The following is a 113,605-nucleotide window of genomic DNA, read 5'->3' on the forward strand; positions in this document are numbered from 1 at the left end:
CAGCACGGCAAACAGCACGAAGGTGCCGTGACCGGCCCACGGCGCGCCGAAGATCAACCGCAGCACGATCAACAGCACCGCGAAGGCCACACCCAGCAACGCCATGCTGAAGCCGATGATGCTCAGCAGGCGCAACGGCGTGGTGGTCATGCAGGTGACCAGGTCGAACATCAGATTGATCAGTTTCATGGCGCTGTACTTCGATTCCCCGTGCTCGCGTTCAGCATGGGTGACCAGCACTTCAGTGGTGTGACGGGCGAAGCTGTTGGCCAGGATCGGGATAAAGGTGCTGCGTTCGCGACAGGCGAGCATCGCGTCAACGATGCTGCGCCGGTAGGCCCGCAACATGCAGCCGTAATCATTCATCGCCACCCCGGTGGAGCGTTGCACCGCCAGGTTGATGAGCTTCGACGGCCAGCGGCGCAGCGCCGAATCCTGGCGATTGGCGCGGACCGTGCCGATCACGTCGTAACCCTGCTCGGCGAGCTTGACCAGACGCGGAATCTCTTCCGGCGGGTTCTGCAGGTCAGCGTCCAGGGTGATCACCAGGTCGCCCTTGCATTGCTCGAAGCCGGCCATGATCGCCGCGTGCTGGCCGTAGTTGCGATTGAGAATCACGGCCACCACCGGGCTGCCCTCGCGCTGGCTGGCCTCCAGCAACAGTTCGGCTGATTCATCCCGACTGCCGTCGTCCACCAGAATGATTTCGCAAGTCATGCTCAGCTGCGCGCAGGCCGCTTGCGTACGCCGCAGCAGTTCGGGCAGGCTTTGCTCTTCGTTATAGACCGGGATGACGATCGATACGCGGTGGATCGGATACGGTTTCACGAGCGGGCTTCCACAATCGATTCAATGGCGCTGACGACACGCTCGACGTCGGCGACGGTCATGTCAGGGAACAGCGGGACGGAGCACAGACGCGAGGAGTTCCATTCGGTGTCGGGCAGCCGCACGTCGGGGAAACGCTGGCGGTAATAGCTGTGCAGATGAGTGGCGATGAAATGGATGCCGCTGCCGATGTTGCGCTCCTGCAACGCCTTCATGAATGCGTCGCGGTCCAGGCCGCAGCGTTCTGCGTCGATGCGCAGGATGAACAGATGCCAGGCGTGCTGCTGGTCGTAGTGCGGCTGGGCCAGGGGCAGGACCGGGCTGCCCGCCAGGCGCTCGAGGTAATGCCGGGCCAGTTCGGCGCGCCGGGCATTGATGGCGTCCAGGCGCTGCAGTTGCACCCGCGCGATGGCGGCATTGAGGTCGGCCAGGTTGTACTTGAACCCGGGCTCGATCACCTCGGCCTGGGGTTTGCGCCCGTGGGTCAGGCGGTCATAGGCATCGACGCCCAGGCCATGAAATTTCAGGCGCCGTACACGGTCGATGAGCTGCGGGTCATCGCTGACGAACATCGCGCCTTCTGCGCAGGTCATGTTCTTGATCGCGTGAAACGAAAAGATCGCGGTGCCGCGGGCGCCGACCGGACGGCCCTTGTAGCGGCTGCCGGCAGCGTGGGCGGCGTCCTCGATCAGGGCAATGCCGTGACGCTCGGCCAGGGCATAAAGGGGATCGAGATCCAGCGCTGCGCCGGCGTAATGCACCGGGATGATGGCCTTGGTGCGCGGCGTGATGGCCTGCTCGATACGCGCCGCGTCGGTCATCAGGGTCTGGCGGTCGACATCGACGAACACCGGGGTGGCGCCCAGCAGGCAGATCATGTTGGCGGTCGAAACCCAGGTCTGCGACGGCGTGATCACCTCATCGCCAGGCCCTATACCCAATGCCAGCAGGGTGATGTGCATCGCCCCGGTGGCCGAGGACAACGCCACCGCGTGGGAGGCGCCGCAACGTTCGGCAAATTCCTGTTCCAGGTGCTGGCATTCAGGGCCTGTGGTGATCCATCCCGAACGCAGCACACGGGTAGCGGCAGCGACTTCCTCGTCGCCCATGCTGGGGCGTGAAAAGGGAAGAAAGTCCAGACTCATGTACATCCTCCGGCATTCATCAATGTCAGGACGCGCACGAACAGGCGCGCCACGCACTGCAAGCAACTTGGCTAGTCGTTATATGAAATCAGTCGAAATTGGCGCGCAGGTGATACAACTCAGAGCGGTTGCCAATCCGTGGGTTATCGCATTTACGTCCGTGTCGGGGACTGCATCGTCTCGAACTTTCGGTATTAAGACAATAGAAGAGTAATCATGAAAATTCCGTTTATAGGGTGTTGGTTTTTCATGGAAAGGCCGACTTTATAACGGCGCCTTGTGCTTTTTCGAGATGGAAATGGAAAAGTCATATATCGCGTCTATCATCTACGCCCTTTTTCGCCGGGAGCCCCGTATCATCACGCGCTCGGCGCGTTTTCAGGCAGTGATTGCAGGGTGTTGGCAGCACTGTGGGCGCTGTCAGCCATTAACTCAAAGCGTACGCCGATGAAGCTGAACGAAAACTGAAATCTAACGAAATTATTCTGGTGAAAGCGTCATTCGCACTGCAATTAATAAACAGTCCACTGATGGATTAAACGAGAGATAAACCGTTAGCGGCGCGGTCAGCGCAAAAATACACTTATTCATCTGCGGTATCGCTGGCGTTAAGTGGTTCTGTGCCTGTGCGTCACGCAGTTGGCGTCGCACTACTGCGTCGCGACTTCAGTCTTTTGCGGAATGATCCCTTGCGTTTATTTCGCTTGTGGGAATGCGCTGCATATCGCTTGAATAGGCGTCATCCCCACTGTCCGCAGGACGCTTGAGCATGGACTTTCCTTCTGTCAGCCGTTCCATTTCCTTTGTTCACCCGATCAGCCTGAGCCACGGTAAAAACGCCGAAGTCCGGGACGTCGACGGCAAGCGCTATATCGATTTCGTGGGTGGTATCGGCGTGCTGAACCTGGGTCACTGCCATCCGCAGATCGTCGCGGCGATCTGCGAGCAGGCGCAGCGCATGACCCATTACGCGTTCAATGCCGCTCCTCACCAGCCCTATCAGCAATTCATCGAGCGTCTGGCGGCGTTCATTCCGGTCAGCTATCCGGTCAGCGGCATGCTCACCAACAGCGGTGCCGAGGCTGCGGAGAACGCGCTGAAGATCGTCCGTGGGCACACAGGCAAGACAGCCGTGATCGCCTTTGACGGCGCCTTTCACGGGCGCACGCTGGCGACCCTGAACCTCAATGGCAAAGTCGCCCCTTATAAGCAGAAGGTCGGCACGTTGCCGGGGCCGGTGTTTCACCTGCCATACCCCAGCGTGGACAACGGCGTCTCGGTCGATGAGACGTTGCGGGCCATGGATCGATTGTTCAGTGTGGAGATCGACCTCGACGAGGTGGCCTGTTTCATCATTGAACCGGTGCAGGGTGAGGGCGGCTTCCTGGCGCTGGATCCCGGGTTCGCCCAGCTGCTGCGCACGCTGTGCGATGACAAGGGCATCGTGCTGATCATCGATGAAATCCAGTCCGGGTTTGGTCGTACCGGTGAGCGTTTTGCCTTCAGTCGGCTGGGTATCGAACCGGATCTGCTGTTGCTGGGCAAAAGCATCGCCGGCGGTGTGCCGCTGGGAGCGGTGGTGGGGCGCAAGGCGCTGATGGACACGCTGCCCAAGGGCGGTCTGGGCGGTACCTATTCGGGTAATCCGATTGCCTGTGCGGCGGGGCTGGCGACACTGGAGCTGATGACCGACGTCAATCTGGCCGCCTGGGGCGAGCAATATGCGGTCACCTTGCAGGCCCGCTACGCGAAATGGCAGGCGGACAGCCTCTCGCCTTATCTAGGGCGTCTTACCGGCGTTGGCGCCATGCGCGGCATCGAGTTATTGACCGCAGAGGGCAAACCGGCCACTGCGCAAATGGCCCGGTTGCTGGAAACCGCCAGGGCGAGCGGCCTGCTGCTGATGCCCAGTGGCAAGTCGCGGCACATCGTTCGCCTGCTGGCGCCCCTGACTATCGAGCCCGACGTGCTGAACGAAGGCCTGGATATCCTGGAGCAGTGTCTGTCTGACCTGCGTTGAGGGCAAACGGGGGAAACGCACCCATCCCTGTATCTGACCGGCTTGCCGGCGGCAGCGATCTTGAGGACGCCACCGCCGGCAAGCCGTGCTGCTACAGAGGAATCGCGGGCGTTTGATTCTGGCCGCAGGCCGTAGATCCAGAAAAACGCACGTATGCGCCGCGGTGTACTCCAACCACTGCATTCATTGAATGAGTCAGTGGCCATGAACCTGAACAAAACCGCGACCGATCAGCCCGTTCCCACCCCTGCCGATGACACGCCGGAGTATCCGCTGTCGGCACCGATCAAACCGGATGACCCCGAACGCCGCAGCGAGCAGTCCCGAGCGGAGACCGAGGGCTGTGTCGAAGAACAAAACACTCCGGCACAGCCCCGCAACCGCTGACCGGCATGGACCCTATAAGTGTAAGTCCGCGCTACGCATGATGATTGTTCTTGGAATGTGCGGCCAAACGCGGAAGAATGCGCGATTTGATCGTGCGCATGATCCGCACCGTTCGCGACACTGAGTGCTATCGGCGGAGGAAGCAAATTTGAACCAGCTAAAACGCCTTCAGAGCGGAATCGAAGGATTGGATGAGCTGCTGAAGGGAGGATTCGTCGCCGGCTCCTCCTACATCATTCAGGGCCGCCCGGGGTCGGGCAAGACCATTCTGGCAAACCAGATTGGCTTCAATCACGCTCGCCACGGCGGCCGCGTGCTGTTCGCCACCTTGCTGGCCGAACCCCATGAGCGGCTGTTTCAGTTCCTGTCCACACTGAGCTTTTTCGACAAGGACAAGGTCGGCGACCAGCTCCAGTTCGTCAGCGCGTTCGACACCATGGAGAACGATGGCCTGGACGAAGTGGTCAAGCTGCTTCGGCGTGAAATCGTCCGCCAGAAGTCCACGGTGTTGATTCTCGACGGGCTGCTCAACGCCCGCTCCAAGGCCGATACCGCGCTCAATACCAAGCGCTTCATTTCCGAATTGCAAGGGCATGCGGCGTTTGCCGGGTGCACGGTGTTCTTCCTCACCAGCTCGCAACTGGATGATGGAAGCCCCGAGCACACCATGGTCGACGGCGTCCTGGAGTTGGGCGAGGAGGTTGTCGGCAACCGCTCGATACGGCGCATCAAGATGCGCAAGACCCGTGGCAGCGCGGCAATTGCCGGCGCCCATGAGTGTGAAATCACCGAAAACGGCCTGGTGGTCTATCCCCGGCTGGAAAGCACCTTCACCCATTCGGCGATGCACGACAGCGACCATGTTTCGCTGATCCCCAGTGGCCTGGCGACCCTCGACCCGCTGATCGGAGGCGGTCTGGTGGCATCCTCCGTGACCCTGCTGATCGGGCCTTCGGGCTCGGGCAAAACCACATTGGGCATGAGCTTTCTCAGCCAGTCGACCGTGCACGAGCCCGGGCTGCATTTTGGCTTTTACGAGTCGCCGCAGCGCTTGCGCATGAAGGCTGCAGCGCTGGGCCTGGATTTCGCAACACTGGAGCAGTCCGGCGCGCTGACCATCATGTGGAAATCCGTCACCACCGAACTGATCGACAAACTGGCGCTCGACCTGCTGCGTACCGTCGAAGAAAAGTCGATCAAACGGGTCTTTCTCGACAGCCTGGGCGGGATGGCGCGGGCGGCGGCGGACAAATCGCGCTTGCTGGATCTCTACACGGCGCTGATGGGCGAGCTGCGTGCACGCAATGTCACAGTGGTTGCGTCGTGGGAAGTGCAGAGCTTGCTCGGTGGTGAAATGGACGCTCCAGCACCGGACCTGTCAGGTATCGTCGACAACCTGTTGCTGCTGCGCTTTGTGCAGGAGCCGACGGAACTCAAACGCCGACTGTCGATTCTTAAAATCAGGGACAACCCCTACGACCCTTCGCCGCTGGAGCTATGCCTCGGCGAGCAGGGTCTGGACGTTAAAAAGGTTTACATCCATGCCCTTGGCGATACCAGTAACGCGTAGGTTTCGCGGTCGCCCCCTCGCTCAGCGGCTGAGCGGGAGAGGGGCATCATGACCACGATTCTGATTGTCGACGACGAATACCTGATCGCCGACATCCTCAGCTTCGCCCTTGAGGACGAGGGTTATCTCACCGTCACCGCGGGCAGCGGGCAGCGGGCGTGGAACGTGCTTGACCGGGAAAAACCGCAGCTGATCATTACCGATTACATGATGCCGGGCATGAACGGCATCGAATTGGCCGAGAAGGTGCGCGCGCACAAGACCCTGGGCGCGGTGCCGATGATCCTGATGAGTGGCGCCCAGGGGCATCTGGGCCTGGCGCGGCCCGACCTGTTCGTGGAGGTCTACGACAAGCCCTTCGACATCCAGGCGGTGTTGGCAAAAGTCAGGTCGCTGGTCCCCCCGGACCTTTCGTAGCCGCTGGGGGGGCGATCACCGGACCTGCCCCCGCGCGCTGCTATTTCGCCAATGCCGTTTGACCCAGCCGGGCCACCAGGGCGACGAACGCGTCATACGCCACCGGTTTGCCCACGTGCTCGTCGAAGCCCTTTCCGTCAGTCCCGGCCAGACTCGCGCCGTAGCCGGTGAGGGCGATACAGGGCGTTGAGCGATAGCCAGGGATCCTGCGCAGCTGATCGACAAACTGATAGCCGTCCATGCTGGGCATGTTCAGATCGGAAATCACCACATCGAAGCTCTCCAGCGGGGCGCGGACCAGCGCCTCGGCAGGGCTGGAGAACGCGGCAACCTGCGCGCTCTCCATTTCCAGCAACATCGCCATGGTCTCCAGCACGTCGACCGAGTCATCGACCAGCAGAATGCTCAGCCCCCGGAGTTTGCCGTCTTCCTCATGCTCGGCGACAGCGGCAAGCGGTGCCGGTACCCCACACACCGGCAGTTCAACGACAAAGGTCGCGCCTTTGCCCGGCCCGTCCGAATACGCGCTGATAAAGCCCTCGTGGCTCTCCACCAACTGCTTGACCAGCGACAGGCCGATCCCCAGACCGCCGTTATTGCGGACCACCGGCCGGTGGTTGGCCTGACCGAACATCTCGAAAATATGCTCAAGCTGATCCTGAGCGATACCCGGGCCGGTGTCCTGGACTTCCAGCCGCACGCGCCCGTCGAGTCTGCTGGCCGTCACGCGAATCTGCCCGCCGGCGGGGGTGAACTTGATCGCGTTGTTGATCAGGTTCCAGACGATTTGCTCGATGCGGGTCTGGTCTGCATGCAAAAACAGGCCGCCATCGTTTCTGGAAGGGATATCAAAGATGATTTCGCAACTGTGCTCGCTGTTATCGGCGACGTGCTCGATTTCCCGCAGCAGTGCGGCAAAGTCCACCACCTTGCGCTCCAGTTGCAGCTTGCCGGTATTGACCCGGGCGACGTCCATCAGATCGTCGATAATCCGCGCCTGGCTGGTGACCGCATCGTTGATCACCGAAACCGCCTTGACCGCGGCAGGCGTGTTCTTGACCGCCGGCAAACGGCGCAGCACCTGGGCGTTGAGCTGGATCAGATTCAGCGGATGCTTGAGCTCGTGGGACATCACCGCAAAGAATTCGTCCTTCAAGTGGCTGCTGGTCTGGCTTTCCTTGAGGCTGTTGAGCTGCTGTTCATTGAGCTTCACATGCTCAGTGAGGTCGCGGGCAATCTTGACGAAACCCTGAACCCCTTCGCCCTGCAAGGCCACCACTTCACCACTGCAATAGAAGCGGGCGCCATCGCGGCGCAGATACCAACGCTCGTCGATGCATCGACCCTTGGCGCGGACCGTGGCCATCTCTTGCGCGGGGGTGCCCGCTGCGCGGTCTTCTTCAGTGAAGATAAAGTCGATCGAACGCCCTTCGGCTTCCGTTTTGCCGTAGCCGAAAATGATCTCGGCACCCTGGTTCCAGCTGGTGATCAGGCCGTTGTTGTCGGTGACGACGATGGCGTAATCGCGGGTACTTTCGGCCACCAGGCGCATGCGTTCCTCGCCCAGGCGCAGGTCTTCTTCGGCTGCCCGGCGCTTGGTGATGTCGATGAACGTCAGCACGATGCCGTCGATCTGATCGGAGCTTGAGCGGTAGGGCAACAGGCGGGCGATGTACCAGTGATCGTTGTCGCTGGGTATCTCGCGCTCGATGACGCTGAGGGTCTCGAACACCCTCAGCGCGTCGTCGACCATCTGGTCGTAGTTCAGGCGATGGGTGATGTCCATCAACGGCCGCCCGGTGTCCACCGAGAGCATGCTGAAGATGTCCGTGGCGCGCGGGGTGAACCATTTGATGCGCAGGTTGCGGTCGACGAACACCGTGGCGATGTCGGTCGATGAGATCAGGTTGCTCAGGTAGTCGTTGATCTGGTCGGTTTCCTCGACCTTGACCTTCAACTCATGGTTGACCGTGAGCAATTCCTCATTGATCGACTGCAGCTCCTCCTTGCTGGTTTCAAGCTCCTCGGTGGCTGAGCGCAGCTCCTCGTTGATCGCCTGCATTTCTTCGTTGGAGGCCTTGAGTTCTTCGCTGGAAATCTCCGATTGCTCGATGGTGTCTTGCAGCTGAAGCTTGGTGCGCTGAAGCTCGCGCTCCAGATTGGAGAGCATCTGGTTTTCCGACTGGATCGTCGCGTTTGCACTGACATTTTCGGCGTCGATTTCTTCTTCGAGGAATACGATCAACAGGCATTCGGTTTCGGTCTGGGCATCGGTGAACGGATGAGCGGTGACGGCCACCTGAAAGTAGTGTTCGTCCCTGACCAGGCTGACCGGGCGCGCCTTGACCGACAAGTTGGTCTGCTGCGCCTGGAACATCGCCGTGCGCAGCTCCAGCCGCAAGTCAGTGGTGATCAGCGACAGCAGGTTGCGGGTGACCTCTCCGGCCATGTGATGCAGATAACGGCCAGCGCCTTCGCTGATATGCAGGATCTCGGCATCGCTGTTGACGATGATGCTCGGGGGCGAGAAGCGCTCCAGCGCGCGCTGGTGGATTTCCGAGGTCGAGGGTTTTCTGGCCGGCGGGGTCAGCGGCGGGCGCGGAATCGACACTGCGCGCGCATAGCCGTCGCGGGGCATGGTGGGCATGCGATGCGAGGGGATCGCGCCGGTGCGTGCCCGGAAGATGCGGTTCTTCTTGTCCACCGGGTTGAACAGCTCGTGGCACATGTCCGCCGATTCGGAGTTGCCCAGAAACAGATAGCCACCGGGGCTCAGGGCGAAATGGAACATCTGCAGAATCTCGCGCTGCACCTCGCGGTCCAGGTAGATCAACAGGTTGCGGCAGACGATCAGGTTCATCTGCGAAAACGGTGGGTCCGACAGCAGGCTGTGCTTGGCAAACAGTACGTTTTCCCGCAGTTCCTTGCGCACCCGGTAGCGGTTGTCCTCCTTGACGAAATACTGGCGAAGACGGGTGGGCGAGACGTCGGTGATGATCGCCTCCGGGTAGAGCCCGGCGCGTCCGGTGCTGATGGCGCGGTCGTCGATGTCGCTGGCGAAGATCTGCACCTTGCGGTCGGCGCCGGTACCGGCCTTGTAGTCATTGAGCGCCATGGCCAGCGAGTAGGCTTCTTCGCCGGTGGAGGTGCCGGCCGACCAGACCCTGACTTCGCTGTTGCTGGCTTCGTTTGCGCAATGGCTGAACAGCTGCGGAATCACATCCCGCTCCAGCGATTCGAAGGACTCGCGGTCCCTGAAGAAGTTGGTGACGCCGATCAGCATGTCGTCCAGCAGCGCCTTGGTCTCCTGGGGCGTGTTGCACAGGTATTGGTAATAGGCGCTCAGGTCGGCGCGCGCGGTGACCTGCATGCGCCGCTCGATACGGCGCAGCACGGTGGCGCGCTTGTAATGCCTGAAGTCGTGGCCGGTGCCGGTGCGCAGCTTGAGCAGGATATCGTGCAGATGTTGCTCGGCCAGCGCCGCCGCGCGCTCGTTGCTGGGCAAATGGGTGCGCAGGCCTGAACCTGGGGCGTCGGGTAACTCGATAGCCCGGGAGTTGCGCCACAGGTCGAGGATCTTCTGCGGCATCTCCACCACGGGCAGCACGAAGTCCACCATGCCGGTCTCGATGGCCGCTTGGGGCATGCCGTCGAATTCGGCGTCGCCCGGCAACTGGGCCAGGGTGATACCGCCTTGTTCCTTGATCCGCGACAGGCCCACCGCACCGTCGGAGCCGGTGCCGGAGAGCACCAGGCAGAAGGCACGCTCTTTATGCACTTCCGCCAGATCGCGGAAAAACAGATCGATGGTGACATGGCCGCCGCGTCGGGGCGCCTGTTGCAGGACCCGCAGGTGGCCATCGTTCATGGACAGATGCTGGGCCGGGGAAATGACATAGACGTGGTTTTTCTGAATCGGCACCGCAGACGTCACCTGAATCACTGGCATTTGCGTGGCTTGTTCAATCAGCTTGCCGGCACTGCTCTGATGGTCAGGGGACAGGTGGAAGATCACCACGAACGCCATGCCGTTGTCTTTGGGCATGTTTTCGAAAAAGCGCTTGACCGCCTGCAGGCCACCCGCAGACGCGCCGATCCCGACCACCGCAAAGTCAAGGTGGCTCGGTTCCAGCGCGCCGGATTTCGGTGTGCTGGCGAAGCGCTCGGTGAAATCGACCATCATGAAGTCCTGTTCCTGGAATGGGTGCGTCGGGTGCGAATCGAAATGCCTGGTCCGGCTTTCGCGCCGCGACGGTGCGGCGTGTGACAGATGCCTATCGTAGCCACTTATGGATCATAGGCCCATTGCTTTGCCGCGTATTGCGCGTATTGCGCGTATTGCGTGGCGCAAGGTTCGAAAGCCGAAAAGCGCCAGAGGGTTGCCGTGCTACATCCGCGCCATCTGGTCGAAGAACACCAGCAAACTGCCGCCCACCATCAGCAGCACAATCGTCAGCGAAAACAGCAACACATAGAGGTTATCGCGTTCGGCTCGTTGAACCCCGACCTGCAGGAAACAGCGAAAATGCACGGCGATCTGCGCCAGTGCCAGGAGCATCACCCAGCCCAGCGTGGCGCTTTTCGACAGCCCGGCCCACTGCACCAGCGCTGCGGGCACGAGAGTCAGTACGACGGCCAGCAGCAAACCGGCACGATAGCGTGTCAGTTCTCGGTGATAGGCGCGCTCTCGCATCACATCAACCCCTGCAGATAGACAACGGCGTAGATAGCCACCCAGATGACATCCAGAAAGTGCCAGAACAGCGCCAGGCACTGGAAACCGCTTCTGACCGGGGCGTCCAGGCCAAACACCTGCGACTGCACCAGCAGCAGGATCAACCACAGGCAACCGGCGCTGACGTGCAATCCGTGGGTCGCCACCAGGGCAAAAAACGCCGAGAGATAGCCGCTGCGTTGCGGCACCGCGCCAAGCTCGGCCATGTGCATGAAGTCCTTGAGTTCCAGCGCAACGAACGTCAGGCCCAACAGCAGTGTCAGCAGCCACCAGCCGAGTAGGTAACGCGGCTGGCCGGGGCGAAACTTCAGGTTCAGCGACGCCATGGCGCAGGTGAAGCTGCTGAACAACAGCAATGCGGTCTGCAGCAGGCTCGACTTGAGTTCGAAGACATCATGCCCGGCGGGGCCACCGTCAGTGGCGCGGATCATCGTGGCGTACAGGGCGAACAGCAATGCAAAGATCAGCGCATCGCTCATCAGAAAGATCCATACGCCCAGTGCGACATCTTTGCTCGCCTGCTCAGCCTCGACAGGACCGGGCAGGGCGCCAGGGCCCGGATACAGCGGCGTCTGACTGCTCATAGACGGGCCTGCGCCAGCCCGGCATTGGCGCTGGAGTCTTCATCGTCGCGGCCCACAGGCCGGGTCTGGTCAACCTGGCGACGCTGCGCCTGGTGCTCCCTGCGCTGCTGATCGGCGCTGACTACCCGCTCGGTGTCACGCTGGAAGCTGCGCACGATCAGCGCGATTAACACCGCGCTGGCCCCACCAATCGTCGCCCAGCCGATGTGCCAGACCAGCCCGAAGGTGCAGAGAAACGCCGCTGCGCCAATGATCACTGGCGTTGCGCTGTTTTTCGGCAGGTGGATGTCGACGAAATGCAGGATCGGCGCATGGGCCAGGCCGTGTTCCTTGAGCCAGGTGAACGGGTCACGGTCGTGGATCGGCGGCGGTACAGCGAAGTTGTATTCGGGCGGCGGTGCGCAGGTGGCCCATTCAAGGGTCCGGCCATCCCATGGATCGCCCAGCGGCACAGCGTTGTGCCGGCGGTCGCGGATGCTCACATACAGCTGGGTGTACAGCGACACCAGTGCCGCGCTCAACAGCACCGCGCCCGCCTGCGCCACCCACAGCGCCGGGGCGAACTCGGCATTGAAGACCGCCTGCGCGCGCCTGGGCATGCCGGAGACGCCGAGCAGGTACAACGGCATGAACGCCAGCAGGAAACCTGCCCCGAAGCACAGCGCGGTGACGCGTCCCCAGCGCTCGTTCAGACGGAAGCCAAACGCCTTGGGAAACCAGTAGCTGTAGCCGGCGAGCATGCCGAACAGCGTGCCTGGGATCAGCATGTTGTGAAAATGCGCCACCAGATACACCGTGTTGTGCACCTGGTAATCCACCGGAGGCGCCGACAGGGTGATGCCGGTCAGGCCGCCGATGACGAACAGCATCATGAACATCAGCGCGTAGATCATCGGCACCGACAGCCTGATCCGGCCACGATAGAGGGTGAGCATCCAGTCGTAGATCTTCACTCCCGTGGGGATCCCGATCAGCATGGTGGCAATGCCGAATGCTGCATTGACCCCGGCGCTCTGGCCCATGGTGAAGAAGTGGTGCAGCCACACCGTGAACGACAGCAGGGTGATGACCATCGACGCCAGGACCAGCGACTTGTAGCCGTACAGGCGTTTGCCGCTGAAGGTCGCGAAGACCTCCGAGAACACCCCGAAGGCGGGCAGAATCAGGATGTACACCTCAGGATGGCCGAACAACCAGAACAGGTTGACGAAGTTCATCAGGTTGCCGCCATGGCTGTTGGTGAAGAAGTGAAAGTCCTGATAACGGTCCAGCGCCAGCAGCAACGTGGCCACGGTCAGCGGCGGCATGGCGAAGATCATCAGCACGCTGGTGCACAGCGCCGTCCAGGTAAACAACGGCAATCGCCACCACGACATCCCGGGGCAGCGGTCCTTATAGATGGTCACGGCAAAGTTGAGCCCGGTCAGGGTGCTGCCGATCGAGCTCAGGGTCAGCGCCCAGATCCAGTAGTCCGGGCCGACGCCGGGCTGATAATCCATCTCGGTGAATGGCGGATAACCGCTCCAGCCGCCGGTGGAAAACTTGCCCAGCATCAAGGAGGCCATGACCAGGGCCGCTCCGGCGACCGTCAGCCACAGGCTGATGGCGTTCAACAGGGCAAAGCGCACGTCGCGGGCACCGATCTGCAGCGGCATGGCAAAGTTGATCAGACCGGTAAGGAAGGGCATCGCCATGAAAAAAATCATGATCGTGCCGTGGGTGCTGAACATCTGGCTGAAATGCTCGGGTGGCAGGTAGCCGGGGGCATTGATCGCCATCACCTGCTGGGTCCGCATCATCACCGCCTCGATAATGCCGCGCATCAGCATGATCATCGCCAGCACCACATACATGATGCCGATACGCTTGTGGTCCAGGCTGGTGAACCACTCCCGCCACAGGTACGGCCACCAGCGCTTGACCGTGATCAGCACGAACACCGCGATCGCTACCAGCAGCACCAGCGAGGCGGCGGCCGTCGCCACCTTGCTGTAGAACGGCAGCGCGTTGTAATCCAGATTGCCCAGCAGCAGGTGCCAGAGCCTTGAAGAGTTATCCATGGCTGCCCTCGTGCAAGGCGACGCCGCATTCGGCTATGGAGGCTGAGTGGAACGACTTCACCACCCAGTCGAACAACCCGGCAGGGACAGCGGCGAAGCTCTGGACCGCTGGCAACGTCTGCGGCGCGGGGGCCGGCTGGCGTGGCTGGCTCAACTGCCGATAGCGCTCACAACTCAAGCGCTGGCCGCTCTGGCGCACGCTGGCCAGCCAGTTGTCGAACCCGGGGCTGTCCACCGAGCGGGCGGTGAACATCTGAGTCTGAAAGCCTGCGCCATTGAACTGAGTGTTGCGACCGATGAACTGACCGGGAGCGTCGGCGAGCAGATATTGCTGGGTGCGCATGCCCGCCATGGCGTAGATCTGCCCGGACAGGCGGGCGATCATCAGCGATTGCATGACGCTGGCGCTGGTCAGGCTCAAATGGACCGCCCGCCCGCTGGGGATCGTCAGCTCATTGAGGCTGGCAACCCCCTGTTCCGGATAGACGAACAGCCATGCCCAGTCCAGCGCAATGACCTGCACTTGCAGCGGCGCGGCACTGCTTTGCAGCGGGCGGTAGGGGTCCAGTTGCTGTGTACGCTGCCAGGTCAGGCAGCCCAGGATCACTACAACCGCTACCGGCACGCCCCAACTGAGGATTTCCATCGGCAGGGAAAACTCCCAGCGCGGCTGATAACACGCATCCTTGCGCGCGTAGCGATAGCGCCACACCAGCACCGGCGTCAGCAGGATGACTGGCAGCACCACCACCAGCGACAGCCCGACCACCCAGCCGAAGAGCTCGCGCTGGGCGTAGGCGACCGGTCCCGCCGGGTCGAGAAAGCCAAGGCCGGTGGCCGAGCAGCCGCAGACGCACAGCGCGGCGGCCGACAGCAGGCACTGCCGGTACAGCGACAGACAATGGTGGATGGCATGCCTCATCGACATTAAGAGGAATCTCGCGGCAGGGATCAGGCAGACTGAACGCTGGAACGGCAGCGTTCTGTTGCGTACGTGTGCTGCCTTGAACCACTGATTCCCGTTTACCTGAAAGATTCCGACCAATTGCCGATCAGAGGCGTGACCGGTAGCCGCCGGCGACCATCAATGGTGGGGTCGGCGCGTTCGTCTGCCCGACTGAAAATATCCGGAATCTCGCCCGGCTTGCAGAGTCGAGAATGGATACACCTACAAGGATCGCCCCATGATTTCCTCACTTGAACTCTGCCAGATCGTCGAGTCCGCGTTTCTGCCTGCCCGCTGCAAGTGCTCGGTGGACAGCGCCGGGTTGATGTCCGTCCAGCTTTACAGCGGGCGCACGGGTCATGCCGACCTGCTGGCCACGGGCATCGCCACCTCCACACTGACCACCAGTCGCGCCATTGCCTCACTGATCAGTGACCTCAAGGCAGGGCTGCAGGTCAGCTCAGCGAGCGGCGATGGCGCGGCCGACGGCTATCGCAAGGCAGGCGGCGCACGCTCAAGGGCCTGAAACGCGGCCAAGCGAATCGACGCCCGCAAGGTCCGGGCGGGGCTGCTTTGCGCTGAAAAAGGCCGGCCTTGGGTTTTGCGCTGCAACTTGTCCATAATGCGCGAATGCCGTTCCCACCTGCCCGAGGCCATCATGCAACAACCCGCACCGTCGTCAGGATTGCTCTCCCAGGAAGACCGCTATCGGTTACTGGTCGATGCGGTGTTCGATTACGCCATCTACATGATTGACATCGACGGTATCGTGCGCAGCTGGAACTCTGGCGCCCGCAGGATCAAACAGTACGAGGAGGCCGAGATCGTCGGCCGCTCGTTTTCGTTGTTTTATACCGAAGAAGACCGTTTGGCCGGGTTGCCTGCCAGGGCGCTGGAAATCGCCGCCACCTCCGGGCGCTTTGAAGGTGAGGGCTGGCGGGTCAGAAAGGACGGCACGCGCTTGTGGGCGTTGGTGGTCATTGACCCGATCCATGCCAGCGATGGCGAGTTGATCGGCTATGCCAAGGTCACCCGCGACCTGACCGAACGCAGGCAGGCGCAGGAAGCGCTGCGCAACAGTGAGCGGCAATTCAGCCTGCTGGTGCAAGGTGTCACCGATTACGCCCTGTATATGCTCGATCCCGATGGCATCATCACCACCTGGAACGCCGGCGCCCAGCGGATCAAGGGTTACGGGCCGGAAGAGGTGATCGGTCGGCATTTTTCGCTGTTCTTCGAAAGTGCCGATGCCCAGGCCGGGATGCCGCAGAAGTCGCTGCAGACCGCCGAACGCGAAGGGCGCTTCGAAGGCCAGGGCTGGCGGGTGCGCAAGGACGGCTCGCGGTTTCTGGTGCATGTGGTCATCGACCCGATTCGCAACGACGCCGGCGCGATCATCGGCTTTGCCAAGATTACCCGTGACGTCACCGACAGCGTCCAGGCCCAGACCGCCTTGAAAGAGGCGCGCGAGGCGCTGTATCAATCACAGAAGATGGAGTCCATCGGCCAGCTCACCGGTGGCATCGCCCACGACTTCAATAACCTGCTGACGGTCATTCTGGGCAGCCTGGGTATCGTTAAAAAGCGTCTGGGCAGCGACGCCAAGGCCACCTTGCTGGTGGACAACGCCATCGCTGCGGCGCATCGCGGCTCATCGCTGACCCAACGCATGCTGGCTTTTGCCCGGCGTCAGGAACTGGACCCGCAACCTGTCGATGTGGGCGCGCTGATCCGAGGCATGTCGCAACTGCTGGGCACTTCGCTGGGCCCCAACATCAACGTGGAGACGCGTTTCCCGTTGCTGCTGCGACCGGTGTTCGTCGATGCCGGCCAGCTGGAGATGGCGCTGATGAACCTGATGATCAATGCCCGTGATGCGATGCCCGATGGCGGCAACATCGTGGTATCGGCCAAGGAGGCCTGGTTCTCACGCTCGGTCGAGTCACCCGCTCAGGAGAAATTCATCTGTATCTCGGTTGCCGACAGCGGCAGCGGGATGGATGACGCCACTTTGCAGCGAGCGATGGAACCGTTCTTCACCACCAAGGGGCTGGGCAAGGGCACCGGTCTGGGCCTGTCGATGATCCATGGCCTGGCCGAACAATCGGGCGGCAAATTGGTGTTGTCCAGCGTCGCAGGGCAGGGCACCACGGCCCAGCTGTGGTTGCCCATTTCTTCGGCGGCCCTTGAATCTGCCCAGAGCGAAAGCGAAGAAAGCCACTGCGACCAGGCGAAGGCCAGATCGCTCAAAGTGCTGTTCGTCGATGATGATCCGCTGGTGCTGATGAGTACCAAGGCGATGATCGAGGACCTGGGCCACCGAGTGCTGGCAGTCAGCGACGGCCTTGCGGCTTTGGCACTGATCGCCGAGCACGACGACATCGAACTGGTCATCACCGATCAGGTGATGCCCGGCATGACTGGCGCGGAGCTGGCACAACGCATCCTGCGACTGTATCCGGCGCTGCCGATCGTGATCTGCTCAGGCTTCTCCGACGCGCCTTTCATTAACCCCATCGGCCTGGCGCGGTTGCCCAAACCTTTCAATCAGGCCGAGCTTGCCCGTGCCATAGCCCTGGTCCCGGTCTGATCGGCTGCTCTGCTCAAGGCCGCCCGGTCGGCTGCAGGATCGGGTCGCCGGGGTTGATCGCTTTAAGCCCTTCGATCACGGCTTTCATCTGCGCTATGTCGCCTTCGTCGCGCAACTGCGCCACCAGTGCCATACGCACATCGCGGTTTTCCGGGTGGCGCTTGAGCGTGGACTCCAGCAGATCCCGTGCGCCCTTGAGCTCGCCACGCTCCTGCAGACTCACCGCCAGCACGTAGGCGTAACGCGCATTGTCCGGCTCCAGCCGATTGGCTTCGCGCAGCGCCTTGAGGGCTGGTCCTGGCTGGTTTCGGCGGACCAGCGCCAGGCCCTGGGTGAACTGCAACAAGGCTGACTGCGGCTGACGCTTGATACTTTCGGCCAGCAGATCCGACGCTTCCTGCACCCGCTGATTGGCATCGAGCCACTGCACCAGAGTGATCAGTGCCGGGAGGAAATCGGCATCGCGCGCAATTGCGGTGCGCAGGTAATGCTCGACCTGCGCGGTGTTGCCGTTGGCCTGATAGAGCATGGCCAGGTTGAGATTGGCCTCGGCGCGTTCCTGCAGGCTCAGTTGCACCGCCTCGTATTGTGCAATTGCCTTGTCGAATGCACCCTCAAAGCGTCCCAATGACTGCCTATTGCCCAGCAACGCCCGGGCGCTGGCGATGCGCACCGCCAGGATCGGGTCTTGCAGCAAAGGGCCAAGCGGCTCCAGCCGTTGCTCGGGTGGCAATTGCCCGGCCAGCACATTGACCGCCGCTTCGCGCACCTGTGGCGCCGGATCGCGCAGGGCCTTGCCGCTGGCCTCGAGCGCCCGCTGACTGGGGTAATTCGGCAGTTCGGCGAGCAATGTCGCGCGACGAATCGAGGCCAGGCGCGTGGCGTCCAGTTGCTCGAACAGCGCCGCGGCAGCGCCCGGTTGCGCGCCACGGATCTGCCACAGGCTGCGGGCGTACTGATCGGTTGCATGCTGCGGTGCGCCGTACCAGTTGCCGAACTGTTCGATAACCTTTGCGGCAGGCAGCTTGAGGTGACAGCCCAGGCAGGCATCCGGCGTGCCGATTTCATTGGCCAATGGCGGATTGGGCAGGCTGAAGCTGTGGTCGTGGCGCAAGTCGTTGACCATGAACAGCTTGCCGGGCATGTGGCAATCGACGCACTGCGCGCCCGGCTGGCCGGGCTGATGATGATGGTGCTCAGGCGAGTCGTAGTTTTTCGCTTGCAGGCCGGCGCCGTCGACGCCGGGCACGGCTGTTTTTCCGGCCGGGTTGTGGCATTGCAGGCAAACGCCGTTGCCTTGGGCTTTCAGTTCGCTGCTGTGGGGGTTGTGGCAATTGCTGCAGCGCACGCCCTTGTCGAACATTTTGCTCTGCACGAAGGAGCCATGTTCGAACACCTCGCCCTTGATCTTGCCGTCCAGCTCATACAATTGGCGGGTCAGCGCGCTGGGCAGGTAGGCGTCCATCAGCGGCTTGCCGGGTTTCTGATCGTCACCCAGCGGCGCACGGCGTGCGTGACAGCGGGCGCACGTGTCGACCTGGGTGACGTTGTCGGCCTTGCTCAGGTTGATCTCGAAGCCTGCGTTGCCCAGGACGGTGGATTTGTCGCCTTTCGCCGCCCACAGCACGTGGTTCGACGCCGGGCCATGGCACGCCTGACAACCGACCCCCAGGCTGTTCCATTGACTGTTGAAGGTGTTGTTCTGGGCATTGAAGTTGCGCTTGAAGCCGGTGGTGTGGCATTCGACGCACATGAAGTTGGCGTTCTGTCCGGGTTTGCTCCAGTGCAACGGGTCCTTGAAGTCCACGCCCTGACCCGGATAGATGTGAAACCAGCGGTGGTGCTCGGTATCCCAGGCCACGCCCAGTGCTTGCAGATGGCCGCCACCGGTGTCCAGCAGGTATTGCTGCAAGGGCTCGACACCGAACGCGTACGCGACCTTGAAGTCCTGGGGTTTGCCATTGCCATCGACGGTATTGACCCAGAACTCGCCGTCCTTGCGAAAGAAGCGAGTGGTCTCGGTTTCGCCCTTGAAGGCGGCGCTGTTGAAATCCCCCAGCACACTTTGCTCACTGGCCGTCTGCATCGCCAGTTGGTGGTGCGAGCCTTGCCAGTCCCTGACCTGGGCGCTGTGGCAGCCTGCGCACTGTTGCTCATCGACGAAACGTGCAGGTTGGGCGCTGGCCGCGGGCGGCGGCGCAGGCTTTGTCACCACCGTCGAGGGTTTTGGCGGCAGCGGCGCGGGTGTTTTTTGCGTGGCGTACCAGAGCCCGCCTGCAATCAACAGCAGCAGGACGATCAGGATGGGGTAGAGGCGGTTGAACAATCCACCGGTCTTGGTCGGTGGCGTGGGAACGGCTGGCGGCGTGTTGTTCTTCTTCGGCATGCCGACGTTCATTCCTTTGAGCACATGCGTGCGATGCAGGCCGCAGACGCGGACTTGCCGACAAAGGTAGATCAGCCCGTCGCTCCTCGCCAGAACGACGGGCCGATTTCACTCAGGGTTTGGCAGGTGCCTGACCCTTGTTCTTCTCGGCAATCTTGGCATCGACCATCTGCCTGACCTGGGCGATACCGAAGCTTGCAGGCTTCTGGCTGGGTGGATAGTCGACGAAGGTTTCCAGGAAGCCTGCCGCGCGCATGATGCCCATGCCGATCACGTAGTCGTTTTTCATCAGCCAGTCGAAGTACTGGTCGGAGACCACATCGGCGCGTTCATAGGGGTCCATGCGCAGGTTGAACAGTTTTGGTACTCGCCCGCAAATGAAGGGCTCGGACCAGACCTCGAAGCCGCCCGGCTTGCGCTGTTCGCAGAACACCACTTTCCAGTCATCAAAACGCATGGCGACCAGCTCGCCGTCATCGTTGAAGTAATAGAACTCGTGGCGCGCACCTTTGTCGGCCTGGCCGGTCAGGTAGGGCAGTTGGTTGAAGCCGTCCAGGTGGACCTTGAAGTTGCTGCTGCCAGTGCCCGGCGCCCAACCTTTGAGCAGCTTGTCCTTGACGTCGGCATCGCCGGCCGCCGCGAGCAGGGTGGGAAACCAGTCAAGGCCCGACATCATCTGGTTGGACACTTCACCGGCCTTGATCTTGCCCGGCCAGCGAACCATTGCCGGCACCCGGAAGGCGCCTTCCCAGTTAGTGTCTTTCTCGCTGCGAAACGGCGTGGTCGCTGCATCCGGCCAGGAGAACTGGTTCGGGCCATTGTCGGTGGTGTAGACGACGATGGTGTTGTCCGCGACCTTCAGCTCATCGAGGGTCTGCAACAGTTTGCCGACGTCACCGTCGTGCTCGAGCATGCCGTCGGCATATTCATTGCCGGGCATGCCGCTCTGGCCCAGCATCGAGTCACGCACGTGGGTGAACACGTGCATGCGCGTGGTGTTCATCCAGACGAAGAAAGGCTTGTTGCCATCGACCTGTTTCTTGATGAACGCCTGGGCCGCGGCCGTGGTTTCATCGTCGATGGTTTCCATGCGCTTTTTATTCAGCGGACCGGTGTCCTCGACCTTGCCGTCGGCGTAGGCGTGCAGCACCCCGCGGGGTGAGTTGGCCTTGACGAATGGATCGTTGGGGTCCTTGGGCCAGTAGGGGCGTTCGGGTTCCTCTTCGGCGTTCAAGTGGTAGAGGTTGCCGAAAAACTCGTCGAAGCCATGGTTGGTCGGCAAGTATTCGTCGCGGTCGCCCAGGTGGTTCTTGCCGAACTGCCCGGTGGCATAGCCCATGGATTTGAGCGCCTGGGCGATGGTGATGTCGCGTTTCTGCAGGCCCACCGGTGCGCCGGGGATGCCGACCTTGGTCAGTCCGGTGCGCAAGGGCGTCTGCCCGGTGATGAAGCTCGAGCGCCCGGCGGTGCAGCTGTTCTCCGCGTAGTAATCGGTGAACATCATGCCTTCCTTGGCGATGCGATCGATGTTCGGGGTCTTGTAGCCGACCACGCCCATTGAATAGGCACTGATGTTGGTCTGGCCGATATCGTCGCCGAAGATCACCAGGATATTGGGTTTGTCTGCCGCTGCGGCGGTGGCCGAGAGCGCCATCATCGAAGCTGCCATGAAGGCCAGCCGGGGTAGCCAGTTTTGCCTGCCAGTCATTTGAATTGCCTCCGTTGCCATGACGTGATCGCTGCTGTTCTCAGTGATCGTTTGCATTCACATCCGTTGTTGCCGTGTTTCGGTGAAACGTGTTGCCGATCAGTCGAAGGGGTAAATCCGTTTCCAGTCGCGCGCCATGTCGACCACCGTCCAGTGGTTCTGCTGCGCGGCGTCCAGTGCCTTGTCCAGACGCCCAATGTCGGAGCTGCGGTCGTAGGCCCACTCGCGCTTGACGTCGGTGTGATGGACCAGGCCGACGAATGTCTTGCCCTGGCCGGCAGCGGTCCACTGCAGCATTTGCAGGTCGCCGTCGGAGTTGCCGAACGCCAGCACCGGGCGCCGACCGATCAGCGCGTCGATGCTTTCCGGTTTGCCGGGGCCGTCGTCGTTGTGCGCAAGTCTGGCCGTGCGAATGATCTGCAACTGGCCGTTCTGCGCCTGAAACTGGCCGACGAAGCGGCTGCCGATCACTTGCTCGGGAGGCACGCCGTAGACCTCCTCGGCCCAGGCGCGCATAAAGCCGACGTCACCGCCCGAGACAATGAACACCTTGAATTGATGCGCGCGCAGGTAATCGAGCAGTTCGAGCATCGGCTGGTAGACCATCTCGGTGTAGGGCCGCCCGCTGCGGGGATGCCGCGCCTTGGCCAGCCAGGCCTTGACCGACGCGTTGAAGGTCTCGCTGCTCATGCCGCTGTGGGTGGCGCCAATGATGAGTTTCAAGCCGTCCATGCCTGCGGCCGCGAGCGCCTTGTGATCGTTCTCCAGCACCGCCTTGAACGGCTGGGTGGTTTTCCATTGCGGATGCTGCGGCGCCATGCGCTTGACCTCATCGAGGGCGAACAGGACCTCGAAGTACATCGGCTGCTCGCTCCACAGCGTGCCGTCGTTGTCGAATACCGCGATGCGCTCAGGTACCGGGATCAAGTCCGCCGAGCCGTCCCGGGTGACGTTTTCGACGAATTGCACGAGCGCCTGTCGCGGCGCGGTGTCCTGCCAGGATGGCAACGGCTCTGCCGCCAGGGCGAGGGCCGGCGCGAGCAGGATCAGCAGCAGCTGGAGACAGGCATGCCATTGGCGTGATGAGGTGATCATGGGGTTCGCTCCGGTGCCTTGATGCGGGGGAAGGTGCGTGGGTTCAGCGGTCGCAACCGATGGGCGTCGTTCGGGTGCCGCGCGGCGGTATGCGGGTGAAGCAGCGCCGGGCTCTGACTCAATCCATGGAAGGCATTGGCAGGCTGCGGATCACGACCATAGATCTGCGCCGTGAGGTCGCGCGGCACGCGGTCGCGCAACACGCCCAGGCCGGTCGCGCCGTATTGCCGGTGGACCCACAGGTACAAGGCATCGAGGCGTGGCGGTGTCGCACGCAGTTGCTCGGGAATCTGGTTCAGCGCGTAACGGGGGGACGCCAGCCATTGCCGATGACGGGTGGCTCGGTGCTGCTTGAGGGTCTGCCATGCGCGCAGGCAACGGGGCCAGCCAAGGTACAGCAGCAGGCCAATGCCCAGCAGCCCCAGGCCCAGGGCCAGCCAGTGGCGGGACAGCGTGATGCGTCCGTGCCGGCCCATGCGCTGCAGGTCTTCGCGCACGGAGAACGGGGTGTGGAACGCTGCGCCGGTGGCGCTGAACGGGGCTGCTGGCACCTGCGCGATGCGCAATTGCCGCGCGTCGCTGTCCCACCACTGCACGTTGATCGCTGGTAGCTGGAAATCCCCGCTGCGGGTAATCACGTAGCTGACGTCATCAACCCGGATGCCGCCGGAAACATGGCCACGCCCATCGTCCATGGGTTTGAGTTGCGGCGCAGCGAGGTACTGCTTGAGTCCGTCGACCTGGGCGAAAACCGGCGCCGGCATCAGCATCATCTGCACGCCATCGGCGATCTGAGTGATGCGCCTGCGCACGCTGTCGCCAATGCCCAGCGGCGCGCGGGACGGGCTGATGTCCTGGCTCAGCGTCAGCTTGCGCGCCACCAGCACCGACTGTCCGGCAGGGAGGCCAGCGGGCTGCTCGACCGTCAAACGCAGAGGCTCGCTGCGGACCGACATGGGCGTGCTGGATGGCCCCGGCGTAGCACTGATGGTCAGCCCCGGTATCGCTAGGTCACCGGCAGCGTTCGGGGTAATCCGGTAGGTGTATTCAAGCCCGAAGAACGGCGTGCTGTCGCGGCTCAGGTTCAGATGACGCGCCTCGCCCGAGGGAGCGGAAACAGTGGCGTTGTCGAGCTCCAGCACGGGCAGCTGCGGCGCCGAGGTGAACCAGCTGTCGGTCAGCACATCCACCTGCAATTGCACGGTTTGACCGATGACCGTCGGGCCGGCCGGCTCAAGACGGGTCTCGATTCGCAGTTGCGCGCCCACACACGGCAACGCCAGCAGCAGCGCCAGCGCGCCCAGCATCCTGCGGATCATGGTTGCACCTTGGGCGCATTGGCGCGGCGGGCATCTTCAAGGCTGAACTTCTGTTGCAGGAAGCGCGCAGGTGAGGTGTTGAGGTTCTGCAGCCATTGTTCGTCGGAGGTCGCAGCGGCGTTTTGCAGCGGATGATTTTTGCCTTGCCCGGGTGTGTTGTCGTATTTGATTTCGTCGGGCTTGACGTTCGGCGCCTTGCTCTGCGCGTCCTGGTAGTCCTTTTGCAGCGCGACGGCCAATGCAAGGTTGGCCTTGGCTTGGGCGAGGTCGGGTTGCAGGGCGATGGCCTGCTGGTAGGCGGCGATGGCCTGGTCGAACTTGAACAGGCGTACATAACTGTTGCCCTGATAAAAGTAGCCTGCGGCGTTGTCGACCCGTGCAAACGAGGCCTGAGCATTGGCGTAATCGCCCAGGGCATAGGCCGCCAGGCCTTTCCAGTAAGGGTTCTGAAACCGAGTGACAGCATCCTGGTAGTGATGATGCTCATACGCCCAGCGGCCTTGCTGATCAGCGGTCATGAACGCATCGCTCAAACCGCTGGCATACACAGACTGGCCGGGCAGGGCGCTGCCCAGTGCCAGCACCAGCACCGCGCTCCAGTTCAGGCTCCAGCCCCGGCGCAGGCTGAAAAACCCCAGCACCAGTAGCGGGTAGATCAACCAGTAGCCGGCGTCTTTCCATTGCAGGTTCTGCTGGTCTGGGCTGACAGCCTGGAAGTGCGTCTGCGCGTGCAGTTCGATCCACTGCAGATCTTCATCGGTGGCGGTCAGACTGCCCAACGGTGCATCGGTGGCGTCGGCGAGTGTTTTCAGCCCGCTGTCGGCCTGGCTGTTGACCGCCAGAATCAGCAGTTGCAGGTCGTGTTGTTGATCCAGACTGTTGCTCACCAGATCCAGCTGGGCGACGTCAGCGCCATCGGTGACCAGCACCAGAGTGCCGGGGGTTTTCTCGGCCTGCAGCATGCCGCGGGCCACTGCGATGACCCCGGCCAGATCCTTGCCCGGGCTTTCGATCAACTCGCTGGACAGCACTTGCAGGAAGGATTCCAGCAGCGCCGGATCGTCGGTGGCCGGCAGGACCATATGGGCACTGCCGGCATAGGCGATCAGGCCGATTCGCGCACCGAGGCGGCGATCGATCAGGTCGTGCAGCTTGTTCTTCGCCGCTTGCAGCCGGGTAGGCGCGATGTCGTTGCTGTTCATCGAGCCCGACAGGTCCAACGCCAGAATCAGCGGCGCCCGGTTGTCCAGGAACGCTGGACGGTCCTGCTCCCAGGTGGGGCCGGCGGCGGCCAGTGCACCGATCATCAGCGTCGCCACCAGCAGATGAATCGGCTGCACCCGCGCGTTACCTGTGGGCATGACGATCAGGTGACGCAACAGGTGCTCGGCGATCATGCCGTGAAAGCGCCCCCGACCTTGGCCCAGCCGTCGCCACGACCCGGCCAGCAGCAGCGCCAGCGCGATCAGCAACAGCCACGCCGGGCGCAGGAAGTGCAAGGCGTTGAGGTCGATGTCCATCACGCCTCCGCTGCCACGGTCGGCGCAGACTCATGACGCAGCGCCGACCACAACGCCGCCACGCCATGCCAGCCACCGAGCAGTAACAAGGCGGCGCCCAGCGGCAGCCAGAACACATCACGCTTGGGTTGATGGCTCAGGGTGTTGACCTGATGCGGGGTGATCTGATCGAGGGTGCGGTAGACCTGTTGCAGCCCCTGGCTGTCTTCGGCGCGAAAGAAGCGTCCGCCCGTGCGCAGGGCGATTTTCTGCAGGCTCTCCAGATCGACCTTCGACTCGCCACTGGCGCCAGGGTCGCCGATGCCGATGGTGTGCACCACGATGCCGGCGTCAGCGGCCATCTTCGCTGCGTGCAAGGGCTCGACCACGCTGCTGGTGTCGTTGCCGTCGGTGAGCAGGATCAACACCTTGTCCTTTTCCGCAGTCTTTTCCAGCAGGCGGATGGTCAGGCCGATGGCGTCGCCCACGGCGGTATTGGGACCTGCCATGCCGATACCGACCTGATCGAGCAGCAGCGACAGGCTGGCATGATCCAGGGTCAGCGGCGCCTGAGTGAAGGCGCCGCTGCCGAATACGATCAGGCCGAGCCGATCATCCTTGCGCTGTGCGATGAAGCCCTGGATCACCTGCCTTACGGCGCTCAGGCGATCGACCTTGCTGCCATCCGCTTGCGTGTAGTCGCGGGTTTCCATGGATTGGGAAATATCGATGGCCAGCATCAGGTCGCGGGTCGGTTGCGCGTGCTCGACAGGTTTTTCGATCCACACCGGACGCGCTGCGCCAAGGACCAGCAAGCCCCAGACCACTGCGTTCAGACCCAGCTGCGCGATGTTGCGCCGGATTCCCTGGGCCTTGGGCGTCTGGCCGATGGCCTGGCTAAGGGCATTGAAGAACGGCACCCGCAAAGCGCGCTGGCGCTCACGGTAATCGGGCAGGTAGCGGTACGCCAGCCAGCCGCACGGCAAGAGCAACAGCAGCCAGGGGTAGTCAAGCTGCCACATGGTGCGTCTCCACCCATTGCCGAGTGATGCTCAGCAGCTGCTCACAGGAATGCCGGTCGAGGCGTTCGAGCGTGGCGTTGGGAGCGTAGGCAAGGGTCGCCAGCCGAGCGGCGAAGTCGGCGGGCAGGACAATCGGCGTGCTGCGTTGCAGGAACTCCTGCCAGGCCTGGCCGGTGAGACGGGCGACGTCAGGCTGCTGCGGACTCGACAGCGCCACGCGCTTGAGCAGTTCCGGCACCTCGCGCAGGGCCTTGCCGTCCGTTTGTTGCCCAAATTGCTGTTGCAATTGATCCAGGCGTGCCAGGGCTTCGCGCCGGTAGCGGTTCTGCCGCCAGTGGTGGTGTTTGCGCACGAGCAAGGCAATCACCAGCAACCCAGCGACCGCCAGTAGCACCCGCCAGCCCCAGGTCTGCGGCAGGTAGCTGATCGCAGCCGGCAGCGGCAACTCCTGCAATTGCTCGATGGAAGGGCTACTCACGGCCGCGTGTCCGCATGCCGGTAACGGGTTTGCCCGGTGCCGGCCTGCCGTCCCAACTCGCGACGCAGCTGGGTCAGCGCGTCCTCCCCGGTGCTGAACATCAGCAGCGGTATGCGGCTGCGACGCAGCATCTGGGCGACCTCGCGCAGGCGACCTTGCAGGTAATCGCCCAAGGGTTTGCGCACCCTGGCGCGGTCCAGGGTCAACTCGACCTGCAACTGGCCCTGGGTCACCAGCACCCGCCCGTGTTCCGGCAGTTGCAGCGCCAGCGGGTCGTAGATCTGCAAGGCCAGCACATCGTTGTGCGCCGACAGCTGACGCAACAGGTGCAGGGTGCTGTCGCTGCTGCCGGCGAAGTCGCTGATGATGCAGATCAGGTGATCATGGGCCGCGCTTTGCAGGCAGCGACGCAGGGTGGTGTCGAGTTGCCCGGGCGCTTCGGCCACTGGGTTGTCGGCGGCCAGGGTGGTGTTCTGCCGCACCACGGCGGCGAACAGTGTTGCCAGGGTCTGGCGGCTGCGCAGCGGGTTGATTGGCTCTGTACGAATATCGTTGAACACCAGCCCGCCGACCCGATCACCGGCCTGCCAGGCGATCCAGCCCAACAGCGCGGCCAGCTCGGCGGCCACCACCGATTTGAAACTGCGCACCGAGCCGAAGTACATGTTCATGCGTTGATCCACCACGATCAGCGTCGGTCGGTCGCGTTCTTCCCGGTAGGATTTGACGAATGGTTTGCCCAGGCGCGAGCTGGCACGCCAGTCCAGAGCCCGCAGATCGTCGCCCGGCAGGTAGCGGCGCAGCTCTTCGAAGTCCAGCCCGCGACCGCGCAAGCGTGAACCGTGGCTGCCGGCCAGAATGCTCGAACGCGGCTGACGCGCAAGCAGACTCAAGCCGCGGGCCTTGCCTTCAAGCGCCATCAGTTGCGCCAATGATACGTGCACCCCTGGCGTTGCTTCGGCGGTGTCGCGCATGAATTTCTCCTCCCTCCCGCATCACTGCGGCCCATGGTTCCCCATCGATCTTCCGTAGCAGCCCGGCTTGCCGGCGGCAGCGATCTCAAGGCCGCCACCGCCGGCAAGCCGTGCTGCGACGCAGTCGCCAGCTCTCACGTCGCAATCGCCACCTTGTCCAGCAATTGATCGAGCACCTGATCGACGCTGACTTCATCGGCCACGGCGTCGTAACTGAGCTTTATTCGATGGCGCAACACTGGATGCAGCATTGCGCGGACGTCATCGGGGGCGACGAAGTCCTGACCTTCGAGCCAGGCATGGCTGCGCGACAAGCGATCCAGGGCAATGCCGCCACGCGGGCTTGCGCCCAGATCGATCCAGCGCGCCAGGTCACTGTCATAGTCCGCCGGGTGACGCGTCGCATCGATCAGGTCTATCAGGTAGCGGTCGATGGCCGGGGCGACGTGAATCGCGCTGATTTCCCTGCGCGCCGCAAACAGCACTTCCTGCGGCAGGCCCTCGGGGGACGCCGACCCGGCATGGCCGGCCTGTTGTTCTTCACGCCGCAGCAGTTGCAGCACCCGGCTTTCGTCCTCGGGGCTGGGATAGTCCAGCAGCACCTTCATCAGGAAGCGGTCCATCTGCGCCTCGGGCAGCGGGTACGTGCCTTCCTGCTCGATGGGGTTTTGCGTGGCCATGACCGTGAACAGATCGGGCAGGGGATGGCTGACCCCGGCCACGGTGATCTGGCGCTCCTCCATCGCTTCCAGCAAGGCAGCCTGCACCTTGGCCGGGGCACGGTTGATCTCATCGGCCAGGATCAGATTGCCGAACAGCGGCCCCTGCTGAAAACGGATCTGGTTCTGGCCGTCGACCTGCTGCAGGATTTCGGCGCCGGTGATGTCCGAGGGCAACAGGTCAGGGGTGAACTGAATTCGGCTCATTTTCGCCTGCAGATGCCGCGACAGCGCTTTGACCATGCGCGTCTTGGCCAGCCCCGGCAGGCTCTCCAGCAACAGATGCCCATTGGCCAACAGCCCCAGCAGCACCTGGCGAATCACCGCGTCCTGGCCCAGCACATCCCGGGCGATCTGGCTGTGCAGCCCGGCGATATCGTCACGAATAGTCATCCGTTCTCCCTTGGCTTTTCGGCTTCATCGCGGCGCTACCACCAGCACTTGCAACGCACAGCGATGGCACGCCAGCGCGTGCCTCTGCATGCCCTGGCTTATTTTGCCGCCCTGAGTTTTTCGAAGCTCATGCGCATGTCCGTCGCCCAGCCATCGAGCACCGGCTTGACGTCTTCCAGGGCCAGTTGGGTCTTGTCGTTTTCCAGCGGCTTGCCAGCGCCCTTGCGCACCACCTGAGCCAGCACCCGGTTGCTGTCGGCATCCAGAAACGCAGCTTCAGTGGCGATCTCCACGTTCTGGTCGCGGCCACCGGCTGCGGTATTGACCGCGGCGGCCACCAGTGCAATCGGGATCACCTCATAGGGTTTGAGCCCTTCGGTGCTGGTGGAAACCGCCGTGATCGCCGGGCGCACGACGAGGGTATCGGGCCCCGGCCCTTGGGCCAGTGTCAGGTCCTTGCCCAGCTCGCGTCTGAGCGCGGTGTCGAAGTAACGGGTAATCGATTGCAGGGTCTGCGCAGAGATCACCGCAGTCGGCTGTGGCTTGGGATAGAACTGGCTGGGCTCGATGTAAATCCGGGTGTATTGGCCAGGCTTGAGGTCGGGGTCGATCCAGCGCATGACCGGCGCCCCTGTCGCGCTCTCGGCCGGCTTGAGACGACTGTAATCCTTGAGAAAGCCTGAATATTGACTGGGGTCGACCTGAGAGCTGGCACAGCCGCCAAGACCCAGGATGGCGCAACACAACAGCGTCTTGAGCACCGGTATTTTCATCGCATGACTCGCTTGGTGGTTGAAATCGGGCATCGACCGGGCTTTACCAGACGTACTGCAGGCGCACGGTCCAGGTGTTCACATCGGGCGAGCCGGTCCGCTCTGAGACTGTGTCGGTGTAGGCGACCAGCCCGCCAAACTGTGGCGACAGCATAAAACCCATGGTGGCCCCGACCAGGGTGTTCTCCTGCTTGTTTTCCTGGTTGGTGCCATCGATTTTGGTCTCGCCGCCGGTGTTGTAGATGGCGTCCAGCCCGACCCACAGCGCACGGTTGATGGTGTAGCTGTAGTGACTCTCGATGGCGTAGAGGGGCTTCTGTTCGAGTTTGCGGTTGCCGAAGTAATCGTCGTTGTCGCCGTACAGCGAGACGTAGGTATTGAATTCCAGCCAGGTGGGGCCTATGGGGGTGCCGAAGGCCAGTTCCGGTTTCACTACCCAGCGGTTGGAGCCGATGTTGATGATCCGGTCCTTGTCGTAGTCGCCGGTGGGCGTGACCACGGTCAGCGCGCCGCTGAGAAAGGTGCCGGGCGTCCATGCGGCGAACTCCTGGGCGGTCAACGCCGGGCCGCCGAAGAAGTTGTGAGCGATCACCAGTTGGGTATCGCCCATTCCGCCATTGTGTTTGGTGCCGGAGAAGAATTGCCCGTTGTCGAACGAGGCATCGAGGTCGGCGTACGGCTGCAGGATTTCCACCGCGGTATTGCGCCCGTCCACCGCGAACGAGCGGGCGTAACGGGCGATATAGACATTGGCGTTCAACGACAGGCCATCGATGGGCAGCGCCGTATCGATAGGGGTGTTGGTGTCGATCAGGTTGTAGTACCCGAACGCCATGTTCAGATCGATGGGCGTGTTCTGCCAGTCCCTGGCGTTGTCGGCATGCACCGCAAACGGGGTGACGGCAAATGTGACGGCGGTGATGTAGCCGGTGCAGCAACGTGTACCCATGGTAATGCTCCATTGATCAGGCGCTGACTAAGCGACGCAGTGCTGCGGTTGCGGTCCACGGTGTCGGGTTGCGGCTCAGGGCCGGAGCTGAATATCGTCGAGCTTCCAGCTTTTATCGAAGTACGCCTCGGTCGGCGCATAGAGCCGCATGTAGCTGAACCATTGCTTGCCGGGCAGTGTTTGCACCCAGTTGGCTTCATGGCCTTGCGGTGCCTGCGGGCCGAAATACAGGTCCACCGAGCCGTCGGCGTTGTGCTTGAGGTCCTGACGCGAGGAGAGATCGGCCTTGCGCTGCGGGTTGTCGATCAGGCAACGACTGTCAATGTCGTACACCGTCAGCGACCAGAACTGTCTGGCCGGCGGGTTGGCGCCCACATGCAAGGTGTACGACTTGCCACCGTCGAGCCAGTTACCCTTGGCGTCGGTGTAGGCACCCAGGTAGGTCTGGCCCAGGCCTGGGGTCTGGGAAACCATGCCCTTGGTGTTGGTCACCGCTTCATAGAACCAGGCGCTGCGCTCCCACAACTGGTCGTAGTAGGCGACGCGTTGGGAGGGGTCGGTGATGTTCAGCACGGTGTCCCACTGCCGGTCCGGCCAGTAGCGCGCCTGGGCAAAGCGCTTGGCGAAGGTATTGGCCTTGGCGATCAACTCGCCCATTTGCACGCCTTGCTCCAGTGCCTTGCGCTGCGCGGCGGTTGGCGTGAAAGGCTTGTCCTTTTCGATGCCCAGGCTTGCCAGCATGGCCATGTAGAAGCGGTCGCGCTCGTTGACCGGTTCGCGCTGAATGATCTGATGCAGACGTTGCCAGTACTCCATGCCCCTTGGCTGGGTGCCCGACCAGCGTTTGCCGTCAGGGCTGAGCAGGCGGGTGGGTGCAGGGTTGGCCTTGTCCTTGAGCGGGTACATGCGAAATTGCTCGACCAGCGCCTTGCCTTTGGCCGGGTCAGGATCGAGCACGCGAAAGCCCACCAATACATTCATGGTCTGCGATTTGGCCAGGTAGTAATCCCGTGCATCCTCCGGTGCCTGGGTGCCGGGCGGCAGCACCAGGTACTTGCCGCCTTTGCCCTGATCCGGACCGGTCTGGCCCATGTCGATGATCGCCCGCTGCCAGAAATCACCGATGCCGCCAGCGGTGGGTCCAGGCGGCAACTCGATGACCAGCGGCCCTGTCTCATTGAGATCGACAAAGCCCAGGATGTAGGGGGTCGTGGCATTGGCGGTGATGACCCCAAGTTTGTCTTCGTAGCTGGTCAGTACCATCAGGTCGCCGTTGCGGGCCCCGAGCTTGTCGTGAAATTCCTTCTCCCACTGGGCATACGACACCAGCGGCAATGACCACAGGTAGGCCTGGGTGGCCTGCTGGAAATCAAGTTCTTCGTAGAGTTTGCCGATGGAGGCGCGATCGGGCAGTTGACCCTCCAGGGTGATAGGCCCGATGCGGGTATCCAGCGCCGATGCCGGGGTCGCCATGAGGCCAGCGAAGCTCAGAGCCAGTGGGGTTATCAGCTTGATACTTGCTTTCATGGCACTCCCTTATTTGCCAAGATATTCAATCCTGCGAAATAACCTGTGGCGCAGCGCAGCCTTGCTTTGGAAAAGCGCTGGTGGTCGTGTTCTATGGCCTGGCGCCCAAAGTTGTGCTTGTGTGAATGGCGGGCAGGGCAGCACCTGCGAACTGAAAACTTCGCTCGAAGTGGGTATTGCTGTTCAAGTTGCTCCAGCAAAGCTAGCAGTAAATTTTCCGACCGCCAGTTGCTGAATCGATAACCGGCGGAAAAAAATCAAACTTGCGAAGTGCCGATTAAACGCTATAGCAAGTGCGTTTGATGTCCCAATGGCATCATCTAGCGGCCATGGTTTCTGGCCATAACAGCATGCCTGTAGCAACTTGGTCAGATTAAGCGGCGGCATTGTCTGGACTAAATGAAAGCCGTTAATGAGCTTGCTACCGAAAATGCGGTAAAAAATTTTGCCTTTGATAATCATTAGATAGATGTCCGGGTTTATAGACCGGGATAACGCTGGCAATGAAAACGGGCAGAGGGTTATTGCCATCGTGGGGTGTGTCTGACGCCGCCAGGGTATCTGATGCTACTGCCGGTGCCCGGCAAGGCGCGGACCAGGCTGCTCCTACCGTTTCGGCGAGCGTCAAAGGTGGTGTCCTTGATATGGATCAAGCGCATGTCAAAGTCGTGCCCGAGAATCAGCCTTTGCATCGAATCGCTCAGGTGGCTGGCATGTCTGTCGAACCGCATATCGCAGATTTACCCGACTCGCAGCCGGTGGGCGAAGGGCATTTCGGTCGGCCGGCGCTATGGATCACCTGGCTGCTTGGCGGCGCAATGCTGGCCGCGGTCATCGGCCTGGCATTGCGCTTGAGTGATGTCGAATCGTTTGCCAGGCTGCTGACTCAAGCCCAGCCACTTTGGCTCGTCGCGGCCGTCGCCGTGCAGTTGCTGACGTACATCGCTCAAGGGCAGATATTCCGCATGGTGCTCCAGGCCGGGGCGCAGCATCTTTCACTGGGGGATGCGGCCAGGTTGAGCTTGATGAAGTTGTTCGTCGATCAGGCGCTGCCGTCGTCGGGTATCAGTGGTGCTTTCGCTGCTGTTGCGTCGTTCACGCGGATGGGATTTGCCAGGCCTGCGGTGCTGGCGTGTCTGGTACTGGATTTGTCAGGTTATTTTCTGGCGTACGTCGTGTCCGTCGGGGTGGCGCTGGTAGTGCTGATGCTTCAGGGCCATGCTACGGCGACCGTGGTCGGCCTGGGTCTGGTCTTTATCGCGGTCAGCCTGGCCCTGGCGGTGCTGACGCCGCGCCTGGCGGTCCACTCCAGACTTGCAGCCCATGTGCCGGGAAAACGCTTTGCCATTGTTCGCAAGGCGATTTCACTGGTCACCGGCGCCGACAAGCAGTTGGTGGGCAATCGCTCATTGTTGGCGCGTGTCACCTTGCTGGAGCTGGCAATCATCGTGCTCGACAGCACAACCCTGTGGCTGTTGGTCCTGGCGCTGGGGGTCGCAGCGGCGCCGATGGGGTTGTTTGCCGCGTTCATGCTCGCCAGCGTCTTGCGCAGCATCGGGGTTGTACCTGGCGGGCTGGGCGCCTTCGAAGCGGCGGCAGTGGTCAGCCTGCACTGGATCGGGGTCGACATCGCGGTGGCCCTGTCCGCCACGCTGCTGTTTCGCGGTCTGACGTTCTGGCTTCCGATGCTTCCCGGTCTCTGGCTGGCGCGTCGTGAATGGCATTCGACGGCCAGGGTCGCAGGCGCTGCACCGCAGCCCGACTACTGGAGCTGCACGGTTGACGATCTGCTTGGCACCTTTCACAGCACCGCAGCGGGGTTGAGCAGCGCCCAGGCACATGCTCGAATGAGCGCTGCAGCGCCCATTGGCAAACGGCCCCAGGGTCTGGCAAGACTGGTCGTTGCGCAACTGTGCACGCCGCTGATCCTGATACTGATGGTCGGTGCCCTGGTGGCGTTGATCATTGGCGACTGGCTGGACGCTGCGATTGTGTGGTGCATCGTGTTGATCAGTGCGGTATTGAGCGCCTGGTATGAAAACCGTGCCAACACGGCGGTTGAACAGCTCAGGCAGAAGATTGCGTTGCGCGCCACGGTGTTGCGCGAGGGTAAAGACACTGAGGTTGCGGCCAGCGAAGTCGTCCCCGGCGACATCCTTCTGCTCAGCGCGGGCAGTTTGATTGCCGCCGACGGCCGGGTATTGCAGGCAGTCGACTGCTTCGTCAGTGAAAGCCTGTTGACTGGCGAAACGTTTCCGGTGGAAAAGGTGCCGGGGCAGAGCCTGGCCGATGCCAGTCTCGCGCAGCGTCACAACTGCGTGTTCATGGGCACATCGGTGCGCAGCGGCACGGCGCAGGTGCTGGTGACACGTCAGGCCCAGGACAGCGAGATCGGGGACATCACCCGCACGCTGTCACTGCGACCGCCCGACACCGACTTCGAGCGCGGGTTACGGCATTTCGGTGCCTTGCTGCTGCGGGTCATGCTGGTGATCACCATTCTGGTGTTCGGGATCAACATCCTGCTGGAGCGTCCGGCCCTCGATACCTTGCTGTTCGCCATCGCACTGTCCATTGGCCTGTCGCCCGAGCTGCTACCTGCCATCCTCAGCATTACCCTGGCCAAGGGCGCGCAGCGGATGGCCGCCAAAGGCGTGATCGTGCGCCACCTCAATGCCATCGAGAATCTTGGGGCGATGGATGTCCTTTGTACTGACAAGACCGGGACGCTGACCCGAGGCGTGGTGGTGCTGGACGCCGCCATGAATGTACAGGGGGTTGCAGATCCGCAGGTTCTGCAACTGGCGGTGTTCAATGCCAGCTTGCAGACCGGCATGCGCAACGCCATGGACGATGCGATCGCAGTGGCCGGCAAGGATGCCCCTGCCAGCCCCGGTGTGATCAAGCGGGACGAGATTCCCTATGACTTCATTCGCAAGCGCCTGAGCGTGGTGGTAGGAAATGCGCCCCAGGCAGGCATTCTGATGGTGACCAAAGGTGCCTTGGACACTGTGCTTGAGGTCTGCAGCCATGTGCTCGACGGCGAGCAGAAAGCCGTGCTGGACAGCGCCAGCCTTGCGCAGATCCGCCAGCGCTTCGCCGACTGGAGCGAGCAAGGTTTCAGGGTGCTTGGAGTGGCCACCCGAATGCTGCCCGAGCAGGCCCATTACGGACGCGACGACGAGAAAGAGCTGACGTTTCGCGGTTTTCTGCTGTTCTTCGACCCGCCTGAACCGCAGGTCAAGCACACCCTTGCCACGCTCGGCCGACTGGGGGTTGAGGTCAAGATCATCAGCGGCGACAGCCATCTGGTGGCTCGCCATGTGGCGCAAGCCGTCGGCTTGTCGGTGGAACGCATCATCACCGGCTCCCAACTGGCGACGATGAAGGATGAAGCACTGATGAACCTGGCACCGCTGACGACGCTGTTTGCCGAGGTCGATCCCAACCAGAAAGAACGCATCATCCGTGCGTTGCAGAAAACCGGGCATGTGGTCGGTTACATGGGTGATGGCATCAACGATGCGCCGGCGCTACAGACCGCCGACATCGGCATTTCCGTCGACAATGCCGCGGACGTGGCCAAACAGGCGGCCGACTTCGTCTTGCTGGAACACAACCTGGATGTGCTGCGCGAAGGGATAGAGGAGGGCAGGCATACGTTTGCCAACACGCTCAAATATATCTCCATTGTCTCCAGCGCCAACTTCGGCAACATGGTCAGCATGGCCGTGGCCTCCATCGCGCTGCCTTTTCTGCCGCTGCTCGCCAAGCAGATTCTGTTGAACAACCTGCTCTCGGATATCCCGTCCATGGGGATCGCCAGTGACAACGTTGACCGCGAATGGGAAAAGACGCCTCATCGCTGGAACATGAGTGAGATCCGCAACTTCATGGTGGTGTTCGGCCTGGTGAGTTCGGTGTTCGACTTGCTGACATTCGTCACCCTTTACCTGATGGCCGGATTGGTGCCCGACCTGTTTCGCAGCGGCTGGTTTGTCGAATCGTTGCTGACTCAGTTGCTGACGATCTTCATCGTGCGCACCTACAAGCCGTTCTATCGCAGCCGGCCGGCGACACTGTTGCTGGTGAGCGCACTGGGCATTGGCGCGTTGACAGTGGCGCTACCCTACAGCCCCGCCGCGAGCTGGTTTGGTCTGGTCCCGCTGCCGGTTCATATCCTTGCCGCGGTGGTGACCATCAGCCTGTGCTACATGGCGGCGGCCGAGTGTGCCAAGCGCATCTTTTATCGACATCAGAATCTGTCGCGCGACCTGCCGGCCGGGCGGGTGTGAATGCCGCGGTCTCTGTCATTCCAGTATTTCTGCATCTCGATGAACAGGAATGACGCCGTCCAGGTAATCAATACCAGGCCAGTCAAAGCCTCAAGGCCGGTGAGGTACTTCAGCGGTCCTGTGGGCGTGATGTCGCCAAAGCCGATGGTGGTGAACGTGGTGAAGGAGAAATACACCGAATCCATGAAGCTGCCGTCGTAGTTGCCGGTCAGGCGCCCCAGGTCAGCCGAAGCGTGCATCAGGTAATACCCAAGGGCGAAAATCCACACTTCCAGGGCGTGCGCCACCAGCGCGCCCAACACCCCGAAGACCATCCGGAAACGGTGCCAGATCTTCAGCCTGGGCATCAGCATGTTCAGGCGCATCAGGCATTCGTAATGGACGATGACCACCGTGGTGATGATCAGCGTATTGATCAGGGTAATCAGGATCATTGGGCTTGCCTCCGACAAGCCCTCAGTGTGGCGGGTCGAGCTGTGACGCGCTTGATAAAAGTCACACCGTCGCGGGTGGGTGTGAGTAGCCGATTCTTCTGATCTACATCAGATGTGCCGCAAGAAAACGCCTCACACTGCCTTCAGGACCGGACCAGCCGCTTTGCTGACGCGTCCCTCATTCAGTGTTTCTGGAGGTGGCCATGAATGATTCGCAGCGCCTGCTGTTGATCGCTTCATCGAAGATGCAGCGCACCCCGGCCTTCGAACGTGGGGTCGGGTTGGCCCGGGCGCGTGGCTGGAGCCTGCGCATTCTCGCCGTGGACTACGTCAAAGTCCTCGAGCTACTGGGGCTGTTCAATCATCAAGCGCTGGCAACACTGCGCGACAGCTATTTGCAGAACCATCGCCGCTGGCTGGAAAGCGAGGCAGCGCAGGAACGCGAACGCGGCCTGGACTGCACCGTGCAAGTGCTCTGGAGTGATCACATCGTTGACGAGATCAGAAACTGCATCGCCGTGACTCAACCGCTGATGCTGATCAAGGATGTGCACCGTGAGCCGGTGCTCAAACGTGTGTTCTCGACGCCCCTGGACTGGCATTTGCTTCAGGACTGTCAATGTCCGGTGCAGTTTGTCATGCCGGGCGATGATGCCTTGCCGAGCAAGATACTGGCTGCGGTCAATCTGTACCGGGCCGAGGATGTCGACTTGCGACTCAATGATGCAATCTTGCGCGCTGCAATGGACCTGGGCATACAGACCGGGGCCAGCGTGCATGTGCTGTACACCTATGACTGGTCGGCGATATACGCCGCCGCAACGCCGAAATTGGGCATGTTGCCGATCGATACGGGATTCCAGGAGGCGTTGAATGACGCCCACGAGGAATCCTTCGGGCTGCTGTGCGACAGGCATGGAGTTGACGCCCGGCACCGGCATTTTCTGACGGGCACTCCCATGGCCACCATCAACGCCTTCGCTCGCCAGAACAGGTTTGACCTGTTGGTGATCGGAACGCTGCCCCGGCACCACCTGACCCGAATAATGGGCAATACCGCCGAGGGCTTACTCGGTCATGCCGCGTGCAGCGTACTGATTGTCAAGGTGCCTGTGACCCTGGGTGAGGATTCACAGCTGGCTGGATTTGTGTGAGCACCCGTTGATCAACAGCCGAAGTCGCTCAAGGTCCAGAATTTCCACGGCCCGGCCGGAAATCCTCACGATGGCGTGGTCCCGCAGATAACCGATGGCACGGCAAATGGTCTCCAGGCGAAGTCCAAGGTAGGAGCCGATGTCCTCGCGGGTCATGCGCAGCACGAATGCCGTCGGCGAATAGCCGCGGTTTTTCATGCGATTGGACAGATTGAGTAGAAAAGCCGCCATTCGCTCCTCGGCGTTGAGGTTGCCCATCAACAGCAGCATTTCATGATCGCGGACGATTTCCTGGCTCAATGTCCGGTTCAGATTGTGCTGCAGGGAGGGCAGCTCCCTGGACAGTTTCTCCAGTTCGCTGAACTGGATCGGACAGACTTCACTGTCTTCAAGCGCGATGGCATCACACATATATCGATCATTGCTGATGGCATCGATCCCGAGCAGTTCGCCACCCATTTGAAAGCCCGTCAATTGCTCACGACCGTCCTCTGAAATGATCGTGGTCTTGAAGAAACCAAAACGCACCGCATAGAGCGAACGCAACGGATCCCCCGCATGATAGAGCGCAGCGCCTTTTCTGATTTTCAGCCGTTGCGGGATGATCGTTGACAGGCGATTGGCATCACTGACGCTCATGCCGACTGACAGACAAAGCTCACGGACACTGCAGTTGGAACACGCGTTTTTCAGCAGTGGTGGGGCGCATGACTGTGGACCTTGCATGACGATGTCCCTGGCTGGTTTGGCAGCAGTGGGTTTAACACACAGTGGCGGCCGGGATTGGCTTTTCTGGATGGGCGGGTCGATGGATAAACGCGCGAGTCGCCAGAGCAGGGTGTACTCATGACCGTCAGCCATCCGTTCGAAGTGTTTGCTTCGGCCTGCGCCTGGGTACTGCCCATTTGGATGCATGGCGCGCTGCGCGCATATCCCGGGTTTCTGATCCAGATCAATACTGCCTGCCGGTGGCCCGGCAGACTGATCACTGGGTGAACCTGACCCACGTGACCCGCTCCTGGGGTCATCATTGAGCCCTGTCCAGGAGTGCCCCATGACCGACGTTTCTCGCCGTGTGCTGCTGGTCCTGAATACAGGGTCCTCGGGCATCAAGTTTTCGTTGTATCAGGCCACTGCCACGCCCTTGACCGACCCGCACTGCCTGGGCAGCGGCAGCTTCGATATGCAGCCTGACGTGGCGCTTCTGGTCTTCCAACGCACTGGCAGCCAGACGCTGAGCCGCGAGCAATGGCCGCGCACTGTCGCCTCATCACAGCAAGGTACGTTGCTTGACCTGATGGAGTGGATCGAGCGCCATGGCGACTGGCAGATCTGCGCAGCGGCGCATCGGGTAGTACACGGTGGCAGTCGCGCGGATGTCGTGGCGCGGGTCGATCTTGAACTGATGACCCGACTGCAGGCGTTGGCACCCTTGGCGCCGCTGCATCAGGCCCAGTGCCTGGCCCCCATCAGCTATCTGCTCGATGAACACCCGCACCTGCCGCAGTTCGCCTGTTTCGACACGGCGTTTCATCACACCCTCGACCCGCTGGAGTCGATGTTCGGGCTGCCCCGTGTGCTGAGCGAACAGGGCCTGCGCCGCTATGGCTTCCATGGTCTTTCTTACGAATACATCGCAGGCACGTTACCTCGCTACGACAAGCGCGCCGCGCAAGGGCGAACCATCGTCGCTCACCTGGGCAACGGAGCCAGCCTGTGCGCGCTGGAAAACGGCGTCAGCCGCGCCACCAGCATGGGTTTTTCGACGCTCGATGGTCTGCTCATGGGCACGCGCCCGGGGCGTCTGGACCCCGGCATCCTGCTCTATCTGATGCGCGAGCGCGGCATGAGCGTGAAGTCCCTCGAACACCTGCTGTACCACGAGTGCGGTCTGCTGGGAGTGTCCGGCGGCATTGCCAGCGACATGCGTGTGTTGTCGACCAGCACCGCGCCTGAAGCCCGGGAGGCGATTGCCCTGTTCGTGCGCAGCGTGGTTCGGGAAATCGGCGCGATGGCAGCGGTACTGGGTGGCGTCGATGCGCTGGTCTTCACTGGCGGCATCGGCGAGCACGCGGTTGCGGTGCGCCAGGCAATACTCGACGGCTGCCAGTGGCTGGGCCTGCGGTGCAGTCACAGCGACACGAACGCGTTGCCCAAGCGCCTCTCGCACGACGCCAGTGCAGTGTCAGCGTGGGCCATCGCGACGGATGAGAACCTGATGATGGCCAGACACGCGCTGCGATCGTTGCAAGAGACTTGCTGAGATACCGCTTCCATCACCTGCCCTGTGCAAGCTCGCTTGAAGCGGGCGCAACGGAGTCGCCATGTACTGGTTTAACGCGCAACTTTCCACCGTCGATTCGAACCGGCCGGGGGTGGCATCGGTTTGCCTCAACGCCCCGCAAGTCGGGCCGCTGCAGCCTGAGCAGCTTTCATCCATGCATCGTTACTGGAACGCTGCCAATTACCTGTGCGTGGGTCAGATTTACCTGCAAGCCAACCCCCTGCTGCGTGAGCCGTTGCGGGCCGAGCACATCAAACCGCGCTTGCTGGGGCACTGGGGCACTTCGGTGGGGCAGAACTTCATCTACGTTCACCTGAACAGGCTGATCAGCGAGCGCAAGGTCGAGACGATTTTCATCTCCGGTCCCGGCCATGGCGGCCCGACGATGAATGCCTGTGCCTGGCTGGAAGGCACCTACAGCGAGGTGCACCCGCAGATCAGCCGTGACGAAGCGGGGATGTTGCTGTTTTTTCGCAGTTTCTCGACGCCCGGTGGCGTGCCAAGCCACTGCGGGCCGCACACACCCAACTCATTGCATGAAGGCGGTGAACTGGGCTATTCGCTGATGCACGCCTTCGGTGCGGCGTTCGACAACCCGGACCTGCTGGTGGCCTGTGTCATTGGCGACGGTGAGGCGGAAACCTGTCCGCTTGAGGGCAGTTGGAAAAGCGTGCATTTTCTCGATCCCTGCCGTGACGGCGCGGTCCTGCCGATTCTGCACCTCAATGGCTACAAAATTTCCGGGCCCACGGTCGAGGCGCGGATCGCCAACGAAGACCTGATCGAACTGTATCGAGGGCGCGGTTACCAACCGATCATCGTCGCCGGCGATGACCTGCCAGGCATGCATCAGCGATTTGCGGCGGCGCTGGACGCCTGCTACGAGATAATTTCCCGGATACAGCGAGAGGCCAGGACCCACGGCGCTGCTGCGCGTGCACGCTGGCCAATGATCATTCTGCGCACGCCCAAAGGCTGGACCGGGCCCAAGGTGGTCGATGGCCTGCCAGTGGAGGGTACGTTTCGCGCGCATCAGGTGCCGCTGGCCAATGTCACCGGTAACCCTGAGCATTTGCGTCAACTGGAAGACTGGATGCGCAGTTATGCCCCCCAGGCGCTGTTTGACCAGGCCGGTGAACTGCTGCCCGAGCTTCAAGCCCTGACACCGCCTGCGGACTTGCGCATGGGGGCGGTGCCCTATGTCAACGGCGGCCGCAGGCTGGTGGCCCTGGATCTGCCGAATTTCTCCGACTACGGGCTGGAGGTCCCGCAGCCGGGCCAGGTGATTGCCGAGGCACCGCGCAAGCTGGGCGAGTACCTGCGCGACGTCATGCGCAACAACCCTCGCACCTTTCGAGTATTCGGTCCCGACGAGACCAACTCCAATCGCCTGAATGCGGTGTTCGAGGCCAGCAACCGGACTGCGGCCGGTCCTTGCCTGGAAGTCGACGATCATCTGGCCGCTGACGGGCGGGTCATGGAAGTGCTCAGCGAGCACCTGTGCGAAGGCTGGCTGGAGGGGTATCTGCTGACCGGGCGCCACGGCATGTGGTCGACCTACGAGGCGTTCGCCCAGGTCGTCGACTCGATGGTGACGCAACATGCCAAGTGGTTGCAGCAGAGCAAGGAATACCCGTGGCGGCGTCCGCTGGCGTCGTTGAACATCTTCCTGACCAGTCACGCCTGGCGCAACGATCACAACGGCTTCAGTCACCAGTCCACCGGGTTCGTGGATAACGTGTTGCAACGCCGGGCCGATGTCGTGCGGGTGTATTACCCTCCGGACTCCAATTGCCTGGTCAATGTCTTCGATCATTGCTTGCGCAGCCGCAACTACGTCAACGTGGTCACCTGTGGCAAGCAGCCGGACTTTCAATGGCTGGATTTCGACGCCGCGCTCAGGCATTGCTCCCAAGGGGCTTCGATCTGGCAGTTCGCTGGCAACGATGAACACCAGTTACCTGACGTGGTGTTGGCCTGTGCCGGTGATGTCCCGACTACAGAGGCAGTTGCCGCGTCCTGGTTGCTGCAGAAACATGTCCCGGACATTCGCGTGAGACTGGTCAATGTGGTCGATCTGGGGATACTCAGCGCCCCACAGGATCGGCCCCACGGGATGGATCATGTGTCGTTCGAGGCGCTGTTCACGCGCGATGCACCGGTGATGTTTGCCTTCCACGGCTCGACCTGGGTGATCCACTCGATGGTCCACGGCCGTGCCAATGAAGCACGCTTTCATGTGCGCGGCTTCAGCGACCGGGGCACCACCACCACGCCGTTCGACATGGTGGTACTCAACAACATGAGCCGCTACCAGCTGGCAATCGACGCCTTGACCCATGTGCCGCGTTTGCGTGAGCAAAGCCTGGATGCCACGCGCTTTTTCCAGAGCCAGCTGCGCAAACATCAGGTGTGGATCGGCGAGCACTTCGAAGACCTGCCCGAGATTCGCAACTGGCACTGGACCGCGGACTTCAGCGAGCCGCAACAGCCGCCACCGTTGGCCAAAGGGCATGTGCGCGGTCAGCCTTTCACCGATGCCTGAGGTGCCGGCCGCACCTGCTTGCCCAACGTCCTCGCTGTCCCACCGGTGCCCGCGGCGGTGGGTGGCGGCGAGCGGTCATTCCCGTTAAAACACCCCCCGTTGTCCGCGCTGCAGCCGTCAAACGACGCCGATGAACGCAATAAAAAAACTTGCGCGTTTGCGCCTGCCTGCTACATTCAGCAGCAATACGTTATATATCGTCATGTCTATTTGGCAGGCGTATCGACGTTTGACAGTGCGTTGCGTAGTCAGCGCCGCCCGCCGGGGCGGCCCCCAAATAATGAAAACAATCGGGTGGGCATATGCTGGTTTCAGAAGGTCATTCAAAAGAACTCGCCCGCAAGCTGGGTTTCTGGCCGGTATTGGCGATTGCGGTGGGCACCACCGTAGGGTCGGGCATTTTCGTTTCGGTCGGGGAGGTGGCCAAGGCGGCAGGTTCGCCGCTGCTGACCATTCTTGCCTTTGTGATCGGCGGGCTGATTGTCATCCCGCAGATGTGCGTGTACGCCGAGCTGTCCACGGCATACCCGGAAAACGGCGCCGATTACATCTACCTGAAAAAGGCCGGCAGCCGGCCCCTGGCGTTTCTCTCGGGCTGGACCAGCTTCTGGGCCAACGACGCACCTTCGCTGTCCATCATGGCCTTGGCCATTGTCAGTAACCTGAATTTCATCCTGCCCGTGAGCCCGCTGTTCGGGAAGGTCCTTGCCACGGTGCTCATCCTCTGCTTCATGCTCTTGCACCTGCGCTCGGTGGAGGGCGGAGCAACCTTCCAGACGCTGATCACCGTGGCCAAGATCATCCCTTTCACGCTGGTGATCGGCCTGGGAATTTTCTATATCCAGGGCGCAAATCTTACCGCTCCGGTGACCTCCGAGCCCGGTCTGGGCGCGGGTGCGAGCCTGATGGCGCTCCTGGCCGGCATCTCCGCCACCAGCTGGTCCTACACCGGAATGGCCTCCATCTGCTACATGACCGGCGAAATCAAGGAGCCAGGCAAGATCATGCCGCGGGCATTGATCGGCTCTTGCCTGCTGGTGCTGGTGCTCTACTCGCTGCTGGCGCTGGTGATCACCGGGATGATGCCATTTGACCGACTGTTGGGGTCCGAAACGCCGATTTCCGATGCGCTGACCTATCTGCCGGCCCTGGGCGGCGCGGCGGGTGTGTTTGTAGCGGTCACGGCAATCATTGTCATCCTCGGCTCGCTGTCCAGCTGCGTGATGTACCAGCCGCGGCTGGAATACGCCATGGCCAGGGACAAGCTGTTCTTCAAATGCTTCGCCCATGTACACCCGCGCTTCCAGACGCCCGATTACTCCATCGTCCTGCAATGCGCGCTGGGTATCGTGTTCATCTACGCCTCGGACCTCACCGCGTTGCTGGGGTACTTCACCCTGGTGATGTGTTTCAAGAACACCCTGACCTTCGGCTCCATCATCTGGTGCCGTCGCCAGCCCGACTACAACCCCCTGTGGCGAACCCCGGCCTTTGGCCTGATGACCTTTCTGGCCCTGGCATCGAGCCTGATCCTGGTGGCGTCCACATTCGTGTGGGCACCGGTGCCGGGCCTGGTGTGCGCGCTTGTGGTGATCGCCACGGGTTTGCCTGCCTACGCCTACTGGGAACGACGCAACAAGCGTCTTGCCGCCCTGCAGGCACAACCGACCTGATTACCCCTGGAGACAACAAACATGCTGGATATCGATAAAAGCACGGTGGACTTTCTGGTCACCGAGAACATGGTTCAGGAAGTCGAGAAAGTGCTCGCGGTGGATGTGCCCAAGGTCAAGGCCATTGTCGAGCAGATGCTCGCCCGTGGCGTGGACCGCTTCTACTTCGTCGCCTGTGGCTCGCCGCTGAACGCTGCGCAAACCGCCAAGCATCTGGTGGACCGTTACTCGGGCTTGCAGTGCATGGCCTATTCGGGGTGGGAGTTCTGCGACAACACGCCCCATCGGCTCGATGAGCGCTGCGCGGTGATCGGCGTGTCCGACTACGGCAAGACCGAGGAGGTCATCCAGGCCTTGCGCCTGGCCGGCGAGCGCGGGGCCTTGACCGCCGCCTTCACCAAGCGCGCGGACAGTCCGATCGTGGAGGTGGCGGACTATGTCGTGGCCTACGAGGCAGATTGCATCTGGGAGATTCATCTGCTGCTGTGTTACACCGTGGCCCTTGAAATGATCAGCCGACTGGAGCCCGTCCCGCACCCGGATGTCGCGCGAATCACCCGCGAGCTTGGGCAACTGCCTGCGGCCCTGGGCGAACTGGTCCGTGGCTGGGAAGAAAAGGGTCGTGTGCTGGGCGAGCGCGCCTCTGCCTGGCCGATGATCTACACCGTCGCCGCTGGCCCCCTGCGGCCGTTGGCTTACAAGGAAGGCATCGTCACCCTGATGGAGTTCACCTGGACTCACGGCAGCGTGTTTGAGAGCGGCGAGTTCCGTCACGGCCCGCTTGAGGTGGTAGAGCCGGGGGTGCCGTTTCTGTTCTTGCTCGGCACCGATGAGAGCCGGCACACCACTGAACGGGCCATCCGTTTCGTGAAGCAATACACCGACGCGGTCATCGTGGTGGACTATGCGGATATCAGCCACGGCCTGCACCCCTGGCTGGCGCCATTTCTGATGTTCGTGCCCATGGAATGGTTGTGCTACTACCTCTCTATCTACAAGGACCACAACCCTGACGACCGCCGCTACTACGGTGGCCTGGTGGAATACTGAGTGCTGCAGGGCTGCCTCGGCGGCCCTGTATCTTCCACCTTGGGAGCGATAGTCATGAAAAGCCTGGTCACGGTTGGCGACAACTGCATTGACGTATACCCGGCGCTGGGCCGGGGTTTTTCCGGGGGCAATGCGGTCAATGTCGCAGTGCACAGCGCCCGCCATGGGTTGCGCCCGGCCTATGTCGGCTGGGTGGGCGAGGATGCCTACGGCCAGCAGTTACGCCGCGAGTTGGCCGCCGAAGGTGTGGACACAAGCCACCTGCACAGCAAGCCAGGCAGCACCGCGCAAACCTTCGTGCACTTACACGGCAACGAACGCGTGCTGGGGGAGTATGCCGAAGGGGTAATGAGCGGTTTCTACCTGAGCGAGCAAGACCTGTCCTGGATTGCGCGGTTCGATGTGGTACACGCGGGCATCTGGGGTCATGTCGAGCCCTATCTGGGCGCGCTCAAGGCGCGGGGCAAAATCATCAGTTTCGACTTCGCCGACAAATGGGACAGCCCACTGTGGCATGAACTGCCACCCAGCCTGGACTATGCCTTCGCCTCGGCGCGCGAGGACAGCGCCGGGCTGCGGGGTCGCTTGCGCGAAGTGAGCGACAGGGGAGCAGGCACGGTAATCGCCACCCTGGGCCCCGGGGGCAGCCTGGCCTATGACGGCCAACGGTTTTGGCACCAGTGCGCGATCCCCGTGGACATCGTCGACACCATGGGCGCTGGCGATGCCTTCATCGCCGGTTTTCTCAGCGCGATTGCCCGTGACTTGAGCGTCGAGCAGGCCATGGAGCAGGGCGCCCGTGGCGCAGCATTGACCTTGCAGTGTCAGGGCGCCTGGGGCTGAACGCCGGCCGGGGAAAAGCTGGCGGCGCCAGCGGCAGCGCTTATACTGGCTGCCGTGTTCGTTATTCAACAAGGATGGTCCATGCCCGGCTTGCAGCGCAATTCGTCCCAGCGTCTCTATGCGGTGGTCCGTCAGCGAATACTCGAGGCAATCGAGCAGGGCCAGTACCCGGTAAACGGGCAAATCCCCACCGAGCCCGAACTGTGTGAACTGCACGGGGTGAGTCGCATCACTGTGCGCAAGGCAATCACCGACCTGGTGAAAGATGGCGTCCTCACCCGGTTGCAGGGCAAAGGCACCTTCGTCCAGGGACGCAAGGTGGAAAACGCTCTGCTCACGGTCAGTGGCTTCACCGATTTCGGCATTGCTCAAGGCAAGAACACCCGAGAAGCGGTGATCAAGCAGGAGTTGATCCCGGCGGACGACTACCAGCAGCGACTCGACGTGCCCCAGGGCGGGCGTCTGTTCAAACTGGTGCGGGTGATGTACCTGGAAGAAGAACCGCTGTTCATCGATTATTCCTATATCCCGTTGGCTCGCTACCCGGAATTCGACCAGCGTTACCAGCCTGGACACTCCACCTACCAGTTGCTCCATGAACAATACGAGACCCGCGTGCGCAGCGACCGCAAGGTCATAGACGTGTACACCGCCACCAAGGCCGAAGCCAAGTGGCTGGGTTGCGAACCCGGCGAGCCGCTGTTCCGCATCAGCAAGACCGCCTATGACCAGGACGGCCGCCCTGTGCACTGCTCCGAACTTTATTGCCGGGCCAATCGGGTGAGCCTGACTATCGACAACATGGCCCGGTGAAGCAGCGTTCCACCCCTTCATCCGCGCAATCAGCTCAACAACTGACGGTGGTGCGCAATGAATTCGGCCGGGCTTGTCGTCTTCGCGATACTCCAACGCGTTTAAGCGCTGGTCCTGTTCGACAGGTATTGCATGGCAGGTGCGCCGTTAGCACCCGTGGCGCCAGTGACCCGATACGTTTCCATGAAGATAGCCAGGGTAATCAAGACCAACGGTTGTGAGTGGCAAGCAAATCGGAATTAGCATTACGGTTATCATGTTATGCTGCGATGCAACATTGCGGGTGTCATGTTTAACATCCTGAAGCATGATAATCGTACTGCTTGATATCAACACCCTCTGGCCCAGTGGAGTCGCCGTCAGTCGTCAGCGCAGCTGATTGCTGTCCTTGTACTGCCGGGCGTGTATTCACACCGCTGCTGAACCTGGCGATGGAGCAGAACGATGCATACCTATGAACAAAACCTGATGCGGCTGGACATGAACCTGTTGGTGGTTTTTATGGTGGTCTTTCGGGAGTTGAGCGTGTCGCGCGCGGCCGAGCATCTGAACGTTGGCCAGCCAGCGGTGAGTGGATCACTGGCTCGCTTGCGTCAGTGCTTTGATGACCGCTTGTTCGTCAGGAGCGGCAGAGGGATGCGACCCACCGACAAAGCGTTTCAGATTGCCGAGGCGCTGACCCCTGCGATGACTGTATTAGGTTCGGTGATCGACGGGTTCGCTGCGCGGCGCACGCGCAGGAGCAACCCAGGGGTTCCATCGGGAGCCGCTGCGACTGTCGCGTGACAGGCCTGGTTTACGACGTCAAGACCGGCCGGGTCGACACCGTGGTGCCTGCTGCGCCATTACGCCCGCAGGGCTAGTCGGATCCCGGGGGTCGCTGCACGCCTGTCCCTGGGCAGCGTTTGCCGTTGCCAGGGTTATCGCTCAAAAGACTCAGGTGGCCTGCAGGGCAGTTTCGACTACTCCAGCGACTGGCTGACTGCTTTGAGGATTTCTTCGGCGAAAGCAGGGTCGTCAACCGCCCGGGCCAGGACAATGGCGCCGACCATGCTGGAGATCTTGTGAATCGCATCACGGCGGATGTTGCGCTTGCGGGACTTGGCGAAGGGTGCCATGAGGCTGGTAATCACACTTTTAAGGTGTCGAGTGAACGCCGGCTGCACGGATGGCTCTCGGGCGACCTCTGAAGCGAGCGCGGTCATCAGGCATCCCTTGCCAGGCTCGTTGCGATGCCCTTGGCTGAGATAGTGCTGAACGTATTCGTGCATGGCTTCGGGCGTCTGCTCGGCTTCTTTCATCAACGCCAGCGCTTTGCAAGAAGCATCGCCGATGGTCTTGGCGATCAGGTCATCCTTGGATTCAAAGTGATTGTAGAACGCGCCGTGTGTCAGGCCGGTGGCCTTCATGACTTCACTGACGCTGACGCCGTAGAAGCCCCGTTCCCGGAACAGAATCGACGCATGTTCAAGGATTCGTTGATGTTTTTCTGCGGTTTCCTCGGCTGGGTATCGCATAAGACCTCTTCAGATATCGCAATGAACTGTCGTGATGCAAAGCAGTATAACCATCATGCTATCCCGGCGATAGCATGACGTCCGTACGGTTTGATCGAGCTCATGTCGACGGCGCGAGATGGCCTGGCGCTGCATTCAGAGGCGGACGGTCAGCCAACGCGGGTTCACTGATGCTGAATCAGGATAAATGTTAGACCTTTTCCACGGCTACTGGCCGCCCTGTGAAACGAGGATATTTGCTCCATCGGAGACGAGGCGCTCAAGCACTTACCCGAACTGATGCATGACGCCAATACGGCTAAACCCTTGATTTCAGGAACCACTCTCATGTCCAAAAAAGTTCTGATTACTGGCGCAACCGGCGACACAGGCCGTGCCGCTGTTCGTGAATCCATCGCTTTGGGTCTTGATGTCCGGGCCATGGTGCACAAGCTCGATGCACGCTCTGATGCGCTCAAGGCATTGGGTGCCGAAGTGGTCGTCGGTGACCTGCTGCAGATCAACACCGTTCGTGACGCCATGCAGGGTGTGGATGCTGCCTACTTTGTATGGCCTGTGCAGCCTGGCCTGATCAATGCAACCGTCAACTTCGCTCAAGCGGCCCGGGAGACCGGTGTCAAAACCGTTCTGAACCTCTCACAGCGTTCAGCCAACCGCGAATCGAGCAGTGATTCGTGCCGCGATACCTACATCGCTGAAGAAATCCTCAACTGGTCTGGCCTGCCGGTCATCCATCTGCGTCCGACGTACTTTCTGGAGTGGTTGTTGTATCCATGGCAGCTGCCGTTCCTGCAGCAGGGTGTGCTGCGCATGCCCGTGGGCAAAGGTCGTCACTCGCCAATCGCCGCAGATGATCAGGGCCGCGCCATCGCAGCGCTGCTGAAGCATCCTGAGGGCCATGTCGGCACGACCATCAACCTGTCGGGTCCGGAAGAAATGGACCACGAGCAGATGGCTGCGCAGTTGTCCGAGGCGCTGGGTCGCAAGATCGTGTTCCAGGATTTGTCGGTTGAAGAGTACGTGCAGTCGATCACCGAGATGGGCGTTCCTGCCTACATCGTTCAGCACCTGGACGGCGCGATGCGTGACTACCACAACGGACGCATGGCCGGCGCTGACAACAACATCGAAAAACTCACCGGGCGTCGGTCGATGACCGTCGGCGAGTTCGCTCGCCTGCACGCCGACCAGCTCAACGGCAACTGAAAAGGATCTGGCCGGCCGGTATTCACTGGCCGGCCGCTCATCGACCTGTCTTTTAACGAATCGAGAACATCATCATGAAAATCGAAAACGCTGTTGTTTTGGTCACTGGCGCCAACCGTGGTATCGGCCGCACCTTCGTCGAGGAACTGCTCAAGCGTGGCGCCGCAAAAATCTACGTCGCAGCCCGCGACACTGCGTCCTTGAGCGACTTGCTCAAGGCGGGTGACCGTCGCCTGGTGGCGTTGCCGCTGGATGTCACCGACCCTGATCAGGTTGCCGCTGCCGCCAGCGTGGCCAACGACGTGACGCTGTTGATTAACAACGCCGGTTACGCGGCGTTTGACGGTGCCATCTCGGCGACGTCCATTGACGACGCTCGTCAGGAAATGGAAGTGAACTACTTTGGCCCATTGGCCATGACTCGCGCTTTCGCCCCCGTACTGGCGAAAACCGGCGGTGGCGTCGTGAACATGCTGTCGATGCTCTCGCTGATCAGCCTGCCGATGGCCGCCACTTATTCGGCATCCAAAGCAGCCGGCCTGTCGCTGACTCGCAGCATCCGCGCTGAGTTGGCCGGGCAGGGTACCCAGGTGGTCGGTGTATTGGCAGTGCAGGCTGAAACGGAAATGGGTGCCAAAATGCCCGAGCCGCGCCTCAGCCCGCTGGAAATCGTCACCGACACACTGGACGCGGTCGAAGCGGGCAGCAACGATGAAGTCGTTGCCGGCGCACAGACTCGCGGTATCCACGACAAATTTACCGCCAACCCGCAACAAGTCCAGGCGATGATGTCCACCAAGCTGCCTCAGAAACGCTGAACCCCCGCACCCTCGCCAGGCATCACGCCTGGCAGACCTCTGGATCTGTCGCCGCCCGCCCGGGCGGCGTTGTGTTTTCCGGCGGTAAGGGCCTTCAAAGCGCTACCGCCGGCAAGTCGTGCTGCTACAGATTCATCTGACCCCGCTTGAAAGCTCCCTTCCAAACGCCTCAAGCCTCCCTTGCTGAACGCCTTCGTCCACACGGCGCCCGTGCATCTGCGTTGATCTCTTCTCTTTTCTACATCCCAGCCCCTTCAGCCACCGCTACCCTCAACTGCGGAACGTGCCCAGGCCTTGCTGCACCGCCGGCCGCGCTGCAATCATCTCGAACCACCGGGTCATGCGCGGCAGTGTCGCCCAGGGAATCTGGCCGCGGACCGACATGGCAAAGGTAAAGGCAGCGATGTCGGCCTTGGAGAAGGTGTCCCCGGCCATGTAGCCCCGTTCAAGGAAGCCTTCTGCGGACATCAGGTTCTCCAGTGCACGCTGATCCAGCGGCACGGCTGCCTCGCGCTGGCCGATACGCCGCACAAAGAATGCCGCGTGACTGACGGCGATCACATCGGTGATGAAGAACAGGAAACGGTCATGAACCCTGAACCGTTCGACACCCAGGGCTGCAGGCGACAGCCGCCCGGGGGACGTGGCGTCGGCGTAGTCGATGATGGCGTTGGACTGGTTGATCACCAGGGCAGGGGAGTAGCCGTAGTCCACAAGCGTCGGCACTTTGCCGGCTGGGTTGAGCGCGAGGAATGCAGGCTGACGATGCGCGCCGGCGGACAGTTCCATGGGCTTGGCCGTGAACACAATGCCCGCTTCAGCCAAGGCGATCGCGGCGCGTAAGCTGTTTCCGGTTTCAGCGCCGTACAGTTCTACTGCTGCTTGCATGGCTTCGCCCCTGAGTCTGTCGATACTCGCTCAAGCGTAACCCACCGATCGTGCAAGCGGGGGGCGGACAGCAAAACGGCCCCGCCTTTGAAAAGGCGGGGCCGTTCGGGTTATTGCCAGAATGCTGACGGGTCAACGGATGACGGTTGATGACTGCTCGGCCTCCGATTGCGCCTGCCAGCCGCCGCCCAGGGCGCGTATCAGCGCCACGGTGGTCACTGCGCGACTACCGCGCAGTTGCACGGCGCTGCGCTGCACGGTGGTGAGATTGCGCTGCGCTTCGATCATGTCCAGGTAGCCTGTGCGACCCGCCTCATACAGCATCTTCGCAAGGTCCGCCGAACGCTGCGCCGACACCACTGCATCGTCGGTCTGTTGTGCCTGACCGGCAAGGATCCGCAGCCCTGCCAGGTTGTCTTCGACTTCGGCAAACGCCACCAACACCTGCTGGCGATAGTCGGCAACCGACTCTTCCAGTGCCGCTTCACTGCGCTTGATGTTGTTCCTGTTGCGCCCGCCGTCAATGATCGGCATCGACATCAATGCGCCGAGCACCCAGGAGCGGCTGCTCCAGTTGAAAACGTCGGCAAGGGACGTGCCCACACCGCCCACGCCGCCGTTGAGGTTGAGCGCCGGGAACATCGCTGCGCGCGCCACGCCGATGCGGGCGTTAGAGGCTTCCATGCCGTGCTGGGCGATGACGATATCCGGACGACGCTGCAGCAGCGCCGAGGGGATGCCGGTCGGTATTTGCGGCAGTGAGGCAATGTCATTGAGCGGCTTGGCACCGGCGCTGAAGCTTGATGCCGGCTTGCCCAGCAGGACAGCCAGCGCGTGCTCGTTGGTCGTGCGTTGTTGCTGCAAGGCGATGGCTTCGGCGCGAGCGGTCGACAGGTCGGTCCTGGCCCGCGACAGATCAAACTCGCCAATGTCGCCCAGGTCGAAACGGCTTTGCACCACATGCAGCGTTTCTGCGCGCAGGCGCACCGTTTCATTCAGCGTCGCCAGCTCTGCATCGGTCTCACGCAAGCGGAAATAAGTCTGCGCAACGTCTGCCTGCAGCGACAGCAGCACCGAGCGGTAGGTGGCCTCGCTGGCCGCGGCGTCGGCTTGGGCCGCGCTGACATTCGACGACACCCGGCCAAACAGGTCCACCTCGTAGCTGGCGGTCAGGTTGGCCTGGTAAATGGTCTGTGGCGAAACCGGCGTGCCCGACGGCAGGCCCCGTGAAAGCGGCGAAGCCTGATTGCGCTCGACCCCGGCGTTGACGCCGATCTGCGGAATGCGATCGGCTTCGGCAATGCCGGCAATCGCCCGGGCCTGTTTCAAGCGGGCCGTGGCTTGCGCCAGATTATTGTTGCTGCGCGCAGCTTCATTGATCAGGGCGGTCAGGTCCGGGTCGTTGAATGCCTGCCACCACTCACCACGGGGCTGCGCTTCAGCCGCCCTCGCGACCTGCCAGCGAGTGCCGTCCGGCGCCGTGACAGGGGCAGCGGAAGACTCTTTGAACGCCGCAGGCGTATCCACCTGCGGCTGCTTGAACTCAGGGGCAGCGCAGGCGGCCAGCGCCAACGTCAGCAGCACCGCACTTGTACGTTTGAGAAAGCCTGCATGTTTGAGAAAGTCAGCAGCGTTCATATCAGTGATTCTCTTCAAGAGCGTGAGTGGTGACCAGCGTCGATTGGCTTCTGTTGCGGCTCAGGAACCTGGCCAGCGAGCGCATCAGCACGTAAAACACCGGGGTCAGGAACAGGCCGAAGAAGGTCACGCCGAGCATGCCGCCGAACACGGCCACGCCCATTGCATGACGCATTTCCGAACCAGGGCCGTGGGAGAACACCAGCGGCAGGACACCCATGATGAAAGCGATCGAGGTCATCAGGATCGGCCGCAGGCGCAACCGGCAGGATTCCAGCGCCGCCTCGATGGTCGATCGGCCCTGTTCTTCCAGTTCGCGGGCAAACTCGACAATCAGGATCGCGTTCTTCGAGGCCAGTCCTACCAGCACGAACAGGGCAATCTGGGTAAACACGTTGTTGTCGCCACCGGTCAGCTTGACGCCCAGCAGGGCGCAGAGGATCGACATCGGCACGATCAGGATCACCGCCAGCGGCAGGGTCCAGCTTTCGTACTGAGCGGCGAGGACCAGGAACACCAGCAGCACACAGAGCGGAAACACGTAGAACATGGTGTTACCGGCCAGAATGTCCTGGTAGGCCAGGTCGGTGAACTCGTAGGTGACACCCTTGGGCAGCACGTCCTTGGCGATACGTTCAATGGCGGCCTGGGCCTGGCCTGACGAGTAACCTGGTGCCGGGCTGCCGTTCAGATCAGCCGAGACGTAGTCGTTGTAACGCTGAACGCGTTCAGGGCCATAGCTGTCAGAGACGCGCATCAGCGAGGACAACGGAATCATGTCGCCGTTGTTGCTGCGCACTTTCAGTTTCTTCAGGTCTTCGACATGTGAACGGTACTGCTCATCGGCCTGAACCCGCACCTGGTAGGTACGCCCGAAGCGGTTGAAGTCGTTGACGTAGACCGAGCCCAGGTTGACCTGCAAGGTCTGGTAGATGGTTGGCAGTGGAACGCCCAATTGCTTGGCTTTGTCGCGGTCGATATCGGCGTAGATCTGCGGCACGTTGATCTGGTAGCCGGAGAACACACCCACCAGCTCCGGGGCCTTGCGAGCCTGTGCCTGCAACGCTTGGGTTGCTTTGTTCAGAGCGTCATAGCCCACGTTGCCGCGGTCTTCGATCATCAACTTGAAGCCGCCCAGCGTACCCAGGCCATCGACCGGCGCCGGTGGCACGACCAGAATGAACGAGTCCTCGATCGAGCCCATCTTCTTGTTCAGTTCGACAGCAATGGCGCCCGCGCTGAGATCCCTGGTCGTGCGCTGTTCAAAGTCCTTCAGGTCACTGAAGGTAATACCGGCGCTGGGCGAGGCGGTGAAGTCGTTGACCGACAGGCCAGGGAATTGCACGGCATGCAGCACGCCCGGGGTGTCCATGGCGATCTTGCCCATGCGCTGAATAATCGCGTCGGTGCGGTCCAGCGATGCAGCGTTAGGCAACTGGGCAATACCGATCAGATAGCCCTTGTCTTGCAGCGGCACGAAACCGCTGGGCACCAGTTTGAACATCAGACCGGCGCAAGCGGCCAGCAACACATAGATGGCAATCGAGCTGCTCTTGCGTTTCAGCGTGCCTTTGACACCGCGCTCATAACGCTGCGAGGAACGTCCGAAGAAGCGGTTGAAAGCGGTGAAGAAGCGTCCGAACAGCTTGTCGATCACCCGGGTCAGGACATCTTTCGGCGCATCGTGAGCCTGAAGCAGCGTCGCCGAGAGCGTGGGTGCCAGGGTCAGCGAACTGAATGCCGAGATGACGGTAGAGATCGCAATGGTCAGGGCGAACTGTTTGTAGAACTCGCCGGACAGGCCCGGCACGAACGCAATGGGGACGAACACGGCACACAGCACCAGGGCGATGGCAATGATCGGGCCGCTGACTTCTTTCATGGCCTGGACCGTCGCATCACGCGGCGACAGGCCGCCGGCGATATTACGCTCGACGTTTTCGACGACCACGATGGCGTCGTCCACCACGATACCGATCGCCAGTACCAATCCGAACAGCGACAGGGTGTTGATCGAGAAACCAAAGCCCAGCATCACCGCGAACGTGCCGACCACCGAGACCGGAACCGCCAGCAGAGGGATCAGCGAGGCGCGCCAGGTCTGCAGGAAGACGATGACCACCAGTACCACCAGGGCAATGGCTTCGAGCAGTGTATGGATGACCGCATTGATCGACTGCTGCACGAAACGCGTGGTGTCGTAGACGATGTCGTACTCCATGCCCGGCGGGAAGTCAGCCTTGAGCTCTTCCATGCGGTCGCGGACATCACTGGACATCTGCAAGGCATTGGCGTTGGGCGCTTCGAAAATCACCAGCGCGACGGCAGGCTTGTTATCCAGCCGGGCGCGCAGGTTGTAGGCGTTGGCACCCAGCTCGATGCGAGCGACGTCACGCAAACGGGTCAGCGCACCATCGGCACCGGTACGGACGATGATGTTGCCGAACTCTTCAGGGGTTTGCAGGCGGCCCTGGGTCTTTACCGAGAGCTGGAAGTCGCTGCCTTTGGACGGTGACTGGCCGATAGCACCGCCCGCGACCTGCACGTTCTGTTCACGGATCGCGTCAGTCACATCGGTGGTGGTCATGTCGCGAGCGGCAATCTTCACCGGGTCCAGCCAGATGCGCATGGCGTAGTCGCCGGAACCGTTCAACTGGACCAGGCCGATGCCATTGAGGCGGTCGAGCTGGTCCTTGATGTTGATGGTGGCGTAGTTGCGCAGATACTGATCGTCGTAGCGACCGTCCGGCGAAATCAGATGCACCACCATGGTCAGGCTTGGCGACGATTTGATGGTCGTCACGCCAATCTGCCGGACTTCTTCGGGCAGGTGCGGCAGGGCGCGCTGGACGCGGTTTTCAACGTCCGTTTCGGCTTGCGAGACCTTGGTGCCGATTTTGAAGGTCACCGTCAGCAACAGATTGCCGTCGGCAGTGGATTGCGACGACATGTACAGCATGTTGTCGACGCCGTTGACTTCCTGCTCCAGCGGCGTCGCCACAGTCTCGGCGATGACCCTGGCATCGGCGCCTGGATACTGCGCGCGGATCTGCACCGATGGCGGCACGACGTCCGGGTACTCGGCAACCGGCAGGGTGAACAGCGCGATCAGCCCGGCGACGAAAATGATGATCGACAGCACCGCCGCGAAGATGGGTTTGTCGATGAAGAATCTGGAAAATTTCATGATCGATTACCCTTTCGCCTTGGTGTCTGGTTTAGCGTCGGAAGTGGCCTGGACCACCGGTGCGTCAGGATCGAAATCCATCGAAACCATGTGCGGTGCCAGGGTGGCGCCAGGCATGACGCGCGGCAGGCCATTGACGACGATCTTTTCACCCGCTTTCAGACCGCTGCGCACGATGCGCAGGCCATCGACCGTGGCACCCAGCGTGACCTGGCGGTATTCAGCCTGGTCCTGCGGGTTGACGACGAAGACAAACTTGCGGTCCTGATCGGTGCTGATGGCGCGCTCGTTGATCAGCACGGTCTGGCTCTGGTTGCCGCCTTCGGTACCGCCTTGCAGCTGCACGCGAGCGAACAGGCCCGGGGCCAGGGATTTGTCGGCGTTGACGAAGATCGCGCGCATGCGTACGCCGCCGGTCTGGGGGTCAAGTTGGTTGTCAACGAACTCAAGCTTGCCCTCATGGGGAAAGCCCTGTTCGTTTGCCAGACCGACTTTGACGTTGACGTCCTTGCCGTTGTGATGGGCCTTGCCGACACGCAGGTAAGTGTCTTCATCGCCGTCGAACGTGGCGTAGATTCTGTCGTCGGACACGACCTTGGTCAGCACGGCGCTGGTATCGACCAGGTTGCCCAAGGTGATATCGGCCTTGCCGACACGGCCGTCGATCGGCGTGGTGACACGGGTGTAGCTGAGGTTCAATCGGGCGTTTTCGTACTGCGCTTCGGCGGCGCGAGCACTGGCGTCCAGCTCCTTGAAGTTGGCGCTGGCTTCGTCCAGTTCACGCTGCGCAATGGCTTTTTCGCCGATCAGTTTCAACGACCGGGCCAGTTCGATTCTTGCCAGTTCAACCTTGGCCCGTGCTGCGGCGGCAGCGGCTTCAGTGCGGTTGGCCTCGGCTTGATAGGGGCGAGGGTCGATCACGAACAGCACGTCACCTTTCTTGACGATGGCGCCAGGGTTGACGTTGACGCTGGTGATGAAGCCGCCGACGCGAGCACGGATATCAACGCGTTCGATGGCCTCCATGCGACCCGAAAACTCCTGGGTTTCGATGATGCCTTTCTCGATCACCGTCGCGGCGGAAACAACGGCACCGGGCGCCACTGCTGCGTCGGCAGGCTTGCCACTGGCATCGTTGCAGCCGGCAAGATTGAGCGTCAGCAAACCCGCGACTGCCATTGCTACTGCACTTGCGATCGGGCGGTTGTGAGTCTTCAGGTAATGAACAGTTTTCATGATTTGTCTTCGAAAGTTGGATGAGTTGATTGGCGGAAAGCTGGCATTACGCACTCAGAAAGCACCCGATGGCATGAGCGACGGCGGGCCGCAGAACACAGGGCAGGTCGCCGATGGACGTAACATTATGACCATCATACTTAAACTGCAATTCCGAAAACGACATTTGCAAAATCAATGAAAGTGATGGGAAGGCGGCCGGCGGGCTCAGAGCCCGAACAGCTGCGCGCCTGCGACAGGGGTTTGTATCGGGCGCAGCAATGGTTCCGGCGCAGGGCATGGATGCCGCTGCGTCTGCTTGTACCTCAAAAGATCAGGGGGGAGCCGGCGAATAGGGCATTGCACAAGGCTGACGCAAAAGCTTGGGGCGGCGTGCACCCCTGGCAGTCATCTGCAGGTGACTGCCAGGGTCGTTGGCTCTCAGGCCTGCTCGATAGATTCAGCCACGCCCTGATCCTCACCCAGAAACCCGCCGCTCTGATGCTGCCACAGCCGCGCATAGGTGCCGTTCCTGCCAAGCAGTTCGGCGTGGGTGCCTTGTTCGATAATGCGTCCGTCGTCCATCACGATCAGCCGATCCATCGCCGCAATCGTCGACAGCCGATGGGCGATGGCGATCACCGTCTTGCCCTGCATCATTTCATCGAGGCTCTCCTGGATGGCCACTTCGACTTCCGAGTCCAGCGCGCTGGTGGCTTCGTCTAGCAGCAGGATCGGCGCGTTCTTGAGCATCACCCGGGCAATGGCGACGCGTTGGCGTTGGCCGCCCGACAGTTTGATGCCGCGCTCGCCCACCAGCGTGTCGTAGCCGCTATGGCCCTGGCGGTCGCTGAGCTGGCTGATGAAACCATCGGCCTGGGCGCTGGCCGCCGCACTGCGAATCTGCGCCTCGGTCGCGTCGGGGCGGCCGTAGGCGATGTTGTCGCCAATGGAGCGGTGCAGCAGGGAAGTGTCCTGGGTGACCATGCCGATGGCGCTGCGCAGGCTGTCCTGGGTCACGTGCGCGATGTTTTGTCCGTCGATGCGAATCTCGCCCTTGTCCACGTCGTAGAAGCGCAGCAACAGGTTGATGAGCGTCGATTTGCCTGCGCCGGAGCGGCCCACCAGGCCAATTTTTTCCCCCGGGCGGATCGCCAGGCTGAGCCCGTCGAGCACCTGGCGTTCGCCGTTGTAGTTGAAACTCACGTTGTCGAAGGTCACCGCGCCGCCTGAGGTCACCAGCACGCCCGCGTCCGGGGCATCCTGCACCTTGGGGCCACGGGTCAGGGTTGCCATGCCGTCCTGAACGGTGCCGATGTTCTCGAACAATGAGGTCATCTGCCACATGATCCAGTGCGACATGCCATTGATGCGCAGCGCCATGGCGGTGATCGCGGCCACTGCACCGGTGCCGACTTCCCCGTGGTGCCAAAGCCACAAGGCGTAACCGCCTGCCGCCATGATCAAGGCGACCACCAATGCCTGGTTGACGATCTCGAACTGGCTGACCAGGCGCATCTGGCGAAAGCCGGTCTGTTTGAAGTCTTCCATCGCCGCGCGGGCAAAATGCGCTTCTCGTTTGGAGTGAGAAAACAGCTTCACCGTGGTGATGTTGGTGTAGGCGTCGGAGATACGCCCGGTCATCGACGACCGCGCGTTGGCTTGTTCCTGCCCGACTTTGCCCAGACGCGGCACGAAGTACCACATGGCCAGCCCGAACAAGGCGAGCCAGGCCATGAAAGGCAGCATCAGTTTGGGCGCGAAGCCGCCAGCCAGGGCGATGATCGCGATGAAGTACACGCCGATCCCCGGGGCGATCTCGATCACTGTGAACAGCACCTCGCGCACCGCCAATGCGGTCTGCATCACCTTAGTGGTGACCCGGCCGGAGAACTCGTCGGAAAAGAAAGACAGGCTTTGCCGCAGCATCAGGCGATGGAAGTCCCAGCGCAGCCGCAACGGCAAATTGATCGCCAATACCTGGTGCTGCACCATCGTGCGCAATGCCACCAAACCGACGCTGGTCAGCAGGACGATGGCGATACCCCACAGCACATGGCTTTCCTGTCCGGCCGCATCGCCGCCTGCTTGCCAGGTCGAGAGCAGGTCCACGACCTGCCCGAGAAAGGAAAACAGCCAGGCTTCATAGATCGACACTGCGGCACTGAGCAGCGCAAGCGCCAGAATATAGCCGCGGGCACCGCGGGTGCAGGCCCACAGGAATCGCGCCAGGCCGTCGGGCGGCGGCGGTACTTCGTCGGGCGGGAAGGGGTCGAGCCATCGTTCAAATGCACGAAGCATGGTGGTCTCCGAAATGATCAATTCAGGGAGATTCTGCCACGAACGACGCCTTGAGGGTTTTGCGGGGACGACACAAGGCCGCTAGGGAGGTGTTTACTCAGCGGTTGCCAGGCCACATGTAGTCCCGGATGCAGCGCCGGCGGCACGCCGTGAGGCCCGATGCTGGGTAGGGGTCAGCCCTTGCGCCTGCTTGAAAGCGCGGACAAAGGAGTACACGCGTATCGCCGGGGTGCTGACCCTGCGCTGAGCACCCCTGCGAGGGAAAAAGGATCCAGGAAACCACCCGCTCCTGTATCCACGGCTATGCTATCGCAGTGTCTGCCGGCGATCGTTTGCCGCGCACGATTTCAGTGACGGGCCGTCAGGGACAGGGAGGTGCAGGTTGCACACACAAGGTGAAATGCTGGAAATCCTGGTCGTCGATGACGAGGAGGACAATCTTGAGCAAATGCAGGAATTGCTCGAAGAGCTTGGCAGGCCGGTGCGTTGCGTCAGCTGCGGCAAGGATGCGCTGGCGTGCATGGCCGGCGGCAACATCGGCCTGGTGCTGATGGATGTACAAATGCCCGGCATGGACGGCTTTGAAGTCGCCCGGCGGATGCGGGCTGACCCGGACACTCGATTCACCCCGATCATCTTCATTTCCGGCATGCGCCAGACCGACGCCGTGTTGGCCCAGGGATATTCCGCCGGCGCGGTGGATTTCATGTCCAAACCTGTCCACCCGGCGATGCTGGTGCACAAGGCCCGGGTCCTGCTGGAGCATGATCGCTATCGGCGCGACCTTCTGCACACCGGCCAGCAGCTGGAGCGCGCGCGGGCGTTCAACGCATCGATTCTCGACAATACCGCCGAAGGCATACTGGTGGTCGGCAGCGACGGGCTAATCCGTTTCGCCAATCCGGCCATTGTTCGCATGCTCGGCACGTCTGAGGCGCAATTACAGGGCAGTGAGTTGCTGGACTGGATCGAGACCCCAAGGGATGACGACTGGCAGACGTCGGTCTGGCTGGATCATTTTCGGCGCGGTGAAAGCCTGCGCCTGCACGACGCCAACCTGCGTAACCGGGACGGTCAAAGCCTGGCGGTGGCGTTATCCGTTTCACCGCTGTCTGAAGGGCAGGATGCGATGACACTGCTTGCGCTGGACATGTCAGCGGTGCGCGAGCTTCATCGCCAACTCGAAGTCATGACGATCACCGATGCGCTGACCGGATTGCTCAACCGCCGCGGCTTCATACAGGCGTTACAGGCGGCCATTTCGCGCAATCAGCGTAGCGGCCAGATGAGTGCCCTGCTGTACCTTGACCTGGACGGTTTCAAGCAGATCAACGACCTGTTTGGCCATGATCGTGGCGACGAGGCACTGCGATGGGTCAGCCATCAATTACAGGCCTGTCTGCGACCCTACGACCAATTGGCGAGGATCGGCGGTGACGAGTTCACTGTAATCATTGAGGGCGTCAACGGGCCGGACGATGCAGCCGCTGTCGCGCAGAAGCTGATCGGCCAGGTGAGCGCCGATCAGGACAGTTTCCGCCTGGGCGCAAGCGTAGGCATTGCCTGTCTGCCAAGCAACGGGAACACCGTTGCAGAGCTGATGCGCGCCGCCGACTCGGCGATGTATGAAGCCAAGCGCCGCGGCAAAGGTCAGCATCGGTTCGCCCCCGGATAAGCCGGGGTCTGGCGGCCAGCCTGCACGCAGGGGCGAAAGCCTGTCTGCCACTCAAGGGCGTGCCAACAGGCCGCGCTGTACCCGCCAGACCAGATAACCGGCAGCCAGCGTGGTCGCGACCAGCAAGTAACCCACCACGTCGAAATGCTGCAACTTGCCATCGGCACCGATCAGTACGATGTGCCCGGCCACCAGCGAGGCGAAACCGCCTGACAACTGCTGGATGGCCGCGCTGACAGCGTTGAACGCGCCGCGATGAGACGGCTCCGGGACCCCGGCGACCATGGCCTGGAAGGGGATGATCCTGGAAAAAATGCCCACGAACAATACGGCGTTGACCAGGATGACCCAAGGCAACGGCACGTTGGAGAGGTGGGTGTAGATCGTGACCATGATGATGGTCAGCGCGCTGCCCAGGTAGAACACCGGCAGCTTGCCGAAAGCGTCGCTGGCGCGGCCAATCAGCGGGCCGGTGACAATGGTGCACAGACCGGTGAACAGGTACACGGAGGGCAGGCTGCCGATGTCGATGCCCAGATTATTGACGGTGAAGGCGCTGCCGAACGGCATCAGCATATAGCCGCCGGTGGTCAGCAGGCCGGTCGCGGCGAAGGCAGCCCAGTGGCGTCGCGCCGCCAGGGTGTTGAACAGGTGAGCAAAAGCTGTGTGCTCCTGACGCGTGGCCAGGTGGTCGGCCACCGGACGCATGACCAGCAGGATCACCAGCCCCCCGGCGGCGCCCATGGCCGCCAGCAGCAGGAAAGGCGCATGCCATCCCCAGTGGTTGGCCAGATACAGACCCACCGGCAACCCCAGCACCTGACTCGCGGCGAAGGCGGTCTGGATCACACCCATCACCCGGCCGCGAGATTGCGGGGCGAACAGGTCGGCGGCGATGGCCAGCACGATCGAGCCGATCACCCCGGCGAAGATACCGGTGACCACGCGTGCCAGCAACAAGGTCTCGAAGCTGGCCGCCAGGCCACACCAGAGGGTGCCGATGACGAACCCGCTGTAGAAGAACAGCAGCAGTTTCTTGCGATCGAAGCGATCGGCAAAGCCAGCTGTCAGCAGGCCGGAAAGACCGGCGCTGAACGCATAGGCGCTGACCACCAGGCCAAACTGGCGGGCGGACATGCTCAGCGCCGGCATGATCATCGCGCCCAGCGGGGCCATGAGCATGAAGTCGATAATCACCGCGAACTGCAGGGTAGCCAGCAGGCCGACCACGAATTTTTGATAGCGGCTGAAGGGCTTCAAGGTGGGGACGTCGGAATTCATCAACGGGCTCGGTCAGAATGGGCTGCAGGCATGCGGCCCATGATGGTGCAAAAGCGCCCGATAAAAAACCTCCCCCAAAGCAAGTAGTGTTGAAAGGCCGGTCGACGGTTCTCGGCCAGGCTGCGCACAGCCCTGCGGCAACTCGGCAATCGGCAGCATTGAGCGCACGCACGTGTCTGAGAGTCTGCTTAGGTTACCTGCCCAACAAGGCTTCCCGATAAGTGCAGTTCACACGCGGGTGAGGAAGATCATCAGTCAAGACCGGGCGGTGGCGGATTCTTCAAGAGAACCATTCAAGCAGACAGCCGTTCCGTTGCCTGAGGTAATGTGCGAAGCCCGAGATGAGAGGTTTGGTTACCTTGCCGGATGATAGTGCAGCCAGCGATGGCAGAGATCGTTTCGGGCTTCGGACACTCAGAAGGCGGTTTCTAACACCTCTGAGACAGCAGCTTCATTCACTGCTCTTTCGCAGGGCATTCACATCGTCAGTGGATCGCTCTGCTGCTCCTTGAACTTCGGGATGCGCCAACTGGGCAGCGTTACTGCCGGTCGCCTGGATGTTTCCATCCGCTGTATCGGCAACGTCGTCGTACGTGGCCGAATATGCCGAGTTTGTCGCTGGCTGGGAGGAAGGAGTTACTTTCTCGACAGTGATCCCGCTATGTTTTTTCGGTGGGTCTGCGAGCTTGGTCAGGCTGGCTGCGCAAAGCAGTGTCGCGACCACCACACTCAGTGGGTTGATGTTCATACGCTACGCCTCCTTGAGAGTCGCAACGTTGAGTGTGGACGCTACGGCGCCGGCCCCGGGTATTTGCGACCAGCGGGGTGCTCAGAGGCGCAACGGCCAACGGCTGCCCTCGACCGCGCTTGGACATCACTGACGGCTTTCGATTTGCTCACCCCCCTGCGCAGGATCGTCCGACGGAGCGGTTTTCACAGCTGGTCAGGACGAAGTTTCGCGCTCGGCGAAGATGTCTGCCATCTGCGCCGCGTTCTCGGTTCCCCAGGTGCACAGCGGGATGATTGCCTCAGCCAGGCCGCGACCCAGCGGGGTCAGCGTGTAATCCACGCGTGGAGGCACCTCCCTGTAGTCGGTTCGCGCCAGTACGCGATCGGCTTGCAGATCCTTCAGGGACTGGATCAGCACCTTGTCACTGACGCCCGGGATCAAGCGCTTGAGCTCGCCATAGCGTTTTGCGCCGTCGCGCAGGAAAAAAAGGACCAACGGTTTCCACTTGCCGGAGATGATGCGCAGCGTGGCGTTGAGCCCGCAGCCGGTGCCGCAGATTTCAGGTGATGTCGTCATTTTTTGATACTTACCAAAATGTGCATACTTGTCGTTAGGTTATCAGGACTGCATCCTCGTTCTCAAGCAAGCAGTTCTCTGCTTTCGGATAACTTCAACGAAGGATGCACGACATGACCAGATTGAATGGCAAAACCGCCGTGATCACCGGCGGCGCGACCGGCATCGGCCGCGCAGCAGCACAGCGCTTCATCGAGGAGGGCGCCATCGTCTTCATCTTCGGTCGCCGGCAGGAAACGCTCGACGCCGTGGTGGCCGAACTTGGGCCTAATGCCCGCGCGGTGAGGGGCTCGGTGTCCAATGAGGCCGACCTCGAGCGTCTTTATGCTGCGGTGAAGGCCGAGCGCGGTACCCTGGATATCGTCTTCGCCAATGCCGGTGCGGGAAGCCAGGCCCAACTGGGCGAGATCACCGCTGAGCACATCGACGAACACTTCGATACCAACGTCAAGGGTACGATTTTCACAGTACAGAAGGCGCTCCCGCTGATGGGCCAGGGCGGTTCGATCATCCTGACCGGTTCCAGCGCCGGCACCACGGGCGCCCCGGGAATGAGTGCCTACAGCGCGAGCAAGGCGGCAGTGCGCAACCTGGCGCGGACCTGGGCGCACGACCTGAAGGGTACCGGCATCCGGGTCAACGTGCTGTCGCCCGGAGCTACGGCGACCGAACTCGCCAAGCAAGCACTGGGCGAGGAGGGCCAGAAGGCCTATGCCGCGATGACCCCACTTCAGCGCATGGCCGACCCGGCGGAGATCGGCGCCGTCGCTGCCTTCCTGGCCTCGTCGGACAGCAGTTTCATGACCGCCAGCGAAGTCGCCGTCGACGGCGGCCTGGCGCAACTCTGACACGCCCGCCCCATGGCGCTCCGTTCAGTTGATCGGGGCGCCATGGGGCCTACAACACCCAAGGAAACCCTATGAGCTACGCAATTATCGGCTTCGGCAATATCGGCCAGGCTTTGGCCAAGGCGTTTGCCCGCAACGGCATCGAAGTGTCGGTCGCCACCACCCGTGACCCGCAAAGTTTTGCATCCGCTGCGGCCGCGATCGGACCCGGGATCATTGCCAAAGACCTGGCCTCGGCCCTGGAGGCGGATATCGTCTTTTTGGCTGTCCGTTTCGAGTCGCACCGCGATGTCGCGAAGGCGCTGGCGACCTGGAAAGGAAAAACCATCATCGACGTGACCAACGCCTACGGCGTGCCCCCTGAAGAGCTGGGAGGTCAGCCTTCTTCCCGGGTCGTGGCGCAGGCCTTCACCGGCGCAAGGCTGGTGAGGGGCTTCAATCATTTGGGCGCTGCCGTCCTTGACCAGGACCCCGCCGTGAAGGGTGGCAGGCGGGTGGTGTTCCTGGCGAGCGACGATGACCATGCCGCAGCGGATGTCGCGGCGCTTGCGCAACGTCTCGGTTTCTCGCCGATCACACTTGGCGGGCTTGCCGAAGGTGGCCTGCTTGTGCAGGCGCGCGGGAATAGTTGGGGTCAGTTGATCTTCAAGGACCTGGTCAAGTTCGACTGACACTCGTGCTCGCAATTTCCGATGCGATGCTGGCTGGCGCTAGCAAGGCAATCCTCGAAAGTGGAGAAAACTCGATGAGCATTCAACAAAATATCCAGACAGTGAAGGACTTTTTTGCAGCGATGGGGGCCGGCAACAGGCAGGATCTGCTCGCGCTGGTTACCGATGATATTGAGTGGATCATTCCGGGAAGGGATTGGCCGCTGGCCGGCACGCATCGCGGGCACTCGGGACTGGACGATCTGCTTCAGAAGGCTTGCGCAATGGAAATTTCATCCCCGACACCCCCGGAGTACGTAGCGCAGGGAGATCGGGTTCTGGTGATCGGCTTCACTGAGGGCAAAGTCAAAGCCACGAATAAGACTTTCGAGGACCATTGGGTCTTCGCGATTACCGTGCGCAATGGAAAGTTGACGAGCATTCGCGAGTACGTCGACACGCAAGCCCTGGCGCGGGCTGCCGAAGTAGGCGCGAGTCCTGGTTCCTGACCCGATGTGTGCATTCAGTCGAGGTAGGTCCAGGTGTTGGCACCATCAAAATTTCTCACCGCGATGCGCTGGACCAGACTCTGATCGAAGTTGTTCATGTTGATGCCCACCTCGGCGCCCGCTTCCGGGGCCAGCGCCTCCCAGTGCGTGACGCATCCGCAGGTGTTGCAGCGAAACGTCTGCAAGGTTTTTCCACCCCATACGTACGCTGACGTGTGCCGGGGATGTCCTTCAATTTTGACCATCGAAGCGTCGTAATGAGCCCAACGTGCTCCCAGTCTGAAACAGATCGAGCAATTGCACTTGATCAGGTGAAGGGGTGAATGGGAAATGGCCAGGCGGACATTCCCACAGTGGCATGAACCTTCAAACGGCCCGTCCCTGGTCTGCATCTGCATGGCGACTCCGGCGTAAATTCTATTCAAGTGTGAGGTTGGCTTCAGCGAGCTTATAACGAACAGCTCACCCTCTCTTAGAGGAACGTGCCAGTGCTTGCGTGTCTATGTATTCGCGGATGTTTGTCACTTTGCCATTTCGAACAGTCATGGCGAAGACAAAATGGTCCTCGAATGTCTTGTTCGTGGCCTTGACTTTCCCGGTGGCGAATCCGACCACGATAATCCGGTCTCCCTGCGCTACATATTCGGGGGGCTGCGGGAATGAGGTTTCTATTTCGGACGCCTTCTGCAGCAAATCTGCCAGGCCCTGGTGTCCGAGGTGCGTGCCGGCAAGCGGCCAACCCTCGCCTGGAATAATCCATTGGATATCTTCGGCGGACAACGCCAGCAGACCTGTCTTATCGCCGCGGCCCAAGGCTGCAAAGAAACGCTTTACGGTCTGAACATTCTCTTGTGTGCTCATCGAAATCTCTCCATTTCATTACCCGGGAAGTGTCCGATCTGATCGGACACGTTGTGGGCCTGATGATGAGAAAGTGCTATCGGTGCTTCAGCCGATATCGACCTTCATGGCGATGTCCCAGCTGCCAGCGCCGTTTTTAGCCAGGCCGATCATCATCAGACCGAGCCACTCCAGCGTCTGGGCCATTTGCAGGCCGCCGACATCCAGCGGACGCAGGCCGAGACTCTCGAGAAAGGCCGACACGCGCGCCTTGGCATGCGCATCGTCCGCCGCGATGAACGCGTCCAGACGTTCATTTTTGTCAAGTACATGGCCGAAGAGGGTATTGAACGCCTTGACTACATGGGCGCTGGCGGGGGCGCCCTTGGCGATCTCCTGCGCGCCGGAACTGCCCAGGGGGGTAACGAGGCCCGAGAGATCGGAAGCGATCGGGTTAGTGATATCGATGATCACCTTACCGTCGAGCGCTTTCCCAAAGTCGGCCAGTACCGCCATCGCACTGGTGTATGGCACGGCGAAAATGACGATGTCGCCCACCGGAGTGGCGCCGTAAGTCCCCGTGATTGCCCCGCGAGCGAGCTTGTCGGCAAGCGCCTGCGCCTTGGCGGGATTGCGGCTGACCACCTCGACGGTGTGTCCGGCCTTGGCGATACGGGCAGCGACAGCCGTGGCCATGCCTCCCGAACCGATGATGCTGATAGTGCTCATGTGCAGCCTCCTGTTGGAATCAGGTATTTCTGTCGTTTATAGACTGGGTACGCCGTCGCGGCTTGCCACCCACCGGGCGCAGTGCGGCTCGAAGGCGTCCCGCCGTCTAATCAGTCGGCGGGGAAGTAATGACCGTTATCAAGATCGTCGAAGAGCCCCGGCTGGGTCGGTTCCCAGCCAAGAACCCGGCGTGTGATGGCGTTCGATGTCGGGGTGTCCAGCGTGACCAGATTCGCAAGGAAGCCGAAGTAGCCAGGCAGCATCAGCACGTCCCCGGGAATCGGCACGGCCGGCAGATTCAACCGGCTGGCAATGGCTTCGGCGATCTGGCGGTAGGGGACAGCCACGTCGGCGATTGCATGCCAGCTTCTGCCCGCAGCGCCTTTCTCCAGCGCCAGGCGAAACACGGTGGCGAGGTCACGGGCGTGCACGGCGCCCCAACGGTTGGTGCCGTCTGCGGGATAGCCAACGACGCCCTTTTCCTTGGCCAGCCCGATCAACAGCGGCAGAAAGCCGGCGTTATCGGTGGAGCTGTGCATGATCTCAGGGATCCGCACGATCGAAGACCGTATGCCCTTTTCAGCGAGACCGATCACCGTGGTTTCAACGATGTTGCGAACCCGCAGGGTGTTTTTGTACGGATCGCCACCGGGAAGGGGTGCGTCCTCCTCGGTGGCCGGCCGGCCTAGACCCTCCCACCCAGGCGAACCGACGCTTCCAGAAACGACCAGCGGCTTTCCGCTTCCGGCTAGCGCTTCACCATAGGCGAGCATGATCTCAAGCTCCGCGGCCGCAACGGCGTTGATCCCGCCTGTTGGCATCAGATCCTGTCGGTGCGCGACGTGGATGACGCCGTCCGAAGCTGCGGCCGCCTCCTTGAGCCCGTCGAGATCCTCCAGATTGCCGCGACGCACCTTGGCGCCGAGTGCCGCAGCCTGCGCCGCGGCCGTATCGGAGCGGGCCAGGGCGGTGACCTCATGGCCGGCCGCGATAAGGTCGCTGATGATGTACGGACCGGAATGGCCGGTGCCGCCGGTTACAAAAACGTGCATATGCGTGCTCCTTGTGAGTGATGGAGTGTGGCAAAAGGTGCGAGAGGACCGTGCCGGGCGCATTTGCGATCCGGCGCCCCGCCGTCAGCGTCAAGGCGCGTGGTGGAGAGTTTGCCGACCCCGAAAAGCCCGCCGGCGCCTCCCCGAGCGCAAAGACGCTCGCGACGCGTCTGAGCCATTCAGAGCGACGACCTCGTGACCGGCTGCAATGAGGTCGGAGACGACGTACGAACCAACCTGGCCGGTACCGCCACTGATGAAAACAAGCATGGTTTGGCCCTTCTGAGGAGCGTGACCGGCCCGGGCAGCAACGCTGGCGATAGTGGTGGCCATGCCACCTGAGCCGATGACGCTGATAGTGCTCATATGCTGAATCCTCATGGGCAGGGCGTCGAACGCTTCGACGACCGCGCTTGCCACGGAAATCATGCTGGTCTTGTTACTTGCTAAAAGCAAGTAACAATCTGAATATTTACTTGCAATGCGCAAGCAATGCTAAGATCCGGTCATGAAAACCATACCTAAAGAGGCCTTCCGGTCTCACTGCGCAGTGAATTACGGCGTGGAGATATTCGGCGACAAGTGGTCGCTGCTGATCATCCGCGACATCGTCTTTACTGGGAAAAAGACCTACGGCCAGTTCCTCAAGTCGGAGGAGGGCATCGCGACCAACGTCCTGGCATCCCGTCTTGCCTTTCTTGAGGAACAGGGAATTCTGTCGAAGAAGCCCAGCCCCGATGACCGGCGCAAGGACTTTTATGGGTTGACCGAGAAGGGCATAGACCTCGTTCCGATCTTGCTGAACATCGTCTTGTGGAGTGCGAAACACGATTCGCAATCGTACGTACGCCCAGGCTCGAAGCTCTTTGAACAGTTGAGCCAAAGCCCTGCACAGCTGAGCGAAGAGGTGAAAACGCTTTTACGTGGGGGCGGATGTATCTTTCCATCGGGTAACGAATGAGCACACGTCGAGCGGGCGGCGTATGCTCATTCTGACGTCTGGCCATTGAAGCCCTTTGCGCTGCTATTGCCTGCATTTGGCCCGATAGCTGACGGTTACGAGCGCTGCATGCCAGTGATGCCTGCGCTGAGCAGTACAGCAGGGTTGCCTTCAAACAGTCGCTTTTTGTGCAGATGCGCGTACTCAAAAGTCCCTTGATGCTGGGGCATGCTCTGCTGTCGATTCTTGTGTTTTGCGGGATGTTCACGGCCTATACGCATCTGGCAGACATTCTTGAATGTCTGGCCGGGTTCACCGGCACCGTCGTTGGGTGGTGCCTAATGGCATTCGGCGGCGTTGGTCCAATCGGAACTTCTTGGGCGGGCGAGTCATGACGTCCTGGGGCCGGAAAGCGTGGGTTATGCTGCCGCATGCTTTATAGGGCTCGCCATCGCCCTCGCGGTGTTAATGATGATCCCACCGGCACCGCAGACCGTCGCCTGGCGATCATTTCAAGCACTCTTTTGCCCGTAATAATCAGTTACAAGTCGGTTTTCCACGCTCTTAACAGTTGGAATAGGCAATAACGCGCTCCGATTGGGCAAGTGCCAGTCAGCATGACGGGCCATACTCTTGGCTGTGCTCGCGACGTTATTGTCGCGGTGGGTCCTCTCCTAGCGCATGAGCCAGGTAGGCAGGGTCAAGTTTCTCGCCCAAGCCGACCTCCCTTTTCTGCGGTTCGATAACCTAGGTTGCGTCGGCATGAATAACCTTGACCTTCAAGTTATCCATCAAGGATTGGAGTGGCTTCAACAGGGCCATAGCGTATGGCTAAGCACTGTTTTATCGACCTATGGTTCGGCACCTCGCGGACCGGGTGCGATGCTCGTGGCACTTGAAACGGGGGAGTTTCGAGGCTCGCTGTCGGGCGGTTGTGTCGAAGATGACTTTCTGCAAAGGCTTGGACTTGGTGATTTTGGCTTGCACAGCCAAGTCCTTCGATATGGTGAAGGAGGGCTGACGCCATCGAGAGAGCTACCGTGTGGCGGGGTTCTAGATGTGCTTGTCGAGCGCTTTGATTCGGATTGTGAAGCGCTGGAGCATTTTGCAATCTTGCTGAACTCACTGGAGGGACGAAGTCTTTCGATTCGACATATTGTCCTGGGGACGACGACTCGTACGCTGGAAGTGGCTTCTGCGCCTACGGCTGTGGTGGTCGTTGCAGGCGTCAATGTCTCCATCCGAATCGGCGCGGCGCACAGGCTGCTGGTGGCAGGCTTGTCCCCGGTGGCAGAGTTTTGCGCAAGCTTTGCCGTTTCGCTTGGGTTTGAAGTAATCGTCTGCGACCCGCGCCGAGAGCTGACTTCCCGGTTTTCTCTTGAGGGAGTCAAAGTTGTAGAGGCGCTACCTGCTACCTACATTTCCCAGTTTGGATGTCATGCAGCGACCGCCGTAGTTGCTCTGACTCACGATCCGCGACTGGATGATCTGACTTTGCTCGAAGCTGTGCGCACGTCCGCTTTTTACATCGGCGCCATGGGGTCGCGTCGTACCAGTGAAAAACGCCTGGAGAGAGTCAGCAGAATCGGCGGGCTGACTGAGCGCTCGCTTTCCCGGATTCGTGCCCCGATAGGGTTGAACCTTGGGAGTAAAACTCCGGCAGAGATCGCTCTCGCGGTGATGTCCGATATCGTCCGTGTCAGTAATGGGATTGCACGTGACTCACTTTAAAACCCTCTCAAGAGAGAAGCTCATGCCGAGCGCTTCCAATCATTCATCCGTCAATAATACCCATCGACTCGCTAGCGCGGTTGGCCTGGTGCTGCGCAGTGACGGAGACATGGATACCGCCATTTCGGGTTTGAGTCTGCACCGACGCCACAAGCTGACCGTGCCATTGCACTGCATCTACGGCTTGGGTATCGGGCTAACGCTTCAAGGGCGTAAGCAGGTCGTCGTCGGGGGCGAGGTGATGACTTATTCCCCCGGCCAATCCATGGTCACCAGCGTTGACTTACCCGTTATATCCAATGTGATCGAAGCCAGTGCTTCCCAGCCCTTTCTCGGCATGATGCTTACTTTTGATAGCACGACTGTCGTGCAAATTGCCGAACGGCTTCAATTGTCGCAGCGCATCAAGGATGGCGGGTTCCGTCCCCTGACCGTAAATGATCTTGAGGCGGGTGTACTGGATGCTCTCGAACGCCTGGTTGCTCTGCTCGACGAGCCCGAACTGATCAGCACGGTTGCTCCGCTGATCAAAGAAGAGATCGTAATCAGGTTGCTCAGTGGCGCACACGGCCCGCAAATGCTGCATGTGCTAAGCGCTGGCTCCCCGAGTCAGCACATCGCCAAATCCGTTGCCTGGCTTAAGCTCAATTTCTGTCAAACGTTGCGCATGGATGATCTGGCTGCAACGGCGCACATGAGTCCCTCCACATTTCGCCAGCACTTTCGCGCAGTGACAGGCATGAGCCCGTTGCAGTACCAGAAACAACTGCGCCTTCAAGCCGCCCGGCATCTGATGCTCAGCGAAAACGTTGATGCCAGCAGTGCCGGGGGGCTGGTGGGATATGAAAGCTCATCCCAATTCAGCCGTGAATACAGCCGCCTCTTCGGGGAGCCACCACAACGTGACATCAAACGAATGCGTTTCCAGTAAAGCAATGATCTGACGGCCATGACTGGTCACTGACCATTGCACGTTGGCAGCTAAAAACAGGCGGAACCGGCCAAGGGCATCTCCCTGGATAACCGCCATATGGATGTCAGCACCGTGACCTAAACCATAAAAGCCAATGAGGACCCTCACAATGACCGAACCGACCGAAAAAAATAGCCCCGACCCAGATAGCCCCGGCCAATTGTTCAAGGAATTAGCCACCCCCTCGCGTCGCAACTTCCTGCGCACTATTGGCATCTCTGGTATGGCTGCTGCAACAGCGCCCGTATGGGCCCAGGCCGCACAACTGGCCACCCCAATCGATGACAGCGAAAAGCCGCTGGCCAAAGGGGAGCAGCGGATCACTTTGAAGGTTAACGGGCAGCCCCATACGCTCAATGTCCCCGGTAACGCAATACTCCTGGACGTCTTGCGAGATCGCTTGAAGTTGACCGGCACCAAAAAGGGCTGCGATCACGGGCAGTGCGGCGCTTGTACATTGCATATCAACGGTCAGCCAGTGAACAGCTGTCTTTCCTTGGCGGCAATGCACCAGGGTGACGAGATCACCACCATCGAAGGCTTGGAACACAACGGCCAACTGCACCCCATTCAGGAAGCGTTCTGGGCTCACGATGCGTTCCAGTGCGGGTACTGCACGTCGGGCCAGATGATGACCGCTGCGGCCATTATCAAGGATCCGAATATCGGCGCCGACGATGCCAGTGTGCGTGAAGCCATGAGTGGCAATATCTGCCGCTGTGGTGCCTACAAAAACATCCTGGCCGCCGTGCAGGATGCCCGTAGCAAAGTGCAAGGAGCCAGCTGATGAGAGCCTTGGAATATACCCGCGCCACCAGCCCCGAACAGGCCATCGCCGCTCACGCCCGTACCGAAGCGACGGCTTTTCTCGCGGGAGGGACGACCCTGTTGGACTTGGTCAAGATCGACGTCATGCAGCCTGACCGGGTGATTGATGTGCATACCCTGGGTCTTGATCAGATCGAGACCTTGAGCGATGGCCGAACCCGTATTGGCGCCATGGTCACGAACACTGAGCTGGCACATCATCCGCGTATCAAACGCGATTATGCAGTCCTTTCCCAAGCGCTTTTATCAGGCGCAACCACCCAACTGCGTAACAAGGCGACCACTGGCGGCAATGTCATGCAGCGAGTGCGCTGTAACTATTTCCGTGACGGTGTTTCGGCCTGCAACAAACGAGTACCAGGTTCAGGCTGCGCGGCCATTGGTGGTCACAACCGCAGCGTGCATGCAGTGTTGGGAACCAGCGATCAATGCATCGCTACCCACCCGTCTGACATGTGCGTAGCCATGGCGGTGATTGGCGCTACCGTCCAAGTGCAAGGACCGGCTGGCAAGCGTGAAATCGACTTCCTGGACTTCCATTTGCTGCCAGGCACCACGCCCTGGAAAGAGCATGCGCTTGAGCCCAATGAATTGATCACCCATGTCACGCTCAACGCGCCTTTGCCGAACAATAAATCCGCCTATCTGAAGCTGCGTGATCGCGCGTCATACCAGTTCGCTCTGGCGTCCAGTGCCGTGATCCTGGTGATGGACGGCCAAGTCATCCGCGAAGCCCGTATTGCAATGGGCGGCGTGGGGACCAAGCCCTGGCGTGCGCTTGAAGCCGAGCGTGCATTGCGTGGAGCGACGGCTACTGCGGAGAACTTCGCCAAGGCCGCCGCCATAGCGCTGCAAGGTGCGAAACCTTATGCGCACAACGCGTACAAGATCCCGCTGGGACAGCAGGCCATCGTGCGTAATCTCTCGACACTGGGCACAGGAGCGTTCGCATGAGCGAGTCAATCATGGGCGCCTCCCCACGTCGCATCGACGGGCGCTTGAAAGTCACTGGCCGTGCGCAATATGCCGCCGACCAGCATCCCAACGACATGGTCTTCGCCTACGGCGTCTACAGCACCATCGCGAGTGGTTCGATCAAGTCGCTGGATATCGAAGCCGCGCGCCGCTCGACAGGCGTGATCGAGATTCTGCATCACGGCAACTTTCCCCAAGCTTTCCACACCTCACCTGTGCCGTTCTCCCTGGCCGGTGTGCTGACGGGGTCGCGGACAGATGAGAAGCGGCTGCCGTTCGAAGACGAAGTCATTCGTTACGCCGGTCAGTTCGTCGCTCTTGTGATTGCTGACACATTCGAGCATGCGCGCGAAGCCGCTTACAAGGTGAAGGTCGGTTATGCCGGTGGTGCTTCATTCGCCAATCTGAAACAGGGTTTGAAGCAAGGTGCACCCGCTGACGGTGGTCAGGGGCATAAGCGGGGTAATCCTGCCGCAGCTTTCGATGATGCCGTGCAGACTGTGGATGCGACTTACACCACTCCGGTTGAAACGCACAACCCGATGGAGATGCACGCGACAGTCGCGCTCTGGGAGAACGGCAAGCTGGTGGTGTACGAAGCCACTCAATCAGTCGTCGTTCATCGCAATACGTTGGCCCAGGTTTTTGGCTTGCCGACCGAGCGCGTAGAAGTCAGGGCACCGTTCATTGGCTCCGGCTTTGGCGGGAAGCTCTGGATCTGGCCGCATTCGGTCGCCGCCTGCGCAGCCGCCAAAGTAGTGGGTCGACCGGTACAGCTGGTTGTCCCCCGCGCACAAATGTTCACGACTGTAGGGCACCGTCCGGAAACGCAGCAACGGATGCGTCTGGCAGCTGATGCCAAAGGCAAATTGGTGTCCCTTCGCCATGAATCACTCAACACCACCGGGTTCGGCGACCAATATGTCGAAAACTGTGGCTCCATGAGTGCCAGCCTCTATTCCTGCGCCAACGTGGAGACCACCCATGGCACTGTGCAGGTCAATCGAGGGGCGCCCACCTCGATGCGTGCGCCGGGTGCTGCACCGGGTTTGTTTGCTTTGGAGTCAGCCATTGATGAGCTGGCCGAAAAGTGCCGGATGGACCCGCTCGCATTCCGCCAATTGAATTGGGCTGAACACAACGAGCAGGAAAAACTGCCTTGGTCTGGTAATCACTTGCGCGAAGCGCTTGCCCAAGGCGCCGAGCGTTTTGGCTGGGCTAAGCGCACGCCTGGAATAGGCAGCATGCGCGATGGCCATGAAGTGATTGGATACGGTATGGCTCAGTGCAACTGGGATGCCTTCCGCACTCCGGCCCAGGCACGCGTATCACTGAAATCCGATGGCCGTGCCGTGGTGTATTGCGGGGCCCAGGATATTGGCACAGGGACCTACACGGTGATCGCGCAATGCGTCAGCGACATCACTGGGCTGGCGCTGGACAGGATCGAAGTCGAACTGGGCAACTCATCCTATCCGCCAGCCCCCGTTTCCGGTGGTTCGTGGATTACTGCAAGCGTACTGCCTGCCGTCGCCGAAGCCACGCGGGCGGCTTTGACCCAACTCAAGAGCTTCGCAGCATCTGCTGACGGCGGTTTTGCCACCAGCAAGGCTGATGCAATCAAAGTGAGCAATGGCCGCTTGGAAGATGGGGCTACAAGCCTTGGATTCGCAGACGTCCTCAATCGCTTGAAGATTGCCAGCGCGGAGGGTGACGCTCACACCGGAATGGCGGATACCGCCAAACATGCGTTCAGTAGCTTCGGCGCGCATTTCGTCGAAGTGCGTTGGGATCAGGGCATTTCCCGGCTGCGGGTATCGCGAGTGGTGAGTGCCATCGATGTGGGCAAGATCATCAACGCCAAGACCGCGCGTAACCAGGTCGAAGGCGCCATTGTGATGGCCATCGGAATGGCGCTTTTCGAATCTGCCGATTACGACGAGCGCAATGCCATGCCCGTGAACAACAACTACGCCGAGTACATGGTGCCGGTGCACGCTGATCAGCCAGATATCGATGTGATCCTGCTCGATTACCCGGACTACAACCTCAACGAGTTTGGTGCTCGGGGGGTGGGTGAAATCGGTGTGACAGGGCTTGCGGCTGCGGTGGCGAATGCTGTCTATCACGCCACCGGCAAACGAGTACGCGATCTGCCGATCAGTCTTGAAAAGCTCATGGATGGCGTCCCAACGATCAGCGTTTGATGGGTTACTACCGCGCCGAGATCCTGTCGGCGCGGTTAGGCCTTGAGTCATTTGCGAGTCTGGTCTCTCGCAGCAGCGCGAGACTTTTCAGCCATTCGTTGATACAAGCAAGCGTAAGTATCGTCGCGTCTCGCCGCCGTCTTCCTTTTCGTCGCCAACAGCACCGCGCACGTTGATAAGCCGACTGGGCCGTTCATGGCAAAAGCTCGTTTTAGGCAACAATGGCGATGGATCCGGCAAATACCCTGAGGGCGATCCCACTACATTGGGACATCACTTTCAGGAGCACCTCGCATGCCCTCTCTTTTCGAACCCATCCTCGTCAAGGGCGTCACGCTACGTAACCGTATCGTGGCGTCGCCAATGTGTCAGTACCAAGCACAGGACGGCATGTTGAATGAGTGGCATCAGGCGCATTACGCCATGTTGGCTCGGGGCGGTGTTGGCCTTGTTGTTGTCGAGGCGACTGCTGTAACGCCCGAAGGGCGCATTACCCCAGGAGATGCAGGTCTGTGGAGCGACGAGCATATCCCCGGTTTTGCTCAGGTAGTTTCGTCGATCAAAGCTGCGGGGGCTGTGCCTGGAATCCAGATTGGCCACGCAGGCCGCAAGGCTGGATGTACTCCGCCTTGGGAGGGAGGTTTGCCACTCGAACGCACTGATCCTCGTGCGTGGGAACCTGTGGGGCCTAGCGCAATACCCTACGTGGCCGACTCATCCTATGTGCCCAGGGAGATGACCCAGCCGGACATTCTGGCAACCCAACAGGACTTCGTGGATGCCGCCTCCCGTGCTCTGGAGGCTGGATTCGAGTGGATTGAGCTTCATTTTGCCCATGGTTTTCTGGGACAAAGTTTCCTTTCTCGCCACGCCAATAACCGCACTGACCATTATGGCGGCTCGCTGGAAAATCGTGCTCGGTTCATCCTCGAAACGCTAGCTGCGGTTCGTGAGGTATGGCCGCATGACCTGCCACTGACGATGCGCCTGGGCGTTGTCGAGTTCGATGACGGCGCAGAACAGTCTTTTGCCGAATCCCTGCAAGTGCTGCAATGGGCCAAGGCTGCTGGCCTGGATCTGGTGGACGTTGGGTTGGCCGGTTCCACTCCAGGCGAGCAGGCGCCATGGGGCCCCAACTTCATGGTCCCTTACGCGGAGCGTGTCCGCCATGAGACCGACCTGCTGGTGGCGACCAGCTGGATGATCACCGATCCCAAACAAGCCGACGCATTCATCCGTGAGGGGCGGCTGGATCTGGTGATGTTTGCCCGAACCCTGCTTGCCAACCCTCACTGGACCTACCACGCCGCTCGCGAGCTAGGCGTCGAAGCTCCCCAGTCCGTGCTTCCTGTGCCTTATGCCTACTGGTTGCAGAACTGGTCAGCCTGACCAACTCGATTTGTTCCATTCCTCATCTGCTGCGCTCAGCGCCGGAGATGTCTTGAACTCATTCAATCTGGAGAATCACCATGAAACAGCGTGAACTTGGTAACAGCGGCTTGATCGTTTCGGAAATCGGCTTTGGTTGCATGAGCCTGAGCGGCGGATACGGCGGCCCGACTGAAAAAAACGCGGCGATCAAAGTGATCCGCACAGCCTATGAGTCGGGCGTCACCTTCTTTGATACCGCAGAAGTTTATGGTCTGCGTGCAAACGAAGAACTGGTCGGTGAGGCCTTGGCCCCTTTTCGGGACAAGATAACGCTCGCCTCGAAGTTCGGTTTTGATCTGGACAATTATCCAAACCTCAACAGCCGTCCAGAGCACATCAAGAAAGTCGTCGAGCAGTGCCTGACGCGTCTGCGCACCGATGTAATCGATTTGTTTTATCAGCATCGTGTCGATCCCAATACGCCGATTGAGGACACTGCCGGTGCGCTCAAGGACCTGATTCAGGAAGGCAAGATCAAGCACTACGGCCTGTCCGAAGCCAACGTCGATAACTTGCGCCGCGCTCACGCGGTGCATCCTGTTGCTGCGCTGCAAAGCGAGTATTCCCTCTGGACTCGTGATCGCGAGGCCGATGTGATTCCGGTCTGTGAAGAGCTGGGTATCGGCTTTGTGCCATGGAGCCCGGTCGGCATGGGCTACCTCACCGGTAAGATCACTCCCGCTTCAACCTTCGTAACCGATGGCTCAGACCTGCGCGCTGAATTCCCGCGTTTTACTCCTGACGCGATGCGTGCTAACCAACCATTCCTAGACTTGCTCAATGGCATCGCTGCGCGCAAGAACGCAACCCCTGTGCAAATCGCGCTGGCATGGTTGATGGCTCAGAAGCCATGGATTGTCCCAATCCCGGGCACGACAAAGCTTGCGCATTTGCAGGAAAACAATGGCGCGGTGGATGTGTCCCTGGATTCGAATGACTTGCAGCAGATCAGAACTGCGTTGGCGAGTATCCAGGTACAGGGCGCACGCATGTCCAAAAAGTATCTCGACAGCTGCGAAGACTGATTTCCACTGTTTGCAGGGAGTTATCGACTCATGCAAATGCAAAATCTGAATGGAAAAGTGGCCGTCGTCACCGGTGCGGCGAGCAGTATCAGGGAAGCTGCCGCCAGGCTTCTGGTGGCTGAAGGCGTCACAGTTGTCCTCACAGCGCGTCGTAGAGATCGTATTGACACCATTCGGTTGACGAAGTCTTTGCAGCAAATACAGCCAACTACACACTTTGTGGGACGCAAGTCTTGCCTTGTGTTTGCGAGCTACGACGTTATCAGCGCTGCCAGGGTGGAGCAGGACATGCAGCGCCTGAAGGATCGCCTTTCCAAAGAGTTTGGTTGAATTCTGCTTACCCATTAAGGACAGAGCCGTGTTACGCGCGACTCATCTAAATGTTCGTCATGGCCCTAATTAAAGATGAGTGATTCTCATGAACCCTATTTACGACTTCCGTGGACAAGTGGCACTCGTTACCGGTGCAAGCTCGGGGCTCGGTTTCGCAACCGCTCAAGCCTTCGCCGAATCCGGTGCAACTGTCGTGCTGTCCTCCCAGGATGCAGACAAATTAAACGCCGCTACCGCGCAACTTTCCGCCGCAGGTCACCGCGTGCACGCAATCACCTGTGACGTAGCTGACGAGGCTCAGGTTGCCAATCTGATCCGAGAAACCGTTGCTGCATTCGGGCGCCTGGACATGGCGTTTAACAACGCTGGGGTTGATGGCCCCCATGAAGACTTCACTGCAACCAGTGGTGAGGCGTTCGATGCCGTCAATAACATCAACCTGCGCGGTGTCTGGGCATGCATGAAGCATGAGCTATTGCAGATGGAGGCTCAGGGCAGTGGCGTCATCGTCAACTGCTCGTCCCTTGGTGGACTTGTCGGGCTACCCGGTCGTGCGGCCTACCATGCCACTAAGCATGGCGTGCTGGGACTAACCAAAAGCGCTGGGGTTGAATACGCCTCCAGGGGCATCCGCATCAACGCGGTATGCCCCGGCGTTTTTGATACTCCCATGCTGACCAAATTGAAGAACAGCAAACCTGAGGCCATGGAAGAGATCGTAAAAGCTCAGCCCATCGAACGCCTCGGTGAGCCGGATGAGTTAGCTGCCGCCGTGTTGTGGCTGTGCAGCCCAGCATCCAGCTTTGTCATTGGCACTGGGATTTGCGTGGACGGTGGTTTCACCGCGCAATAGCGGTCCAGCACCGAGTTGCAGCTTTATTGTCACTGGCGCGAACAGCGGTATCGGTCAAGGTGTGGCACAAGCTGCACTTACCGCAGGCCATCAAGTGGTCGCGACCGCCAGAAACATGGAAAAGCTTCGTGCCGCATGTGCGGATGCGATCGACAAGCTGGCCCTCGTCCAACTGGACATCAGCGACCAAGCACAGGCCAAGGCATCCATCAACGAGGCCGCCGAACGGTTTGGACGGATTGACGTACTGGGATTTCTGCCTGTTATGTGTGAAATCTAATACGAGAAAGTGCACCGACTGCTACCGACCCAAAGCGGCCTCAGATATCCCTGCTTAACCCCAAGCAGGTAGACTTTGCTGAACGCTGGGAGCGTAAATATGGAGCTGTTATGCAAGCGTGTAACGTTGGTGATGACCAGATTGTAATTCGCAAGCCTGATCCTGCTGATTTCGAGACATGGAGAGCACTGTGGAATAGATACAACGAATTTTACGGACGCTTTGGAGACACAGCGCTACCAGAGGAAATCACCCGTACCACCTGGTCGCGCTTTTTTGACCCTTACGAACCGATGCATGCTTTTGTTGCCGAACAGGCAGGCCAGCTTGTTGGATTGGCACATTGTCTTTTCCATCGCAGCACCATCCAGCTACATCCGAATTGCTATTTGCAGGACGTTTTTACTCTGGAAAGCGGCCGAGGCAGAGGCGTCGCTCGCTTGCTGATCGAGCAGGTGTATGCCTATGCAAACAGCCATCAAATAGGAAGGGTGTATTGGCAAACACATGAGGCGAATACATCAGCCATGCGACTGTACGATAAGGTTGCTGAGAAATCCGGTTTTGTCGTGTACCGAAAATTGTTGTAACTAGGGTAGTCAGCGAGTGACCGCTTCTGGCCGATAGCGGACGGTCGTCATAGGCAGCTTCTGACCCAAAGCAGTCGGCGCGATACGCCAATCAGCTGCTCACAAGCGCGATGCAAATTTTTGGAACTGGTCATTGCGTCATGATTCGCCGAAAATGCAGAGGACCGACCTGTGACGCGCTTGAAGGCGCTGCTGAATGCACTCTCAGATGTGTAGCCAAAAAACCGCCCAATCTCCCCGATAGAGGTACGCGTCTCGCGCAGTGCTCGCTCTGCGAGTCGCATGCGCCAGTGCGTCAGGTAGGTCATGGGGGCGATCCCAGCGACGGTTTTAAAGTGCAATGCGAACGTCGCACGCGACATGGCTGCTTCCTTAGCCAACTCTTCGAGCTGCCAAGGGTGGCCGGGATCGCCGTGCATCAAACGAAGAGCCGGCGCGATGCGTTTGTCGATCACGGCTCTTAGCCAACCTGCGTCCAAAGGGGCTTCGGTATCAAAATGTGCGCGCAGGGTCTGTATGAACATCAGGTGGGCAAGCTGCGCTGAGGCCACTCCAGAGCCCGGTGGATCGTCTTCGCGCTCTTGTACGAGTTGGTCCATCAGCCAGGAAAGTTTTTGCGCCTGGCGCGACGCGCCTCGCACGTGAATGGTTGCCGGGATAGCGTCCGGAAACAATTGATCGTAGTCGGTGTTCAGCTCAACACCCGCAACAATCACGTAGCAGTCATCACCGCACCCATGCTGCACCGTGGCCCCCACGCGATCCTTGACCACATCGCTGAGGTCCACTCGGGGCGCGCAAAGGTCGCTGGCGATGACGAGCGAGCCAGGCTTGAAGAGAGAAACACATCACCTTCTTCCAGCAAAACGGGTGTCGCTTCGTCATCGAACGAGAGCCAGCAGGTGCCGCGAGCTACACCCTAGAACTTGATCGTGTGCGGCGCTGGAATGGCTATCGCCCACGCACCTCCCGCCACCAGCCCTCCGGACATGACGGATCGTGCATTCACGAAAAGCAGGAACTCTGAAAGGGGATCATTTTGCATAATCGGACGATGGAGCAACTAATACGGAAGATCGAGCATTAATAATCCGGCATGTCAGCGTTATCTTGCAATGGCGCAGGCTCTGCCTCGCATTGAAGGTCGACTACTCGTATCTGCTCACTGCTGGTGACGTTTCTGATCCCCAGCGGTGGCGGCCATTGGGCCGTGCAGGGACCGTCCGTGATTCCCGCTGCCGTTACGCTGCACGCTTCTCTACCGGGCACCACCATGGCAGTTGCGATGGGCGACCAGGTGTCGAACATGTTGCAGCCATTCTGGGCGGCACCTGTGGTGGCGATGGCCGGGGTTGGCGTCCAGCGAGTGCTGGGCTTTACCTTCGCGACCTTCCTGGTCGGTGTCGTGGTCTGTGGTGCTTGCTTGCTGATTTTCCTCTAACGGCCCTCGCAGTTGACAGAAATGGTCGCTGTCTGACGGTACGATCAGCGGCCAGCGCAAATCCTGCCCCTTGCTTCAGGTCGCGGCCCAAAGGGGCCGGTACTGCAGCAGGAAATCGACAAAAGCCCGGACCCGCTGAGGAACGTAGCGGCCATGGGGATATAGAAGGGTGTAGGGCCGCGAGCGACCACTGTAGGGCTGTAGGACCTCCAGCAGACTGCCATCGGCCAGCTCCTTTTCAACAATGAATTTGTACGTCTGGAAAAGGCCGGCACTGTGTTTGGCCAACGTCACGCCTCCGAGCACATCATCGGAACAGCAATACCCGCCCTCAGCGAAGATCTCTCGCTGTTTACCTTCTACGTCGAATAGCCAGGAGATGCGTCGGCCGCTGCTGGGCAGTTCGAACTGAATGCACTCGTGAGCGCTCAGGTCCTCTAGTGTGGTTGGCGTACCCGCCTTGGCCAGATAATCGGCAGTCGCAACCACCACCAGTTTTGCGTCTTCAAGCAGGCGGGCGATCAGGTTGGAGTCTGGCTGGGCCCGGACCCTGATCGCCAGATCGTAGCCTTCGGCCACGAAATCGATATTCCGGTTTCCCAAGTGAATATCGACGGTGACATCGGGGTATAGCTCTCGAAACCTGGGCAGAAGGGGCAGGATCCGGTGATGTCCATAGGTGGTCGGAAGACTGATTCGAAGACGCCCGGAAGGCTTGGATTGAGCGCCCATGACCTCTTGCTGCGCCTCCACCAGTTGAGTCAGTGCCTGTCGACACTGCTCGTAGAAAGCGCGACCCGGCTCAGTCATGCGGATGCTGCGCGTGGTTCTCACGAATAATCGAGAACCCAGACGTTCCTCAAGACGAAAAATCGACCGGCTGACTGCGGCGGGCGTGACACCCGCCACCTGTGCTGCTGCGGTAAAACTGCCGGTTTCCGAAGCGAGACAGAAAAGCTCGATGCTTCCAAGCTGCAGGTCATCAAAATGGCGTTTCATATCAATCACACTGCGTATCTGGCGGAGTGTCCGAGAGCATACCGATCTCGAACACGCACTGGCGAGCAGTTGATTTCAGGAAACAGGTCCGCCGCTATCGTTCCCCGCGACAGGGGCGGACCCAGGGCAATCACCCTCGAAACAGCGGAATGCCCCACGGCGCGCCGGTAGATCCGCCGTCAACGACTATTTCAGCCCCGGTCATGCCCGACGACGCATCGGACGCCAGGAATGTAACGGCCTGGGCCAACTCTTCGGATTCGGCAAAGCGCCCCATGGGGATACGCGGCGACATGGCTTTTTCGATAGCGTCGACCGTGCTGCCAGCGCGTGCCCCGCGGCTCCAGATCGGCGTGCGAGTGGCGCCGGGGATAACGGTGTTGACGCGGATGCCCTTGGGCGCCAATTCCGAGGCGAACACTTTTGCCATGGAGGTGATCGCACCTTTGGTGGCCGAGTAGGCTGCGGAACCGGGCGAGCCCAATTCGCGCATCACCGAGCCGTTGAGAATCACCGAACTGCCTTCCCTGAGCAGAGGAAGCACACCCTGCACGGTAAAAAACACCGACGTCAGGTTGGTGCGCACTATCGCTTCGAACGCCTCCAGAGTGGTGTTGCCCAATGGGGTCGGCCCGGAAATGCCAGCGTTGGCAAATACGACGTCCAGGGTCTCGAATCTTTCTCTTATGGCTTTGACGACCGCCTCAATGCCTGACAAATCGTTCACATCGGCCTGAATCCCCAGCACCTCGCCGCCCAGTTCGGCCACCGCCCCATCGAGTTTTGCCTGGTCGCGCCCGGTGATAGCAACGCGCGCCCCTTTTGCAAGCATCAAGCGCGCGGTAGCCAGGCCAATGCCGCTATTTCCGCCGGTGATCAAGACGGTTTTGCCGTTGAGTTCCATGGTGGGTTCCTTTCAATAAACATGAGCAGAGTTGAGAAAAGAAGCACGCTGCCTCGTTAGGATGACGAGCATACTCCAAAGAAACGGGGTTCGTCCCTTGGTCGTTCTGCGACCTACAGCGCAGCGGCCGCGCCGGCACCGGTCCGGGCTTCTTCGAGCAGCTTCTGGATCACTTTTTCCTGAGTGTCGTAACGACCTTCGCCGAAATGGCTGTAGCGAATCTCACCTTTGGCATCGATAAAGTAGTGGGCCGGCCAGTACTGGTTGTCGAATGCGCGCCAGATGGCGTAGTTGTTGTCGATCGCCACCGGGTAACGGATATCCAGTTTTCTGACCTGTTCACGGACGTTGCCGACGATCTTCTCGAAGCCATACTCCGGGGTGTGTACGCCGATCACGACCAGTCCTTCTTTTTCGTATTTCTTGGCCCAGCCATTTACGTACGGCAGCGTGTGCTGGCAGTTGATGCAGTCATACGTCCAGAAATCCACCAACACTACTTTGCCGCGCAGGGATTCGGCGGTCAGGGGAGGCGAGTTCAGCCATTCGACAGCGCCTGACAGCGAGGGCATCTGGCCCTGTTTTGCATCGGTCTCGGGTTCGGCGCTGACTTTGCTGACCACATAATCAACCGCCTCGGGAATGGCTTTGAGAAGACTGTGCTCGACGGCGGCGCTGGTTTGCGACGACGTGCCGGCGAGTAGCGAGTTGCTGGCACCGGTGGAAATCGCCACGGCGGCCAGCAGCACAACCAGACCCGTGGCGCGCCTTAACCAGGCAGTGATGCGAATGGTCGGCCGCAGGCGATTGACCAGGCCGCGACCGGCGAAGATCAGCGTACTCAGCGATAGCGCCGTACCCAGCCCGTAAGCCAGCAGCAACAGGCTGGTACCGGCATTGGCGCCCTGAAGCATCGCGCTGGACAGAATCACGCCCAGTATCGGCCCGGCACAAGGCGCCCAGAGCAAACCGGTGGCCACGCCCGCCATTACTGAAGCCAGTGGGCCGGACAACCGCTGCCCAGCTGGATCGATCCGGTTTCCCAGCACCACCAGCGGCCGCGCCAGCCAGGTTCCGACCCGGGTAGACAAAAGCGACAGGGCAAACAGCACCATGACGATCAGGGCCAGATAGCGGCCGGTGCTGTTGGCCTGCGCCACCCACCGGCTACTGACCACTGCCAGGCTGGAGGTCAAGGCAAACGTCAGCACCATACCGCCTAGTGTCAGGAACATTGACCCGCGTGAGCGATAGGCTCGGACGAACAGGAACGGCACGACCGGAAGGATACAGGGGCTAAGGACCGTCAGGATCCCGCCCAGAAACGCGATGAGCAACATGAAAGATTACCTGTTCAGAGTGGTGCTCGAAGCACGTGATTCATCTCTTCGGACTCGGTGTCCAGCAAAGGGCTGGAACATTCGATAGCCCCATTGAATGCCCCCAAGGTATCTCCCATGTGTCGAAAGCGGCCGCGCTTAAATCCGCAAGTATCTGAGCAGGGGCTGGATACACACCGATACACGGGCGCTATATTTTGCGTACAGATGTATCCATAGCCCTTTGGATACACTGCAATACAAAGGCCTGGAGGCAAGCGCCAAATGCCCCCTTAGAATGGCCGCAGACATTCTTGCCGAGGCTCAGCCCATGGAACACGTCGACCATATTCTGATCGTGGACGATGATCGCGAGATCAGAGAACTGGTAGGCAACTACCTCAAGAAGAACGGCATGCGCACCACCGTGATTGCCGACGGACGCCAGATGCGGGCATTCCTTGAAACCACCCCCGTGGATCTGATCGTGCTAGACATCATGATGCCGGGAGACGATGGACTGCTGCTGTGTCGTGAGTTGCGAGTGGGCAAACACAAGGCCACGCCGATCCTGATGCTCACTGCCCGCGACGATGAAACCGATCGCATCATTGGCCTGGAAATGGGCGCCGACGATTACCTGACCAAGCCTTTTTCCGCCCGTGAGTTGTTGGCGCGCATCAATGCCGTGCTCCGACGCACGCGAATGCTGCCGCCTAACCTGGTAGTCACCGAAACCGGTCGCCTGCTCGGTTTCGGGCGTTGGAAACTGGATACCTCAGCCCGCCACCTGCTGGATCAGGACGGCACCGTTGTCACTCTTAGTGGCGCGGAGTACAGACTGTTAAGGGTGTTCCTGGACCATCCGCAACGGGTGCTCAACCGCGATCAACTGCTCAACCTCACTCAAGGTCGCGACGCCGATCTGTTCGACAGGTCCATCGATTTGCTGGTCAGCCGCCTGCGTCAACGCTTGCTGGATGACGCCCGCGAGCCTTCCTATATCAAGACGATGCGCAGCGAGGGCTACGTGTTTTCCTACCCCGTCGAAATTCTGGATGCGCAACCGTGAATCTCGCCCTGCGCTGGCCACGCACCCTGGCATCGCGGCTGTCACTGATATTTCTGGTGAGTCTGGTACTCGCTTACGGGCTGTCGTTCAGCCTGCAGTTTTATGAGCGTTACGAGAGTGCCAAGTCGACCATGCTGGGCAACCTGGAAAGCGACGTTGCGACTTCGATTGCCATCCTCGACCGGTTACCGCTGGCTGAAAGGCAATCCTGGTTGCCTCGTCTCGAACGTCGCAACTATCGCTACCTATTGCGCGAAGGGGAGGCCGGCGTGCCCCTCGACTCAAGGAACATGCCCGTCGCTGCACGCTCCATCGACGAGGCCATCGGCCAGGATTACAGCGTGAAATACGTCGATGTCCCAGGCCCGAAAAAGCATTTTCAGGGTCATTTGAAGCTGGCCGACGGCACGCCAGTCGTGATCGATGTATTCCCTTCCGCCATTCCCTATGCCCTGTGGTTGCCTGTGGTGCTGTTGCTGCAACTGGGTTTATTGATCGGCTGCACGGCCGTGGCGGTGAAAATGGCCATCCGCCCGTTGACACGGCTGGCCCGGGCGGCAGAAACCCTCGACCCGAACGTCCATACCGCGCCTCTGGATGAAAGCGGCCCGACGGAAGTTGCTTTCGCGGCCGCGGCCTTCAATTCGATGCAGGCCCGGATCGCTATTTATCTCAAAGAGCGGATGCAAATCCTGGGGGCCATTTCCCACGATTTGCAGACGCCGATTACCCGTATGAAGTTGCGCGCCGAGTTCATGACCGACTCTGCAGAAAAAGACAAACTCTGGAATGATCTGAATGAAATGGAACACCTCGTACGCGAAGGCGTGGCGTATGCACGCAGCGTGCACGGCGCAACGGAGCCCAGCCACCGCATTGATCTGGATTCGTTTCTTGACAGCCTGGTGTTCGACTATCAGGACATGGGCAAACAGGTGGAACTCATCGGCAAGAATGCGGCAGTCATCGAAACCCGTCCCCATGCGCTGCGCCGGGTGCTGGTCAATCTGGTGGACAACGCCCTGAACTTTGCCGGGGCAGCGGAAATTGCGGTGGAGCCGTCTATGGCCGGGCAACTGTCGATCAAGGTACTGGACCGCGGGCCGGGCATTGCCGAATCCGAGTTGGCGCACGTCATGGAACCGTTCTATCGGATAGAAAGCTCACGCAACCGCGACACCGGCGGCACCGGGCTTGGACTGGCCATCGCGCAGCAACTGGCGCTGGCCAACGGCGGCTCGCTCACCCTCAGCAATCGCGACGGCGGCGGGCTCTGCGCGGAACTCAGACTGAGCGCGGTTGCTCGCGCCTAGCGTAACTGCGCCGGGCAACAGACCTGTGATGATCGCTCTCACGCTCTGAGTGGTAGCGCTCTGGACGACGCTCCGCGTCAAGAGACGCGGAGCGTCCGGTCTGCATTCCGCGCTCAGGACGACGTGGGTTTCCGAGCACTGTAGAACCGCGGAAATGGTCTATCCAAAAGGATTCAAACGTCGCCAACGCCGGTGATCATTTCACTGCCAAGCCAGTTGGCGAGCAGTTCGCCTGCGGTCGTCAGTCCCTCGGTTTCGCCAAGGCGTTCGACCAGCCATTCGCACAGGGTGTTGAAGCTGCCATGCCGTTCAACTTGCGACAGTGCCTCCACCTCCAGAGCATTCACAGACTTGAGCCGCGAAGTGAACCCGCGGCGCCAGATGATCAGCCCGCTCGGAACACCGAGCATTGCACCCTCCGGTACCGGATTTTGCTCCCAAAGCTCTGACCAGAGGCTTTCAGCGTTGGTGGTCATGACGCGGGTTCTGAGGGATGGCGTCAGGATCAGGTGTGCGGTGTCCCAGTCAACGGTTGGCAGCGCATCGAGTGCGACAGGTTCAGCATCGGCGGCCACAAACGCTTCGGACAGCGACCACTCGATCCACGCCAACTCCTGAAGGTCAGGATTGTTCGGGAACAGCGCCGCCAGTGTTTGGTGAAATCCGTCGGGGTATGCATCCAGCGTCCAGGCATGCGGTGGATGGCTGTCGATATGGCTGATGACGGCGTTGTGGAAAATCTCGTCGCCGGTCCACTTCCGCACATTGGGGAAGGCGTTTTCAAGACAACTCACCAACTGCGCACGGTAGTTGTTCTGATAAATGTCCAGTCCGGCCATCGCGCCACCGCTCAGGCGTGCGGCGGAGTCGTCCGAGGCCGTGGTCAGCCAGGTGCGGAAATCACGCTGTAATTCCATCAATGTCATGACGTCATCCGTTCGCGGTCTTGAGTCTCGGTTGTTCCCAGTCGACGGGCTCTGCACAGCTCTTCGAGCAAGTCGGACAGCGGCGGAATATCAGCGTCACGTTCGATCATGGTCGCCACCGGGCCCGTGAGAGAAATGGCCTTGGCATAGAGCGCCCAGACGTCTGCACAGACCGGGCTGTCATGGGTGTCGATCAACAGTTCCGCGCCCTGGCTGTGCCCGGCCAGGTGAATCTGCCGCACCCGGTCGGCGGGGATACCGTCGAGAAACGCCAGGGCGTCGAAGCCATGATTGCTGGCGCTGACGAACACATTGTTGACGTCCAGAATCAGGCCGCAGCCGGTACGCCGTGTCATGGCCGCGATGAACTCCCACTCGCTCATGGATGCGCCATTGAACGCCAGATAGCTGGAAGGGTTCTCGAACAACATGGGTCGGCCCAGTGCGTCTTGAGCCCGCTGAATGTTGGCGCAGACGGTATCCAACGCTTCCCGCGTATACGGCACGGGCAATAGATCATGGGAGTTGAAGCCGTCGATGCGGGACCAGCTCAGGTGGTCCGAGACGAACAGGGGCTGGATTTCATCGGCCAGCGATTTCAGACGGCCCAGGTAAGCCGGATCAAGGCCGTCCGCCGAGCCAATGGACATCGACACCCCATGCAGGGCCACCGGGTGACGCTCGCGGATCTGTCGAAGGATATGCCGAGGCTGGCCGCCTTCGACCATGAAATTCTCGGAGATGACTTCGACGAAATCCACCGGCACGGTCGTCTCCAGGAAGTCGCGGTAGTGCTCCTTGCGCAGGCCAAGCCCGTAGCCTGAGAAAGAGGAATTGGATGTTGGCATTGTAATCTCCGTCCAATTGGCAAGAAACGAAGCAGGCAGCAGGCCCGGTCAATCAGACCAGGACCTGCTGTGGGGAGGTACATGGTGGGGTTATTTAGGTTCTGTCAGGGTGCCGCCGGCCTTCAGACACTCAGTCTTGGTCTTGACGATCACGCCCTGTCCCTTGCAGCTGTTGAGACCTTTGCAGTCACTTTTGGCGGTGGCGCACAGGCCTGTGCCTTTGCAGCTGTTGACGCCGTAGCAGCGGCCTGGCTGTTCTTTCTCGTCAGCACTGGCTGACACGGCGAAAGAGGCAGAAGACAAAGCGATCATGGCCGCGGCGGCAGCGAGGCTCACACGGGATTTCATAGTGCAGGTCATGGTGTTTCTCCGATGGGGTAGGGGTTGAACGGTGGTAGGAAATCAGCAATTACCTGGCAGCCAGTGCTGCTTCTTCGATGACCTTCGCCACCGCCTCAGGCTGCGAGATGTAAACCGAGTGGCTGGCCTTGATTTCGGTCACTTTCGAGCCGGCACGCTGGTACATCCAGCGCTGCAGGTCGGGGCTCAATGCGCGGTCGTCACTGGCGACAATCCCGTAGGTCGGTTTGTCGTGCCAGGCTGCTGCCCATATCTGGGTGTTGAACGAGGCAAGGTTCACCGGCACCTGGGACGCGGCCATGAAGTCAGTGCGATTGGTGGTCATGTCGGCCGCGAAGTCGGCGTTGAACCTGGCGCGATCAAAGAACAGATGACCGTCCCGGGTGGCCTTCACGTCATCGCTTGGCGCCGGCATCGAGCCCAGCAACTGGCTCAGGCTTTCGCCCACTTCCGGTTGCAGACCGGCGACGTACACCAGCGATTTCACCTTGTCTCGCACACCGGCAATCGAGATCACCGCACCGCCGGAGCTGTGTCCGACCAGCACCACAGGACCGATCTGTTGATCGAGGATTTCACGGGTGGCGGCAACGTCAGCGTCCAGGGACGTATGGGGCTGCTGCACGACGCTCACGTGGTAGCCCTTGTGAATCAGGATGTCGTGCACGACACGCCAGCCCGAACCATCGACGAACGCGCCGTGGACGATGACGATATTTTTCGCGCCTGCCGGTGCAGCAGGCTCGACGGCCGAGGCGAACAGCGGTGTTGCAAGGGCCATGGAAATGGCCAGGGATGACAGGATACGCATTGTGTTTCTCCAGAGGCCTGCGGGCCTGATGTGATGGTGTTCCGGTATCGATCAGCGGTGGCTGTTCGATGACGCCGAGGGTTTGCGGCTCAGCAGCTGATCAAGCGACCAGTTCCCACCCCCGTAAGCCACCAGCGGCAGCAACAGTCCGGCCCAGCTCAAGTGCGTTGACCAGGCGTCGGGATAAACGAAAATCTCGATGACGGCGGTCATGCCAAGCAGCGCAATCGCTGCTGGCCGGGTGAACAAGCCAAGTACAAGCAGCACCGGAAACAGGTGCTCGGCGTATGTCGCCAGGTGCGCGGCCAACTCGGGGTTGATCAACGGCAGCGCGTACTCCTCACGAAACAACACGTAGGTGGTGCGCTTGAGTGTCAGCAGGCCTTCCACTTTGGTTCGCCCCGAGAGGAAGAACACCGACGCAATGCCGACGCGAGCCACCAGGAGCAGCAAAGCGTTCGGCAGCGCGCGTCTCAGCCATTCGGGGTGCCCGGTGCGGATCACGGCAGTTCCTGCAATGAACCAAAGCCTTTAGGGGTTTTGATCTGCGTGCAGGTGCCCTTGTCGACGATGATCCAGGCATTGCCCTGGTAGTCGACCTTGGAGGTCGCCGCGCAAGAGGTCCCAGCGCCTGCCGAACAGTCGTTCTGCCCAGCCAGGGCCACACCGAAACATTTTTCAGTAGGCTTCTGGTCATCGGCGTGGGCGCCTGCGGCGAGAGCGCTTAACGACAGGGCGAGGCTGGCTGCAAAGAAAGCTTTTTTGCTTTTCATCTACATCTCCTGAACAACTACGAGTGAATTGACGTTCAAACTTTTCTGCCCGCTGCCAAGACGATGTTTTGTCTGTTTGTCTTGTATGAACGGGCAGTACAAGTCGCGTAGATGCAGTTAACCGCCTACGTGTATCTCGTCTGTGTCGTGATTCAATCTGGAGTGCGGAGGGATGTATCAATGGGCGCTTGTATACACTGCGATACACAGCGCCGGGATCTGATCTGGCCCGAAACGAATGGAGGAGGGTGCCGAACCGGAGGGCATGGCCCGACAGAAAGGGGATCGATCCGATTGATTACACGGCGTCACAAATGATGTACCCGGCGCCGCATTTATTCATTCAGGGCAACGTTCTACAGTTCCTTCCACTTGCCGCCTCATCATGCCGATGGGGAGCAAACTGGAGACTTTCCCATGCCTTTCATCAGCGTACGGATCACCCGCGACGGCGTCACCAAAGAACAGAAAGCTCAGGTCATCGCTGAAATCACCAGAACCATGGAGACCGTGCTCAAGAAGGATCCGCACCTGACGCATGTCGTGATCGAGGAAGTGGATACCGATAACTGGGGCTACGCTGGAATAACCACCACCGAGTATCGCCAGGGTCTGGCGGAGCCCAAGTCATGAGGCCGTCGGTCAGAGTCGACTTCGTGTCGGATGTCGTGTGCCCCTGGTGTGCACTTGGCGCGACGGCGTTGCAACAGGCCATGGTCAATGTTGCGGGCGAAGTTGCCGTGGAACTGACGTTCAAACCCTTCGAACTCAACCCGGACATGCCGGCCGAGGGTGAACACGCAGTCAAACACATGGTGCGCAAATACGGCCGCAGCGCCGAGGAAGTCGCCTCGCGCAACGAAATGGTAATCGCCCGTGGCAAGGCCATCGGCTTCGCGTTCGACCTGGAAAAACGCAGCCATTTCTACAACACCTTCGACGCTCACCGGCTGCTGTTCTGGGCGATAACACAAGGTCGTCAGATCGCGTTGAAGAGCATCCTGCTCAAGGCGTATTTCACCGACGGCCAGAACCCCAGCGACCACGAAACCCTGGTGCGACTGGCCGGTGATGCAGGACTTTCGACTGATCGTGCCCGACAAGTACTGGCCACCGACGAGTTCGCCACGCAAGTCCGGGAGCAGGAGGGTTTCTACCTTGAACGCGGGATCAGCTCGGTGCCGGCCATGTTGTTGAACGGTCGTCAGATGGTGTCCGGATCGCAGTCAGTCAAGGAATACGAACAAGTCCTCAGGCAAATGGCGCGAGAGTCCGCGCCCGCCTGACGACTCAACTTACGCGTTGAAAACGAATTCAATCATCATCGAGGAATTATCATGAGCCATTCAAAAAAAGTCGTTGTGGTCACTGGCGCCTCGCAAGGGCTGGGCGCTGGCATCGTCGAAGGTTTCCGTAAACTGGGCTATCAAGTGGTCGCCACTTCCCGCTCGATCAAGCCGTCCAGCGATCCGGACATTCTGACTGTTGCCGGGGACATTGCAGACCCGGCCACGGCCGAAAAAATCATCCGCGAAGGCGTGGCGCGTTTCGGTCGCATCGATACCCTGGTGAACAACGCCGGGATCTTTCTGGCCAAACCGTTCACCGCTTATACCCGCGAAGAATACGTAAGCACCGTGGCCACCAACATGGGCAGCTTCTTCCATATGTCGCAGGTGGCTATTGCTCAGATGGAAAAGCAAGGGGGTGGCGGCCATGTGGTCAGCATCACCACCACTCTGGTGGACCACGCCATCGATGGCGTACCGTCGGTGCTGGCATCGTTGACCAAGGGCGGGATGAATGCCGCCACTCGATCCCTGGCGATCGAGTACGCCAAGCGCGGCATTCGCGTCAATGCGGTGTCCCCCGGCATCATCAAGACCCCGATGCACGATGAAGAAACCCATGCTGCACTGGGTAGCCTGCACCCGGTAGGTCACATGGGCGAGGTGGAAGATATCGTCGGGGCGGTGCTGTATCTGGATAGCGCCAACTTTGTCACTGGCGAAATCTTGCACGTCGACGGCGGCCAGAGTGCCGGCCACTGATGACAAACCGCAAGCATCCATGAATACAGGATGACCCTGTTTGATAACAGCTCAGACCCGCTGCCCGATAAACCGGACAGTGGGTTTTTTGCGGATTACGCTTCACGCAGGTGGTGCAATGGCCAGGTCTGGTGCAGGCTGGGGTTACCGTTCAGCACAACAACGCAAAGGGCAGGTTCGCAGTGGACGTTATCGATCTCAAAGTGGTTGAAGCCGTCGCCCGGCACGGCAGTATGAACAAGGCCGCCGCCGAGCTTAATACCGTGCAGTCCAACGTCTCATCGAGAATTCGGGCATTGGAGGCCGGGCTGGGGGTTGCGTTATTCCAGCGCAGTGCCAGAGGCGTTCAACTGACCCCGGCCGGACGGCGAATGCTGCCATACGCAGCCCGTCTGTCCAGACTGCTTGCCGATGCAGCCGCCGCTGCGCGTGACGACGGCACGCCAAGCGGCACAATGGAGATCGGCACGCTGGAAACGACCCTGGCGCTGCGCCTGCCACTGCTGATCGCGCGCTTCGCCAAGGCGTATCCCGAGGTCCGTCCAGTCGTTCGCACCGGGACAACCAGCAGCCTGATTCGTGATGTCATCGACGGTAAGCTCGAAGGCGCCTTCGCTGCGGGTCCGGTCAGTCATCCCGAACTTCAGATCGAAACCGTCTTCCACGAAGAGCTGGTGTTGGTGACCTCTCCTGCCGTCCGGACGCTGGAGGCAGTCTGCGCGATCCTGAATTTGAAAACGGTGGTATTTCGGGCGGGGTGTTCCTATCGCCTGAGGCTTGATTCCTTTCTTGCAAGCTTGGGCCTGGTGGCGCTAGAGCCGCTGGAATTCGGCTCTATAGATGCCATCATCGCCTGTGTCAGCGCTGGCGTCGGCGTGACTCTCTTACCCAGGGGGGTGGTGGCAGATGCACGGCAATCGGGCTTGATCTGCGTTCACGAAGTTCCTGCTCCGTTCTCTCACGTCGAAACCGTTTTTGTACGACGCACCGACAGTCATCTGTCCAGTGCGCTGGCGATCTTTCTCCAGAGCGTGCACAGGGAAAGCGGCGTTCAAACCGCAGGTGTCAGGGTGGCGTAAGGTTCGAAAGGATGCCCGGTCAGCGCGTTTTGAGGACCGTGGCGACAAGGTTGACCAGTAACGCCAGAGCGATTGCGCCGGCACCAATCAGGAATAACATCGCGTAGTTGGAATCGCTGCTGGAGAACAGATACGACAAACCGTAAGCGCCCACGGCTTGAGTCAGCGCAAAGCCGACAGTCGCCGTACGCCAGGCGCTGCCTTGTTGAGCGGGGTGATGGGCGAGCAACTCATGCACACGGCCCAGCACCAGGGGAACAGTGCCTGTCACGAACGCGCCCACCACGACACTGGACGCCATGAGCCATGGTGTGCTGACGCCCAGCGCCGGGATGGACACACTGACGGCATCGAGAATGAGCGACAGGCGCAGGGCTGGGCCAAAGCCGACCTTGTCGGCCAGAACGCCGGCGAGCAATGGTCCGAGGGTTGCGCCGATACCGAAAAGCACCCAGTACTGGGACCCGACGTCCACTCCCTGGCCCATGCCCCGGGCCACGAACGCGACCAGAAAAATCATGTGCGGCACCCAACCCACGGCATTGAGCGCATATTCGATGTACAACGCTCGCAGCCTGATGTTGGCAGGTTGGCGTTTACGTCCGGTGGCATTGCCCTGGGTTTTAACCTGGCCCGGCCATCCGCCCCAGGCAATTGCGGTGAACAACAGCGAGATCAGTCCCAGGCCTATCCAGGTCTGGCGCAAACCCAATTGCAGTAGCAGCGGTACCAGCGTCCCCGAAGCCGCTACGCCAACCCCTACGCCCATGAAAATGATCCCGCCCGCCATGCCTCTTTTCGAGGCGGGCACCTGCGCCAGCACAGCCGGGGCCGCAAGCACCATCAACGCGCCACCGGCGATGCCCGAAAACAGACGCCAGACGAAGAACCACAGGTAAGACAGCGGAAACGCACAGGCGAAGAAGGCAATGCTGGCCAATAACATCATTGATCTGAGGGCCGATGCTGTTGAAGATTTCTTGACGATCCAGCCAGCGGACAATGCGCCGATCAGATAGCCCGCAAGATTGGCCGCGCCCAGATAAGTCGCGTTCGAGGTCTCGAACCACCCCGCGTCAATGATTGCGGGTAACAGGGGCGTATAGGCAAACCGCGCCAGACCGATGCCCACCAGACTGGCCGAAAACCCCGCCACGATAGCGCGCCTGTTACTGCGAGGTAGGGGATGTGAGGTGGCTACAGCGACAGCACTCGGGGAGTTGTCCATCTTTACGCCTGCTGATTTCAGATAAGGCCACGCTACACAATTGTGAGATATCTGAAGTAACGAATTAAATCGATCAGAGGTATCTGCAAAAGTGTCAACTCGGCGGGAGGGTTTGCGCGCGAGGGCTGTCGATCTGCCCCTCGGCTGCTGGCGCAACTGTATCGCGCTGTATCCAGGCGCCGGGCTGACACAGGCCGTTGCTTTCGCGGCTTCGCACGACACACAGGAGATACTTCAGCGGCATTAAATGAGCCCATCGAGACGGCACGAGTCGTCTCGCTCGATCACTCATTTACTGTCTGGAGATCATCATGAGCTGGAAAAATACTGGAATCGCGTTGCTGTTTGCCGCCCTCGGTCTCGGTGCCATGTCGGCAAACGCCCAGGACGGTACGCAAGTGCGCAACTACATGTACGGCGATCACCTGGACATCGCCAAAGTGGTATCGGTGAATCAGGCTTCGCCCGCTGGCTGCGGCGTAGTAAATGCCCGCATGACGTATCTGGATTCGGCAGGCAAGACTCAGGTGATGAATTACCGCGCATTCGCTCAGGACTGCCGCCAGGACAATTGACGTGCCGCCTACCGGCACGGATGCCGGAAGCGCTTGGGCAACTCATGCCCATGTAGGCAACAGTGTTTGTCCCGGCGACCGATTTTTCCGGCAATCACCGGCCCTTAACATCGTCCTCAGACCGCAGGCAATAAGGCTGATGCGGCTAACCCTACGAGACGGTGAACATCATGAACATGAAAAATATGGCGCTTGTTTTACTGTTTGCCAGCGCTGGCGCCAATGCGGCCGCGGACGCCAAGGAGACGACCCGAGTTCCAGTCGAAGCCTACGGCTACTCGACCCACCTGGATATCGCCCATGTGATCTCCACCACAACCCCTGCCAATGAGTGCGCAGCGGTGCCGGTTCAAATGACCTACGTAGACTCCCACGGGGAACGTCATGTCATGGAGTACCAAACGATGGGAACCGGCTGTACCAATTGAGTCAGTTTCAGGCGATGGAGGGTCGACACTCCATGTCTGCCGGGCTCATGAGCGTGCTGCGCTGACGACGTCCTGATCTGCTGCCAGCAACTGCGGAATGCACGCTTTGAGAAATTCCACCCACGTCTTGATTTTTGCGTCCACGAACTTGCGCGAGGGGTAGATCGCATACAGGTTCAACTCTTCAAGCCTGTACTCAGGCAGCACCCGCACCAATGTTCCCGCCTTCAGGCCAATCGAGGCCGACGCAATCGGTTGAATACCGATTCCCATGCCCTTGTTGATCGCGATCGTCATGCCGTCTGCGGTGTTGATGTGAAAAGGCGATAAAGGAATGGTCACCGTGCTCAGTTCCTGCGCACTCACCAACGTCCAGTTCTCCACCGGCATGACCGTGTTAACGATACGCAAGCACTCGTGCTCCCCAAGCGCATCCGGCGTTTGCGGCAACCCGCGCTTTTCAACGTAGCGGGCAGAGGCGCAGAGGATGCTGTAGGTGACCCCCAGGCGCTGGGCGATAAAGCCGGAATCAGGCAGATCGCGGGCCAGCACAATGGACATGTCATACCCTTCTTCCAACAGATCCGGCGTCCGGTTGGTCAGGGTCAGGTCGAACGTGACCGTCGGGTATATCTCTCGGTAGCGGGCAATGGCATCGATGACGTAGTGATTGCCGACGGCGGCCATGGCGTGGATTTTCAATCGGCCGACGGGCAGGGTCTGTGCCGTTGCGGCTTCCTCTCCGGCAGCGCGAACGTCGTCGATGATCCTCTCGCAGCGCTGCAAGTAGCGCACCCCGGCTTCGGTGAGGGCGAGGCGGCGAGTGGTGCGGTTGATCAGCCGGGTATGCAGACGCGCTTCGAGCGCCGTGACCGCCTTTGATACGTTGGTGGTCGTGGTACTTAGCAGCTGCGCGGCAGCGGTAAAGCTCCCGCTTTGGGCGACGGCGACGAAGACGCGCATGCTCTGGAAAAGATCCATGATCTGCTCTCGGCAGTGGAGGTGGGAGGAGTATAGGAGCGGCCCCGGTCCTTGAGCGCGCGCCCCGGTTTACGGCGTTACTTTTTGCGCGGGATGAAGCCGGGAACGCCGGTTTCGACCACTGAATTGAAGCGGATTCGAGTGCTGATCTCATCCTTGATTTCCCGCATGGCGCGGTGCGCAAGCGTCTCGATATCGAAGTTCTCCCGAATGCGACCGGGTGTTGCCGACGTTGTCAGGAACGCAGTGCCGCGCTGCACCGCCCACGCCAGCGCCACTTGCGCTGCGGTTTTCTGCACCGAGTGCGCGATGCCGGTGATCACCGGGTCTTCCAGAAGATTTGGCTCCATCCCATGCCCCAGCGGCGCGAAGGCCAGCACGATGATCCCGTGCTGTTTGCAGAATTCCAGCATCTCCCATTCCGGCAGGTACGGGTGCGATTCAATCTGCACCACGGACGGTTTGATCCGTGCCACTTCGACGATCAGCTTGAGTGCCTCCAGTGTGATGTCCGAGAGGCCGATGGACCTGCAGCGTCCTTCTTCCACCAGGTTTTCGAGGGCGCGCCAGGTGTCGAGCAGCGTGGTCTCGCGATCGTAGATGACATGCCCGAAAACGTCCCTTGGGTCCTGATCGTCCCCCGCCTGAAAAGCGAACGGGGTGTGGATCAGGTAACAGTCGATGTAATCGACATGCAACCGTTGGCAGCTCGCTTCGAACGCCGGTCTTACCCGCTCGGGGCGGTGATTGGTGTTCCACAGTTTCGTAGTGATGAACACCTCTTGACGGCGGATATTGCCGGCGGCAAACACCTGCTGGAAGGCATCGCCCACCTTGTCCTCGTTGCGATATCGCTCGGCGCAGTCGAAGTGGCGAAAGCCGGTTTCCAGTGCATATTTGACGGCTTCGGTGGTGGTGCCTGGATCGCGAAACAGCGTGCCGAAGCCAACGGCAGGCATCGAACCGGCGCCGTTGTTCAATGGCAAACGGGTGTCGCGAAGTTCATTGTGAAACGCTTCATAACTCATGACAATTCTCCAGGGTCGGGGTTAAAGCGGCTGCTGGTCAGCGTGGTCGCGTTCAGCGAGGTTTTGCTCGAAGACACCCACGGCATTGCCGCCCAGCGCCATGAACAGCTGCACGGTGTCGAGGTATCGCGCGGTCTTCACACGGATGTGTCCCAGCAGCGCCTGCTCGTAGGCACGTTCGGCTTCAAGCACTTGCACAAGGCTGTTTTCGCCCTGGGCGTAAGCGCGCTGGTTAAGCCGCAAACTGGTATCGGCGGCATTCAGTGCGTCATCCTGGGCCTGGCTTTGTTCGGCACCATGATTGATGGCCTGCAGGGCGTCGGCGACCTGACCGAACGACTCGATGACGGTTTGCTGGTAGCGGGCCAGGGCGCCGTTATAGCCGTCAACGGCGGCCTGACGTTCTGCCTTGAGCGTGCCACCGTTGAAGATCGGCGCGCTCAATCCAGCCGCGAAACCCCAGAGTGCGGCGCCGCCATTGCCTGACGCGGCTTGCGCCAGCGACGCTGACAACTCAACGCGTGGATAAAGATTAGCCGTCGCTACCCCCACCGCCGCGCTGGCGATGTGCAGCTCGGATTCGGCCTGCAGGATGTCCGGCCGGGCCTGGGCCATCGCGGAGGGCAGGCGCACCGGAATGCTCGATGGCAAAACGAATTCATCGAGGGAGAAATCCGGCGCGATCCAGTCTGCCGGGCCTTTACCCGCCAGGATCGACAGCGCATGGCGCGCGGCGTCACGTTGCTGGGCGAGGGCCGGCAACAGCGTGCGATCCTGGGCGAGACGGGTCTGGGCAAGTGAAACATCCACCTGCGTCGTGGTGCCGCTGCGCTGGGCGCTTTGCACCAGGTCCAGGTTTTTTCCGTCGTTGGCCAGCAACACCTCAACGGCCTTGATTTGCGCGTTGGCCGACGCCAGCAGCAGTGCCTGGCGGGTGACATCGCCGGTCAGCGTCAGGTACGCCGCTTCGTAGCGGTGGCGCTGCAGATCAGTCAGCGCCTGCTGACCTTCAACCGCGCGCTCGATACCACCAAAGGCGTCCAGATCGAATGCGACCCGTGGCCCCACGGCGTACACGTTGGAGACGGTCGGCTCAGGCCCGGTGTGGGTGCGTTGGCGGCCAGCGCTGGCGCCTAAGTCCACCTGCGGGAACAGCCCACCTTCCGCTGCGGCCACCGAAGCAGCGGCCTGGCGCAGGGTTGCATCTGCGGCCACCAGATCGAGATTGCCAGTGATGGCACGCCGCATCACCTGATCGAGTTTTGGCGAGCGCAGAGCCAGCCACCAATCGCCGTTGATCCGTTGGCCCATATCGAAGCGATGTCCAGCGGATGGCTGCTCGGCCTGGCGGTCGTAGTGTTGCGAGGCGCTTGCGGCGGGCGGCGTAAAATCAGGGCCTACCGTACAGGCGGACAGCAACACCAGTACCGCCAGCATACTGAACGTGCTCGGGCATGCAGAACGGGTAAAGCGCACAGGCATTTTCATTTTCCGGACTCCCGGCTATCAGTGATCGCCAAAGGCTTGCGAAGGAACAACAGCAGCGGACTGGCCACGAGCATTACCCACATCAAAATCTTGAATTGGCCTACGACGGCAATGAACGCCGCTTGATGCGTGACCAAATGGTTGAGCCCTTCAAGCGCCGGCAGCGAGGTCGGCAACGTCATGCGATAGGGCGTCAGGTGGCTGACCAACGCTGAATGCATCGACTGGGTGTTGGTGAAGAAATAAATCTGAACGACCGCCACGCCCAGCGTGCTGCCGTAGACGCGCATCAGATTGAACAGCCCGGTGGCTTCCGGACGCAGCTTCGGGTCCAGGGTGCTGAAGGCAATCCTGCTCAGGGCAGGCATCAGGATGCCCAGCCCGACGCCCTGGATAAATCCGGCCAGGGAGACGGGGGTGGCGTCCATCAACGGCGAGTAACCGAGCATCAGCCAGTTGGCGTAGACCACCAGCGCCGTTCCTGTCGCGATGTAGAACCGCGTATCGATGAAGATCGGCGCACGGCCCATCAGCAAAAATGCTCCGACCAGACCCAGCCCGCGAGGGACCGTCAGCAGGCCGGTGGTGTCGGGCGGGTAGCCGAGTATTTCATCGAGCATCGGCGAGGTCAGCGCCATGGTGGACAGCAGTACAAAGCCGACCGCGAAGAACATCATCGTGGACAGCATGAAGTTGCGGTTGCCGAACAGCGCCTTGCTGAAGAAATGCACTTTGGTCGTCAATACGTGGACAACAAACAGATAAAACCCGAGCGCGCAGGCCACGGCTTCGATCCATATTTCTGTTGAATCGAACCACTCCAGGCGCTCGCCACGGTCAAGGAGCATCTGCAGGGCTATCATGGCGAGGGTGAAGCTGCCAAAGCCGAAAAAGTCGAAAGGGGTGCCCGGGTCGGCTTTCTGTTCGGCGAGCAGTAGTGTCACCACCATGAAGATGTACGCCGTCAGCGGCAGGCTGAGATAAAACATCGGGCGCCAGTCCAGGTGCTCGCAGATCACACCACCGATGACAGGTCCGCTGACAATTCCCAGCAGTACCAGCGCCGTCCATTTCGGGCCGAACGCCGGGCGGTGTTCAGCGGGCAGCGTCTGCAGCGCGATCGCCATGGAAAGCGGCGCCAGCACGCCGCTCGCCAGGCCCTGGAGAACGCGCGCACCGATGAACTCAAGCGGCGTGTCCGCCAGAGTCGCAAGCCATAAACCCAAGCCGAACAACGCAAGGGCGATCTGATAAACGCACTTCAAGCCAAAGCGTCCGGCCAGCCACTGCGCAATCGGCAGTGTGATAGCGCTGGCGGCCAGATAGGCGGTGAAGATCCAGCCCGCCTGGTCGTCGGTCATCGACGTGCTGCCCTGAATCAGGCGCAGCGCTGCGTTGGGCAGTGGCAGGTTTACCGACTGCATGTAGGTTGCAAGCAGCGCAACGAATCGAAGGGATCGGGCGTTCGATGCAGCGTCGTGGGCGGTGTCGTGGGCAGTGGTGTTCATCACGACCTCCTGGCACTGAACAGCGCTTTGAGCGGATGCCACCATGGCGTGCGGTGGCCGGTATCGACCGTGACCGTTGCGCTGGTCCCGGAGAACAGGGGCAGGGCAGGGTCGGCTTCGTCCAGCTCAAGGCGAACCGGAACCCGCTGCACCACCTTCACCCAGTTGCCGGTCGCGTTCTCCGGGGGCAACAGGGCAAAGTCAGCGCCCGCACCCGGGCTCATGCTGATCACATGAGCATTGAACCGGCGGTCGGGATAGGTATCCAGTGTGATGGTGGCGGGCTGGCCCGGGCGCATATGGGTGACTTGCGTTTCGCGGAAGTTGGCCTCGATCCAGATCTCCCGGCTGGAGATCAGTGCGAACGCGGCGGCGCCGTTATTGAGGTAGTCGCCCACCTGCAGATCATCGACCTTGGCGACGATGCCGTCGGCCGGCGCGGTGACAGTGGCGTAGGAGAGGTAGAGCTGCGCTTCGTCAAGCTGCGCCCTGGCCTGGCGGACCGTGGGATGGCTGTCGATGACGATGTCCGGGCTACCGTCGAGGGCTGCAACGGTGCTGGAGATCTGTTGTTCGATCGCAGCAAAGTGTTGGCGCGAGACTTTCAGGTCGGTTTCAGCGCGTTCATAACCGGCGCGGGAAACAAACTCGGTGGCCAGTAGCGCCTTTTTGCGGGCGAACTCCTTCTGATCGTAATCAGCCGAAGCCTTGGCCGATTGCAGTTCGGCCTGTTGCTGGCGGTAGCTGGCTTTGAGTCCGACAATGCTCAGGCGTGCAGTACCCAGTTGCGCCTGTGCCCGGTCGACGGCGATCTGCAAAGGTCTGGGATCGAGGCGGAACAGCAGCTGGCCCTTGCGAACCTGCTGGTTGTCATCGACTGCGATCTCGATCACTTGCCCGGAAATCCGCGCATTGATAGACGCCTTGGCGATACGGGCATAAGCGTTGTCGGTGGAGGCGAACGGCGCGTTGGCAACGTATGCGCCGTAACCGATTACCGCAAATAGGGCAGGGACGCCGAACATCAGCACTGCACGCAGCTTCTGCTTCGAAAGGTGTGCCCGCGAGGGTTTAACTGCTTCACCGGCTGGGGAGGTGCCGGCGGCTGTTGCTGAAAGATCGAATTGCTGGGTCATGATCGCATCCACCTTTAACCGGGAAACTGGGCCGGTGTACGCACAATCGCTTACGAACCGGACGTCATTTATTGCAGTAAAAAACAGCGCTGCACGCGGTGGTGGAGGATCGCTCCGTCTCGCTGCCCGGTGGCTGCCAGCTGCGAATCGAGCTGCGCCGCAACAAGGCTGCATCAAGGAATTTGTGGTTCCTTATTTTTGTGCGATGGTGTAAGAATATGACCGACAGAAACTCCATGCAAGGAATTTGTACGACATGGCACAAAATAAATCGACAGAAAGCAAAGGCCGCGGTCGCCCTCGGGCGTACGACCCCCAGGCAGCGCTGCAACAGGCCCTCGTGGTCTTCTGGAACACCGGTTATTCCGGCGCCTCCCTTGATAGCATCGCGACTGCGGCAGGCATGAACCGCCCCAGCCTCTATGCCGCATTCGGGGATAAGCACGCGCTCTATATCAAAGCGCTGGATCAGTACTGGGAAACAGCCCACGCCGCCATGCGCGCGGCACTGACCGATCCCGGCCTGACGCTTGAGCAGGCGCTCACAGGTTTTTACGAAGGGCAACTGGCGATCTATTTCTCGGGAGACGGACAGCCAAGGGGCTGTTTTGCGATTGGCACGGCCACCACCGAGGCGGTTGAGAACCAGCAGATTCGGGATGTGCTGTCCCTGCGGCTAAGCCAACTGGATGCCGATCTCGAAACGCGCCTGCAAACGGCGATCAATGCAGGCGAGCTCAGCTCGGGGACGGACGCAGCAGCGCGTGCAGTGCTGGCCTCGTCGCTGTTGCACAGCATTTCGATCCGCGCGAGGGCGGGCAAATCCCGCGACGAGTTGACCGGCCTGATGCGCGATGCAGTTCATGTCATCTGTGGGTGAAGTGGTCGTGAGGGGGCTTGAAGACATTCTCGCAGAGCGTCTGTCAGTGGTTTTCTGCGGGATCAACCCCGGCCTTCTGGCCTCGGCCACCGGGCATCATTTTGCCGGACGGGGGAATCGCTTCTGGCGCACATTGCACCTGGCCGGATTTACGCCCGTTGAGGTGCAGCCCCACAACCATCGGTCAATCCTGCAGTACCACTGTGGATTGACCGCAGTGGTTGAACGACCAACGGCCCGGGCCGATGAACTGAGTGCGGATGAATTCTCCCGCGCGGCCATCGGTTTCGAGCAGAAGATTGCCCGCTTCGCGCCCACTTGCGTGGCGTTCCTGGGCAAAGCCGCTTACGCAGGACTGTCAGGGCAGAAAGTGGTCCACTGGGGGCTACAAGGCAGCACGTTCGGCGGGGCAGCAGTCTATGTGCTGCCCAATCCCAGCGGGCGCAATCGCTCGTTCAGTCTGGAGCAATTGGTGGCGGCGTACAGGGATCTGTTCGAGCACACGCTCGCCACCCGCGAGTCCTCATGGGTCACAAGCGGTACGCCTTTTTTGACGATGTACGTCGCAAGTTCCGAGCGTGGACTCGCTGGGTAGGGACGGAACCCTTGGGATGATCTAGATGCAATATCTGAAGGGTTTAAGAAACGGAAATAATCTCCTCCAGCGAGCAACTCTGACCTAAAGCCGCGCAACGTGGTGAACAGTGTTTGGCGTCAGGGCCAACCTGGATGTTTTATAGCCCGAAAAACCGATCTCTTAGAAGTCGGCCGGTAGAAGCTTCTCGTGGCTGGCCACTATCGGAGCCATAGCTGACATTCCATTTGCCGCGTTTATCGCTATGATGATTCATCGTGCACGCCCCGTGCCCCAGGCGCTATTCCTCGGATATCAAGCATGGATGCTTATCGTTGGTTTCATGAATACCGTTTAATTCTTCTGCTGCTTGCATTAGGGGGATGGCTTTTATTAGTGGCCACAAAACATGCAACCAAACATGAAATTCGTCAGTTTCACCAGCGTAACAACCCATTGTTTCGCAGGGTGCTGGACGAGCACGGCATAGGCGAGGTGGAGATCCTTCGCGATAGCACCGTACTAGGGTCGAAGGTGCAGCCTCGAACACCGTTCACGGTGCACCTGATCTTGCGCAGTCAGACTGATCGCTGGTGGGTCTACATTCATGTTGAAAATTCCGATCCGGTGTTGAGACCAATCTCTCAAGAGCGCGCTTTGGCCGCGCTCGGATGCTGGAAGTAAACTCCCTTCGATTTAACTGTGGATGCCAAATCCATCATGCCACTGCATTCCTCAACCCACCGGCCAGAAGCTTGCCGCAAGTCGAGACGGCGGAGTCAGCCAAACGACAACTAATACCGTCTTTCAAGTTGCCTCTGAGTCTTTTCTAGCCAGTCAGTGCTTCATACAGTGTGAGACCGAACCACTAACGGGCAGCGGTCGGCCGCCACTTGTTTGAGGTCGGTTGGCAAATCGGCCCCACCCACCTCCTGTTCCAGACTTTCGCGAAAAATCCCGAAGCGCCCGATAAAGCTCCGCATCGCGGGACAGCCGATGGGGCTTTGTCTGCCAAAATATTGGTGCGACGCTCTATACAGATTTCGGGTTCCAAGGGCTGTTCGTCGTCGATGAGAGTGGTAGGACTGTATATGCCGTAGTCAACGGCGAGCTGAAAAATGTCGCGATCGAGGACTGGCTGGGGCAGCGGATCGGCGTATCCATAGACTCGTTGCTCAACAATCAGATGGGGACGGTTTCGCAGTGGCTGTCGATTCCAAATCGTAAACCGGACGTAACGGTCTGCTGCCGATACATCAACATCCAAGGCGAGGAACGTGTCACTCGGCTTTCTGCTCGTCAGCTAATCGATGGTGGTTTTCGCGGAACCGCCACTGACATTACTGAGGAAGTAGAAGCGCGTCGGCGCATTGAGTTTTTATCTCAGCACGATGCCCTTACAGGTCTTCCAAACCGTGTCAGGCTGCAAGAGTTTCTGGATGGGAAGTTCAAGGCGCTGCCGACCAAAGAGCAGCCGCTGGTCATGCTCAGTCTGGACCTGGACAGGTTCAAACCTGTAAATGATCTGCTGGGACACGCTGCTGGTGACAGAGTGCTTAACGACATCTCAGCCCGCCTGTCGGAGTGCGTTCGCCACGGAGATCTCGTGGCGCGGGTAGGCGGGGATGAGTTCGTGCTGATTCTCACCGATGCAAAGGACCCGGAGGAAGTTGAGTCGTTATGCCGGCGTCTCATTGAGTCGATCGAACTTCCGGTGATGGTCGATGAACAGGAAGTTTTTGTCAGCGCCAGCATTGGAATCGCGATGGCGCCGACCGACGCACGAGAGGCTGCCGAATTGCTACATTGCCAGCTCGCTTTCCTTGATATTAGCGATAGGGCCGAGAATCGACGTGTCAAACGCTGACAGAGTATGGCCCCCGGCAAGGCGGTTGGGGTAGTCAGGGTTGGCCAGCGCTGCCTTGCCGATGGCCAGGATATCGGCTCCGTCGGCCAGCACGGCTTTGGCATGTTCCTCGTTATGCAGCGCGCCGTTGGCGATCAACACGACTCCAGGTGCATGGCGACGTGCTAACGCAGCAAGGCTCGTTGTACTGCTGGCAAACGCGGGTTGCCACGCCTCGAACTCGGTCACATGGATGTAGTCAACCCCAACATCCTTGAGCGAACCAAAAATAACTTCGGCATCGTGCTCACCGTTTGCCCACTTGTGCCCGAAATCGTTGACCTTGCCCTGAGAGATTCGAACGCCGACGGGGGCACCGCCTATCGCCTCCCGGACAGCTTTAATCACTTCCAGAATCAACCCGACGCGTTGTTGCGTGCTGCCACCCCAGCGGTCGTTGCGGTGATTGGTATAGGCGGTGAGGAACTGGTCGAGCAGGTAGCCGTTCGCTCCATGTATCTCGACACCATCGAAGTCCGCTTCCAGCACTGAACGCTTTGCAGCTTGGGCGAATCCGGCGATGGCATCAGCGATATCTTCGTCCGTCATCGCAACGGGTACCGGGTACTGGCCTTCTCCAAAGTAGAAGGGCATTTGCTCGCCTTTTGGGCGAGTCGCCGAGGGCGCAGCGGTTTGCCGAGTGAAGCGGTTCCCCTGGCTCAGTGCGCCGGCATGCATGAGTTGCGCAAAAACAGCCGCGTCCTGAGCGTGAACTTGGTCTGTAACTGATCGCCAAGCAAGGGCCTGTTCCGTGTCTGTCAGGCCAGGCTGGAAGGGGTAGCCCTGGGAAAAGCGTTGATCGGTGTAGATCCCTTCGGTAATGACCAATCCGAACCCGCCTTTGGCGAAGCGTTCGTAATAGCGCGCCATTGCGTCGGTCGCCACGCCGGTCTGCGTGGCACTGACGCGGGTCATGGGGGCGACCGCCAGGCGATTGCGAAGGGTAATGTTGTTGATATCGTAAGCCGTTAGAATCGATGGCGTCGAATGGTTCATGGCTGCACCTCATTTCTAAGCGTGGTAGGGCGTAATACTCTGCAATTAGCGATACTACGGAGGTGCCGTGGCTTGACCAAGCCAGCCTGGTGTGAAGCCGGAATAACGGAAAAGGATATAATCATGCTAATAACTGACCTGCGTATCTTCCTGGCGGTCGTGACTGCGCGCAGTTTGTCGCAGGCATCGCGCAGGCTGGATGTAATGCCCATGCAGGTGTCACGGCGTATCACTGCGCTAGAGCAGGAGCTGGGCGTGCGGCTTTTTCAACGCACCACCAGAGCTGTGTCACTCACGGCCGAGGGGGAAGCATTCCTTCCCTATGCCCATACCATGGTCGAGGCCGAAGAGAGTGCGCTGGAGGCGTTGCAGCCTTCGTCTAGCCGGGTGACCGGGCTGTTGCGGGTAACGACTCCCAGCGTTTTTGGACAATCCATTGTCTTGCCCATGCTCCCGCAACTGTTGCAGCAATACCCTGGTCTGCGCGTGGAGCTCGACGTCTCCGATAAGGTGGTCGATCTGGTGGGGCGCGGATTTGACCTTGCGCTGCGGGTCGCGCCTCTGGCCGATTCCGAACTGGTTGCCAGGCGTGTCGCATCCAATCCCCGCGTTCTCTGTGCAGCCCCGCACTATCTGCAACAGCACGGCACGCCTTCCACGCTGGAGGAGCTTGAGAAGCACCAGTGCATTGTTCTCCAGGCTGTACCGAGATGGCCATTCGTGGTGAACGGCGAAATTGTCCGGCGGCGCGTGGAGGGGCGAGTGGTGATCAGCAATGTTGGCGCAGTGCGCGATGCTGCGATTGAAGGGTTGGGCATTGCGATGCTGGCGTACTGGGACGTTCTGCCCCAGTTGCGAGACGGCTCTCTGGTGGAAATCCAGTTAACTGACGGGGGCATGGAACAGTTGTCTGTCTGGGCCGTCATCCCGACCCGCCAGTATGTTCCTGCCAGGGTGAAGGTTTTTCTGCAGATGCTCGAAGCCGATATGACCGTGCGGGGTCAGAGCGCCGTATAGATCTTGAATGAGTGCTTTTGGCCGATTACTGACTGTCGGTAGTCGATGGCCGCCGTTGCTGTTGTCGCACTGCTTAAGCTTTTAGATTCTTAAGGTGGTCACTGATTTAGGTCTTCAGTGATTTCTTAGGTGTCGAGGCTAAAAACGCTCTGGCCATAGGTGAGTACTATGTGGTTTTTGTTTTTAGTGCGCAACCCGCCAATAGATAAATACCGAACTAAGTAGGAACAAAGGCATTATTAGCTCGAGTACAAAGTGTAACTTACGAATTATCGTTGCCTTTCTTAACATTGTATCTATCCCCGCAGACACTTCATGGGCTGGGAATTCGTCACTGGATGACCCAGAAACCTCATTTAAACATTTTGATAAATTTTCTTGCGTATCTCGCCACTTCGAAAATACATCATCTAAGGATTGCCTCAGCAGCTTGGCCTTGGAACCATCTGGAGATCCTGGTGCTGGTATAGGCACGTGCTCCTCCGACATTATCGATTCAATGTGCTGGTGAAGTATTTTCTTATGCTCTAATAGCTCTTGCTCAATGTCTAAATAAAACGCATGTACGCGCTCTTGCTCACCTTTGAATGACGGAAGGCTTTTATAGGTATCTAAGATAAGTCCCGATTCGAATTTTCTTCGCCAAATCGAAGGTGGGAAGCCAACGGAGGTTAAAGCAGCGACATACGCTTCATCCTCATGGCAAGCTTTGCTAATGGCAATGTCAATTTTTTCCCAATAATAGTGCTGTACTAAGCGTTTAATGGAATCGTTGAGCATTTGCACGCCTAGAGCCTGCAAGGCTGCTGAACGCCTCGTTTGGATAATAGCCCTTCGTTGTCCGTCGATAAATACTTTAGAAAGAAATACCATTGCAAGCAGTAGCAAAAAAGCAGCATAGCCAACAAGTACAGGCTGACTAATTTGCACGGAAATCCCTAATATATTAAGGCTCCCTGAGTGGTACAGTAAGATAATAAAAAAAACAATCGAAGACCTGATCAGTAATTGCTGGTAGTTTATTGTGCTCGTGGAAATTGGCATGCTTGAATCTTCAACAAATAGCTCGTAACTTTGAGTGTATTTTTTTTCGATTTTTATTTTTTGATTTTCCGAAGCTCCCTGAAACAAAAGAGGAAGTGCCTCGGAAATAGCTATCTCAATCTCGTTGGGCTTTCCCATGTTCCGCCTTCCCTTGAATTGTTTTGGATGCCTCGCCGAGCTTCACACCGGCGTGCCATTGGTGAAGCTGCGTTGCCAGTAGGCTGCGCTAACGTCTAAATCTGTCCCGAGGACCAGTTTCGCTTGATTTAAATGGCCCCGTCGCACTGCTTGAAATGAAGCGCTCCTCCATCGGCAACGTGCTGCAGACGGGCCTCAGCAGAGGAGGGTCTGCACTGGGCATAGCGGAGGTCATCTAACGCATTCAGCGTAGCAGGCGAACGATGGGAAGGTGTTTGACGATGGCTTGCCTCAAGCAAGTCCACGCAGGTACTGAGTCCGCATAACAGTGAATGCCGGTAATAGGCCTTTGCCAAAAATTTTCTAAAAAATTCCTAAATCGTGAACAGGTGATGATGGAGGAACCTACACCCGCCGGGACTGTGATGATTGGCTAGAGGGCAGACGCGAGTTGCTGCTTTCGGCCCAGAGTGTGTGAAAACGCTGTCCTTGGCGGAGCTTTACAAGTCTATGGTGTATTGTCGGTCGCTAGGACTAGATCGATTCCAAAGGATGAAAATGACGTTAACTGTCGAGAGGTTGGCCAGGATAGCAATGGCCAATCCATTAAACGCTGAAATCATCTCACGCTTACCCTCGCTCGGCTTGAATCAATGCATGCTCACTGCTGGCTGCCTGTTCCAAGCCGTCTGGAATCATCAATCTCACCTGCCGTCAGCCTGGGGGGTAAAGGATTACGACGTTTTCTACTTCGACAAGGATCTTTCTTGGGAGGCAGAGAATGAGGTCATCGACTCTGCTGAGCGTCTCTTCCAGGACCTCGAAGTTAACATTGAGATCAAAAATCAGGCTCGCGTTCACCTGTGGTACAGCCAGCGGTTTGGCGGGGATTATCCCCAGCTTCAGTCGGCTAAAGACGGGATTGCTCGCTACCTGATTGCCGGTACCTGCATTGGTTTGGATGTTGAAACTAGCGAAATCTATGCTCCCAATGGCTTGGCCGACACCGAGCAAGGGCTACTTCGTATCAATCCAAAGAATCCCAAGCCAGATCTGTTCGATCAGAAGGCGAAAAGTTATCAAGCTCGCTGGCCCTGGCTCAGCATAGTAGATCCTCAAAGTTGAATCGGAACGCGCGGAGTATCCCGATGAAGGGATTTATTGGGGATGAGCCGATTGCTGTCTATCCCTACGGGCTGTAAACAGCACCGGGTTTGCAAGAGCACATCCGCAAACCCTTGCTATGATTTTCGAGGATTTCATCGAAAGGATCGCCTATGCAGCGTTTCATCCAAGGTGAACATCGAGGCCAAAGCACGTTGCTCCCCGAAAGCCTCGAGGACTACGTCAGCGATACCAATCCGGTGCGCATAGTCGACGTCTTCGTCGACGAACTTGACCTGATCGATTTTGCTTTGAGCTTTTTCATGAGCTGGCCAAAATGAGGTCTGAAATCTACAAACAACGGGTGTTCCTTGTTTTCCAACATAACCTCACTGAACAGCTTCAAGCCAATAGCGAATGCTGTGGAAGTGCTCTGGTCGAAATCTTTCCGGGCACACATGAGCTCAACGATATGAAAAACATCGTCATGATTGCCTACATCGAAGCACAGCGGGGCACGTGACACCGTTTGGCCCTGGGTATCCTCGATCTGTTCAATTTGTATCCGGTACCGATTCTGTTTCATTAGAAAATCCTCTCTGATTATGGCGGCGGATATGCTGCGCCGGCCAAGCAGCGATCATCTTTGGGCTGCGCCTGCCGTTAAAGCAGTTGCTGCCTTTTCTGCAAGCGCGCCATCATCCGCAGATAACCCGCCTGCGACACCGACGGCCCCCGCGAGCTGGCCGTGGATGAAGACGGGCACGCCGCCTTCTACAGGGAGAATATCCGGTAAATTCTGAAAGCCTGGATGGCCTTGAACGATTTGCTGCTCAAGTGCTTTCGTCGGGTAGCCATAGATAGCGGCTGTTCTGGCTTTCTTGATCGAGGCGTCGACCATCCCGCTGGCCGCGCCGTCCGAACGCTCCAGATAAATCAGCTGACCGCCATCGTCCACCACTGTGATCACCGAGGGTGCTCGCTCTTTGGCAGCCGCCTCTGGGGTGGAAAATATGGCGGCTTTGGCGCTGGCCAAGGTGATGACAGGTTTGGTAGCCGGCGAGTCGGCAAATGCAAAACTGCTGCAGAAAAGCGAACAGGCCAGAATCGGCCAGGTTGTTTTGTATGTCATGCTGCACTCGATGAGTTGAGGTTGAGAACGAAATCTGGTCGGCTATCGCGTGTGACTAGCGGTTTCAGCCCTTGGGCCAACCACCGCCCAGCGCTCGATACAGTTGCACGCGATCAAGGGCCGCCTGCGTGGCGCTGTCGACCAGATCACTTTGGGTCGCCAGCAGCGCGCGCTGCACGCCCAGTACGTTGATGAAATCCACAGCGCCTTGGCTGTAGCGATCCCGTGCCGTGCTCAAAGCGATGGTGTTCTGGCGCACGGCTTCGTCCAGCGCGGTGTAGTGCTGTTTTTCCGCTGCATAGTCGGTCATCGCATTGTCGACTTCATGCCAGGCCCCCAGCACGGTCCGCTGATAGTTGATCGCGGCTTCCTGTTCTTGGCGCTTGCGCAGTTCCAGGGTTCCGGTCAAACGGCCCCCCTGGAAAATAGGCAGGTAAAAGCTCGGCCCATAGGACCAGGCGCGAGAATTCCAGTTACCGAAATTGGAGCCGTCCAGAGCTTGCGATCCGATACTCGCACCCAGGCTGATGCGCGGGTAGAAATCGGCTTGTGCCACGCCAATGGCAGCGGTTGCGCGATGCAGGGCGGCTTCGCTCTGTTGAATGTCCGGGCGGCGCTGGGCCAGTTCCGACGGCAGGCCGACCGGGACGTCAGGCGCCGGGTTGGGAATGGTTTTGGGTTCGATCAGTTCGGCATGCAGCGACCGAGGCGCCTCGCCCAGCAGGAAGCTCAAAGCGTTGATCAAACGCTCCTGCTGTGCGCCTAGCACCGGCAACACAGCTTCAATGGTTGCGACCTGCGCCGCCGAGTTGGCCGTGTCCAGGTTGGTAGTGACGCCATTATCAAAACGGGTTTTGGTCAGCTGAAAACTCTGCCGGGCGATTTCCAGGTTTTGCCGGGCGACTGCCAGCTTCGCCTGTACGCCGCGCAGGCGAATGTAGTCCGTTGCGGTTTCGGCGGTGATGCTCAGCAGCACACCGTCCCGCTGCGCACGGGTTAGCTCGACATCGGCATCAGCGGCCTCGACACTGCGGCGCACATGGCCCCAGAGGTCAACTTCCCAACTGGCGTCAACGGCGCTGCTCCACAGCTCGAAGGGCGCCTTGCCCTCTAGATTGGACTCGTCGAGGATGCCGACCGAACTGTTGCGCGCTCGTTTGTAAGCGCCATTGGCACTGATGCCGGGCAACTGTTCACTGCCGGTGACCTGACGCATCAGTCTGCTTTGCTCAAGGCTATTGCTGGCTGTGCGTACGTCAAGGTTGGCTTCCACTGCGCGCCCTACCAGTGCCGTCAGCTGTGCATCTCCCAACTGCTGCCACCATTGGCTGTCGTTCTTTCCTGACAGAGTGGCACCGGGTTGCACAGAGTCTTGCCAGGTGGCGGGAAGATCAGGGCGCGGCGCATGAAAGTCGGGGCCAACCGAGCAGGCGCCCAGGCTGACCATTGCCATGAACAATAGAGTGCGCTTCATCTCAGTGCCCCTTGGTGGTATCGACGGTCGC

104 protein-coding genes and 3 pseudogenes (2 of these 107 only partly in view) are annotated in these 113,605 nt (G+C 60.2%); 50 read left to right on the forward strand and 57 right to left on the reverse strand.

The genetic code is table 11. The features are described from left to right. Both arnC and arnB read right to left on the reverse strand, forming a co-directional pair. A protein-coding gene (gene arnC, locus ACI2KS_RS11180) for an undecaprenyl-phosphate 4-deoxy-4-formamido-L-arabinose transferase (RefSeq protein ID WP_404620046.1) crosses the window boundary here: on the reverse strand, nt 1–828 show its 5' portion. 183 nt of this gene lie to the left of the window's left edge; only the first 828 of its 1,011 coding nucleotides appear in the window; the start codon lies at nt 826–828; its stop codon lies off the left edge, out of view. After that, nucleotides 825–1,973, reverse strand: a complete 1,149-nt coding sequence (gene arnB, locus ACI2KS_RS11185; RefSeq protein ID WP_404620048.1) for a UDP-4-amino-4-deoxy-L-arabinose aminotransferase — start codon at nt 1,971–1,973, stop codon at nt 825–827. The genes arnC and arnB overlap by 4 nt, the downstream gene beginning before the upstream one ends. 769 nt (nt 1,974–2,742) lie before the next feature. Here arnB and ACI2KS_RS11190 point away from each other — a divergent pair. From ACI2KS_RS11190 to ACI2KS_RS11205, 4 genes are all read left to right on the forward strand, one after another. Then, nucleotides 2,743–3,993: an aspartate aminotransferase family protein gene (locus ACI2KS_RS11190; RefSeq protein WP_404620050.1), complete on the forward strand. Its 1,251-nt coding sequence runs from the start codon at nt 2,743–2,745 to the stop codon at nt 3,991–3,993. 204 nt (nt 3,994–4,197) lie between these two features. Then, the gene (locus ACI2KS_RS11195) at nt 4,198–4,380 is read left to right on the forward strand and encodes a hypothetical protein (protein WP_404620052.1); all 183 of its coding nucleotides are present in this window, start codon (nt 4,198–4,200) and stop codon (nt 4,378–4,380) included. 148 nt (nt 4,381–4,528) lie between these two features. Continuing rightward, entirely contained in the window at nt 4,529–5,950 is a 1,422-nt protein-coding gene (locus ACI2KS_RS11200) for an ATPase domain-containing protein (RefSeq protein WP_404620054.1), read from the forward strand. A gap of 48 nt (nt 5,951–5,998) precedes the next feature. Beyond that, nucleotides 5,999–6,367: a response regulator gene (locus ACI2KS_RS11205; RefSeq protein ID WP_404620056.1), complete on the forward strand. Its 369-nt coding sequence runs from the start codon at nt 5,999–6,001 to the stop codon at nt 6,365–6,367. A 40-nt stretch (nt 6,368–6,407) separates the two neighbouring features. On the opposite strand, the gene ACI2KS_RS11210 is transcribed toward ACI2KS_RS11205, so the two are convergent. The 5 genes from ACI2KS_RS11210 to ACI2KS_RS11230 form a co-directional block, all read right to left on the reverse strand. Beyond that, on the reverse strand, nt 6,408–10,547 hold the full coding sequence (locus ACI2KS_RS11210; protein WP_404620704.1) for a CheR family methyltransferase: 4,140 nt from the start codon (nt 10,545–10,547) through the stop codon (nt 6,408–6,410). 207 nt (nt 10,548–10,754) lie between these two features. Continuing rightward, entirely contained in the window at nt 10,755–11,060 is a 306-nt protein-coding gene (locus ACI2KS_RS11215) for a cytochrome o ubiquinol/quinol oxidase subunit IV (protein WP_404620058.1), read from the reverse strand. Beyond that, nucleotides 11,060–11,686, reverse strand: a complete 627-nt coding sequence (locus ACI2KS_RS11220; protein WP_404620060.1) for a cytochrome c oxidase subunit 3 — start codon at nt 11,684–11,686, stop codon at nt 11,060–11,062. Before ACI2KS_RS11220 ends, ACI2KS_RS11215 begins: the two co-directional genes overlap by 1 nt. Next, nucleotides 11,683–13,716, reverse strand: a complete 2,034-nt coding sequence (locus ACI2KS_RS11225) for a cbb3-type cytochrome c oxidase subunit I (protein ID WP_404620706.1) — start codon at nt 13,714–13,716, stop codon at nt 11,683–11,685. The genes ACI2KS_RS11220 and ACI2KS_RS11225 overlap by 4 nt, the downstream gene beginning before the upstream one ends. Nucleotides 13,717–13,738: 22 nt before the next feature. Beyond that, nucleotides 13,739–14,674 carry a ubiquinol oxidase subunit II gene (locus ACI2KS_RS11230; RefSeq protein ID WP_404620062.1) on the reverse strand — a complete coding sequence of 312 codons (936 nt, stop codon included), beginning with the start codon at nt 14,672–14,674 and terminating at the stop codon, nt 13,739–13,741. 256 nt (nt 14,675–14,930) lie between these two features. Here ACI2KS_RS11230 and ACI2KS_RS11235 point away from each other — a divergent pair, with 256 nt between their 5' ends. Beyond that, the gene (locus ACI2KS_RS11235) at nt 14,931–15,218 is read left to right on the forward strand and encodes a DUF1652 domain-containing protein (protein ID WP_404620064.1); all 288 of its coding nucleotides are present in this window, start codon (nt 14,931–14,933) and stop codon (nt 15,216–15,218) included. A 132-nt stretch (nt 15,219–15,350) separates the two neighbouring features. After that, the gene (locus ACI2KS_RS11240; protein WP_404620066.1) at nt 15,351–17,282 is read left to right on the forward strand and encodes a PAS domain S-box protein; all 1,932 of its coding nucleotides are present in this window, start codon (nt 15,351–15,353) and stop codon (nt 17,280–17,282) included. A 13-nt stretch (nt 17,283–17,295) separates the two neighbouring features. Here the strand turns inward: ACI2KS_RS11240 and ACI2KS_RS11245 are convergent, their stop codons facing one another. The 13 genes from ACI2KS_RS11245 to ACI2KS_RS11305 form a co-directional block, all read right to left on the reverse strand. Then, the gene (locus ACI2KS_RS11245; RefSeq protein ID WP_404620068.1) at nt 17,296–19,668 is read right to left on the reverse strand and encodes a tetratricopeptide repeat protein; all 2,373 of its coding nucleotides are present in this window, start codon (nt 19,666–19,668) and stop codon (nt 17,296–17,298) included. A 112-nt stretch (nt 19,669–19,780) separates the two neighbouring features. Continuing rightward, nucleotides 19,781–21,376, reverse strand: coding sequence for an arylsulfatase (locus tag ACI2KS_RS11250; RefSeq protein WP_404620070.1), 1,596 nt, complete (start codon nt 21,374–21,376; stop codon nt 19,781–19,783). Between the two features lie 99 nt (nt 21,377–21,475). Beyond that, a complete protein-coding gene (locus ACI2KS_RS11255) occupies nt 21,476–22,471 on the reverse strand; it encodes an HAD family hydrolase (protein WP_404620072.1) in 996 nt (331 codons plus the stop codon). Then, a complete protein-coding gene (locus ACI2KS_RS11260; protein ID WP_404620074.1) occupies nt 22,468–23,790 on the reverse strand; it encodes a hypothetical protein in 1,323 nt (440 codons plus the stop codon). The genes ACI2KS_RS11255 and ACI2KS_RS11260 overlap by 4 nt, the downstream gene beginning before the upstream one ends. Then, the gene (locus ACI2KS_RS11265) at nt 23,787–25,310 is read right to left on the reverse strand and encodes a VWA domain-containing protein (protein ID WP_404620076.1); all 1,524 of its coding nucleotides are present in this window, start codon (nt 25,308–25,310) and stop codon (nt 23,787–23,789) included. The genes ACI2KS_RS11260 and ACI2KS_RS11265 overlap by 4 nt, the downstream gene beginning before the upstream one ends. Continuing rightward, nucleotides 25,310–26,311, reverse strand: a complete 1,002-nt coding sequence (locus ACI2KS_RS11270) for a vWA domain-containing protein (RefSeq protein ID WP_404620078.1) — start codon at nt 26,309–26,311, stop codon at nt 25,310–25,312. Before ACI2KS_RS11270 ends, ACI2KS_RS11265 begins: the two co-directional genes overlap by 1 nt. Next, nucleotides 26,298–26,789, reverse strand: coding sequence for a DUF4381 domain-containing protein (locus ACI2KS_RS11275; protein WP_404620080.1), 492 nt, complete (start codon nt 26,787–26,789; stop codon nt 26,298–26,300). The genes ACI2KS_RS11270 and ACI2KS_RS11275 overlap by 14 nt, the downstream gene beginning before the upstream one ends. Then, on the reverse strand, nt 26,786–27,763 hold the full coding sequence (locus ACI2KS_RS11280) for a DUF58 domain-containing protein (RefSeq protein ID WP_404620082.1): 978 nt from the start codon (nt 27,761–27,763) through the stop codon (nt 26,786–26,788). Before ACI2KS_RS11280 ends, ACI2KS_RS11275 begins: the two co-directional genes overlap by 4 nt. A 134-nt stretch (nt 27,764–27,897) precedes the next feature. Further along, nucleotides 27,898–28,875 (reverse strand): AAA family ATPase, encoded by a 978-nt coding sequence (locus tag ACI2KS_RS11285; protein ID WP_404620084.1) that lies wholly within the window; start codon nt 28,873–28,875, stop codon nt 27,898–27,900. A gap of 98 nt (nt 28,876–28,973) precedes the next feature. Then, nucleotides 28,974–29,648, reverse strand: a complete 675-nt coding sequence (locus ACI2KS_RS11290) for a DUF3313 domain-containing protein (RefSeq protein WP_404620086.1) — start codon at nt 29,646–29,648, stop codon at nt 28,974–28,976. Nucleotides 29,649–29,691: 43 nt separating this feature from the next. Continuing rightward, complete coding sequence (locus ACI2KS_RS11295) at nt 29,692–30,597, reverse strand: transporter (RefSeq protein WP_404620088.1); 906 nt, start codon at nt 30,595–30,597, stop codon at nt 29,692–29,694. Between the two features lie 75 nt (nt 30,598–30,672). After that, the gene (locus ACI2KS_RS11300; RefSeq protein ID WP_404620708.1) at nt 30,673–32,070 is read right to left on the reverse strand and encodes a DUF1254 domain-containing protein; all 1,398 of its coding nucleotides are present in this window, start codon (nt 32,068–32,070) and stop codon (nt 30,673–30,675) included. Nucleotides 32,071–32,307: 237 nt separating this feature from the next. Then, a complete protein-coding gene (locus ACI2KS_RS11305) occupies nt 32,308–32,586 on the reverse strand; it encodes a hypothetical protein (RefSeq protein WP_404620090.1) in 279 nt (92 codons plus the stop codon). Nucleotides 32,587–32,837: 251 nt separating this feature from the next. Between ACI2KS_RS11305 and mgtA the strand changes: the two genes are divergently transcribed. After that, nucleotides 32,838–36,419, forward strand: a complete 3,582-nt coding sequence (gene mgtA / locus ACI2KS_RS11310) for a magnesium-translocating P-type ATPase (RefSeq protein WP_404620092.1) — start codon at nt 32,838–32,840, stop codon at nt 36,417–36,419. Here mgtA and ACI2KS_RS11315 read toward each other — a convergent pair. Next, nucleotides 36,380–36,853, reverse strand: coding sequence for a potassium channel family protein (locus ACI2KS_RS11315; RefSeq protein ID WP_404620094.1), 474 nt, complete (start codon nt 36,851–36,853; stop codon nt 36,380–36,382). The two genes, mgtA and ACI2KS_RS11315, sit on opposite strands and share 40 nt — an antisense overlap. Nucleotides 36,854–37,056: 203 nt before the next feature. Between ACI2KS_RS11315 and ACI2KS_RS11320 the strand changes: the two genes are divergently transcribed. Further along, nucleotides 37,057–38,007 (forward strand): universal stress protein, encoded by a 951-nt coding sequence (locus ACI2KS_RS11320; protein WP_404620096.1) that lies wholly within the window; start codon nt 37,057–37,059, stop codon nt 38,005–38,007. Here ACI2KS_RS11320 and fnr read toward each other — a convergent pair. Next, nucleotides 37,984–38,733, reverse strand: a complete 750-nt coding sequence (fnr, locus tag ACI2KS_RS11325) for a fumarate/nitrate reduction transcriptional regulator Fnr (protein ID WP_404620098.1) — start codon at nt 38,731–38,733, stop codon at nt 37,984–37,986. The genes ACI2KS_RS11320 and fnr overlap by 24 nt on opposite strands. Before the next feature lie 328 nt (nt 38,734–39,061). Here fnr and ACI2KS_RS11330 point away from each other — a divergent pair, with 328 nt between their 5' ends. From ACI2KS_RS11330 to ACI2KS_RS11360, 7 genes are all read left to right on the forward strand, one after another. Then, nucleotides 39,062–40,270 (forward strand): acetate/propionate family kinase, encoded by a 1,209-nt coding sequence (locus ACI2KS_RS11330; protein WP_404620100.1) that lies wholly within the window; start codon nt 39,062–39,064, stop codon nt 40,268–40,270. A 61-nt stretch (nt 40,271–40,331) separates the two neighbouring features. Continuing rightward, nucleotides 40,332–42,836, forward strand: a complete 2,505-nt coding sequence (locus tag ACI2KS_RS11335; protein WP_404620102.1) for a phosphoketolase — start codon at nt 40,332–40,334, stop codon at nt 42,834–42,836. Between the two features lie 302 nt (nt 42,837–43,138). After that, nucleotides 43,139–44,509 (forward strand): fructoselysine/psicoselysine transporter FrlA, encoded by a 1,371-nt coding sequence (gene frlA, locus ACI2KS_RS11340; RefSeq protein WP_404620103.1) that lies wholly within the window; start codon nt 43,139–43,141, stop codon nt 44,507–44,509. A 21-nt stretch (nt 44,510–44,530) separates the two neighbouring features. Beyond that, the gene (gene frlB, locus ACI2KS_RS11345; protein WP_404620105.1) at nt 44,531–45,559 is read left to right on the forward strand and encodes a fructoselysine 6-phosphate deglycase; all 1,029 of its coding nucleotides are present in this window, start codon (nt 44,531–44,533) and stop codon (nt 45,557–45,559) included. A gap of 54 nt (nt 45,560–45,613) precedes the next feature. Further along, nucleotides 45,614–46,402 (forward strand): fructoselysine 6-kinase, encoded by a 789-nt coding sequence (gene frlD, locus ACI2KS_RS11350; protein WP_404620107.1) that lies wholly within the window; start codon nt 45,614–45,616, stop codon nt 46,400–46,402. An 81-nt stretch (nt 46,403–46,483) separates the two neighbouring features. Continuing rightward, nucleotides 46,484–47,215, forward strand: a complete 732-nt coding sequence (locus tag ACI2KS_RS11355) for a GntR family transcriptional regulator (RefSeq protein WP_404620109.1) — start codon at nt 46,484–46,486, stop codon at nt 47,213–47,215. Between the two features lie 444 nt (nt 47,216–47,659). Beyond that, nucleotides 47,660–48,001 (forward strand): LysR family transcriptional regulator, encoded by a 342-nt coding sequence (locus ACI2KS_RS11360; protein ID WP_404620111.1) that lies wholly within the window; start codon nt 47,660–47,662, stop codon nt 47,999–48,001. Between the two features lie 176 nt (nt 48,002–48,177). Here ACI2KS_RS11360 and ACI2KS_RS11365 read toward each other — a convergent pair whose 3' ends face one another. Beyond that, nucleotides 48,178–48,732, reverse strand: a complete 555-nt coding sequence (locus tag ACI2KS_RS11365; protein ID WP_404620113.1) for a TetR/AcrR family transcriptional regulator — start codon at nt 48,730–48,732, stop codon at nt 48,178–48,180. Nucleotides 48,733–49,059: 327 nt separating this feature from the next. Between ACI2KS_RS11365 and ACI2KS_RS11370 the strand changes: the two genes are divergently transcribed. Both ACI2KS_RS11370 and ACI2KS_RS11375 read left to right on the forward strand, forming a co-directional pair. Then, entirely contained in the window at nt 49,060–49,938 is an 879-nt protein-coding gene (locus ACI2KS_RS11370; RefSeq protein ID WP_404620115.1) for an NmrA family NAD(P)-binding protein, read from the forward strand. A 74-nt stretch (nt 49,939–50,012) separates the two neighbouring features. Beyond that, complete coding sequence (locus ACI2KS_RS11375) at nt 50,013–50,756, forward strand: SDR family oxidoreductase (RefSeq protein WP_404620117.1); 744 nt, start codon at nt 50,013–50,015, stop codon at nt 50,754–50,756. 270 nt (nt 50,757–51,026) lie between these two features. On the opposite strand, the gene ACI2KS_RS11380 is transcribed toward ACI2KS_RS11375, so the two are convergent. The 5 genes from ACI2KS_RS11380 to ACI2KS_RS11400 all read right to left on the reverse strand — a co-directional run bounded on the left by ACI2KS_RS11380 (nt 51,027) and on the right by ACI2KS_RS11400 (nt 59,985). After that, complete coding sequence (locus tag ACI2KS_RS11380; protein WP_404620119.1) at nt 51,027–51,644, reverse strand: glutathione S-transferase family protein; 618 nt, start codon at nt 51,642–51,644, stop codon at nt 51,027–51,029. Between the two features lie 132 nt (nt 51,645–51,776). After that, nucleotides 51,777–53,282 carry an efflux transporter outer membrane subunit gene (locus ACI2KS_RS11385; RefSeq protein WP_404620121.1) on the reverse strand — a complete coding sequence of 502 codons (1,506 nt, stop codon included), beginning with the start codon at nt 53,280–53,282 and terminating at the stop codon, nt 51,777–51,779. A gap of 1 nt (nt 53,283) precedes the next feature. Next, nucleotides 53,284–56,469 carry an efflux RND transporter permease subunit gene (locus tag ACI2KS_RS11390; protein ID WP_404620123.1) on the reverse strand — a complete coding sequence of 1,062 codons (3,186 nt, stop codon included), beginning with the start codon at nt 56,467–56,469 and terminating at the stop codon, nt 53,284–53,286. Between the two features lie 6 nt (nt 56,470–56,475). Then, nucleotides 56,476–57,705: an efflux RND transporter periplasmic adaptor subunit gene (locus ACI2KS_RS11395; protein WP_404620125.1), complete on the reverse strand. Its 1,230-nt coding sequence runs from the start codon at nt 57,703–57,705 to the stop codon at nt 56,476–56,478. A gap of 420 nt (nt 57,706–58,125) precedes the next feature. After that, complete coding sequence (locus tag ACI2KS_RS11400; RefSeq protein WP_404620127.1) at nt 58,126–59,985, reverse strand: ABC transporter ATP-binding protein; 1,860 nt, start codon at nt 59,983–59,985, stop codon at nt 58,126–58,128. A 382-nt stretch (nt 59,986–60,367) separates the two neighbouring features. Between ACI2KS_RS11400 and ACI2KS_RS11405 the strand changes: the two genes are divergently transcribed. Continuing rightward, on the forward strand, nt 60,368–61,660 hold the full coding sequence (locus ACI2KS_RS11405; RefSeq protein WP_404620129.1) for a diguanylate cyclase domain-containing protein: 1,293 nt from the start codon (nt 60,368–60,370) through the stop codon (nt 61,658–61,660). A gap of 51 nt (nt 61,661–61,711) precedes the next feature. Here ACI2KS_RS11405 and ACI2KS_RS11410 read toward each other — a convergent pair whose 3' ends face one another. The 3 genes from ACI2KS_RS11410 to ACI2KS_RS11420 form a co-directional block, all read right to left on the reverse strand. Then, nucleotides 61,712–62,941, reverse strand: coding sequence for an MFS transporter (locus ACI2KS_RS11410; RefSeq protein WP_404620131.1), 1,230 nt, complete (start codon nt 62,939–62,941; stop codon nt 61,712–61,714). A 451-nt stretch (nt 62,942–63,392) separates the two neighbouring features. Continuing rightward, on the reverse strand, nt 63,393–63,689 hold the full coding sequence (locus ACI2KS_RS11415; RefSeq protein WP_404620133.1) for a hypothetical protein: 297 nt from the start codon (nt 63,687–63,689) through the stop codon (nt 63,393–63,395). 195 nt (nt 63,690–63,884) lie between these two features. After that, nucleotides 63,885–64,247 (reverse strand): winged helix-turn-helix transcriptional regulator, encoded by a 363-nt coding sequence (locus ACI2KS_RS11420; protein ID WP_404620135.1) that lies wholly within the window; start codon nt 64,245–64,247, stop codon nt 63,885–63,887. Between the two features lie 113 nt (nt 64,248–64,360). Here ACI2KS_RS11420 and ACI2KS_RS11425 point away from each other — a divergent pair, with 113 nt between their 5' ends. The 3 genes from ACI2KS_RS11425 (at nt 64,361) to ACI2KS_RS11435 (ending at nt 66,254) form a co-directional block, all read left to right on the forward strand. Then, nucleotides 64,361–65,095 (forward strand): SDR family NAD(P)-dependent oxidoreductase, encoded by a 735-nt coding sequence (locus ACI2KS_RS11425; protein WP_404620137.1) that lies wholly within the window; start codon nt 64,361–64,363, stop codon nt 65,093–65,095. 71 nt (nt 65,096–65,166) lie between these two features. After that, the gene (locus ACI2KS_RS11430; RefSeq protein WP_404620139.1) at nt 65,167–65,766 is read left to right on the forward strand and encodes an NADPH-dependent F420 reductase; all 600 of its coding nucleotides are present in this window, start codon (nt 65,167–65,169) and stop codon (nt 65,764–65,766) included. Between the two features lie 74 nt (nt 65,767–65,840). Further along, on the forward strand, nt 65,841–66,254 hold the full coding sequence (locus tag ACI2KS_RS11435) for a nuclear transport factor 2 family protein (protein ID WP_404620141.1): 414 nt from the start codon (nt 65,841–65,843) through the stop codon (nt 66,252–66,254). 14 nt (nt 66,255–66,268) lie between these two features. On the opposite strand, the gene ACI2KS_RS11440 is transcribed toward ACI2KS_RS11435, so the two are convergent. The 5 genes from ACI2KS_RS11440 to ACI2KS_RS11460 form a co-directional block, all read right to left on the reverse strand. After that, nucleotides 66,269–66,439 carry a hypothetical protein gene (locus tag ACI2KS_RS11440; protein ID WP_404620143.1) on the reverse strand — a complete coding sequence of 57 codons (171 nt, stop codon included), beginning with the start codon at nt 66,437–66,439 and terminating at the stop codon, nt 66,269–66,271. A 277-nt stretch (nt 66,440–66,716) separates the two neighbouring features. Further along, nucleotides 66,717–67,115: a nuclear transport factor 2 family protein gene (locus ACI2KS_RS11445; RefSeq protein ID WP_404620145.1), complete on the reverse strand. Its 399-nt coding sequence runs from the start codon at nt 67,113–67,115 to the stop codon at nt 66,717–66,719. A gap of 87 nt (nt 67,116–67,202) precedes the next feature. After that, a complete protein-coding gene (locus tag ACI2KS_RS11450; protein WP_404620147.1) occupies nt 67,203–67,823 on the reverse strand; it encodes an NADPH-dependent F420 reductase in 621 nt (206 codons plus the stop codon). A 110-nt stretch (nt 67,824–67,933) separates the two neighbouring features. Beyond that, on the reverse strand, nt 67,934–68,875 hold the full coding sequence (locus tag ACI2KS_RS11455; protein WP_404620149.1) for an SDR family oxidoreductase: 942 nt from the start codon (nt 68,873–68,875) through the stop codon (nt 67,934–67,936). A 90-nt stretch (nt 68,876–68,965) separates the two neighbouring features. Further along, nucleotides 68,966–69,304: an NAD-dependent epimerase/dehydratase family protein gene (locus ACI2KS_RS11460; protein ID WP_404620151.1), complete on the reverse strand. Its 339-nt coding sequence runs from the start codon at nt 69,302–69,304 to the stop codon at nt 68,966–68,968. 79 nt (nt 69,305–69,383) lie between these two features. On the opposite strand from ACI2KS_RS11460, the gene ACI2KS_RS11465 reads away from it, so the two are divergent. The 13 genes and pseudogenes from ACI2KS_RS11465 to ACI2KS_RS11525 all read left to right on the forward strand — a co-directional run bounded on the left by ACI2KS_RS11465 (nt 69,384) and on the right by ACI2KS_RS11525 (nt 81,041). Next, nucleotides 69,384–69,836 carry a winged helix-turn-helix transcriptional regulator gene (locus ACI2KS_RS11465; RefSeq protein ID WP_404620153.1) on the forward strand — a complete coding sequence of 151 codons (453 nt, stop codon included), beginning with the start codon at nt 69,384–69,386 and terminating at the stop codon, nt 69,834–69,836. Between the two features lie 179 nt (nt 69,837–70,015). Then, a pseudogene (locus ACI2KS_RS11470) lies at nt 70,016–70,207 on the forward strand (MFS transporter); the annotation flags it as partial. Between the two features lie 370 nt (nt 70,208–70,577). Further along, nucleotides 70,578–71,546 carry an XdhC family protein gene (locus tag ACI2KS_RS11475; RefSeq protein WP_404620155.1) on the forward strand — a complete coding sequence of 323 codons (969 nt, stop codon included), beginning with the start codon at nt 70,578–70,580 and terminating at the stop codon, nt 71,544–71,546. 22 nt (nt 71,547–71,568) lie between these two features. Further along, entirely contained in the window at nt 71,569–72,477 is a 909-nt protein-coding gene (locus ACI2KS_RS11480) for an AraC family transcriptional regulator (protein ID WP_404620157.1), read from the forward strand. Between the two features lie 151 nt (nt 72,478–72,628). Continuing rightward, a complete protein-coding gene (locus ACI2KS_RS11485) occupies nt 72,629–73,306 on the forward strand; it encodes a (2Fe-2S)-binding protein (protein ID WP_404620159.1) in 678 nt (225 codons plus the stop codon). Next, a complete protein-coding gene (locus ACI2KS_RS11490; RefSeq protein ID WP_404620161.1) occupies nt 73,306–74,301 on the forward strand; it encodes an FAD binding domain-containing protein in 996 nt (331 codons plus the stop codon). The genes ACI2KS_RS11485 and ACI2KS_RS11490 overlap by 1 nt, the downstream gene beginning before the upstream one ends. Beyond that, a complete protein-coding gene (locus ACI2KS_RS11495) occupies nt 74,298–76,529 on the forward strand; it encodes a xanthine dehydrogenase family protein molybdopterin-binding subunit (RefSeq protein WP_404620163.1) in 2,232 nt (743 codons plus the stop codon). The genes ACI2KS_RS11490 and ACI2KS_RS11495 overlap by 4 nt, the downstream gene beginning before the upstream one ends. A gap of 294 nt (nt 76,530–76,823) precedes the next feature. Further along, on the forward strand, nt 76,824–77,918 hold the full coding sequence (locus tag ACI2KS_RS11500) for an NADH:flavin oxidoreductase/NADH oxidase (RefSeq protein WP_404620165.1): 1,095 nt from the start codon (nt 76,824–76,826) through the stop codon (nt 77,916–77,918). An 80-nt stretch (nt 77,919–77,998) separates the two neighbouring features. After that, complete coding sequence (locus ACI2KS_RS11505; protein WP_404620167.1) at nt 77,999–78,985, forward strand: aldo/keto reductase; 987 nt, start codon at nt 77,999–78,001, stop codon at nt 78,983–78,985. A gap of 30 nt (nt 78,986–79,015) precedes the next feature. Next, complete coding sequence (locus tag ACI2KS_RS11510; protein WP_404620169.1) at nt 79,016–79,315, forward strand: SDR family NAD(P)-dependent oxidoreductase; 300 nt, start codon at nt 79,016–79,018, stop codon at nt 79,313–79,315. A gap of 88 nt (nt 79,316–79,403) precedes the next feature. Further along, nucleotides 79,404–80,171, forward strand: a complete 768-nt coding sequence (locus ACI2KS_RS11515; protein WP_404620171.1) for an SDR family NAD(P)-dependent oxidoreductase — start codon at nt 79,404–79,406, stop codon at nt 80,169–80,171. Further along, nucleotides 80,152–80,451, forward strand: coding sequence for an SDR family NAD(P)-dependent oxidoreductase (locus ACI2KS_RS11520; protein WP_404620710.1), 300 nt, complete (start codon nt 80,152–80,154; stop codon nt 80,449–80,451). Before ACI2KS_RS11515 ends, ACI2KS_RS11520 begins: the two co-directional genes overlap by 20 nt. Before the next feature lie 110 nt (nt 80,452–80,561). Next, complete coding sequence (locus ACI2KS_RS11525) at nt 80,562–81,041, forward strand: GNAT family N-acetyltransferase (RefSeq protein WP_404620173.1); 480 nt, start codon at nt 80,562–80,564, stop codon at nt 81,039–81,041. Nucleotides 81,042–81,088: 47 nt separating this feature from the next. Here ACI2KS_RS11525 and ACI2KS_RS11530 read toward each other — a convergent pair whose 3' ends face one another. Beyond that, a complete protein-coding gene (locus ACI2KS_RS11530) occupies nt 81,089–81,829 on the reverse strand; it encodes an AraC family transcriptional regulator (protein ID WP_404620175.1) in 741 nt (246 codons plus the stop codon). Nucleotides 81,830–82,212: 383 nt separating this feature from the next. Here ACI2KS_RS11530 and ACI2KS_RS11535 point away from each other — a divergent pair, with 383 nt between their 5' ends. Further along, nucleotides 82,213–82,482: a TIGR00366 family protein gene (locus tag ACI2KS_RS11535; protein ID WP_404620177.1), complete on the forward strand. Its 270-nt coding sequence runs from the start codon at nt 82,213–82,215 to the stop codon at nt 82,480–82,482. A 75-nt stretch (nt 82,483–82,557) separates the two neighbouring features. On the opposite strand, the gene ACI2KS_RS11540 is transcribed toward ACI2KS_RS11535, so the two are convergent. From ACI2KS_RS11540 to ACI2KS_RS11550, 3 genes are all read right to left on the reverse strand, one after another. Beyond that, nucleotides 82,558–83,481, reverse strand: a complete 924-nt coding sequence (locus tag ACI2KS_RS11540) for a LysR substrate-binding domain-containing protein (protein ID WP_404620712.1) — start codon at nt 83,479–83,481, stop codon at nt 82,558–82,560. A gap of 130 nt (nt 83,482–83,611) precedes the next feature. Next, nucleotides 83,612–84,385 (reverse strand): SDR family NAD(P)-dependent oxidoreductase, encoded by a 774-nt coding sequence (locus ACI2KS_RS11545; protein WP_404620179.1) that lies wholly within the window; start codon nt 84,383–84,385, stop codon nt 83,612–83,614. Between the two features lie 113 nt (nt 84,386–84,498). Then, on the reverse strand, nt 84,499–85,725 hold the full coding sequence (locus ACI2KS_RS11550; RefSeq protein WP_404620180.1) for a cytochrome c biogenesis protein DipZ: 1,227 nt from the start codon (nt 85,723–85,725) through the stop codon (nt 84,499–84,501). Nucleotides 85,726–86,035: 310 nt separating this feature from the next. On the opposite strand from ACI2KS_RS11550, the gene ACI2KS_RS11555 reads away from it, so the two are divergent. Further along, nucleotides 86,036–86,776, forward strand: coding sequence for a response regulator (locus ACI2KS_RS11555; protein ID WP_404620182.1), 741 nt, complete (start codon nt 86,036–86,038; stop codon nt 86,774–86,776). Next, complete coding sequence (locus ACI2KS_RS11560) at nt 86,773–88,089, forward strand: ATP-binding protein (RefSeq protein ID WP_404620184.1); 1,317 nt, start codon at nt 86,773–86,775, stop codon at nt 88,087–88,089. Before ACI2KS_RS11555 ends, ACI2KS_RS11560 begins: the two co-directional genes overlap by 4 nt. A 173-nt stretch (nt 88,090–88,262) precedes the next feature. On the opposite strand, the gene ACI2KS_RS11565 is transcribed toward ACI2KS_RS11560, so the two are convergent. The 5 genes from ACI2KS_RS11565 to ACI2KS_RS11585 form a co-directional block, all read right to left on the reverse strand. After that, complete coding sequence (locus ACI2KS_RS11565) at nt 88,263–89,015, reverse strand: putative DNA-binding domain-containing protein (RefSeq protein WP_404620186.1); 753 nt, start codon at nt 89,013–89,015, stop codon at nt 88,263–88,265. Continuing rightward, nucleotides 89,012–89,863 (reverse strand): DUF692 domain-containing protein, encoded by an 852-nt coding sequence (locus tag ACI2KS_RS11570; protein ID WP_404620188.1) that lies wholly within the window; start codon nt 89,861–89,863, stop codon nt 89,012–89,014. Before ACI2KS_RS11570 ends, ACI2KS_RS11565 begins: the two co-directional genes overlap by 4 nt. 409 nt (nt 89,864–90,272) lie before the next feature. Continuing rightward, nucleotides 90,273–91,034, reverse strand: coding sequence for an alpha/beta fold hydrolase (locus tag ACI2KS_RS11575; protein WP_404620190.1), 762 nt, complete (start codon nt 91,032–91,034; stop codon nt 90,273–90,275). 51 nt (nt 91,035–91,085) lie between these two features. After that, nucleotides 91,086–91,538: a DoxX family protein gene (locus ACI2KS_RS11580; RefSeq protein ID WP_404620192.1), complete on the reverse strand. Its 453-nt coding sequence runs from the start codon at nt 91,536–91,538 to the stop codon at nt 91,086–91,088. Next, entirely contained in the window at nt 91,535–91,807 is a 273-nt protein-coding gene (locus ACI2KS_RS11585; protein WP_404620194.1) for a DUF2282 domain-containing protein, read from the reverse strand. Before ACI2KS_RS11585 ends, ACI2KS_RS11580 begins: the two co-directional genes overlap by 4 nt. A 417-nt stretch (nt 91,808–92,224) precedes the next feature. Here ACI2KS_RS11585 and ACI2KS_RS11590 point away from each other — a divergent pair, with 417 nt between their 5' ends. From ACI2KS_RS11590 to ACI2KS_RS11605, 4 genes are all read left to right on the forward strand, one after another. Next, nucleotides 92,225–92,440, forward strand: a complete 216-nt coding sequence (locus ACI2KS_RS11590; RefSeq protein ID WP_404620196.1) for a 4-oxalocrotonate tautomerase family protein — start codon at nt 92,225–92,227, stop codon at nt 92,438–92,440. Continuing rightward, complete coding sequence (locus tag ACI2KS_RS11595) at nt 92,437–93,093, forward strand: DsbA family oxidoreductase (RefSeq protein WP_404620198.1); 657 nt, start codon at nt 92,437–92,439, stop codon at nt 93,091–93,093. Before ACI2KS_RS11590 ends, ACI2KS_RS11595 begins: the two co-directional genes overlap by 4 nt. 51 nt (nt 93,094–93,144) lie before the next feature. Next, nucleotides 93,145–93,858: an SDR family NAD(P)-dependent oxidoreductase gene (locus ACI2KS_RS11600; RefSeq protein ID WP_404620200.1), complete on the forward strand. Its 714-nt coding sequence runs from the start codon at nt 93,145–93,147 to the stop codon at nt 93,856–93,858. 182 nt (nt 93,859–94,040) lie between these two features. Beyond that, nucleotides 94,041–94,937: a LysR family transcriptional regulator gene (locus tag ACI2KS_RS11605; protein WP_404620202.1), complete on the forward strand. Its 897-nt coding sequence runs from the start codon at nt 94,041–94,043 to the stop codon at nt 94,935–94,937. Between the two features lie 19 nt (nt 94,938–94,956). Here the strand turns inward: ACI2KS_RS11605 and ACI2KS_RS11610 are convergent, their stop codons facing one another. Next, on the reverse strand, nt 94,957–96,093 hold the full coding sequence (locus tag ACI2KS_RS11610) for a YbfB/YjiJ family MFS transporter (protein ID WP_404620204.1): 1,137 nt from the start codon (nt 96,091–96,093) through the stop codon (nt 94,957–94,959). 383 nt (nt 96,094–96,476) lie between these two features. Here ACI2KS_RS11610 and ACI2KS_RS11615 point away from each other — a divergent pair, with 383 nt between their 5' ends. Then, on the forward strand, nt 96,477–96,740 hold the full coding sequence (locus ACI2KS_RS11615) for a DUF2790 domain-containing protein (RefSeq protein WP_404620206.1): 264 nt from the start codon (nt 96,477–96,479) through the stop codon (nt 96,738–96,740). 170 nt (nt 96,741–96,910) lie between these two features. After that, complete coding sequence (locus ACI2KS_RS11620) at nt 96,911–97,168, forward strand: DUF2790 domain-containing protein (protein WP_404620208.1); 258 nt, start codon at nt 96,911–96,913, stop codon at nt 97,166–97,168. Nucleotides 97,169–97,213: 45 nt separating this feature from the next. Here ACI2KS_RS11620 and ACI2KS_RS11625 read toward each other — a convergent pair whose 3' ends face one another. From ACI2KS_RS11625 to ACI2KS_RS11645, 5 genes are all read right to left on the reverse strand, one after another. Then, a complete protein-coding gene (locus ACI2KS_RS11625; protein WP_404620210.1) occupies nt 97,214–98,149 on the reverse strand; it encodes a LysR family transcriptional regulator in 936 nt (311 codons plus the stop codon). Between the two features lie 77 nt (nt 98,150–98,226). Then, complete coding sequence (locus tag ACI2KS_RS11630; protein ID WP_404620212.1) at nt 98,227–99,177, reverse strand: aldo/keto reductase; 951 nt, start codon at nt 99,175–99,177, stop codon at nt 98,227–98,229. 21 nt (nt 99,178–99,198) lie between these two features. Then, nucleotides 99,199–100,665, reverse strand: a complete 1,467-nt coding sequence (locus ACI2KS_RS11635; protein ID WP_404620214.1) for an efflux transporter outer membrane subunit — start codon at nt 100,663–100,665, stop codon at nt 99,199–99,201. Then, on the reverse strand, nt 100,662–102,173 hold the full coding sequence (locus ACI2KS_RS11640) for an MFS transporter (protein ID WP_404620216.1): 1,512 nt from the start codon (nt 102,171–102,173) through the stop codon (nt 100,662–100,664). Before ACI2KS_RS11640 ends, ACI2KS_RS11635 begins: the two co-directional genes overlap by 4 nt. After that, complete coding sequence (locus ACI2KS_RS11645; RefSeq protein ID WP_404620218.1) at nt 102,173–103,309, reverse strand: HlyD family secretion protein; 1,137 nt, start codon at nt 103,307–103,309, stop codon at nt 102,173–102,175. Before ACI2KS_RS11645 ends, ACI2KS_RS11640 begins: the two co-directional genes overlap by 1 nt. 256 nt (nt 103,310–103,565) lie before the next feature. On the opposite strand from ACI2KS_RS11645, the gene ACI2KS_RS11650 reads away from it, so the two are divergent. The 4 genes and pseudogenes from ACI2KS_RS11650 to ACI2KS_RS11665 all read left to right on the forward strand — a co-directional run. Continuing rightward, nucleotides 103,566–104,189: a TetR/AcrR family transcriptional regulator gene (locus ACI2KS_RS11650; protein ID WP_404620220.1), complete on the forward strand. Its 624-nt coding sequence runs from the start codon at nt 103,566–103,568 to the stop codon at nt 104,187–104,189. After that, on the forward strand, nt 104,173–104,784 hold the full coding sequence (gene mug / locus ACI2KS_RS11655; protein ID WP_404620222.1) for a G/U mismatch-specific DNA glycosylase: 612 nt from the start codon (nt 104,173–104,175) through the stop codon (nt 104,782–104,784). The genes ACI2KS_RS11650 and mug overlap by 17 nt, the downstream gene beginning before the upstream one ends. A 300-nt stretch (nt 104,785–105,084) precedes the next feature. Then, nucleotides 105,085–105,447 (forward strand): hypothetical protein, encoded by a 363-nt coding sequence (locus ACI2KS_RS11660; protein ID WP_404620224.1) that lies wholly within the window; start codon nt 105,085–105,087, stop codon nt 105,445–105,447. Nucleotides 105,448–105,913: 466 nt separating this feature from the next. Continuing rightward, nucleotides 105,914–106,567, forward strand: a pseudogene (locus tag ACI2KS_RS11665) (diguanylate cyclase domain-containing protein); the annotation flags it as partial. On the opposite strand, the gene ACI2KS_RS11670 reads toward ACI2KS_RS11665, so the two are convergent. Beyond that, entirely contained in the window at nt 106,565–107,665 is a 1,101-nt protein-coding gene (locus ACI2KS_RS11670) for an NADH:flavin oxidoreductase (protein WP_404620226.1), read from the reverse strand. The pseudogene ACI2KS_RS11665 and the gene ACI2KS_RS11670 overlap by 3 nt on opposite strands. Before the next feature lie 123 nt (nt 107,666–107,788). Here ACI2KS_RS11670 and ACI2KS_RS11675 point away from each other — a divergent pair, with 123 nt between their 5' ends. Further along, the gene (locus ACI2KS_RS11675) at nt 107,789–108,682 is read left to right on the forward strand and encodes a LysR family transcriptional regulator (protein WP_404620228.1); all 894 of its coding nucleotides are present in this window, start codon (nt 107,789–107,791) and stop codon (nt 108,680–108,682) included. A gap of 183 nt (nt 108,683–108,865) precedes the next feature. On the opposite strand, the gene ACI2KS_RS11680 is transcribed toward ACI2KS_RS11675, so the two are convergent. Continuing rightward, nucleotides 108,866–109,864, reverse strand: a complete 999-nt coding sequence (locus tag ACI2KS_RS11680; protein ID WP_404620230.1) for a hypothetical protein — start codon at nt 109,862–109,864, stop codon at nt 108,866–108,868. A gap of 594 nt (nt 109,865–110,458) precedes the next feature. Between ACI2KS_RS11680 and ACI2KS_RS11685 the strand changes: the two genes are divergently transcribed. Further along, a complete protein-coding gene (locus ACI2KS_RS11685) occupies nt 110,459–110,989 on the forward strand; it encodes a nucleotidyltransferase family protein (protein WP_404620232.1) in 531 nt (176 codons plus the stop codon). A 152-nt stretch (nt 110,990–111,141) separates the two neighbouring features. After that, nucleotides 111,142–111,267 (forward strand): annotated as a pseudogene (locus ACI2KS_RS11690) (hypothetical protein); the annotation flags it as partial. Here ACI2KS_RS11690 and ACI2KS_RS11695 read toward each other — a convergent pair. The 4 genes from ACI2KS_RS11695 to ACI2KS_RS11710 form a co-directional block, all read right to left on the reverse strand. Beyond that, nucleotides 111,207–111,554, reverse strand: a complete 348-nt coding sequence (locus tag ACI2KS_RS11695; RefSeq protein WP_404620234.1) for a DUF3861 domain-containing protein — start codon at nt 111,552–111,554, stop codon at nt 111,207–111,209. The pseudogene ACI2KS_RS11690 and the gene ACI2KS_RS11695 sit on opposite strands and share 61 nt — an antisense overlap. Before the next feature lie 54 nt (nt 111,555–111,608). After that, nucleotides 111,609–112,100 (reverse strand): heme-binding protein, encoded by a 492-nt coding sequence (locus ACI2KS_RS11700; RefSeq protein ID WP_404620236.1) that lies wholly within the window; start codon nt 112,098–112,100, stop codon nt 111,609–111,611. A gap of 64 nt (nt 112,101–112,164) precedes the next feature. Beyond that, nucleotides 112,165–113,574 (reverse strand): efflux transporter outer membrane subunit, encoded by a 1,410-nt coding sequence (locus ACI2KS_RS11705; protein WP_404620238.1) that lies wholly within the window; start codon nt 113,572–113,574, stop codon nt 112,165–112,167. A gap of 1 nt (nt 113,575) precedes the next feature. After that, on the reverse strand, nt 113,576–113,605 hold the 3' end of the coding sequence (locus tag ACI2KS_RS11710; RefSeq protein WP_404620240.1) for an HlyD family secretion protein. The gene runs 1,002 nt beyond the window's last position; the window shows 30 of its 1,032 coding nt (coding positions 1,003–1,032); the start codon falls outside the window, past its right edge — the gene reads right to left on this strand; the stop codon is at nt 113,576–113,578.

Source organism: Pseudomonas sp. NPDC087358 (genome assembly GCF_044900785.1).
In the GTDB taxonomy this organism is placed as follows: domain Bacteria; phylum Pseudomonadota; class Gammaproteobacteria; order Pseudomonadales; family Pseudomonadaceae; genus Aquipseudomonas.

Bases quoted from the DNA above. Each gene is read 5' to 3' on its own strand.
- ACI2KS_RS11430 (WP_404620139.1), top strand. From the start codon at position 65,167: ATGAGCTACGCAATTATCGGCTTCGGCAATATCGGCCAGGCTTTGGCC.
- ACI2KS_RS11680 (WP_404620230.1), bottom strand. From the start codon at position 109,864: ATGGGAAAGCCCAACGAGATTGAGATAGCTATTTCCGAGGCACTTCCT.
- ACI2KS_RS11300 (WP_404620708.1), bottom strand. From the start codon at position 32,070: ATGGCGACCCCGGCATCGGCGCTGGATACCCGCATCGGGCCTATCACC.
- ACI2KS_RS11585 (WP_404620194.1), bottom strand. From the start codon at position 91,807: ATGAAAAGCAAAAAAGCTTTCTTTGCAGCCAGCCTCGCCCTGTCGTTA.
- ACI2KS_RS11375 (WP_404620117.1), top strand. From the start codon at position 50,013: ATGAAAATCGAAAACGCTGTTGTTTTGGTCACTGGCGCCAACCGTGGT.
- ACI2KS_RS11485 (WP_404620159.1), top strand. From the start codon at position 72,629: ATGACCGAACCGACCGAAAAAAATAGCCCCGACCCAGATAGCCCCGGC.
- ACI2KS_RS11490 (WP_404620161.1), top strand. From the start codon at position 73,306: ATGAGAGCCTTGGAATATACCCGCGCCACCAGCCCCGAACAGGCCATC.
- ACI2KS_RS11660 (WP_404620224.1), top strand. From the start codon at position 105,085: ATGGATGCTTATCGTTGGTTTCATGAATACCGTTTAATTCTTCTGCTG.
- ACI2KS_RS11270 (WP_404620078.1), bottom strand. From the start codon at position 26,311: ATGTGGCAGCTTGACTACCCCTGGCTGCTGTTGCTCTTGCCGTGCGGC.
- mug (WP_404620222.1), top strand. From the start codon at position 104,173: ATGTCATCTGTGGGTGAAGTGGTCGTGAGGGGGCTTGAAGACATTCTC.
- ACI2KS_RS11315 (WP_404620094.1), bottom strand. From the start codon at position 36,853: ATGATCCTGATTACCCTGATCAATACGCTGATCATCACCACGGTGGTC.
- ACI2KS_RS11460 (WP_404620151.1), bottom strand. From the start codon at position 69,304: ATGATTTCCGTGGCAAGCGCGGTCGTCGAAGCGTTCGACGCCCTGCCC.
- ACI2KS_RS11615 (WP_404620206.1), top strand. From the start codon at position 96,477: ATGAGCTGGAAAAATACTGGAATCGCGTTGCTGTTTGCCGCCCTCGGT.
- ACI2KS_RS11685 (WP_404620232.1), top strand. From the start codon at position 110,459: ATGGCCAATCCATTAAACGCTGAAATCATCTCACGCTTACCCTCGCTC.
- ACI2KS_RS11240 (WP_404620066.1), top strand. From the start codon at position 15,351: ATGCAACAACCCGCACCGTCGTCAGGATTGCTCTCCCAGGAAGACCGC.
- ACI2KS_RS11625 (WP_404620210.1), bottom strand. From the start codon at position 98,149: ATGGATCTTTTCCAGAGCATGCGCGTCTTCGTCGCCGTCGCCCAAAGC.
- ACI2KS_RS11510 (WP_404620169.1), top strand. From the start codon at position 79,016: ATGCAAATGCAAAATCTGAATGGAAAAGTGGCCGTCGTCACCGGTGCG.
- ACI2KS_RS11495 (WP_404620163.1), top strand. From the start codon at position 74,298: ATGAGCGAGTCAATCATGGGCGCCTCCCCACGTCGCATCGACGGGCGC.
- ACI2KS_RS11705 (WP_404620238.1), bottom strand. From the start codon at position 113,574: ATGAAGCGCACTCTATTGTTCATGGCAATGGTCAGCCTGGGCGCCTGC.
- frlB (WP_404620105.1), top strand. From the start codon at position 44,531: ATGCTGGATATCGATAAAAGCACGGTGGACTTTCTGGTCACCGAGAAC.
- ACI2KS_RS11635 (WP_404620214.1), bottom strand. From the start codon at position 100,665: ATGAAAATGCCTGTGCGCTTTACCCGTTCTGCATGCCCGAGCACGTTC.
- arnB (WP_404620048.1), bottom strand. From the start codon at position 1,973: ATGAGTCTGGACTTTCTTCCCTTTTCACGCCCCAGCATGGGCGACGAG.
- ACI2KS_RS11450 (WP_404620147.1), bottom strand. From the start codon at position 67,823: ATGAGCACTATCAGCATCATCGGTTCGGGAGGCATGGCCACGGCTGTC.
- fnr (WP_404620098.1), bottom strand. From the start codon at position 38,733: ATGCAAGGTCCACAGTCATGCGCCCCACCACTGCTGAAAAACGCGTGT.
- ACI2KS_RS11360 (WP_404620111.1), top strand. From the start codon at position 47,660: ATGCATACCTATGAACAAAACCTGATGCGGCTGGACATGAACCTGTTG.
- ACI2KS_RS11210 (WP_404620704.1), bottom strand. From the start codon at position 10,547: ATGGTCGATTTCACCGAGCGCTTCGCCAGCACACCGAAATCCGGCGCG.
- ACI2KS_RS11235 (WP_404620064.1), top strand. From the start codon at position 14,931: ATGATTTCCTCACTTGAACTCTGCCAGATCGTCGAGTCCGCGTTTCTG.
- ACI2KS_RS11540 (WP_404620712.1), bottom strand. From the start codon at position 83,481: ATGAAACGCCATTTTGATGACCTGCAGCTTGGAAGCATCGAGCTTTTC.
- ACI2KS_RS11675 (WP_404620228.1), top strand. From the start codon at position 107,789: ATGCTAATAACTGACCTGCGTATCTTCCTGGCGGTCGTGACTGCGCGC.
- ACI2KS_RS11280 (WP_404620082.1), bottom strand. From the start codon at position 27,763: ATGCGCGACACCGCCGAAGCAACGCCAGGGGTGCACGTATCATTGGCG.
- ACI2KS_RS11220 (WP_404620060.1), bottom strand. From the start codon at position 11,686: ATGAGCAGTCAGACGCCGCTGTATCCGGGCCCTGGCGCCCTGCCCGGT.
- ACI2KS_RS11435 (WP_404620141.1), top strand. From the start codon at position 65,841: ATGAGCATTCAACAAAATATCCAGACAGTGAAGGACTTTTTTGCAGCG.
- ACI2KS_RS11650 (WP_404620220.1), top strand. From the start codon at position 103,566: ATGGCACAAAATAAATCGACAGAAAGCAAAGGCCGCGGTCGCCCTCGG.
- ACI2KS_RS11335 (WP_404620102.1), top strand. From the start codon at position 40,332: ATGTACTGGTTTAACGCGCAACTTTCCACCGTCGATTCGAACCGGCCG.
- ACI2KS_RS11320 (WP_404620096.1), top strand. From the start codon at position 37,057: ATGAATGATTCGCAGCGCCTGCTGTTGATCGCTTCATCGAAGATGCAG.
- ACI2KS_RS11565 (WP_404620186.1), bottom strand. From the start codon at position 89,015: ATGACATTGATGGAATTACAGCGTGATTTCCGCACCTGGCTGACCACG.
- frlA (WP_404620103.1), top strand. From the start codon at position 43,139: ATGCTGGTTTCAGAAGGTCATTCAAAAGAACTCGCCCGCAAGCTGGGT.
- frlD (WP_404620107.1), top strand. From the start codon at position 45,614: ATGAAAAGCCTGGTCACGGTTGGCGACAACTGCATTGACGTATACCCG.
- ACI2KS_RS11525 (WP_404620173.1), top strand. From the start codon at position 80,562: ATGCAAGCGTGTAACGTTGGTGATGACCAGATTGTAATTCGCAAGCCT.
- ACI2KS_RS11595 (WP_404620198.1), top strand. From the start codon at position 92,437: ATGAGGCCGTCGGTCAGAGTCGACTTCGTGTCGGATGTCGTGTGCCCC.
- ACI2KS_RS11190 (WP_404620050.1), top strand. From the start codon at position 2,743: ATGGACTTTCCTTCTGTCAGCCGTTCCATTTCCTTTGTTCACCCGATC.
- ACI2KS_RS11285 (WP_404620084.1), bottom strand. From the start codon at position 28,875: ATGACTATTCGTGACGATATCGCCGGGCTGCACAGCCAGATCGCCCGG.
- ACI2KS_RS11395 (WP_404620125.1), bottom strand. From the start codon at position 57,705: ATGAAAACTGTTCATTACCTGAAGACTCACAACCGCCCGATCGCAAGT.
- ACI2KS_RS11590 (WP_404620196.1), top strand. From the start codon at position 92,225: ATGCCTTTCATCAGCGTACGGATCACCCGCGACGGCGTCACCAAAGAA.
- ACI2KS_RS11290 (WP_404620086.1), bottom strand. From the start codon at position 29,648: ATGAAAATACCGGTGCTCAAGACGCTGTTGTGTTGCGCCATCCTGGGT.
- ACI2KS_RS11330 (WP_404620100.1), top strand. From the start codon at position 39,062: ATGACCGACGTTTCTCGCCGTGTGCTGCTGGTCCTGAATACAGGGTCC.
- ACI2KS_RS11260 (WP_404620074.1), bottom strand. From the start codon at position 23,790: ATGATCCGCAGGATGCTGGGCGCGCTGGCGCTGCTGCTGGCGTTGCCG.
- ACI2KS_RS11420 (WP_404620135.1), bottom strand. From the start codon at position 64,247: ATGACGACATCACCTGAAATCTGCGGCACCGGCTGCGGGCTCAACGCC.
- ACI2KS_RS11265 (WP_404620076.1), bottom strand. From the start codon at position 25,310: ATGGACATCGACCTCAACGCCTTGCACTTCCTGCGCCCGGCGTGGCTG.
- ACI2KS_RS11570 (WP_404620188.1), bottom strand. From the start codon at position 89,863: ATGCCAACATCCAATTCCTCTTTCTCAGGCTACGGGCTTGGCCTGCGC.
- ACI2KS_RS11645 (WP_404620218.1), bottom strand. From the start codon at position 103,309: ATGACCCAGCAATTCGATCTTTCAGCAACAGCCGCCGGCACCTCCCCA.
- ACI2KS_RS11255 (WP_404620072.1), bottom strand. From the start codon at position 22,471: ATGATCACCTCATCACGCCAATGGCATGCCTGTCTCCAGCTGCTGCTG.
- ACI2KS_RS11400 (WP_404620127.1), bottom strand. From the start codon at position 59,985: ATGCTTCGTGCATTTGAACGATGGCTCGACCCCTTCCCGCCCGACGAA.
- ACI2KS_RS11575 (WP_404620190.1), bottom strand. From the start codon at position 91,034: ATGCGTATCCTGTCATCCCTGGCCATTTCCATGGCCCTTGCAACACCG.
- ACI2KS_RS11390 (WP_404620123.1), bottom strand. From the start codon at position 56,469: ATGAAATTTTCCAGATTCTTCATCGACAAACCCATCTTCGCGGCGGTG.
- ACI2KS_RS11295 (WP_404620088.1), bottom strand. From the start codon at position 30,597: ATGGGTACACGTTGCTGCACCGGCTACATCACCGCCGTCACATTTGCC.
- ACI2KS_RS11465 (WP_404620153.1), top strand. From the start codon at position 69,384: ATGAAAACCATACCTAAAGAGGCCTTCCGGTCTCACTGCGCAGTGAAT.
- ACI2KS_RS11205 (WP_404620056.1), top strand. From the start codon at position 5,999: ATGACCACGATTCTGATTGTCGACGACGAATACCTGATCGCCGACATC.
- ACI2KS_RS11670 (WP_404620226.1), bottom strand. From the start codon at position 107,665: ATGAACCATTCGACGCCATCGATTCTAACGGCTTACGATATCAACAAC.
- ACI2KS_RS11505 (WP_404620167.1), top strand. From the start codon at position 77,999: ATGAAACAGCGTGAACTTGGTAACAGCGGCTTGATCGTTTCGGAAATC.
- ACI2KS_RS11630 (WP_404620212.1), bottom strand. From the start codon at position 99,177: ATGAGTTATGAAGCGTTTCACAATGAACTTCGCGACACCCGTTTGCCA.
- ACI2KS_RS11355 (WP_404620109.1), top strand. From the start codon at position 46,484: ATGCCCGGCTTGCAGCGCAATTCGTCCCAGCGTCTCTATGCGGTGGTC.
- ACI2KS_RS11640 (WP_404620216.1), bottom strand. From the start codon at position 102,173: ATGAACACCACTGCCCACGACACCGCCCACGACGCTGCATCGAACGCC.
- ACI2KS_RS11515 (WP_404620171.1), top strand. From the start codon at position 79,404: ATGAACCCTATTTACGACTTCCGTGGACAAGTGGCACTCGTTACCGGT.
- ACI2KS_RS11695 (WP_404620234.1), bottom strand. From the start codon at position 111,554: ATGAAACAGAATCGGTACCGGATACAAATTGAACAGATCGAGGATACC.
- ACI2KS_RS11425 (WP_404620137.1), top strand. From the start codon at position 64,361: ATGACCAGATTGAATGGCAAAACCGCCGTGATCACCGGCGGCGCGACC.
- ACI2KS_RS11250 (WP_404620070.1), bottom strand. From the start codon at position 21,376: ATGACTGGCAGGCAAAACTGGCTACCCCGGCTGGCCTTCATGGCAGCT.
- ACI2KS_RS11370 (WP_404620115.1), top strand. From the start codon at position 49,060: ATGTCCAAAAAAGTTCTGATTACTGGCGCAACCGGCGACACAGGCCGT.
- ACI2KS_RS11545 (WP_404620179.1), bottom strand. From the start codon at position 84,385: ATGGAACTCAACGGCAAAACCGTCTTGATCACCGGCGGAAATAGCGGC.
- ACI2KS_RS11455 (WP_404620149.1), bottom strand. From the start codon at position 68,875: ATGCACGTTTTTGTAACCGGCGGCACCGGCCATTCCGGTCCGTACATC.
- ACI2KS_RS11600 (WP_404620200.1), top strand. From the start codon at position 93,145: ATGAGCCATTCAAAAAAAGTCGTTGTGGTCACTGGCGCCTCGCAAGGG.
- ACI2KS_RS11620 (WP_404620208.1), top strand. From the start codon at position 96,911: ATGAACATGAAAAATATGGCGCTTGTTTTACTGTTTGCCAGCGCTGGC.
- ACI2KS_RS11245 (WP_404620068.1), bottom strand. From the start codon at position 19,668: ATGCCGAAGAAGAACAACACGCCGCCAGCCGTTCCCACGCCACCGACC.
- ACI2KS_RS11415 (WP_404620133.1), bottom strand. From the start codon at position 63,689: ATGAACATCAACCCACTGAGTGTGGTGGTCGCGACACTGCTTTGCGCA.
- ACI2KS_RS11480 (WP_404620157.1), top strand. From the start codon at position 71,569: ATGCCGAGCGCTTCCAATCATTCATCCGTCAATAATACCCATCGACTC.
- ACI2KS_RS11555 (WP_404620182.1), top strand. From the start codon at position 86,036: ATGGAACACGTCGACCATATTCTGATCGTGGACGATGATCGCGAGATC.
- mgtA (WP_404620092.1), top strand. From the start codon at position 32,838: ATGTCTGTCGAACCGCATATCGCAGATTTACCCGACTCGCAGCCGGTG.
- ACI2KS_RS11365 (WP_404620113.1), bottom strand. From the start codon at position 48,732: ATGCGATACCCAGCCGAGGAAACCGCAGAAAAACATCAACGAATCCTT.
- ACI2KS_RS11445 (WP_404620145.1), bottom strand. From the start codon at position 67,115: ATGAGCACACAAGAGAATGTTCAGACCGTAAAGCGTTTCTTTGCAGCC.
- ACI2KS_RS11475 (WP_404620155.1), top strand. From the start codon at position 70,578: ATGAATAACCTTGACCTTCAAGTTATCCATCAAGGATTGGAGTGGCTT.
- ACI2KS_RS11410 (WP_404620131.1), bottom strand. From the start codon at position 62,941: ATGAATTCCGACGTCCCCACCTTGAAGCCCTTCAGCCGCTATCAAAAA.
- ACI2KS_RS11500 (WP_404620165.1), top strand. From the start codon at position 76,824: ATGCCCTCTCTTTTCGAACCCATCCTCGTCAAGGGCGTCACGCTACGT.
- ACI2KS_RS11215 (WP_404620058.1), bottom strand. From the start codon at position 11,060: ATGCGAGAGCGCGCCTATCACCGAGAACTGACACGCTATCGTGCCGGT.
- ACI2KS_RS11230 (WP_404620062.1), bottom strand. From the start codon at position 14,674: ATGTCGATGAGGCATGCCATCCACCATTGTCTGTCGCTGTACCGGCAG.
- ACI2KS_RS11550 (WP_404620180.1), bottom strand. From the start codon at position 85,725: ATGTTGCTCATCGCGTTTCTGGGCGGGATCCTGACGGTCCTTAGCCCC.
- ACI2KS_RS11380 (WP_404620119.1), bottom strand. From the start codon at position 51,644: ATGCAAGCAGCAGTAGAACTGTACGGCGCTGAAACCGGAAACAGCTTA.
- ACI2KS_RS11700 (WP_404620236.1), bottom strand. From the start codon at position 112,100: ATGACATACAAAACAACCTGGCCGATTCTGGCCTGTTCGCTTTTCTGC.
- ACI2KS_RS11385 (WP_404620121.1), bottom strand. From the start codon at position 53,282: ATGAACGCTGCTGACTTTCTCAAACATGCAGGCTTTCTCAAACGTACA.
- ACI2KS_RS11195 (WP_404620052.1), top strand. From the start codon at position 4,198: ATGAACCTGAACAAAACCGCGACCGATCAGCCCGTTCCCACCCCTGCC.
- ACI2KS_RS11305 (WP_404620090.1), bottom strand. From the start codon at position 32,586: ATGATTATCAAAGGCAAAATTTTTTACCGCATTTTCGGTAGCAAGCTC.